The 114,017-nt window shown below is 72.5% G+C and carries 104 protein-coding genes and 1 pseudogene (1 of these 105 only partly in view); 58 read left to right on the forward strand and 47 right to left on the reverse strand.

Annotation, left to right across the window (positions count from 1 at the left end; genetic code table 11):
* Positions 1-584, reverse strand: the 5' portion of a protein-coding gene (locus ACTWLT_RS01620; protein ID WP_445316844.1) for an ABC transporter ATP-binding protein. 325 nt of this gene lie to the left of the window's left edge; only the first 584 of its 909 coding nucleotides appear in the window; its start codon is at positions 582-584; its stop codon lies off the left edge, out of view.
* Positions 585-782: 198 nt separating this feature from the next.
* Between ACTWLT_RS01620 and ACTWLT_RS01625 the strand changes: the two genes are divergently transcribed.
* On the forward strand, positions 783-1,574 hold the full coding sequence (locus ACTWLT_RS01625; protein ID WP_445316845.1) for an EI24 domain-containing protein: 792 nt from the start codon (positions 783-785) through the stop codon (positions 1,572-1,574).
* A 1-nt stretch (position 1,575) separates the two neighbouring features.
* The gene (locus ACTWLT_RS01630; protein ID WP_445316846.1) at positions 1,576-2,091 is read left to right on the forward strand and encodes an O-acetyl-ADP-ribose deacetylase; all 516 of its coding nucleotides are present in this window, start codon (positions 1,576-1,578) and stop codon (positions 2,089-2,091) included.
* 21 nt (positions 2,092-2,112) lie between these two features.
* Here ACTWLT_RS01630 and ACTWLT_RS01635 read toward each other — a convergent pair whose 3' ends face one another.
* Both ACTWLT_RS01635 and ACTWLT_RS01640 read right to left on the reverse strand, forming a co-directional pair.
* Positions 2,113-3,009, reverse strand: a complete 897-nt coding sequence (locus tag ACTWLT_RS01635; RefSeq protein WP_445316847.1) for a GNAT family N-acetyltransferase — start codon at positions 3,007-3,009, stop codon at positions 2,113-2,115.
* A 1-nt stretch (position 3,010) separates the two neighbouring features.
* Positions 3,011-3,424: a RidA family protein gene (locus tag ACTWLT_RS01640; RefSeq protein WP_445316848.1), complete on the reverse strand. Its 414-nt coding sequence runs from the start codon at positions 3,422-3,424 to the stop codon at positions 3,011-3,013.
* A gap of 176 nt (positions 3,425-3,600) precedes the next feature.
* Here ACTWLT_RS01640 and ACTWLT_RS01645 point away from each other — a divergent pair, with 176 nt between their 5' ends.
* A complete protein-coding gene (locus tag ACTWLT_RS01645; protein ID WP_445316849.1) occupies positions 3,601-4,308 on the forward strand; it encodes an LPXTG cell wall anchor domain-containing protein in 708 nt (235 codons plus the stop codon).
* Positions 4,309-4,381: 73 nt separating this feature from the next.
* Here the strand turns inward: ACTWLT_RS01645 and ACTWLT_RS01650 are convergent, their stop codons facing one another.
* The 6 genes from ACTWLT_RS01650 to ACTWLT_RS01675 all read right to left on the reverse strand — a co-directional run bounded on the left by ACTWLT_RS01650 (position 4,382) and on the right by ACTWLT_RS01675 (position 10,989).
* The gene (locus tag ACTWLT_RS01650) at positions 4,382-5,389 is read right to left on the reverse strand and encodes a LacI family DNA-binding transcriptional regulator (RefSeq protein ID WP_252417167.1); all 1,008 of its coding nucleotides are present in this window, start codon (positions 5,387-5,389) and stop codon (positions 4,382-4,384) included.
* A 19-nt stretch (positions 5,390-5,408) separates the two neighbouring features.
* Entirely contained in the window at positions 5,409-6,791 is a 1,383-nt protein-coding gene (locus ACTWLT_RS01655; protein ID WP_445316850.1) for a GH1 family beta-glucosidase, read from the reverse strand.
* Entirely contained in the window at positions 6,788-7,621 is an 834-nt protein-coding gene (locus ACTWLT_RS01660) for a carbohydrate ABC transporter permease (RefSeq protein WP_252417165.1), read from the reverse strand. The genes ACTWLT_RS01655 and ACTWLT_RS01660 overlap by 4 nt, the downstream gene beginning before the upstream one ends.
* Positions 7,618-8,613: a carbohydrate ABC transporter permease gene (locus tag ACTWLT_RS01665; protein WP_445316851.1), complete on the reverse strand. Its 996-nt coding sequence runs from the start codon at positions 8,611-8,613 to the stop codon at positions 7,618-7,620. The genes ACTWLT_RS01660 and ACTWLT_RS01665 overlap by 4 nt, the downstream gene beginning before the upstream one ends.
* A gap of 109 nt (positions 8,614-8,722) precedes the next feature.
* Positions 8,723-10,027, reverse strand: a complete 1,305-nt coding sequence (locus tag ACTWLT_RS01670; protein WP_252417163.1) for an ABC transporter substrate-binding protein — start codon at positions 10,025-10,027, stop codon at positions 8,723-8,725.
* Positions 10,028-10,224: 197 nt separating this feature from the next.
* Positions 10,225-10,989 carry a maleylpyruvate isomerase family mycothiol-dependent enzyme gene (locus ACTWLT_RS01675; RefSeq protein WP_445316852.1) on the reverse strand — a complete coding sequence of 255 codons (765 nt, stop codon included), beginning with the start codon at positions 10,987-10,989 and terminating at the stop codon, positions 10,225-10,227.
* Between the two features lie 70 nt (positions 10,990-11,059).
* Between ACTWLT_RS01675 and ACTWLT_RS01680 the strand changes: the two genes are divergently transcribed.
* Complete coding sequence (locus ACTWLT_RS01680) at positions 11,060-12,142, forward strand: UDP-N-acetylmuramate dehydrogenase (protein WP_445316853.1); 1,083 nt, start codon at positions 11,060-11,062, stop codon at positions 12,140-12,142.
* A 113-nt stretch (positions 12,143-12,255) separates the two neighbouring features.
* On the opposite strand, the gene ACTWLT_RS01685 is transcribed toward ACTWLT_RS01680, so the two are convergent.
* On the reverse strand, positions 12,256-13,056 hold the full coding sequence (locus ACTWLT_RS01685; RefSeq protein ID WP_445316854.1) for a class I SAM-dependent methyltransferase: 801 nt from the start codon (positions 13,054-13,056) through the stop codon (positions 12,256-12,258).
* A gap of 22 nt (positions 13,057-13,078) precedes the next feature.
* Positions 13,079-13,843 (reverse strand): SDR family oxidoreductase, encoded by a 765-nt coding sequence (locus ACTWLT_RS01690; RefSeq protein ID WP_445316855.1) that lies wholly within the window; start codon positions 13,841-13,843, stop codon positions 13,079-13,081.
* Positions 13,844-14,061: 218 nt separating this feature from the next.
* On the opposite strand from ACTWLT_RS01690, the gene mshA reads away from it, so the two are divergent.
* From mshA to ACTWLT_RS01705, 3 genes are all read left to right on the forward strand, one after another.
* Positions 14,062-15,426 carry a D-inositol-3-phosphate glycosyltransferase gene (gene mshA, locus ACTWLT_RS01695; RefSeq protein WP_445316856.1) on the forward strand — a complete coding sequence of 455 codons (1,365 nt, stop codon included), beginning with the start codon at positions 14,062-14,064 and terminating at the stop codon, positions 15,424-15,426.
* Between the two features lie 57 nt (positions 15,427-15,483).
* Entirely contained in the window at positions 15,484-15,999 is a 516-nt protein-coding gene (locus ACTWLT_RS01700; protein WP_252419431.1) for a type III secretion system chaperone family protein, read from the forward strand.
* 370 nt (positions 16,000-16,369) lie between these two features.
* Entirely contained in the window at positions 16,370-17,287 is a 918-nt protein-coding gene (locus ACTWLT_RS01705) for a hypothetical protein (protein ID WP_445317039.1), read from the forward strand.
* A 384-nt stretch (positions 17,288-17,671) separates the two neighbouring features.
* Here ACTWLT_RS01705 and ACTWLT_RS01710 read toward each other — a convergent pair whose 3' ends face one another.
* Positions 17,672-18,967 (reverse strand): MFS transporter, encoded by a 1,296-nt coding sequence (locus ACTWLT_RS01710; protein WP_445316857.1) that lies wholly within the window; start codon positions 18,965-18,967, stop codon positions 17,672-17,674.
* A 118-nt stretch (positions 18,968-19,085) separates the two neighbouring features.
* Positions 19,086-20,375 (reverse strand): MDR family MFS transporter, encoded by a 1,290-nt coding sequence (locus ACTWLT_RS01715; RefSeq protein ID WP_445316858.1) that lies wholly within the window; start codon positions 20,373-20,375, stop codon positions 19,086-19,088.
* Between the two features lie 153 nt (positions 20,376-20,528).
* Here ACTWLT_RS01715 and ACTWLT_RS01720 point away from each other — a divergent pair, with 153 nt between their 5' ends.
* A complete protein-coding gene (locus ACTWLT_RS01720) occupies positions 20,529-21,296 on the forward strand; it encodes a phosphoglyceromutase (RefSeq protein ID WP_445316859.1) in 768 nt (255 codons plus the stop codon).
* A 50-nt stretch (positions 21,297-21,346) separates the two neighbouring features.
* Here the strand turns inward: ACTWLT_RS01720 and phoU are convergent, their stop codons facing one another.
* Positions 21,347-22,000: a phosphate signaling complex protein PhoU gene (gene phoU, locus ACTWLT_RS01725; protein ID WP_445316860.1), complete on the reverse strand. Its 654-nt coding sequence runs from the start codon at positions 21,998-22,000 to the stop codon at positions 21,347-21,349.
* A gap of 204 nt (positions 22,001-22,204) precedes the next feature.
* Here phoU and ACTWLT_RS01730 point away from each other — a divergent pair, with 204 nt between their 5' ends.
* Together ACTWLT_RS01730 and ACTWLT_RS01735 are read left to right on the forward strand one after the other, a co-directional pair.
* Positions 22,205-23,488 carry a sensor histidine kinase gene (locus ACTWLT_RS01730; RefSeq protein WP_445316861.1) on the forward strand — a complete coding sequence of 428 codons (1,284 nt, stop codon included), beginning with the start codon at positions 22,205-22,207 and terminating at the stop codon, positions 23,486-23,488.
* 22 nt (positions 23,489-23,510) lie between these two features.
* Positions 23,511-24,194, forward strand: coding sequence for a response regulator (locus ACTWLT_RS01735; protein ID WP_039906992.1), 684 nt, complete (start codon positions 23,511-23,513; stop codon positions 24,192-24,194).
* A gap of 59 nt (positions 24,195-24,253) precedes the next feature.
* On the opposite strand, the gene ACTWLT_RS01740 is transcribed toward ACTWLT_RS01735, so the two are convergent.
* Genes ACTWLT_RS01740 through ACTWLT_RS01750 form a run of 3 tightly spaced genes read right to left on the reverse strand, consistent with a single transcriptional unit; the run spans position 24,254 to position 25,676 of the window.
* Positions 24,254-24,637: a type II toxin-antitoxin system death-on-curing family toxin gene (locus ACTWLT_RS01740; protein WP_445316862.1), complete on the reverse strand. Its 384-nt coding sequence runs from the start codon at positions 24,635-24,637 to the stop codon at positions 24,254-24,256.
* Entirely contained in the window at positions 24,637-24,837 is a 201-nt protein-coding gene (locus tag ACTWLT_RS01745) for a hypothetical protein (RefSeq protein ID WP_445316863.1), read from the reverse strand. Before ACTWLT_RS01745 ends, ACTWLT_RS01740 begins: the two co-directional genes overlap by 1 nt.
* 41 nt (positions 24,838-24,878) lie before the next feature.
* Positions 24,879-25,676, reverse strand: a complete 798-nt coding sequence (locus ACTWLT_RS01750) for a DUF3109 family protein (protein WP_445317040.1) — start codon at positions 25,674-25,676, stop codon at positions 24,879-24,881.
* A gap of 80 nt (positions 25,677-25,756) precedes the next feature.
* Between ACTWLT_RS01750 and ACTWLT_RS01755 the strand changes: the two genes are divergently transcribed.
* Together ACTWLT_RS01755 and ACTWLT_RS01760 are read left to right on the forward strand one after the other, a co-directional pair.
* Positions 25,757-26,701, forward strand: coding sequence for a Ppx/GppA phosphatase family protein (locus tag ACTWLT_RS01755; protein WP_252419424.1), 945 nt, complete (start codon positions 25,757-25,759; stop codon positions 26,699-26,701).
* 76 nt (positions 26,702-26,777) lie between these two features.
* Complete coding sequence (locus tag ACTWLT_RS01760) at positions 26,778-27,584, forward strand: sugar phosphate isomerase/epimerase family protein (protein WP_252419423.1); 807 nt, start codon at positions 26,778-26,780, stop codon at positions 27,582-27,584.
* Between the two features lie 53 nt (positions 27,585-27,637).
* Here the strand turns inward: ACTWLT_RS01760 and ACTWLT_RS01765 are convergent, their stop codons facing one another.
* The 3 genes from ACTWLT_RS01765 to ACTWLT_RS01775 are packed head-to-tail and all read right to left on the reverse strand — an operon-like array spanning position 27,638 to position 29,685.
* The gene (locus ACTWLT_RS01765; RefSeq protein ID WP_252419422.1) at positions 27,638-28,225 is read right to left on the reverse strand and encodes a CGNR zinc finger domain-containing protein; all 588 of its coding nucleotides are present in this window, start codon (positions 28,223-28,225) and stop codon (positions 27,638-27,640) included.
* A gap of 19 nt (positions 28,226-28,244) precedes the next feature.
* Entirely contained in the window at positions 28,245-29,411 is a 1,167-nt protein-coding gene (locus ACTWLT_RS01770) for a glutathionylspermidine synthase family protein (protein WP_445316864.1), read from the reverse strand.
* A 1-nt stretch (position 29,412) separates the two neighbouring features.
* Positions 29,413-29,685, reverse strand: a complete 273-nt coding sequence (locus ACTWLT_RS01775; protein WP_252419420.1) for a hypothetical protein — start codon at positions 29,683-29,685, stop codon at positions 29,413-29,415.
* A 117-nt stretch (positions 29,686-29,802) separates the two neighbouring features.
* On the opposite strand from ACTWLT_RS01775, the gene ACTWLT_RS01780 reads away from it, so the two are divergent.
* The 11 genes from ACTWLT_RS01780 (at position 29,803) to ACTWLT_RS01830 (ending at position 40,232) form a co-directional block, all read left to right on the forward strand.
* The gene (locus ACTWLT_RS01780) at positions 29,803-30,723 is read left to right on the forward strand and encodes a proline dehydrogenase family protein (RefSeq protein ID WP_252419419.1); all 921 of its coding nucleotides are present in this window, start codon (positions 29,803-29,805) and stop codon (positions 30,721-30,723) included.
* Positions 30,724-30,822: 99 nt separating this feature from the next.
* A complete protein-coding gene (locus ACTWLT_RS01785) occupies positions 30,823-31,629 on the forward strand; it encodes an alpha/beta fold hydrolase (protein ID WP_445316865.1) in 807 nt (268 codons plus the stop codon).
* Complete coding sequence (locus tag ACTWLT_RS01790) at positions 31,622-32,197, forward strand: TetR/AcrR family transcriptional regulator (RefSeq protein ID WP_445316866.1); 576 nt, start codon at positions 31,622-31,624, stop codon at positions 32,195-32,197. Before ACTWLT_RS01785 ends, ACTWLT_RS01790 begins: the two co-directional genes overlap by 8 nt.
* An 82-nt stretch (positions 32,198-32,279) precedes the next feature.
* Entirely contained in the window at positions 32,280-33,569 is a 1,290-nt protein-coding gene (locus tag ACTWLT_RS01795) for a hypothetical protein (protein WP_445316867.1), read from the forward strand.
* A 41-nt stretch (positions 33,570-33,610) separates the two neighbouring features.
* A complete protein-coding gene (locus ACTWLT_RS01800) occupies positions 33,611-35,002 on the forward strand; it encodes an efflux RND transporter periplasmic adaptor subunit (RefSeq protein WP_445316868.1) in 1,392 nt (463 codons plus the stop codon).
* Positions 34,999-35,946, forward strand: a complete 948-nt coding sequence (locus ACTWLT_RS01805; RefSeq protein WP_445316869.1) for an ABC transporter ATP-binding protein — start codon at positions 34,999-35,001, stop codon at positions 35,944-35,946. The genes ACTWLT_RS01800 and ACTWLT_RS01805 overlap by 4 nt, the downstream gene beginning before the upstream one ends.
* Complete coding sequence (locus tag ACTWLT_RS01810; RefSeq protein WP_252419413.1) at positions 35,943-37,127, forward strand: ABC transporter permease; 1,185 nt, start codon at positions 35,943-35,945, stop codon at positions 37,125-37,127. Before ACTWLT_RS01805 ends, ACTWLT_RS01810 begins: the two co-directional genes overlap by 4 nt.
* 210 nt (positions 37,128-37,337) lie before the next feature.
* Entirely contained in the window at positions 37,338-37,547 is a 210-nt protein-coding gene (locus ACTWLT_RS01815) for a helix-turn-helix domain-containing protein (protein ID WP_007465625.1), read from the forward strand.
* 225 nt (positions 37,548-37,772) lie between these two features.
* On the forward strand, positions 37,773-37,874 hold the full coding sequence (locus ACTWLT_RS01820) for a 30S ribosomal protein bS22 (RefSeq protein WP_007465623.1): 102 nt from the start codon (positions 37,773-37,775) through the stop codon (positions 37,872-37,874).
* A 122-nt stretch (positions 37,875-37,996) separates the two neighbouring features.
* Entirely contained in the window at positions 37,997-39,070 is a 1,074-nt protein-coding gene (locus ACTWLT_RS01825) for an NAD-dependent epimerase/dehydratase family protein (RefSeq protein ID WP_445316870.1), read from the forward strand.
* A 304-nt stretch (positions 39,071-39,374) separates the two neighbouring features.
* Complete coding sequence (locus tag ACTWLT_RS01830; protein ID WP_445317041.1) at positions 39,375-40,232, forward strand: lysophospholipid acyltransferase family protein; 858 nt, start codon at positions 39,375-39,377, stop codon at positions 40,230-40,232.
* A 9-nt stretch (positions 40,233-40,241) separates the two neighbouring features.
* Here the strand turns inward: ACTWLT_RS01830 and ACTWLT_RS01835 are convergent, their stop codons facing one another.
* The 3 genes from ACTWLT_RS01835 to ACTWLT_RS01845 all read right to left on the reverse strand — a co-directional run bounded on the left by ACTWLT_RS01835 (position 40,242) and on the right by ACTWLT_RS01845 (position 43,365).
* Entirely contained in the window at positions 40,242-41,117 is an 876-nt protein-coding gene (locus ACTWLT_RS01835; RefSeq protein WP_445316871.1) for an HAD family hydrolase, read from the reverse strand.
* A gap of 136 nt (positions 41,118-41,253) precedes the next feature.
* Positions 41,254-42,135 carry a DUF5667 domain-containing protein gene (locus tag ACTWLT_RS01840; protein ID WP_445316872.1) on the reverse strand — a complete coding sequence of 294 codons (882 nt, stop codon included), beginning with the start codon at positions 42,133-42,135 and terminating at the stop codon, positions 41,254-41,256.
* Positions 42,136-42,414: 279 nt separating this feature from the next.
* Positions 42,415-43,365, reverse strand: coding sequence for an ECF subfamily RNA polymerase sigma factor, BldN family (locus ACTWLT_RS01845; RefSeq protein ID WP_252419409.1), 951 nt, complete (start codon positions 43,363-43,365; stop codon positions 42,415-42,417).
* Positions 43,366-43,954: 589 nt separating this feature from the next.
* Here ACTWLT_RS01845 and ACTWLT_RS01850 point away from each other — a divergent pair.
* The 3 genes from ACTWLT_RS01850 to ACTWLT_RS01860 are packed head-to-tail and all read left to right on the forward strand — an operon-like array spanning position 43,955 to position 46,501.
* The gene (locus ACTWLT_RS01850) at positions 43,955-45,574 is read left to right on the forward strand and encodes an AMP-binding protein (protein ID WP_445316873.1); all 1,620 of its coding nucleotides are present in this window, start codon (positions 43,955-43,957) and stop codon (positions 45,572-45,574) included.
* Positions 45,564-45,818, forward strand: coding sequence for a glutaredoxin family protein (locus ACTWLT_RS01855; protein ID WP_252419407.1), 255 nt, complete (start codon positions 45,564-45,566; stop codon positions 45,816-45,818). The genes ACTWLT_RS01850 and ACTWLT_RS01855 overlap by 11 nt, the downstream gene beginning before the upstream one ends.
* Positions 45,819-45,838: 20 nt before the next feature.
* A complete protein-coding gene (locus ACTWLT_RS01860; RefSeq protein ID WP_445316874.1) occupies positions 45,839-46,501 on the forward strand; it encodes an HAD family hydrolase in 663 nt (220 codons plus the stop codon).
* Here the strand turns inward: ACTWLT_RS01860 and ACTWLT_RS01865 are convergent.
* On the reverse strand, positions 46,482-47,135 hold the full coding sequence (locus tag ACTWLT_RS01865) for a response regulator transcription factor (protein ID WP_252419405.1): 654 nt from the start codon (positions 47,133-47,135) through the stop codon (positions 46,482-46,484). The genes ACTWLT_RS01860 and ACTWLT_RS01865 overlap by 20 nt on opposite strands.
* 67 nt (positions 47,136-47,202) lie before the next feature.
* Complete coding sequence (locus ACTWLT_RS01870) at positions 47,203-48,501, reverse strand: sensor histidine kinase (RefSeq protein ID WP_445316875.1); 1,299 nt, start codon at positions 48,499-48,501, stop codon at positions 47,203-47,205.
* A 369-nt stretch (positions 48,502-48,870) separates the two neighbouring features.
* Here ACTWLT_RS01870 and ACTWLT_RS01875 point away from each other — a divergent pair, with 369 nt between their 5' ends.
* The 6 genes from ACTWLT_RS01875 (at position 48,871) to ACTWLT_RS01900 (ending at position 55,368) form a co-directional block, all read left to right on the forward strand.
* Positions 48,871-49,641, forward strand: a complete 771-nt coding sequence (locus tag ACTWLT_RS01875) for a redox-sensing transcriptional repressor Rex (RefSeq protein ID WP_252419403.1) — start codon at positions 48,871-48,873, stop codon at positions 49,639-49,641.
* The gene (locus ACTWLT_RS01880) at positions 49,638-51,035 is read left to right on the forward strand and encodes a glutamyl-tRNA reductase (RefSeq protein ID WP_445316876.1); all 1,398 of its coding nucleotides are present in this window, start codon (positions 49,638-49,640) and stop codon (positions 51,033-51,035) included. Before ACTWLT_RS01875 ends, ACTWLT_RS01880 begins: the two co-directional genes overlap by 4 nt.
* Positions 51,032-52,000: a hydroxymethylbilane synthase gene (gene hemC / locus ACTWLT_RS01885; protein ID WP_445316877.1), complete on the forward strand. Its 969-nt coding sequence runs from the start codon at positions 51,032-51,034 to the stop codon at positions 51,998-52,000. The genes ACTWLT_RS01880 and hemC overlap by 4 nt, the downstream gene beginning before the upstream one ends.
* A complete protein-coding gene (locus tag ACTWLT_RS01890) occupies positions 51,997-53,577 on the forward strand; it encodes a bifunctional uroporphyrinogen-III C-methyltransferase/uroporphyrinogen-III synthase (protein ID WP_252419400.1) in 1,581 nt (526 codons plus the stop codon). Before hemC ends, ACTWLT_RS01890 begins: the two co-directional genes overlap by 4 nt.
* A gap of 20 nt (positions 53,578-53,597) precedes the next feature.
* Complete coding sequence (gene hemB, locus ACTWLT_RS01895; protein ID WP_445316878.1) at positions 53,598-54,581, forward strand: porphobilinogen synthase; 984 nt, start codon at positions 53,598-53,600, stop codon at positions 54,579-54,581.
* A gap of 283 nt (positions 54,582-54,864) precedes the next feature.
* Positions 54,865-55,368, forward strand: a complete 504-nt coding sequence (locus ACTWLT_RS01900; RefSeq protein ID WP_445316879.1) for a helix-turn-helix domain-containing protein — start codon at positions 54,865-54,867, stop codon at positions 55,366-55,368.
* 84 nt (positions 55,369-55,452) lie between these two features.
* Here the strand turns inward: ACTWLT_RS01900 and ACTWLT_RS01905 are convergent, their stop codons facing one another.
* The 3 genes from ACTWLT_RS01905 to ACTWLT_RS01915 form a co-directional block, all read right to left on the reverse strand.
* Complete coding sequence (locus tag ACTWLT_RS01905) at positions 55,453-58,734, reverse strand: lamin tail domain-containing protein (protein ID WP_445316880.1); 3,282 nt, start codon at positions 58,732-58,734, stop codon at positions 55,453-55,455.
* A gap of 92 nt (positions 58,735-58,826) precedes the next feature.
* Entirely contained in the window at positions 58,827-59,843 is a 1,017-nt protein-coding gene (locus ACTWLT_RS01910) for a GNAT family N-acetyltransferase (RefSeq protein WP_445317042.1), read from the reverse strand.
* A gap of 72 nt (positions 59,844-59,915) precedes the next feature.
* Positions 59,916-61,343, reverse strand: a complete 1,428-nt coding sequence (locus ACTWLT_RS01915) for a lytic transglycosylase domain-containing protein (protein WP_445317043.1) — start codon at positions 61,341-61,343, stop codon at positions 59,916-59,918.
* Positions 61,344-61,398: 55 nt separating this feature from the next.
* Here ACTWLT_RS01915 and ACTWLT_RS01920 point away from each other — a divergent pair, with 55 nt between their 5' ends.
* Together ACTWLT_RS01920 and ACTWLT_RS01925 are read left to right on the forward strand one after the other, a co-directional pair.
* Positions 61,399-61,620 (forward strand): FmdB family zinc ribbon protein, encoded by a 222-nt coding sequence (locus tag ACTWLT_RS01920; protein ID WP_445316881.1) that lies wholly within the window; start codon positions 61,399-61,401, stop codon positions 61,618-61,620.
* 152 nt (positions 61,621-61,772) lie between these two features.
* Positions 61,773-64,610 (forward strand): ATP-binding protein, encoded by a 2,838-nt coding sequence (locus ACTWLT_RS01925; RefSeq protein WP_445316882.1) that lies wholly within the window; start codon positions 61,773-61,775, stop codon positions 64,608-64,610.
* A 159-nt stretch (positions 64,611-64,769) separates the two neighbouring features.
* Here ACTWLT_RS01925 and ACTWLT_RS01930 read toward each other — a convergent pair whose 3' ends face one another.
* Together ACTWLT_RS01930 and ACTWLT_RS01935 are read right to left on the reverse strand one after the other, a co-directional pair.
* The gene (locus ACTWLT_RS01930) at positions 64,770-65,309 is read right to left on the reverse strand and encodes a phospholipase (protein WP_445316883.1); all 540 of its coding nucleotides are present in this window, start codon (positions 65,307-65,309) and stop codon (positions 64,770-64,772) included.
* Between the two features lie 185 nt (positions 65,310-65,494).
* Entirely contained in the window at positions 65,495-67,156 is a 1,662-nt protein-coding gene (locus ACTWLT_RS01935) for a glycoside hydrolase family 10-like protein (RefSeq protein WP_445316884.1), read from the reverse strand.
* A gap of 303 nt (positions 67,157-67,459) precedes the next feature.
* Here ACTWLT_RS01935 and ACTWLT_RS01940 point away from each other — a divergent pair, with 303 nt between their 5' ends.
* Complete coding sequence (locus ACTWLT_RS01940; protein WP_445316885.1) at positions 67,460-68,962, forward strand: amino acid permease; 1,503 nt, start codon at positions 67,460-67,462, stop codon at positions 68,960-68,962.
* A 56-nt stretch (positions 68,963-69,018) separates the two neighbouring features.
* Here the strand turns inward: ACTWLT_RS01940 and ACTWLT_RS01945 are convergent, their stop codons facing one another.
* The 5 genes from ACTWLT_RS01945 to arfA are packed head-to-tail and all read right to left on the reverse strand — an operon-like array spanning position 69,019 to position 74,784.
* Positions 69,019-70,044, reverse strand: coding sequence for a glycoside hydrolase family 43 protein (locus tag ACTWLT_RS01945; RefSeq protein WP_445316886.1), 1,026 nt, complete (start codon positions 70,042-70,044; stop codon positions 69,019-69,021).
* A complete protein-coding gene (locus tag ACTWLT_RS01950; RefSeq protein ID WP_252419389.1) occupies positions 70,041-70,898 on the reverse strand; it encodes a carbohydrate ABC transporter permease in 858 nt (285 codons plus the stop codon). Before ACTWLT_RS01950 ends, ACTWLT_RS01945 begins: the two co-directional genes overlap by 4 nt.
* Before the next feature lie 10 nt (positions 70,899-70,908).
* Complete coding sequence (locus ACTWLT_RS01955; protein ID WP_252419388.1) at positions 70,909-71,874, reverse strand: carbohydrate ABC transporter permease; 966 nt, start codon at positions 71,872-71,874, stop codon at positions 70,909-70,911.
* 6 nt (positions 71,875-71,880) lie between these two features.
* Complete coding sequence (locus tag ACTWLT_RS01960; RefSeq protein ID WP_445316887.1) at positions 71,881-73,209, reverse strand: ABC transporter substrate-binding protein; 1,329 nt, start codon at positions 73,207-73,209, stop codon at positions 71,881-71,883.
* A gap of 60 nt (positions 73,210-73,269) precedes the next feature.
* Positions 73,270-74,784 (reverse strand): arabinosylfuranosidase ArfA, encoded by a 1,515-nt coding sequence (gene arfA / locus ACTWLT_RS01965; RefSeq protein WP_252419386.1) that lies wholly within the window; start codon positions 74,782-74,784, stop codon positions 73,270-73,272.
* A 147-nt stretch (positions 74,785-74,931) separates the two neighbouring features.
* On the opposite strand from arfA, the gene ACTWLT_RS01970 reads away from it, so the two are divergent.
* Positions 74,932-75,939: a LacI family DNA-binding transcriptional regulator gene (locus ACTWLT_RS01970; RefSeq protein ID WP_445316888.1), complete on the forward strand. Its 1,008-nt coding sequence runs from the start codon at positions 74,932-74,934 to the stop codon at positions 75,937-75,939.
* Between the two features lie 46 nt (positions 75,940-75,985).
* Here ACTWLT_RS01970 and ACTWLT_RS01975 read toward each other — a convergent pair whose 3' ends face one another.
* The 3 genes and pseudogenes from ACTWLT_RS01975 to ACTWLT_RS01985 form a co-directional block, all read right to left on the reverse strand.
* Complete coding sequence (locus tag ACTWLT_RS01975) at positions 75,986-76,711, reverse strand: methyltransferase domain-containing protein (RefSeq protein WP_445317044.1); 726 nt, start codon at positions 76,709-76,711, stop codon at positions 75,986-75,988.
* A 273-nt stretch (positions 76,712-76,984) separates the two neighbouring features.
* Positions 76,985-77,230: pseudogene (locus ACTWLT_RS01980) on the reverse strand (hypothetical protein); the annotation flags it as partial.
* A gap of 38 nt (positions 77,231-77,268) precedes the next feature.
* Positions 77,269-78,906, reverse strand: coding sequence for an ABC-F family ATP-binding cassette domain-containing protein (locus ACTWLT_RS01985; protein ID WP_445316889.1), 1,638 nt, complete (start codon positions 78,904-78,906; stop codon positions 77,269-77,271).
* Positions 78,907-78,968: 62 nt separating this feature from the next.
* Between ACTWLT_RS01985 and ACTWLT_RS01990 the strand changes: the two genes are divergently transcribed.
* From ACTWLT_RS01990 to ACTWLT_RS02005, 4 genes are all read left to right on the forward strand, one after another.
* Positions 78,969-79,739 carry an ROK family protein gene (locus ACTWLT_RS01990; RefSeq protein ID WP_252419382.1) on the forward strand — a complete coding sequence of 257 codons (771 nt, stop codon included), beginning with the start codon at positions 78,969-78,971 and terminating at the stop codon, positions 79,737-79,739.
* Between the two features lie 111 nt (positions 79,740-79,850).
* Positions 79,851-80,219, forward strand: coding sequence for a tetratricopeptide repeat protein (locus tag ACTWLT_RS01995; protein ID WP_252419381.1), 369 nt, complete (start codon positions 79,851-79,853; stop codon positions 80,217-80,219).
* Positions 80,220-80,340: 121 nt separating this feature from the next.
* Positions 80,341-80,595, forward strand: coding sequence for a Smr/MutS family protein (locus tag ACTWLT_RS02000; protein WP_007465523.1), 255 nt, complete (start codon positions 80,341-80,343; stop codon positions 80,593-80,595).
* Positions 80,596-80,607: 12 nt separating this feature from the next.
* Entirely contained in the window at positions 80,608-81,549 is a 942-nt protein-coding gene (locus ACTWLT_RS02005) for a threonine/serine dehydratase (RefSeq protein ID WP_445316890.1), read from the forward strand.
* 73 nt (positions 81,550-81,622) lie between these two features.
* Here the strand turns inward: ACTWLT_RS02005 and ACTWLT_RS02010 are convergent, their stop codons facing one another.
* Positions 81,623-84,043: a M28 family peptidase gene (locus ACTWLT_RS02010; protein ID WP_445316891.1), complete on the reverse strand. Its 2,421-nt coding sequence runs from the start codon at positions 84,041-84,043 to the stop codon at positions 81,623-81,625.
* 245 nt (positions 84,044-84,288) lie between these two features.
* Here ACTWLT_RS02010 and ACTWLT_RS02015 point away from each other — a divergent pair, with 245 nt between their 5' ends.
* The 7 genes from ACTWLT_RS02015 to ACTWLT_RS02045 all read left to right on the forward strand — a co-directional run bounded on the left by ACTWLT_RS02015 (position 84,289) and on the right by ACTWLT_RS02045 (position 93,046).
* On the forward strand, positions 84,289-85,533 hold the full coding sequence (locus ACTWLT_RS02015; RefSeq protein ID WP_445316892.1) for a PP2C family protein-serine/threonine phosphatase: 1,245 nt from the start codon (positions 84,289-84,291) through the stop codon (positions 85,531-85,533).
* Entirely contained in the window at positions 85,530-87,266 is a 1,737-nt protein-coding gene (locus ACTWLT_RS02020) for a sensor histidine kinase (protein WP_445316893.1), read from the forward strand. Before ACTWLT_RS02015 ends, ACTWLT_RS02020 begins: the two co-directional genes overlap by 4 nt.
* Complete coding sequence (locus tag ACTWLT_RS02025) at positions 87,263-87,715, forward strand: response regulator (protein WP_088950306.1); 453 nt, start codon at positions 87,263-87,265, stop codon at positions 87,713-87,715. The genes ACTWLT_RS02020 and ACTWLT_RS02025 overlap by 4 nt, the downstream gene beginning before the upstream one ends.
* Positions 87,708-88,517, forward strand: a complete 810-nt coding sequence (locus ACTWLT_RS02030; protein ID WP_445316894.1) for an inositol monophosphatase family protein — start codon at positions 87,708-87,710, stop codon at positions 88,515-88,517. The genes ACTWLT_RS02025 and ACTWLT_RS02030 overlap by 8 nt, the downstream gene beginning before the upstream one ends.
* 193 nt (positions 88,518-88,710) lie before the next feature.
* Entirely contained in the window at positions 88,711-89,727 is a 1,017-nt protein-coding gene (locus tag ACTWLT_RS02035; RefSeq protein ID WP_510182475.1) for a coiled-coil domain-containing protein, read from the forward strand.
* A 36-nt stretch (positions 89,728-89,763) separates the two neighbouring features.
* A complete protein-coding gene (locus tag ACTWLT_RS02040; RefSeq protein ID WP_445316895.1) occupies positions 89,764-91,326 on the forward strand; it encodes a fused MFS/spermidine synthase in 1,563 nt (520 codons plus the stop codon).
* Positions 91,327-91,396: 70 nt separating this feature from the next.
* On the forward strand, positions 91,397-93,046 hold the full coding sequence (locus ACTWLT_RS02045; protein WP_445316896.1) for a protein kinase domain-containing protein: 1,650 nt from the start codon (positions 91,397-91,399) through the stop codon (positions 93,044-93,046).
* 48 nt (positions 93,047-93,094) lie between these two features.
* Here ACTWLT_RS02045 and ACTWLT_RS02050 read toward each other — a convergent pair whose 3' ends face one another.
* Entirely contained in the window at positions 93,095-93,763 is a 669-nt protein-coding gene (locus tag ACTWLT_RS02050; RefSeq protein ID WP_445316897.1) for a potassium channel family protein, read from the reverse strand.
* A gap of 17 nt (positions 93,764-93,780) precedes the next feature.
* Complete coding sequence (locus ACTWLT_RS02055; protein WP_445316898.1) at positions 93,781-95,115, reverse strand: TrkH family potassium uptake protein; 1,335 nt, start codon at positions 95,113-95,115, stop codon at positions 93,781-93,783.
* Between the two features lie 139 nt (positions 95,116-95,254).
* Between ACTWLT_RS02055 and ACTWLT_RS02060 the strand changes: the two genes are divergently transcribed.
* The 6 genes from ACTWLT_RS02060 (at position 95,255) to ACTWLT_RS02085 (ending at position 101,491) form a co-directional block, all read left to right on the forward strand.
* On the forward strand, positions 95,255-96,376 hold the full coding sequence (locus ACTWLT_RS02060) for a glycerophosphodiester phosphodiesterase (RefSeq protein ID WP_445316899.1): 1,122 nt from the start codon (positions 95,255-95,257) through the stop codon (positions 96,374-96,376).
* Between the two features lie 445 nt (positions 96,377-96,821).
* On the forward strand, positions 96,822-98,021 hold the full coding sequence (locus tag ACTWLT_RS02065) for a substrate-binding domain-containing protein (protein ID WP_252419371.1): 1,200 nt from the start codon (positions 96,822-96,824) through the stop codon (positions 98,019-98,021).
* A 2-nt stretch (positions 98,022-98,023) separates the two neighbouring features.
* Positions 98,024-98,767 (forward strand): ABC transporter ATP-binding protein, encoded by a 744-nt coding sequence (locus tag ACTWLT_RS02070; RefSeq protein WP_252419370.1) that lies wholly within the window; start codon positions 98,024-98,026, stop codon positions 98,765-98,767.
* Positions 98,764-99,492, forward strand: a complete 729-nt coding sequence (locus ACTWLT_RS02075; protein WP_445316900.1) for an ABC transporter ATP-binding protein — start codon at positions 98,764-98,766, stop codon at positions 99,490-99,492. Before ACTWLT_RS02070 ends, ACTWLT_RS02075 begins: the two co-directional genes overlap by 4 nt.
* Positions 99,492-100,382 (forward strand): branched-chain amino acid ABC transporter permease, encoded by an 891-nt coding sequence (locus ACTWLT_RS02080; protein WP_252419368.1) that lies wholly within the window; start codon positions 99,492-99,494, stop codon positions 100,380-100,382. Before ACTWLT_RS02075 ends, ACTWLT_RS02080 begins: the two co-directional genes overlap by 1 nt.
* Entirely contained in the window at positions 100,379-101,491 is a 1,113-nt protein-coding gene (locus tag ACTWLT_RS02085) for a branched-chain amino acid ABC transporter permease (protein ID WP_252419367.1), read from the forward strand. The genes ACTWLT_RS02080 and ACTWLT_RS02085 overlap by 4 nt, the downstream gene beginning before the upstream one ends.
* An 83-nt stretch (positions 101,492-101,574) precedes the next feature.
* Here ACTWLT_RS02085 and ACTWLT_RS02090 read toward each other — a convergent pair whose 3' ends face one another.
* The gene (locus ACTWLT_RS02090; protein ID WP_445316901.1) at positions 101,575-102,384 is read right to left on the reverse strand and encodes a hypothetical protein; all 810 of its coding nucleotides are present in this window, start codon (positions 102,382-102,384) and stop codon (positions 101,575-101,577) included.
* A 143-nt stretch (positions 102,385-102,527) separates the two neighbouring features.
* Between ACTWLT_RS02090 and ACTWLT_RS02095 the strand changes: the two genes are divergently transcribed.
* The 3 genes from ACTWLT_RS02095 (at position 102,528) to ACTWLT_RS02105 (ending at position 107,496) form a co-directional block, all read left to right on the forward strand.
* The gene (locus tag ACTWLT_RS02095; protein ID WP_445316902.1) at positions 102,528-104,153 is read left to right on the forward strand and encodes an AfsR/SARP family transcriptional regulator; all 1,626 of its coding nucleotides are present in this window, start codon (positions 102,528-102,530) and stop codon (positions 104,151-104,153) included.
* 56 nt (positions 104,154-104,209) lie between these two features.
* A complete protein-coding gene (locus tag ACTWLT_RS02100) occupies positions 104,210-106,351 on the forward strand; it encodes a RecQ family ATP-dependent DNA helicase (RefSeq protein WP_445316903.1) in 2,142 nt (713 codons plus the stop codon).
* Positions 106,352-106,569: 218 nt separating this feature from the next.
* Positions 106,570-107,496, forward strand: a complete 927-nt coding sequence (locus ACTWLT_RS02105) for a DUF8832 domain-containing protein (protein ID WP_445316904.1) — start codon at positions 106,570-106,572, stop codon at positions 107,494-107,496.
* A gap of 19 nt (positions 107,497-107,515) precedes the next feature.
* Here the strand turns inward: ACTWLT_RS02105 and ACTWLT_RS02110 are convergent, their stop codons facing one another.
* Complete coding sequence (locus tag ACTWLT_RS02110; protein WP_445316905.1) at positions 107,516-107,932, reverse strand: helix-turn-helix domain-containing protein; 417 nt, start codon at positions 107,930-107,932, stop codon at positions 107,516-107,518.
* A gap of 252 nt (positions 107,933-108,184) precedes the next feature.
* On the opposite strand from ACTWLT_RS02110, the gene ACTWLT_RS02115 reads away from it, so the two are divergent.
* Positions 108,185-108,625, forward strand: coding sequence for a hypothetical protein (locus tag ACTWLT_RS02115; RefSeq protein ID WP_445316906.1), 441 nt, complete (start codon positions 108,185-108,187; stop codon positions 108,623-108,625).
* Positions 108,626-108,650: 25 nt separating this feature from the next.
* Here the strand turns inward: ACTWLT_RS02115 and ACTWLT_RS02120 are convergent, their stop codons facing one another.
* Both ACTWLT_RS02120 and ACTWLT_RS02125 read right to left on the reverse strand, forming a co-directional pair.
* Entirely contained in the window at positions 108,651-109,814 is a 1,164-nt protein-coding gene (locus ACTWLT_RS02120) for a class I SAM-dependent methyltransferase (RefSeq protein ID WP_445316907.1), read from the reverse strand.
* Between the two features lie 86 nt (positions 109,815-109,900).
* Positions 109,901-111,589: a DEAD/DEAH box helicase gene (locus ACTWLT_RS02125; protein ID WP_445316908.1), complete on the reverse strand. Its 1,689-nt coding sequence runs from the start codon at positions 111,587-111,589 to the stop codon at positions 109,901-109,903.
* 318 nt (positions 111,590-111,907) lie between these two features.
* Here ACTWLT_RS02125 and ACTWLT_RS02130 point away from each other — a divergent pair, with 318 nt between their 5' ends.
* On the forward strand, positions 111,908-112,558 hold the full coding sequence (locus ACTWLT_RS02130; protein ID WP_445316909.1) for a ferritin-like fold-containing protein: 651 nt from the start codon (positions 111,908-111,910) through the stop codon (positions 112,556-112,558).
* Between the two features lie 74 nt (positions 112,559-112,632).
* Here ACTWLT_RS02130 and ACTWLT_RS02135 read toward each other — a convergent pair whose 3' ends face one another.
* On the reverse strand, positions 112,633-112,860 hold the full coding sequence (locus tag ACTWLT_RS02135) for a DUF3107 domain-containing protein (protein WP_030329796.1): 228 nt from the start codon (positions 112,858-112,860) through the stop codon (positions 112,633-112,635).
* Between the two features lie 64 nt (positions 112,861-112,924).
* Positions 112,925-113,563 (reverse strand): TetR/AcrR family transcriptional regulator, encoded by a 639-nt coding sequence (locus ACTWLT_RS02140; protein WP_184178846.1) that lies wholly within the window; start codon positions 113,561-113,563, stop codon positions 112,925-112,927.
* Positions 113,564-114,017: the final 454 nt, after the last annotated feature.

Consider the following 114,017-nt stretch of genomic DNA (forward strand, 5'->3'; position numbering starts at 1 on the left):
AGCCGCTCGGCCTCCTCCATGAAGTGGGTGACCAGCACGATCGTCACTCCGCTGTCCCGGACCTGCTCGATGAGCGTCCAGGTGTCCCGCCGGGACTGCGGGTCCAGCCCGGTGGTCAGCTCGTCCAGGATCGCCACCCTCGGGTTGCCGACCAGCGCCAGCGCGATCGACAGCCGTTGCTTCTGGCCGCCCGAGAGCTTCTTGTACGCGGTGTCCCGCTTGTCGCCCAGACCCAGCCTGTCGATCAGGCCCGCCGGGTCGGCCGGGTCGCGGTAGAACGAGGCGTACAGATCCAGGGCCTCGGCGACCCGTAGCTGGTCGGGCAGTTGGCTCTCCTGGAGCTGCACGCCAACCCGCTGGCGGAGCTGGGCCGCGTCCCGGCGGGGGTCGAGCCCGAGGACCGACACCCCGCCCCCGTCCGGGACGCGGAGCCCGGCGACACACTCGACGGTGGTGGTCTTACCGGCGCCGTTGGGGCCGAGGACCCCGAAGATCTCCCCCTCCGCCACCGTGAACGACACGTCGTCCACGGCTACCAGGTCGCCGTACCGCTTGTGCAGACTGGTCACCTCAATGACCGGCATGGTGCCGCCCTCCGCCGTCGTAGCTGTGCCTCCTCAGCCTGGGGGTGTCGGCTCGGCGGCGGATCGACCAGCCGTTGATGATCGTTCGCGGCGGCGGCTGACCCGGACGATCCACCAACCGGTTGATGTGCGGGGGATGGCACTGCTGTTGACGCGCCGCCCGGCGGCGGTCCGCGGTGATCGCTAGGCTGCTCGGTCGTGGACGCCAGCAGAATCGCCAGCCCGGTGACCGGGGTCGTCGGACGCTTCTTCGCCGGGGTCGGCCTGCTCCTGCGCGGGCTCGGCCTCTACGTGCGCAGCCCGAAGCTGATGCTGTTCGGCATCGTGCCGGCGTTGATCTCCGGTGTGCTCTTCGTGGCCGCGTTCGCGACCCTGGTGTACTTCGTGGACGACATCGCCGCCCTGGTCACCCCGTTCGCCGACGACTGGTCGACCACCGCCCGCAACCTGCTCCGGGTGATCGCCGGGCTGGCCTTCCTGGGCCTCGGCGGCCTGCTCGCCGTGGTCAGCTTCACGGCCGTCACCCTGGTCATCGGCGACCCGTTCTACGAGAAGATCTCCGAGCGGGTAGAGGAACGGCTGGGGGGCACTCCCGGCGCTGTGGAGGTCTCCTTCTGGTCGTCGCTGCGCCGCAGCGTCGCCGACTCGGTACGGCTGGTGGCACTCACGGCGCTGGTCGGCATCCCGCTCTTCGTCGCCGGGTTCATTCCGCTGATCGGCCAGACGGTGGTCCCGGTGATCGGGGCGGCGGTGGGCGGCTGGTTCCTGGCCGTGGAACTGGTCGGCGCCCCGTTCTACCGGCGCGGCATGCGGCTGCCGCAGCGCCGGTCGATCCTCAAGGCCGACCGGCCCGCCGCGCTGGGCTTCGGGGTGGCGGTGTTCCTCTGCTTCCTGATCCCGCTCGGCGCCGTGCTGGTCATGCCGGCAGCGGTGGCCGGTGCCACCCTGCTGGCCCGCCGCTCGCTCGGCCAGCCGATCGAGGAGCGCTGACATGGATATCACCCTGGTCGAGGGGGACATCACCGCGCAGCGGGTGGACGCGATCGTCAACGCGGCTAACTCGTCCCTGCTCGGCGGCGGCGGAGTCGACGGGGCGATCCACCGGCGCGGCGGGCCGGCCATCCTGGCCGAGTGCCGGGCGCTGCGGGCGTCCCGGTACGGCCGGGGTCTGCCCACCGGGCAGGCGGTGGCCACCACGGCCGGGGAGCTGCCGGCCCGCTGGGTCATCCACACCGTCGGGCCGGTCTGGTCGGCCGACGACGACCGCTCGCCGCTGCTGCGTGACTGCTACGCCAACAGCCTCCAAGTGGCCGACGAGTTGGTCGCGGCCACCGTGGCGTTCCCGCTGATCTCCGCCGGCATCTACGGCTGGCCGGTCGAGGACGCGGTCCGCCAGGCGCTGTCGGTGCTGCGTCCGGCCGCGCCGGCGAACGTCACCGAGGCCCGCCTGGTCCTCTTCGGAGCGGACACCCACGCCACCGCGCTCCAGGTCTTCGACGCCGGTTGACCCGCCCCGACGCCCGGCTGATCAGGTCATTTCGGCCAGGCAGGACCACTGTGCCGCGACCGGCCGGTAGCCGAGCCGCGCGTTGATCGCCAGCATCGGCGCGTTGGCCTCGTCGTTCGAGGTGTACGCGATTCGGACGCCGCCGGCGGCGGCCCGGTGCAGCGTCGCCGTCTTGACCAGTCGGGCCAACCCTCGACCCCGGTACGCGGGGACGGTGCCGGTGTAGTCCGACCACATCCGGTCCCCGTCGCGCTTCACGAGGCTGAACGCGGCGATCTGCCCGTCGACCTCGGCGGCCGTGCTGGCCTGCTTGTCCAGGCCGAGGTTGTCCCAGACGTCGTACTGCCAGCTCTCGTAGCTGATCGAGTCGACCGGCACGTCGCCGGGCTCGTCGACCGCCGAGGCGGCGTCCGCCTCGTACAGCAGGTGCGGGTCCAGCTCGGCGATCGGACGCAGCCGTACGCCCGGCGGCGGCTCGGGTGACGCGGGCGCCGGATCCAGGTCCAGCGCCGAGTAGCGCACCTCGCGGCTGGACTGGAAGCCGTGCCTGTGGGCGAACGGCAACGCGTCCGGCTGCGCCCAGGTGCGCAGTCGACGGATCCCCAGCGGGGCGAGGTGACCGGTCGCGGCCGTCAGCAGCGCGGTGCCGATCCCGCGTCGCCGGTGCTCCGGGTGCACGTGCAGCAGGGAGATGTCGCCGACGTCCGCGGTCGAGGTCCAGCCGACCCGCTGGGCCGACACCCAGCCGACCACCTGGGCGTCCACCTCGGCCACGAAGGCGGTCCACCCCTCCTCCGGTGGCGGCTCGGCGATCATCTTCCGGGTCGACTCGACCCCGCGTACCAGGTACGGGTAGACCAGTGCCCGCAGCGCCACCACGGCCGGGGCGTCGTCGGGCCGCGCCACACGGATCCGCATGTCAGGCCGCCATCCGTACGGCGGCGACGGCCTCGACCTCGACGAGCTGGTCGGTGTAGCCGAGCACGGCCACCCCGAGCAGAGTGCTCGGCGGGTCGTGGTCGCCGAAGGAGTCCCGGACCACCTCCCAGACCTTCACGAGATCGGCCTGGTCGGACGACGCCACGTACACCGTGGTCTTGACCACGTCGGTCAGCCGGGCGCCGGCGGCCCCGAGTGCGGTCTCCAGGTTCGCCATCACCTGCCGGGCCTGCGCGGCGTGGTCGCGCGGCGCGACGGTTCGCCCCTCCGCGTCGAGCGGGCACGCACCGGCGGTGAACACCAGCCGGGCGGGTGGTTCGACGGCGGCCGCGTACGCGTACTCGGCGACATCGGAGAGGGCGGGGACATGCAGCAGCGCGACGGGATCCGGCATGCCGGCGACGCTAACGAGGATCGGGTGCCCGGGCGACGCATTAACCGGGCGAGAGCGCAGCCGTGCTGCCGCCAACCTGCGCAAAACAGCCAAATCCCTCACTTATCGGCTAACACCTGACTAACTTTCATAGTCGGTACGAAACGTCTTCATCAGTAACAAACCATGGGGGAAACATGAGAGCAGCACTCGTCAAGCTCGTCGCCACCGGTGTGGCAGCCGGTGCGTTCCTGACCGGGGCGGCAAGCGCCGCCCAGGCCCAGCCGACCCAACCGCCCCCGCCGAACACGATCGACATCAACCCCGGCAACGTCCCCACGACAGCGGCCGCCTTCACGCAGAACTGCGATCCGAACCTCGGGGGCGGGCCGTTCCCGAACCAGGACGTGTGGGTCTTCAACCTGCCGGGCAACCCGCAGACCTCCGGTCAGTTCCTCACGGTCACGGGCACCTGGAGCATCCCGAACAACGGGACCGTGAGCCGGACCATACCGGTCGATGGCGGTGCGATCGTCAACGACATGGGCACCAGCAAGGCGTGGATCCGGTTGCCCGCCGGCTGGACGCTGACCGACGCCAGTGCGGTGATCACCGGGGATGCCGGGTTCTTCGTGCTGACCCACACCTGTGCGGCCACCGCCCAGCCGACCACGCCGCCGCCCACCACCCAGCCGCCGACGAGCGCGCCGCCCACCACCCAGCCGCCGACGAGCGCGCCGCCCACCACCACCGCGCCGCCCACGGCCACCCCGACGAAGAGCGAGTTGCCGATCACCGGCACGTCGGCGGGCAGTCTGCTGCCCATGGCCATCTTCGGCGTGGGTGCGGTGGCGCTCGGTGCCGCGTTCATTGCCGTACGCCGTCGCCGGGACGCGGAGGGCTGATCGTCAGCACCGCAGCGGACACGGACCCGCCGGTCGTGTCCCCGGGGCCCTCCTCGTCGAGGAGGGCCCCGGGCTACGCCGAGTCGCGCAGGATCAGCTCGGTGGGGAGCATGACCGCCGGCTCGATGGACTCGCCGGCGGCCAGCCGGAGCAGCTGCCGGGTCATCCGTCGGCCGATCTCCACGATCGGCTGCCGGACCGTTGTCAGCGGCGGCTCGGTGTACGCGGCGGTCTCGATGTCGTCGAAGCCGACCACCGCGACGTCCTCCGGCACACGCCGGCCGGCCTCCCGCAGCGTCCGCAGAGCGGCGTGCGCCATCAGGTCGGAGGCGGCGAAGACCGCGTCCAGGTCGGGATGCTCGGTGAGCAGCCGGTGCATCGCCGCGGCTCCGGACTCCCGGGTGAAGTCGCCGACCGCGACCAACTCGGGCAGCCCGGCGGCGGCCACCGTGCTGCGGTAACCGGCGAGCCGTTCGATCCCGGCCACCATGTCCTGCGGGCCGGCGATGCTGGCGATCCGTCGGCGACCGCTGTCGATCAGGTGCCGTACGGCCGCCGTCACCCCGCCGACGTGGTCGACGTCCACGTACGGCACGGGCACGTCGCCGAGCGGCCGGCCGCTGCACACCACCGGGATGCCGAGGCGGGCCAGCGTTCCGGGCAACGGATCGGCGCCGTGCAGCGAGGCGAAGAGCACCCCGTCGACGTGCCGGCCCGTGGTGAACCGCTCGACCCGGTCGTGCCCGGCCGGTGAGCCGGCCAGCATCAGCACCAACTGCTTGTCGGCGGCCTCCAACTCCTGGCTGACGCCCCGGATGATGCCGGGAAAGACCTGGTCGTCGGAGAAGACCCGGGTGGCCGCCTCCGGCATGACCAGGGCGATCGAGTCGGTGCGCTGGGTGACCAGGCTGCGGGCGGCGAGGTTGGGCACGTACCCCAGCTCGGCGACCGCGCGGTTGACCGCCTCCCGGATCGGCTCGGCGACGGTGGTGGAGCCGTTGACCACGCGTGACACGGTGGCCCGGGACACCCCGGCCCGCGCCGCCACCGCCTCGAGCGTCGGCCGTTGCGCCGTCGTCATCGCGCCCTCCCCCCGCTCGTCACAGCCCGTTCCGGGAGATCACCTCCTGGTACCACCGGGCGCTGGCCTTCGGTGTGCGCCGCTGGGTCAGGTAGTCGACGTGCACGATCCCGAACCGCTTGCGGTAGCCCTCCGCCCACTCGAAGTTGTCCAGGAATGACCATACGAGATAGCCGCGCAGGTCCACGCCCCGGGAGATCGCCTCGTGTGCGGCCCGCAGGTGCCCGTCGAGGTAGGCGATCCGGTCGGTGTCGATCACCTGCCCCGGCCCGTCGGCCGACTCGGTGCCCGGCTTGTCGGGGAACGCCGCGCCGTTCTCGGTGATCAGCAGCGGCACCCCGGGGTAGTCCGTGGCGATCCGCTCCAGCAGCCGGGTCAGCCCGGCCGGCTCGATCATCCACTCCATGTCGGTGAGCGGCCCGGTCGGCGGCAGGAACTGCACCGCACCCTCGGTGCCCGGGTAGGCGCCACCGCCACCCGCGCCGTCGGGTCGCCCGGCGACGTAGCTGGGCTGGTAGTAGTTGATGCCGAGCAGGTCGATCGGGGCGGCGATCAGCTTCTCGTCGCCGTCCCGGATGAACGTCGGTTCGACCATGCGCGCCACGTGCTCCCGCACGTCGTCCGGGTAGCCGCCGGCCAGCAGCGGGTCGAGGAAGATCCGGTTGTGCAGGCCGTCGACCAGGCGGACCGCGGCGGCGTCGGCAGCGCTCTGCGGATCGGCCGGCTGCACGTCCGCGGGGTTGAGGGTGATGCCCACGCTGCCTGCGCCGGCCGACCGCAGCGCCCGCGCCGCGAGGCCGTGCGCGAGCAGCAGATGGTGTACGGCGGTGAAGGCGGCCGCCGGATCCTGCTCACCCGGGGCGTGCACCCCGTTGCCGTAGCCGAGGTAGGCCGAGCACCACGGCTCGTTGAGCGTGGTCCAGACGTCCACCCGGTCGCCGAGCCGGGCGTACACCGCCGTGGCGTACGTGGCGAAGTGCTCGGCGGTGTCCCGGTTGGTCCAGCCGCCCCGGTCGCCCAGGGCCTGCGGCAGGTCCCAGTGGTAGAGGGTGACGATCGGGTCGATCCCCCGGTCGAGCAGTGTGTCGGTGAGCCGGTCGTAGAAGTCCAGCCCACGCGGGTTGACCGGGCCGGTGCCGTCCGGCTGGATCCGGGGCCAGGCGACCGAGAACCGGTACGCCCGCAGCCCCAGCTCGGCCATCAGCGCGACGTCGTCGCCGTAGCGGTGGTAGTGGTCGCAGGCGACGTCGCCGGTGTGGCCCTGGTACACCTTCCCCGGTGTGCGGCTGAAGGTGTCCCAGATGGATGGGCCGCGTCCGTCGTCGCTGGCCGCGCCCTCGATCTGGTAAGCGGCGGTGGCCGCTCCCCAGAGGAAGTGCTCGGGAAACCGCAGTTCATTCACGCCTTGACCGCACCTTCCATGATCCCGCCGATGATCTGCCGACCGAAGAGGACGAAGACCAGCAGCAGGGGCAGCGTCGCGATGGCCGTCCCGGTGAACACCTGCGACATGTCCTGGTAGTACCCGTCCGACAGCGCCCGCAGGGAGAGCTGCACGGTCGGGTTCGCCGGGTCGTTCAACACAGCGTACGGCCACAGGAAGTCGTTCCAGGTGGTCATGAACGTGAGCAGGCCGAGCACGGCGGCGGCCGGCCGCAGTGCGGGCACCACCACGTGCCACCAGATCCGGGGGGTGCCGCAGCCGTCCATCCGGGCGGCCTCGATCAGCTCGTCGCTGACCGCCTGGCCGGCGTACTGCCGCATCATGAACACCCCGAACCCGGTGACCAGCGCCGGCACGATCACCGCGGGCAGCCGGTCGTTCCACTGCAGCCGGGTCATCAGCATGTACAGCGGGATCACGCCGAGCTGGGTCGGCACCATCATCGTCGCGATGACCGTCAGCAGCAGGGCGTTGCGGCCACGGAACCGGAGCTTGGCGAAGGCGAACCCGGCCAGGCTGGCGAAGAACACCACGGACACGGTCACCGTGACCGCCACGATCGTCGAGTTGATCAGTCCGGTCAGGAAGTACGCGTCGGTGTTGTCGAACAGCCGGGCGATGTTGGCCCCCAGGTTGCCGCCCGGGGTCACCGGTGGCGGCAGTTGACCCATCGCGTCGCTGGACCGACTGGCCACCACGAACATCCACCAGATCGGAAAGATCGACATCCCTGCGGCGACCACCAGGGCCAGGTACGTCAGCGGGCTCGCCCGCCAGAGCCGGCTCATCGGTCCGCTCCCTTCCCGGGCCCCATGCCCGACCCGCCCAGCCGCCGCAGGACCAGCACGTTGACCGCCGCCACGAGCGCGATGAGCGCGAAGAGCAGCCAGGCCACGGCCGAGCCGTACCCGAAGTTGTAGTGCGGTGCGAAGGCGTTCTCGAACATGTACATCGTCACGGTCTGCGACTCCCGCAGCGATCCGCCGCGGATCGGGTTGGTGCCGGAGTGGAACAGCCGGGGCTCGGTGAAGAGCTGCAACCCGCCGATGGTGGCGATGATGACGCAGAAGATGATCGTCGGTTTGAGCAGCGGCACGGTGATCGACCAGAACTGCCGGACCCGGTTGGCGCCGTCGATCGCGGCCGACTCGTAGAGATCGCGGGGGATGGCCTGCATCGCGGCCAGCAGGATCAGGGCGTTGTAGCCGGTCCACCGCCAGTCGACCATGGCGGAGATGGCCACCCAGGAGGCGACCCGGTCGGATTTCCAGGCGATCGGGTCCAGGCCGACCATGTCGAGCAGCCAGTTCGCCATGCCGAACTCGCGGCCGAAGATCACCCCGAACACGATCGCCACGGCGGCGGTGGAGGTCACGTTGGGCACCAGCACCGCCATCCGCCAGCCGGTGCGGGCCCGCAGCCCCCGGTTGAGCAGGTTGGCCAGCCAGAGCGCGGCCAGCAGCTGCGGGACGGTGGAGATCACGAAGATGCCCAGTGTGTTGACCACCGCGTGCCAGAAGTCGCCGTCCGCGAGCAGTTGGGTGTAGTTGGCCGCGCCGACGAACGGATGGTCGGTGCCGAGCAGGTCCCAGTCGTGCAGCGAGACCCAGAACGTGTAGATCAGCGGGTAGACCCCGAACACCGCGAAGAGCAGAAAGAACGGTGCGACGAAGAGGTAAGGCGAGTAGCGCGTGTCGAGCCGGCTCAGCCGCCCCGACGATCGGCGATGGCCACCGGCCGCCGGTGCGACCGGCGGCCGGGCGTCAAGCTGAACGGTCATTCCCGAGAGCTCCTTTCCGGCCTCCCGTCCCGCGCCGATCCAGGGCGTGTCGCGGCCAGCTCATCTCTGAGCGCGACGGTTCGCCCTGGATCGGCGCGGTGGGAAGGGGCTACTTGGCGGCGGCCTTCTTCGCGTTGGCCACCGCGTCGGCCCAGCCCTGTTCGGGGTTGCGCTGGCCCAGCTCGACGGTCCGTACGGCGTTCTCCACCTCGGTGCGGACGGCCTGGTTCTTCGGGCCCATGTAGACCGGCTTCAGGCTCTTCGCGCCGGTGCCGAAGATCGCGCCGACAGGTGCCCCGGAGAAGTACGCGTTGGTCGCGCCGGCGATCGCCGGGTCGTCGAGCGCCTGGGGCGAGGAGGGCAGCGGGCCCTTGGCCTTGAACGCGCCGATCTGGCCCTTGGCGCTGGTCAGGAACTTGGCCAGCTCGATCGCCTCGGCCTGGTGCTTGCTCTGCTTGGGCACGGCGAGGTGCGACCCACCCCAGTTGCCGCCGTCACCGGGCACCCGGGCGATGTCCCACTTGCCCTGGGCGGCCGGGCCGGCGTTGCCCTCGATGACGCCGGTCATCCAGGCGGGGCAGGCGATGGTGGCGAACTTCGACTGCTTGAAGGCGGAGACCCACTCCTCGGACCAGGAGCCGTACTTTCCGGAGAGGCCCGAGTCGATGATGTCCATGGTGGTGTCATAGGCCTGCCGGACGGCAGGGTTGCTGTCGACGACCAGGTTGCCGCTGGTGTCGTAGTAGCTGTAGCCGGTCGTGTTGCCTGCGGTCTGGAGCAGGATGGTGTTGAAGGTGTTGGTGGCCGCGTCGAGGAAGGACGCCCCGGTCTTCGCCGCGACGAACCGTTCTCCGGTGGCGATGTAGTCCTGCCACGTCGGCCAGAGCTTGGAGACCTCGTCCCGCGCGGTGGGCAGGCCGGCCTTCTCGAAGAGGTCCTTGCGGTAGCAGATGGCGATGCCGCCGACGTCGGTGCCGAGGCCGATCAGCTGCTTGCCGTCGGCGGTCAGCCCGGCGTTCCACTTCCATTCGAGGAAGTTGCCCTTGAGGTCGGCGGCGCCGTGGTCGAGCAGGTTGACGAAGTTGCCGGGGTTGGCCTTGTACTCGACCATCAGCCCTTCCTCGATGGCCACCACGTCGCCGGCGCCCCGGCCGGCGGCCAGCCACTGTGTGAGCTTCGGTGAGTACTCGTCGAGGTTGGTGCCGGTGCCGCGCTCGACGATCTTCACGTCGGGGTGCGCGGTCATGTACTCCTGGTAGAGCTGCTCGTAGCCGAACTGGCCGAAGACGTCGACGGTCAGCGTGACCGGTCCGTCCCCGTCCGCCTCGTCGGCGCCTCCGCAGGCGGTGACGAGCAGGGCGGTGGCGGCGGCGAGAGCCACCGCGGCGAGGCGGCGGCGCGGGAAGACAGCCATGGGAATTCGGACCCCTCTCAAGGTGGTCGGGTGGTGTTCGGAGTGGCTGGGAGAGCGCTCTCACGACAGGGTGTCCGGTCGCTTCCGCGCTGTCAAGAGAGCGCTCTCTCGTTTTCGTTCTTGGCCGTCGGACATCGACGCGAAACGAGGGCGCCACCCCGGTGGGGTGACGCCCTCGACGTATGTCCGGCCGGCGGTCAGCCGGTACGCAGGCCGCCGAGCAGGGTGCGGTCGCCGGCGACGTCCAGCGTCTCGAAGCTGATCCGGCCCCAGAGCGCCAGCAGCAGGTCGCTCGCCGTGCCGCTCACCTGTGCCCGGGCGTGATGGTCGTCGTGGTCGAAGATCGTCGCGGTGTCGAGCAGCGCGACACCCTGGCCGCGCAGCCGCAGGTACCAGTCCTGGGCCGCGTCGGTCGCCGACAGCTGCACCACCCCGTGCCAGTCGCCCGCCACCTGCCGCCTGCCCGCGGGCAGCCAGGTGTCCAGCACCTCGCTCACCCCGTCGGCCGCCAGCTTGGACTCCACCGGGTCACCGGCGGCGATGGCGAGCTGGGCGTCCCAGCGGTGCACCGCCGTCTCGTGCGCCATCCGACGCGGCCAGAAGCCGGCCTTCTTCGGCTGCGGGGCCCAGTTCCACGCCGGGGCCTCCGAGTCGAGCCCGTCGAGGAGGACCATCAGCTTGTCGTACCCCTGCTGCCAGAACTGGAGAGCACTGACACCCGTGTCCGCCCCGGACCGGGACCGGTCCCGGGGGGCCGGCGCGGTGGTCACACCGGAGCCGGCGAACGAATAAACCCAGTGGTAGATGCCGGCGAGGTGCAGCGTGAGATCGTTGACCGTCCAGCCCGGACAGGACAGCACCGGTGTTTCCGGCGGCGCCTCGGCCACCGCTGCGGCGAAGGCCGGACCCTCCGTCCGGAGCGCACCGATCCAGAAATCCTTGCTGCCCTGCAGTCTGCTCATCTGCCATCCTCCCGGGGGTGCCGGGCGACCAGTGGGTGCCACGGCTACCCCTCAGCCTAAGGTGAAAGACGTGTCAGACGCCTACGCCCAGTCGACAACCGAAGCCGATCGTGCCATCCCTGGTCCACTGGCCAGCTACACCACGCTGCGGATGGGCGGGCCGGCCGGGCGGATCGTGGCCGCGAACAGTGCCGACGAGATCATTCGAGCGGTCCAGGCCGGGGACGAGCCGGTCCTGATCCTCGCGGGCGGCAGCAACGTGGTGATCGGCGACGCCGGCTTCCCCGGCACCGTCGTCCTGGTCCGCTCCCGTGGCCTGCGGGTCGTCGCCGAGGACGCCGGGTCGGTCACCGTACGGGTCGAGGCCGGCGAGCCGTGGGACGACCTGGTCGCCGCCACGGTGGCCAACGGCTGGGCCGGCGTGGAGTGCCTCTCCGGCATCCCCGGCTCGACCGGTGCCACCCCCATCCAGAACGTTGGCGCGTACGGCCAGGAGGTCGCCGAGACCATCACCGGGGTCGAGGTGTACGACCGGGTCGAGGGCACCCGCCAGGTCGTTCCCGCCACCGACTGCGGGTTCGCCTACCGGGGCAGCATCTTCAAGTACCGGGACCGCTGGGTGGTGCTCTCCGTCGACTTCCGGCTCGCCCGGTCCCCGCTGTCCGGACCGGTGCGCTACGCCGAGTTGGCGCGGGCGCTCGGCGTCGAGGTGGGTGAGCGGGTCCCGCTGGCCGATGCCCGCTCGGCGGTGCTGCGGCTGCGCGCCGGTAAGGGCATGGTGCTGGACGCCACCGACCCCGACACCCGCTCGGTCGGCTCCTTCTTCACCAACCCGGTGCTCGACCGGGCGACGTACGAGCTGCTCCTCGAGCGCGCCGCCGAGCTGGGCGAGCCACCGGCCTGGCCGGGGGTCGACGACACGGTGAAGGTGAGCGCGGCCTGGCTGATCGACAAGGCCGGCTTCGCCAAGGGCCACCCGGGCCCGGACGGAGTGGCCATCTCCAGCAAGCACACCCTCGCCCTCACCAACCGCAGCGGCACGGCCCGCACCGCCGACCTGCTCGCCCTCGCCGCCGACATCCGCGACACCGTGCACGCCCGGTTCGGCGTGACCCTGCACCCGGAACCCGTCCTCATCAACTGCACCGTCTAACCCGCCCCAACCCCACCCCCGCCCCCGGCGATCTTGCACTTGCTGACCGGACAGTTCGTCCCAAAGGCGACAAAACGGCGACCGAAAGTGCATGATCGCGGGGGAAGTGGGGGTCAGGTTCGGGGGGCGACCGTGGGCCAGGGGAGGGTCAGTTCGCCGTGGCGCCAGCGGTGTGGGCGGTCGAGGACGGGCCAGCCGGTGTCCCTGAGTTGGCTCACGGCGCGTAGCCAGCGCTGGCGGGGGCCGAAGGTGGCGTACGCGGCGGCGGCCTGCCAGGCGTCGTCCAGCGCCCGGATCAGATCGTGCACCGGCTCGCCGGGGACGTTGCGGTGGATCAGCGCCTTGGGCAGCCGCTCGGCCAGGTCGGCGGGACTGCCCAGGGTGGTGAGCTTCGCGGCCAGGGTCAGCGTCCGGGGGCCGTCGGCGTCGACCAGCAACCAACTGGCGAGCCGGCCCAACTCGTCGCAGGTGCCCTCGACGAGCACCCCGCCCGGGGCCAGCGCGGCCGTCATCGTCCGCCAGGCACCGGGCACCTCGCTCTCGTCGTACTGGCGCAGCACGTTGAACGCGCGCACCAGCACCGGCCGGAGCCCGGCCAACTCGAAACCACCCCGGGCGAAGGTCAGGCCGGGCGGGTCGGCGGCCGGAGTCGCGGCGGCCACCCGGGCCGGGTCGATCTCCAGCCCGACCAGCCGTACGTCCGGACGGACCCCGGCGGCCAGCCGGGCCCGCAACTCCACCGCGGTCACCGGGGTGGCGCCGTAGCCGAGGTCGACCACCAGCGGGTCGGCCGCCGCCCGCAGCCGGTCGGCGCAGGTGGCGACGATCCAGTTGTCCACCCGGCGGAGCCGGTTCGGGTTGGTCGTTCCCCGGGTGACCACGCCGAGCGGTCGGCGTCGCGCCACTCCGCTCATCCCGACCTCCCGCGGATCCGTCTCAGGAGACCCGGTGCACCTTGTGCTGGGCGGCCTGCGCCCGAGGCCGGACGACCAGCCGGTCCACGTTGACGTGCTCCGGCCGGGTGGCGCACCAGGCGATGCAGTCCGCCACGTCCTCGGCCACCAGCGGGTCGGGCACCCCGGCGTAGACGGCGGCGGCCCGCTGGGCGTCACCGCCGAAGCGGACCAGCCCGAACTCGTCGGTCTTCACCATGCCCGGGTCGATCTCGATGACCCGCAGCGGCCTGCCGCACAGTTCCAGGCGGAGCGTGCCGGCGATCGCGGTCTGCGCGTGCTTCGCCGCCGTGTAGCCGCCCCCGCCCTCGTACACCGTGTGGCCGGCCGTGGAGGAGACCACCACGATCGTGCCCGCGCCGGACGCCTCCAGCGCCGGCAGCAGCGCCTGGGTCACGCGCAGCGTGCCGAGCACGTTCACGTCGTACATCCACTGCCAGTCGGCGACCGAGCCGGACTCCACCGGCTCCAGGCCGCGCGCGCCACCGGCGTTGTTGACCAGCAGGGTGACCGGCCCGGGCGCCTGTGCGGCGGCCTCGGCCAACCCGGCCACCGACTCGTCCGAGGTGACGTCGCAGGTCACCGCGGTCGCCTCTCCGCCGGCAGCGGTGATCTCGGCGACCAGGTCGGCGAGCCGGTCGGCGCGGCGGGCGGCGGCGAGCACGTGGAAGCCCTCGGCGGCGAGGCGGCGGGCGGTGGCCGCGCCGATCCCGCTGGATGCTCCGGTGACGATGGCGACAGAGGTCATCCCGTCATTGTCACCCCGCCGATCTGGCCCCCTCCGCGCGGGCGTGCGAGCCGCCGCGGGCGGGCAATGCGGAGGGCGGGCGGTGATGAGGTCCGTCACCCTGGCGGGACTCGCCGGGAATTTCGATGGCCCGATGGGGAAGATGACGTTCGGCGTACAGGTTGAGCGAGAAGCGCCGGTCGTGCGTGACGGCATTAACCGTGACAAGAGGAGCGGACGTGGCGGAACTGCACACCGGTGTCGGTCGTCAGCGAGGTGCCCAACCGTGGCCCCGGCCGCGCCGCATCGCCACCCTCTCCGTACACACCTCCCCGCTGCACCAGCCCGGAACGGGCGACGCCGGCGGAATGAACGTCTACATCCTCGAGGTCGCCCGGCGGCTCGCCGAGGCCAACGTCGAGGTGGAGATCTTCACCCGGGCCACCTCCGGGGATCTCCCTCCGGTGGTCGAGATGGCACCCGGTGTGCAGGTCCGGCACATCACCTCCGGCCCTCTGGAAGGGCTCACCAAGGAGGAACTGCCGGGCCAGCTCTGCGCCTTCACCGCCGGGGTGCTGCGGGCCGAGGCGTCCCGCCCGCCGGGGCACTACGACCTGATCCACTCCCACTACTGGCTCTCGGGTCAGGTCGGCTGGCTGGCCAAGGAACGCTGGGGGGTGCCGCTGGTGCACACCGCGCACACCCTGGCGAAGGTCAAGAACGCCCAGCTCGCGACCGGTGACCGGCCGGAGCCCAAGGCCCGGGTGATCGGCGAGGAGCAGGTGGTCGCCGAGGCGAGCCGCCTGGTCGCCAACACCCGGGTGGAGGCCCGCGACCTCGTCGAGCGGTACGACGCCGACCCGACCCAGGTCGCCGTCGTCGAGCCGGGCGTCGATCTGGACCGGTTCCGGCCCGCGCCGGGCGACCGGTCCTCGGCGACCCGGGCGGCCCGCCGCCGGCTGGGGCTGCCGGTCGACGGGTACGTGGTGGCCTTCGTCGGTCGGATCCAGCCGCTCAAGGCCCCCGACGTGCTGATCCGCGCGGTCGCCGCCCTGCGCCAGCGCGACCCGGCGCTCGCCGACGACGTGACCGTGGCGATCTGCGGCGGGCCCAGCGGTAGCGGACTGGACCGGCCCACCGCGCTGATCGAGCTGGCGGCCACCCTCGGGGTGACCGACCGGGTGCGCTTCCTGCCGCCGCGCACCGGGGACGACCTGCCCGCCCTGTACCGGGCCGCCGACCTGGTCGCGGTGCCGTCGCACAACGAATCCTTCGGTCTGGTCGCCCTGGAGGCGCAGGCCTGCGGTACGCCCGTGCTCGCCGCCGCCGTCGGCGGGCTGGTCACCGCCGTCCGGGACCAGGTGAGCGGGGTGCTGATCGACGGGCACGACCCGGCGGACTGGGCCCTCGCGCTGGCCCGCCTGCTGCCGGATCGGGCCCGGCGGGCGGAGTTGTCCCGAGGCGCCGAGAAGCACGCCCGGCAGTTCTCCTGGGACCGTACGGTCTCCGGCCTGCTCGCCGTCTACGGAGAGGCGATGGCCGCCCACCGCAGCCGCCTCGCCGCCGACCTGGCCAGCGACCCCGCCCTCTCCTGCTCCTGGTGACCGGGGGCGCCGGTCGCTGTCCGGTGCGCCGGACGGGTCGGTCGTAGAGTGGGTCCGGTGAGCCCGAAGAGCGATCTTGCGACCCTGATCGAGTCGGTGTGTGCCGAGCGGGACCTGGCCTGGGAGTCGACCGGTCCAGGCTCGTACGCGGTGACCCTGCCGGGCACCCACAAGCTCAAGACCGTCTGCAACCTGATCATCGGTGAGCACGCGCTGCGCATCGAGGCGTTCGTGATGCGCCAACCGGACGAGCGGCGCGAGGAGCTGTGGGCCTGGTTGTTGCAGCGCAACGCGCGGATGTACGCGGTCTCCTTCTCCACCGACGCGGTCGGCGACGTGTACCTCACCGGGCGGGTCAACCCGGCCGGCGTGGACGCCGACGAGCTGGACCGGCTGCTCGGTGCGGTGCTCACGTACGCCGACGAGTCCTTCGACACCATGCTGGAGATCGGCTTCGGCAGCTCCATCCGGCGCGAGTACGAGTGGCGGGTCAAGCGCGGTGAGTCCACCGCCAACCTGGCCGCGTTCACGCACCTCTTCCAGCCCTCCGGCTCCGGTCCGGACCCGGCCTGACCGGCTGCCCGGCCATGCCTGACCGGCTCAACGACCCGGCCCGGTCGGTCGTCCGGCCGGCCGGAGGTTCGGACCGCTCCTGACGGGTATGCCGCACCGCGCGGTGCGGCAGGGGACCCCCGCGCGCCGAGGACGGAGTGTCGAGGAGCGTGAGCGTCGCATGGCTCAGCGGAACAGCTCAGGTCGCGGCGGGACTGCGACCACCACGAAACGACAGGCTGGCAACCAGACGCCGAACAGTCCGGGAGTTTCCGAGTCGGAGATCTCGCGGATGCGGGTGGATGACATCCGCGGGCAGCTACGCAAGCGGGGGGTCTCCGGGATCTCCGCACTGCGCAAGCCCGACCTGGTGAAACAACTGGTGCGCTCGCTGCGGGCCGAGTCCGGCGGCGCCGGCCGGCGCAGCACCGGCCCGGCTGGCCGGGCCGGCGGCACCAGGGCGTCGGCGGGCCGCGCCGCCACCACGAAGAAGTCGGCGTCCAGGGCGGCGCCGAGCCGCGCGAAGGCCGCGCCGGCGAACAAGAGCGCCCCCGCGAAGCGGGCCGCCGCGAAGAAGACGACCGCCGCGAAGAAGACGACGGCGAAGTCCACGACCGCCGCGCGAAAGACGGCGGCGGCAAAGAAGACGACGGCGGCGAAGAAAACGGCGGCGGCGAAGAAGACGGCGGCCAGGAAGACGACCGCTGCGAAGAGGACAACGCCGGCGAAGTCGACCACCGCCCGCACGTCGGCGACTGCCCGCAAGACCGCGGCCGCGCGCAAGACCGCGCCCGCGCGGAAGGCCACGACGGCCCGTACCGCGCCCGCGCGGAAGGCGCCGGCGAAGAAGGCCCCGTCGCGACCGGCGGCGAAGCGGGCGGCGCCGGCGAAGGGGGCCGCGGCGAGCAGGCCGGCCGCCGGCGGTACGACGGCTGGCGGTATCCGGACCGGTCCGGGCACGCAACGGTCGGCGCGCAGCTCGCAGGTGATCGCGTCGGTCACGGACCGGCCGGAGCGCCCGGGACGGAGCCTGATCACCACCAACCATGACGTGATCATGCGTTGGGCCGCGGACCGGGGTGCGAAGCCGGCGACCATCGCCGGCACCGAGCGGGAAGGCCGGGCGGGGGTTCTGACCTTCAACATCCCCGGTTACCGGGAGAGCAGCCGGATCCGCGAAATCACCTGGGATGAGTGGTTCCACACCTTCGACCTGCGCCGGCTGAACCTGATCTACCAGGAGCAGATGCGCGACGGCCGGCAGAGCAACTTCTTCCGGACGGAGTCACCCGATCGGGAGGACGGTTGAGGTGTTTGCGGGAATGCCCGAGGGGTATGCCGCTGTTGCCAGAGACCGAGGCCCGAACTGGGGATACTCACCAGTTGTGACCGGCGAGACAGCTGGTCTGGGTTGAATCCAGAATCCGGGCGAACTAACTTTATTGCACCGCGCCACGCTTGGAAACGTTCGGGGGAGCGGCGGATCGATCAGATCCGCGCACCAGGCGAGGCGCGAGGGGACGGGTGGACCAACCGTTGGGGGACGGTGCCCACCTGTTTGGACCGGCGGCGCGAGCGGGCGACGCTTACGGGGGTGAGTGTTGCCCGCCGCCGCCGGCCCCACCGGCGGGCGCCCACCACGACCTTCGGGACGTGGTGGGCGCTTTGCGTATGTCGTACCCCCGGGCGGGGATCACCGGGCCGGCGCGTGGTCGGCAGATGGTGCCGGCCCGCGGTCGGTGGCCCGGCGCAGTGCGGCGACGTGGCGCTCCCGGGGAGGCCCGGCGAGCAGGTGGCCGAACGCGGCCAGCAGGCCGAGCCCGCCGATGATCAGCCAGTGCCGGTCGCCGAGGTACTGCAGGCTCACCCCGCCGAGCGTGGGTGCCACGAACGCCGCGGCCGGGAACGTCAGGTAGAAGACCGACTGGTACCGCGCACGCAGCTGCGGCGGTGCCAGGTCCGCGTTGATCTGCGCGTTGGGCGGGGCGGCGAGCATCGAGCCGACCGTCCAGACGACCGCCGCTCCCAGGTAGACGGCCAGTTCGTCGGCGACGGCGAGCACGCCGAAGCCCAGCGCGAGCAGGGCGGTGGAGGCGGCCAGCACGACGTGCTTGCGGTGCCGGTCGATCAGCCGGGGCACGAACAGTTGCCCGAGCACGATCAGCGCTCCGCCGAGCGCCACCACCAGCCCGTACGCCGACGGGCCCAGACCGTCCGCGCGCATGGCCAACGGCATGATCGTGGAGGTCTGCAGCGTGAGCACGGCCAGCACGAAGGTGAGCCCGACGAAGACCAGGAAGGTCCGGTCGGTGAGCGCGGTGTGCAGGCCCGGTCGCCGGGGCCGGACCGCACCTGACGCCGTCCGGGTGGGCGGCGGCAGGTCGACGGTCGGCGCGGTCCGCCGCAGGGTCTCCGGCACCTTCCAGGCGATCACGGCGGCAGCGGCCAGGGTGGCGCCCGCGTCGACCAGGAAGAGTGCGGTGAAGCTCGCCTCGGCCAGCACCCCGGCGAGCAGCGAGGCGACCGCCATGCCCAGGTTGAACGCCCAGAACTGGAGGTTGAACGCGCGTGAGCGGCGCTCGGCGGGCACCACGTCGACGATCGCCGCGACGAAGGCGGGGCTCGGCATCGAGTGCACCACCCCGACCAGCGCGGAGAGCACCGCGATCAGCACGAGGTGTCGGCTGAAGGCCAGCGCCACCATCAGGCCGGCGGTGACCAGGTGCGCGGCGAGCAGGGTCGCCCGACGACCCCACCGGTCGGCCAGCACCCCACCGAGCAGCACACCAGCCGCCCCGCCAGCCCCGTACGCGCCGACCACCGTGCCGGCCAGCGACTCGCTGGCCCCACGGGCGTCGGTGAGGTACAGCGACAGGAACAACATGGCGAACGCGCCGGCCCGGTTGATGAGAAGACCGGCCCAGAGGTACCAGAAGGTGGCGGGGAGCCCACCCGCGGTGTCGTGCCACCAGCGCCGCAGGGCGTGCACCCGACCTCCCGACAGTTCGGTTTCCTAACCGTTTCTCCTGAACGGTAGGAACTCGGACCCGGTCCCGCCAGTCGATTACCTGATCATGGGCGGTTCGTCACAGCGACTGGGCCACCGGTCAGGCGGTGGCCTCGGCGGGCTGCGACGCCGACGGACGGGCGGTGCTCACCGGTGCCAGTGCCTCGCGGGAGCGACGCAGCGCGGTCGCGCGGCGCTCGCGCGCCGGGCCGGACACCAGGTGGGCCACCGCGGTCAGGACGCCGATGGCGGCGCACCCGTACCAGAGGGTGTCGTTGCCGGCGTGCTCGCGTACCAGGCCGCCGAGGATCGGCGCGCCCGCCCCGGCGATCTGCCAGGAGAGGGAGAAGACGCCCTGGTAGCGGCCGCGCAGCTCGGCGGGGGACAGTTCGGCGATCAGGGTGGAGTTGGACGGCGAGTTCAGCATCTCGCCGACCGTCCAGATCAGCACGGTCAGCCCGTAGAACCAGGGGGTGCCGGCGAAGGCGGTCAGCCCGAACCCGACGCCCATCACCACGGCGGCCAGGGCGAGCACGTGCGAGCGGCTCCGGCCTCGGATCAGTCGGGGCACGAAGAGTTGACCGACCACGATCAGCACCCCGTTGAGCGCGATCACCGTGCCGTAGGTGGCCGGGCTGAGGCCGTCGTCGGCCATGGCGATCGGCAGCATCGAGATGTGCTGGAGGAACACCAGTGCGGCGAACAGGTTCAGCGCCACGAAGCCGAGATAGACCCGGTCGGTGAGGATGGTGCGCAGGGCGCCGCGCGGGGCGTTCGCCCCGGGGGTGACGGCGATCCCGGTCTGCCGGGTCTCCGGCACCCTCACGAAGATGATCAGTGCGGTGACCAGCATGGTGGCCGCGTCGACCACGAACAGCAGCAGGTAGTCGGCCTGGGCGGCGAGGCCGGCGAGGATGGCGGCGCAGGCGAAGCCCAGGTTGATCGCCCAGTAGTTGAGCGAGAAGGCGCGCAGGCGGTCCTTCGCCGGTACCACGTCGATCATCATGGCGCCGAACGCCGGCCGGGCGGCCTCGGCGAACATGCCGAGCAGGAACGCACCCAGCGCCACCGCCCAGAGCTCCCGGGCCAGTCCGAGGCCCAGCATCATGGCGGCCGCGCCCACGTGTGCGGTGAGCAACGTGGGTCGCCGACCCCACCGGTCGGCCAGTGTGCCGCCCGCGGTGGTGCCGATCGCGCCACCCACGCCCCACAGGCCGAGCACCAGGCCGGCCTGGGAGGCGGAGAAGCCACGTTCCTGGGTCAGGTAGATGGCGAGGAAGACGAGGACGAACGAGCCGAGCCGGTTGATCAGGGTGCCGGTCCACAGGTACCAGAAGGTGGTCGGCAGGCCGCCGGTGGTGTCCCGGAACCAACTCCGCATCGTCCGCACGTGGCGCCCCCGCTTGCAAGTAATGACCGATGTGACTACAGCGCCTTACAACCCTAGTGGTGGGCGGATCCGCAGGTCACCCGCTTTTTCACGTGGTGGTCGTCACGACGGGTGCCCGCGTGTCCCGTCTCCCGGTGGGGCAGGATGATCGGCATGACTGCGAGCGAGGGGCCCACCGTCGGGACGCTGGTCCTGCTGCGACACGGTGAGAGCGACTGGAACGCCAAGAACCTCTTCACCGGCTGGGTGGACGTCGACCTGACCGAGAAGGGCGAGGGTGAGGCACGCCGCGGCGGCGAGCTGATGCGCGAGCACAGCCTGCTGCCGGACGTCGTGCACACCAGCGTGATGCGCCGGGCGATCCGCACGGCCGAGCTGGCGCTCAACGCCGCCGACCGGCACTGGATCGCGGTGCGCCGGTCGTGGCGGCTCAACGAGCGGCACTACGGCGCCCTGCAGGGCAAGAACAAGAAGCAGACCCTGGACGAGTACGGCGAGGAGCAGTTCATGCTCTGGCGCCGGTCGTACGACACCCCGCCGCCGCCGATCGCCGACGACGACGAGTGGTCGCAGGTGGGCGACCCGCGGTACGCGCTGCTGCCGACCGAGCTGATGCCGCGCACCGAGTGCCTCAAGGACGTCGTCGAGCGGATGCTGCCCTACTGGTACGACTCCATCGTGCCGGACATCCTGGCCGGCCGGACGGTGCTGGTGGCCGCGCACGGCAACTCGCTGCGCGCCCTGGTCAAGCACCTCGACCAGATCTCCGACGAGGCGATCGCCAAGCTGAACATCCCGACCGGCATCCCGCTGCGCTACGACCTCGACCCGCACCTGCGTCCGCTCACCCTGGGCGGCACGTACCTCGACCCGACCGCCGCCAAGGCGGCCGCCGCCGCCGTGGCCAACCAGGGCCGCTGAGGCGAAAACGACGGCCCCCGGGGATCCCGGGGGCCGTCGTTCTGCCTGGATCAGCTCGCCGAGGGCGAGGTCTGTCCGGTGATCAGGTAGACCACGTGCTCGCCGGCGTTGACCGCGTGGTCGGCGAAGCGCTCGTAGAAGCGCCCCAGCAGGGTGGCGTCGATGGCCGTCTCCACCCCGTACGGCCAGTCGTCGCCGAGCAGCACCGCGAACAGGTTCTTGTGCAGCTCGTCCATCGCGTCGTCGTCGCGGTCCAGCTCGCTGGCGAGGTCGGCGTCCGGCTTCGCCAGCACCGACCCGATCTTCACGGCCATCCGGTCGGCGATGTCCGCCATCTCGGTGAAGATCGACCGCAGCTCCGCCGGTACGGCCGGCGAGGGGTGCCGGCGCAGCGCGGTCTTGGCCACGTGGTCGGCGAGGTCGCCCATCCGCTCCAGGTCGGCGGCCACGTGCAGTGCGGTGATCATGGCCCGCAGGTCGGAGGCGACCGGCGCCTGCCGCGCGAGCAGGTCACAGACCCGCTCCTCCACGTGCCGGTAGAGGTCGTCGATCTCGGCGTCCCGCTCGATGACCGTCTCGGCGGCCTGCCGGTCGGCGGTGAGCAGGGCCCGGGTGGCCTGGCGCATGGCGGCGCGGACGCCCTCCGCCATGTCCACCAGCAGTTGGCTGACGATCTGGAGGTCGGCCCGGAACTCGTCGCGCATCATCACGTCCTGTGGTCGGTCGCCGCCGGCGGGTGCCGGCGCAGGGGTTGTGCAGGTGCGACGCCAACGGTAGGTGGCGCGGAACGGACCCCGGATGAACCCCGGTGAACGACGCCAGACGCAGGGGTGAACATTCGCGAAAGTGAGGGTGGTTCGTCCCGGTCTGTGTGGTAGCCAGGTTAACAATGACCCTACGATCGCCGGGTGGAGTGGGCGGTGGCGGTCGTGGTGGCCGTGGCGTTGGTGGCCGGGTTGGCCGCCGGTCTCCTGCTGCCCCGGTTCCTGCCGACGCGGGACGGTCGCTCCACGTCATCGGGGAGCGCACGCTCCCGCTGGAGCAGGGGGAGGCCCGCGATAGCCGACGAGCAGCAGGCCGGGCTCGGCCGCCGGACGATCGACTCGCTCCGGGCCGGTGTCGTGGTGCTGGACAACGACGACGAGCCGGTGCTGATCAACCCGGCCGCACGCGCGATGGGTCTGCTGCGTACCGGCAGCACGCCAGGTTCGATCGCCGCGCACCCGTTGATCCGTACTCTCGCCGGCCAGGTGCGGCGCACCGGGGTGCGGCGCGAAATCGAGCTGGACCTGCCCCGGGGTCGCGACAGCGCGGGGGAGAACCCGCTCGGCGTGCACCTGCGGGCCATGGGTCTCGGCAACGGCTTCATCGCCGTGGAGGCGGTCGACGTGACCGAGTCGCACCGGCTGGCCCGGGTGCGACGTGACTTCGTGGCCAACGTCAGTCACGAGCTCAAGACCCCCATCGGGGCACTCCAGCTGCTCGCCGAGGCGCTGCTGGACGCCACCGAGCCGGCCGACGCCTCGACGCCCGACCTCTCCGAGGACCTGGTCGCCGCCCGCCGGTTCGCCGAACGGATCCAGCACGAGTCGACCCGGCTGGGCCGGTTGGTGCAGGAGTTGCTGGAGCTGACCCGGTTGCAGGGCGCTGAGCCGCAGCCGCCGCCGGAGCCGGTCGCGCTGGACTGGGTGATCGCTGAGGTGGTCGACCGGACCCGCACCGCCGCCTCGGCCCGGGGCGTCGAGGTGACGGTGACCGGGGAGCGCGGCCTCACCGCGTACGGCAGCGACACCCAACTCGCCACCGCGGTGGCGAACCTGGTGGAGAACGCCATCAACTACTCGGGCGAGGACACCACGGTACGGGTCACCACCCGTGGCGACGACGAGCACGTCGAGATCGCCGTCGCCGACCAGGGCATCGGCATCGCCCCGACGGACGTGGACCGCGTCTTCGAACGGTTCTACCGGGCCGACCAGGCCCGCTCGCGTGCCACCGGCGGCACCGGGCTCGGCCTGGCCATCGTCAAACACATCGCGAGCAACCATGGCGGACGGGTGGAGGTGTCGAGCACTCTTGGTGGTGGATCGACGTTCACCCTCCGGCTGCCCGCCAGTCCACCGGACGACCTGCTGGCGACACTGCCGCCGGCTGGGATCGATGCCGGTCCGGCCGAGCTACGGCAGGTCTGACAGCTATGAAAGGAACCCCCCGTTGAGCCGCGTTCTGGTGGTCGAGGACGAGGAGTCGTTCTCCGACGCCCTGTCGTACATGCTCCGTAAGGAGGGCTTCGAGGTCTCGGTCGCTGCTACCGGCACCGACGCCCTCACCGAGTTCGACCGAACCGGCGCGGACATCGTCCTGCTCGACCTGATGTTGCCCGAGATGTCGGGCACCGAGGTCTGCCGGCAGCTCCGGCAGCGCTCGGCCGTACCCATCATCATGGTCACCGCCCGGGACAGCGAGATCGACAAGGTGGTCGGGCTGGAGATCGGCGCCGACGACTACGTCACCAAGCCGTACTCACCGCGGGAGTTGGTGGCCCGGATCCGGGCGGTGCTGCGCCGGCAGAGCCCCGAGGTGGCCGAAGCGGGTGCCCCCACGCTGGCCGCCGGCCCGGTGCGGATGGACATCGAGCGGCACGTGGTGACCGTGGAGGGTGGCGCCGTGCAGTTGCCGCTCAAGGAGTTCGAGCTGCTGGAGCTGCTGCTGCGCAACGCCGGTCGGGTGCTGACCCGGGGTCAGCTCATCGACCGGGTCTGGGGCGCCGACTACGTCGGTGACACCAAGACGCTGGACGTGCACGTCAAGCGGCTGCGCTCCAAGATCGAGCCGGAGCCGTCCGCGCCGCGCTTCATCGTGACCGTCCGGGGTCTGGGCTACAAGTTCGAGCCGTGATCGGCGTAACCGGAGGGGCCCGCGCTCAGCGTGGGCCCCTCCGGTGTTTCCGGCATCGGTCAGAACAACTTGCGCAACGCTGCGGCGATCTCGGCGACCTCGGTCAGGCGGCTCTCCGACACGCTGATGACCAGGTCGTACGCCACGTCCTGGTCGGTCTCGTCAAGCTGGTCCACGGTGATGGCACGGTTCTGGAGCAGGAAGGCGATCGCCACGATCCAGCCGATCCGCTTGTTGCCGTCCACGAACGGGTGGTTGTTGACCAGTGAGTGCAGCAGCGCCGCCGCCTTGGTCCAGACGTCGGGGTAGGCGTCTTCCCCGAACACGCTCGTCTGCGGTCGGGCCACGGCCGACTCCACGAGGCCGGCGTCCCTGACCCCCACGCCGAGCTTACGGGCGATGCTGGCCACGTCGGCGAGCGTCGGGTAACGGACGTCCGGCATCACTCCGCCAGACGAGCGAGCAGGGTGGCGTGCCGTTCAATGATCTCTTCGGCGAGATCACCGAACTCCTTGGCGTTCCGTCGTGCCAGGTAGTCGTCGATCGCCGTGACGACGACGGCGTGCATCGACCGCGCTTCCTCGTCCGCGACGAGCCGGAGTCGCCGTTCGCGTTCGTCGTCAAGGCGGAGTGTCATGGCCATCTCAGAATGGTAGCAAGATTGCTACCAAGATCAGATGACGTTTAGACCTGGTCGGCGGGGTGTGGGGCGACCATGCCCTGCTTCGTGCGCGTCGCGCACAGCTCGGCCAGCCGCTCGTAGGCGGGCGCGCCGATCAACGCCGTCAGCTCGGGCCCGTACGACAGGTACATCGGCTCGGCGCCGACGTGCGCGTCCGTCGAGGAGGTGCACCACCAGTCCAGGTCGTGCCCGCCGGCGCCCCAGCCCCGCCGGTCGAACTCCGACAGCGTCGAGACCAGGACCTTGGTGTTGTCCGGTCGCTTGACCCAGTCCTGGTCCCGCCGGATCGGCAGCTGCCAGCAGACGTCCGGCTTGTACTCCAGCGGGTGCACCCCGTCGCGCAGCGCCTGGGCGTGCAGCGCGCAGCCACCCCCGCCGGCGAAGTCGGCGTCGTTGAGGAACACGCACGGCCCGTCGGCGTTCTGGGTGGCGGTCCGGCGGGCCGGGTTCTTGCCGTCGATGGTGTCCTCGTCGGTCCAGTTCCTGAACCCGCGCCGGAAGTGCTGCCAGGTCGACGGGGTGAGCCGCTTGACGGCGTTGCGGACCCGCTTCTCGTCGTCGGAGTCGGTGAAGAACGCTCCGTGCGAGCAGCAGCCGTCCGCGGACCGGCCGGCGATGATGCCGTGGCAACCTCGGCCGAAGATGCAGGTCCAGCGGGAGAGCAGCCAGGTCAGGTCGGCCCGGATCAGGTGGGTCTCGTCAGCCGGGTCGGCGAACTCGATCCACTCCCGGGGAAAGTCCAGCGGCACCTCGCGGCTGCGCGGGTCGCCCGGGTCGTCCACCAGCACGCGGAGCTCCATCGTCACCCGGCCCAGCGTACGCCCGGTGACCTCCACGGGCCGGCGAGCCGCGCAATCATCTTGCACCTAGTGTCTTCACCATGCGACTGGGTGTCCTCGACGTCGGATCCAACACCGTGCACCTGCTGGTGGTGGACGCACACCACGGCGCGCACCCGTGGCCGGCGCACTCCGAGAAGGTGGTGCTCCGGCTCGCCGAGCAGATCGGCCCGGATGGCGCGCTGACCGACGCGGGCGCGGACGGCCTGGTCAAGGCGGTCGGCATGGCCAAGGCGGCGGCCGCCGGGCTGGAGGCTGACGACCTGATCGCGTTCGCCACCTCCGCGGTCCGCGACGCCACCAACGCGGCCGAGGTGCTGGCCCGGGTCCGCGAGGAGACCGGCGTACGCCTGGCGGTCCTGTCCGGAGCCGACGAGGCACGGATGACGTTCCTTGCCGTGCGGCGCTGGTTCGGCTGGTCGGCGGGGCGCCTGCTGGTGCTGGACATCGGCGGCGGTTCGCTGGAGATCGCCGCCGGGATCGACGAGGACCCGGACGTCGCCGTCTCCCAGCCGCTCGGTGCCGGCCGGCTGACGCGGGAGCGGCTACGGGTCGACCCGGACAGCGCGGCGCCTCCGTCCGCGGAGGCCGTCGAGAAGCTGCGGGAGTACGTGGACGGCCGGCTGGACAAGGTGGTCGACCAGATGACCGAGGTGGGTTGGGACCGGGCGGTGGGCACGTCGAAGACGTTCCGCACCCTGGCCCGACTGGCCGGGGCGGCGCCCTCGGGGGCCGGGCTCTGGGTGCGGCGCAGTTTGACCCGCGCGGGGTTGCGGCAGGTCATCGGCTTCATCCGGCACATCCCACCGGCGCAGTTGATGGAGCTGGAGGGGGTCAGCGCGGGCCGTGCCCACCAGTTGCTGGCGGGCGCGGTGGTCGCCGAAGCGGTGATGCGCCGCCTCGATCTGGACTCGCTGGACATCTGCCCGTGGGCGCTGCGGGAGGGGGTCATCCTCCGCCGGCTCGATCAACTCGAACCGATGTGATCGCCACGGGCGGTTACGGGTGGTTTGCCAGCGCTCGTCACGTTGGCCCTTCGTCCACCGGGCTACCCTGGCTGATGTGACTTCCCGCGTTCCGGTGCTCCTGTCCAGCTCGTCGGTCTTTCCCGAGCCGACCGCGGCGGCGTTCCAACTGGCCGCGGCGCTCGGCTACGACGGCGTCGAGGTGATGGTCTGGACCGACGTGGTCAGCCAGGACTCCGGCGCGCTGCGCGGCCTCTCCGCCCACTACGGCGTGCCGGTGCTCTCGGTGCACGCGCCCTGCCTGCTGGTCACCCAGCGGGTCTGGAGCCCGGACCCGTGGGCGAGGCTGCGCAAGGCCGCCGAGCTGGCCGAGACACTGGGGGCGCCGACCGTGGTGGTGCACCCCCCGTTCACCTGGCAGCGTGACTACGCGCGCAACTTCACCGAAGGGCTCGCGACGGTCGCGGACCGGTTCCCCGGGCTGCGCTTCGCGGTCGAGAACATGTACCCGGTGCGGATGGCGGGCCGGCAGTTCGTCCCGTACGTGCCCGGATGGGACCCGACCGACACCGGCTACCCGTCGTACACCCTGGATCTGTCGCACTGCGCCGCCTCGCACAGCGACCCGCTGGAGATGGCCGACCGGATGGGCGCCGGGCTGGCCCACGTGCACCTGGGCGACGGCACCGGCGAGGGCCGCGACGAGCACCTGGTGCCCGGGCGGGGCACCCAGCCCTGTGCCGAGCTGCTCTCGTCGCTCGCCGGGCGGGGCTTCACCGGCGCGGTGGCGGTGGAGGTGGCCACCCGGGGCGCCAAGAGCCGCGCGGTCCGTGAGGCGGACCTGCGCGCCGCCCTGGAGTTCGCCCGCCAGCACCTGACCGCGCCGTCGCCGGTCGACGCCTGACCCCTCGCCCGCAGGACGGCGGACCGGGCCGGACGTCGACCGGTGTGGTTGGGCTAGCTGACCGGGGTCAGCGAGTCGGCGCCCGCGGTCGGTTGCGGAGCGACCGTCACCTGCTCGCCGACCGCGGCCCGCTTGCGGGCCCGGTGCGCCGCCACGTGCGAGCGGGTGGCGCAGCGCTCGGAGCAGAACCGCCGGCAGCAGTTCGACGACGTGTCCAGGTAGACGTTGCCGCACCGCTCGTCGGCGCAGACACCGAACCGGGCACTGCCGTACTCGCAGAGCCAGACCGACAGCCCCCAGACGGCGCCGGCCAGGTACTCCGCGCTGACCGACGCACCCCGGCTGGTCACGTGCATGTGCCAGTCGCTGGAGTCGTGCCCGGAGATGCGCGGCTGGACCGGGAACGCCTCCAGCAGGGCGTTCAGCTCGGTCACCGCCTGGGCGTCCCGCCCCGAGGTGCCGTACTCGAAGACGTCACGCAGCCGCTTCTGCGCCCGCCGGAAGATCGCGACATCCCGGTCCGCGACCTCGTCGCGCATCCAGGCGTTGTCGTCGGGGAAGATGGCCCGCAGGTCGTCGAGGTCGTCCAGGCGGGCGTTGACCAGGTCAACGCCGGTCCGGGCGTACGCGTCGAAGTTCACGCCCCCAACGGTAGACGACTCAGGGGGCGCGCGGCGCGTCGATGTAGTGCGGCAGGAACCGCGCGTAGCCGTCAGTGATCAGGCTGGCGCTCTCCCGCACCCCCACCCCGGCCGACTCGCCGTCGACGATCCAGCTGCCCAGCACCATCCGATTGCCGTCGAACTGCGGCAACGCCCGGAATTCCTGGTAGCACCAGCCCTCGTCGCCGTAGATCCCCGGGTTGGTGATCTCCTGCTCTCCGGTGACGATGCGTACCGAGCCGCCCTCCCGGCCGAGCAGCGGCTTCGCCACGTACCGCGACATCCCGCGCGGCGAGTCGAGGTACGCCGGGAGCAGGTACTCGTGGCCGGGGTACAGCTCCCACAGGACCGCGAGCAGCGCCTTGTTCGACAGCAGCAGCTTCCAGGCCGGCTCGATCCAGGTGGTCGGAGTCCCCGGGTCCAGCGCGGGCCGCCCGTACGGCTCGGCCAGCATCCACTCCCACGGGTAGAGCTTGAAACAGGTCGTCACCGGGCGGTCGGCGGCGTCGACGAACCGGCGGCCGTCCCAGCCGATCTCCTGGATGGGCAGCAGCTCGACGGTCAGCCCGGCCTGCCGGGCGGTCTCGGCGAGGTAGCCGGCGGTCATGTGGTCCTCGCCCGACTCCTCCTCGCTCGACCAGAGCACGTGCACCCGGGGGTCGTGCAGCCCGGCCCCGACCTTCGCCCAGGCGCCGACCAGCCGCTCGTGCAGGCTGTTCCACTGGTCCAGCTCCGGCCGGGTCTGCTCCAGCCAGTACCACTGGACGATGCTCGCCTCGACCAGCGCGGTGGGGGTGTCCGCGTTGTACTCCAGCATCTTCGGCGGCCAGCTGCCGTCGTAGACGAGGTCGAAGCGCCCGTAGAGGGTGGGCGGGGCCTCCCGCAGCGACCGGGCCACCGCCTCGGCCGCCCACTCCGGAATGCCGAACTCGGCGTACCGGTGGTGGGCCACCACGTGCTCGGCGGCGGCCACCGACATCCGGTGCAGTTCCTCGGTGGCCTCCTCCAGCCGCAGCACCTCGTCGAGGTCGAAGGCGTACGCGGCGGTCTCGTCCCAGTACGACATGATCCCGCCGTCGGGCAGCTCGGTGTCGACGTAGACCAGCCCCTGGGCGCGGATGGTGGCGTCCCAGTCGGGCCGTGGTGTGACCGTCTCGCGGCGCACCTCAGCCCCCGCAGGAGGCGAGGTGGGTGCCGAATCCGCCCCGCTCGGGCAGGGCCGCGGCCGTCGGCTCCGGGGCGGCGCGACCGGCGGCCGGGTCGGTGACCCGCATCGCCAGGGCCACCGTGTCGCCGCCGCCGGCCGGCCCGAGGGCGCAGTCGTCGTCATCGTCGTCGTCCGAGGTCATGTTGCAGCCGGAGAGGGCGAGCGCGAGGGCGGTGAGCGCGCCGAGCTGCACGGAGGCCGACCGGAGCCGGCGGCGGGGGCGTTGGTCCACGGCATCGTTGTAGCCGATGGACGCCACCGCCGCCGCCCCGCCCCTGGAAAAGTGTCGGTGCGGCGGCTCCCGGCTGCCCCTCGGCGGGGGTCCCAGCAGGGGCGATACGCTCGGCTCATGCTCCGTTCCGTCATCCTCGCCGCCTCCCGGTCATCCCAGGTCGAGCGGCTCGTCGCGACCGCCCCGTTCACCCGGGACGTCGTCCGCCGGTTCGTCGCCGGCGCCGCCACCGACGACGCGTTGCGCGCGACCCGCGAACTCGTCGACGACGGTCTGGCGGTCACCCTCGACCACCTCGGTGAGGACACCGTCACCCCCGAGCAGGCCATCGCCACCCGGGACGAATACCTGAAGCTGCTGAAGATGCTCGCCGGAGCGGGGCTCACCCCGGCCGCCGAGGTGAGTGTGAAGCTGTCGGCCCTCGGCCAGATGTTCGACGAGCAGTTGGCGTACGACAACGCGCGGGCGATCTGCGCGGCGGCCGACGCGGCGGGCACCACGGTCACCCTGGACATGGAGGACCACACCACCACCGACTCGACGCTGGAGGTGCTGGGCAGGCTGCGCAAGGACTTCCCGTCGACCGGCGCGGTGCTCCAGGCGTACCTGCGCCGGACCGAGTCGGACTGCCGGGAGCTGGCTCACGCCGGGTCGCGGGTGCGGCTGTGCAAGGGCGCGTACAAGGAGCCGGAGTCGGTGGCGTACCAGTCCACCCGCGAGGTGGACAAGTCCTACGTCCGCTGCATGAACATCCTGATGTCCGGCGACGGCTACCCGATGCTGGCCACCCACGACCCTCGGATGATCGCGATCGGCGAGGACCGGGCCCGCTGGTTCGACCGGGGGCCGGAGCGCTTCGAGTTCCAGATGCTCTACGGCATCCGACCGGAGGAGCAGGCCCGGCTCGCCGGCGAGGGCTACACGGTGCGCACGTACGTGCCCTACGGCGACGAGTGGTACGGCTACCTGATGCGCCGGCTCGCCGAGCGCCCGGCGAACCTGGTCTTCTTCGGCCGAGCCCTGATCTCCAAGAAGTAACCCGCACCAACCGGCCGACGGGCCGGCGGTGACCCACTGCGGTCCCGCCGGCCCGTTCGCGTATCCGGCTTGACGGCGATGGCTAATAGGGTTAGCTTTATGGCTATGACAACTAGCCAGGTGCGACGGGACGGCGGACACATCGCGTACGAGGTGCACGGGGAGGGCCCACTGGTCGTCCTCTCGCACGGCATGGGGGAGAACCGGGCGAGCTTCCGGCACCTCGTGCCGCTGCTGGTCGCGGCCGGTCACCGGGTCGCCTCGGTCGACGTCCGGGGCCACGGACAGTCCAGCGTCGGCTGGCCCACGTACGCCCCGGCGGAGGTCGGGGCCGACCTGCTGGCCGTGGTCCGCGACATCGACGCCGGCCCGGCGGTTCTGGTCGGCAGTTCCTCCAGCGCGGCGGCGGTGGTCTTCGCCGCGGCCGAGGCGCCCGACCTGGTCTCCGGCATCGTGCAGATCGGCGCCTTCGTCAGCCAGCCGAAGCTCAACCCGCTGATGCGGATGGCGCTGGGGGCCGTGGTCCGCAGCCCCCGACTGTTCGGGATGTTCCACAAGACGCTCTTCCCGGTGCACCGGCCCGCCGACGATGCCGCGTACCGCCGGTCGATGGTGGCCAACCTGCGCGAGCCCGGCCGGATGGCCGCGACGCGCGGCGTGGCCGAGCCGGTCGACCCGCACTGGACCACCCGGGCCCGGGAGGTCCGGCAGCCGGTGCTGGTGCTGATGGGTGCCAAGGACCCGGACTTCCCCGACCCGGCGGCGGAGGCGCGGGCGGCCCGCCGGCTCTTCGGCACCGCCGAGGCGCGGATGATCGAGGAGTCCGGGCACTACCCGCACGCCGACCGGCCGCAGCGGACCGCCGAGGAACTGCTCGGCTTCGTGGCGGTGTGCACCGGTGCCTAGGGTCGGTCTCAACCAGCGGGCCGTGGTGGCCGAGGCCGCCCGGCTGGCCGACGAGGTCGGTCTCCAGCAGCTCACCCTGGCCGCGCTCGCCGGCCGGCTCGGCGTCGCGCTACCCAGCCTCTACAAGCACGTCCGGGGCGCGGACGCGCTGATCCAGAAGCTGTCCGCGCTGGCCACCGCCGAGCTGGCCACCGAGCTGACCACCGCCGCCGCCGGCCGGGCCGGCGGTGACGCGCTCCGGGCGATGGCCGACGCCTACCGCGACTACGCCCGCCGGCACCCCGGCCGCTACCCGGCCACCCAGCGGGTGCCCGATCCCGCCGACCCCGAGCACGTCGTGGCGGGCGAGCGGGCGGTCGGCGCCATCTACGCGGTGCTGCGCGGATACGGGCTCACCGGCGACGACGCGGTGGACGCCACCCGGGCGTTGCGCAGTGCCCTGCACGGGTTCGTCTCGCTGGAGGCCACCGGCGGCTTCGGCCTGCCCCGCGAGGTGGACCGCTCGTACCACCAGTTGGTCGCCGGCCTGGACGTCTCGTTCCGCTCCTGGCCGGTCAACGCTCCGTGACCAGGTCGTCCGGTCCCCGCAACGGTTCGACCCGGCCGGGTCGGCCTCGCCCGATCGACCGAATGGTCGTACCCTTCGGCGGGTGATTGACGGGGTGCAGCAGCCGGCACCGCGGCGGCTCTGGCCGCTGTGGACGGTGCTCGTGGTGGTCGTCCTGCTGCTCGGCTGCGGCCTGCCGGCGCTGCTCGTGGTCGGCGTGGTCCGCGAATCCGGCAGCCGTCCCACAGTCAGCCGGATCGACGCCGCGGCGAGCGACGACCCGGCCACCGCCGTCGCGCGAGGGCTGGCCGACCGGATGACCGCCCAGCTCCAGCGGCAGTCCACGGCACTCCTCGGTGGCGACCGGGCGGGCTTCCTCGCCGTCGCCGACCCGGCCGCGCACACCGACCTGCGTCGGCGCTTCGCCGCGCTGCGCGCGCTGAAGCTGACCGTCTGGCGGGCCGAGCCGAGCGGCCTGCCCGCGCCGGTCGTCGGCAAGCCGGGGGAGTGGCGGCTGCTGGTGCGCTTCCAGTACTGCTTCGTGACGCCGGACTGCCGGCCCAGCCCGGTGCTGATCGGCACCCGCTGGCGGGAGAACGGCGACCAGCCACGGCTGGTCGCCCTGGAAGAGTCCCGATCGGCGGAGACCGGCACCCGCCCGTGGGAGATCAGCGACCTCGCCGTGGCGATCGGCCCGCGGACCATCGTGGCCACCACCCCGGCGCTGCGCGGCAAGCTGCCCGGCCTGCTCGCACAGGCCGAGGCGGCGGCGAAGGTGGCCGACGGGTACGTGGTGGCCGGGTCCCCACCGGACCGGTACCGGATCTTCTACGCCGGCCGAGCCGAATGGCAGCGCTGGTACGGCGGCGGCAGACCACAGTGGACCGGCGGCTACGCGGTGACCGTCGGTGGCGGCCACCACGAGGTGGTGCTCAACGCCGAAGGGCTCGCCAGCAGCAGCGCCGACGACCTGCTCCGGCACGAGCTGACCCACGCCGCCTCGCTGCCCGAGCGTGGCTACCCGGGCAGGACGACCTGGTGGCTGGTGGAAGGGCTGGCCGAGCTCGCGGGCGCCGGCGGGCAGCCGGTCGACCGGTACGAAGGGCTCGCCGAGGTGCGGAAGCTGGTCCGGGGCGGTTGGGACGGCCGGCTGGAGGGCGTCACGCCCGCCGACGACGCGCCCGCCGAGCGGGTCGGCGGCAGCTACGGCGTCGGCTACCTCGCCGTCCGGCACCTCGTCGACCGGTACGGGCCGCAGCGGCTGCTCACCTTCTTCGAGGCCGTGGTGCACGAGCGCAAGGCCCTCGACGCCGCCGCCGAGGAGGCGTTCGGCGAGCGGTGGTCGACGTTGCACGACGAGTGCGTGGCGTACGTCCGCGCCGCCGCCGGCTGAGGGCACCTGGTCGCCTACCGGGTGAGCCGTACGATCGATGGGTGCGCCGCCCCACGTCGCCGCGTCCCGTCAGCGCCACGCGGCCCCGCCTGCTCGTCGCCCTGACCGCCGTCGCCGTCCTCACCGCCACCACCGCCGCCTCGTGCGGGGACGAGCAGCCGCCCGTCACGCTCGCCTCGGCCGCGCGCAGTCCCGTCGCCGAGGTGATCGACGCGCCGGCGACGGTGACCGCCCGGGCCGCCGCCACCCTGACCGCTCCCGCCGACGGCACGGTGTCCGACCTGCGCGTCCAACCCGGACAGCGGGTGAAGCGCGGGCAGGTCCTCGCCACGGTCGACTCACCCTCCGCCCAGCAGCGGCTTCGCCAGGCGAGGGAGGCGCTCACCGCCGCGAAACGAGCCGGTCGGGGTGCCTCCACCGGTGACCTGACCGGCAGCCGGCGCGGCACCGACAAGGCCGCCGACGAGGCGTTCGACGCCGCCCGGAAGGCCGCCGAGAAGATCGCCGACCCGCAGGTGCGTGACGCGCTGCTGACGCAGGTGACCTCCGCCCAACGGCAGTACGCGGCCGCCGCGCGCAGCGCCGACCAGGCCGTCCGCGCGGTGCAGCGGGGGATCAGCGGGCTGAACTCCGCCGTCGGCGCGCTGTCCGCGGCACAACGGCTCCAGGCCCAGCAGGCGTACGACCTGGCGAAGGCGACCGTCGACGCGCTGACCCTGCGGGCCCCGATCGCCGGGGTGGTGCAGCCGGGCGGCACCCGCGCCAGCGGTGGATCGACCGGTGACCTGGCCGGGCTGCTGGAGCAGGCCGGTGGCGCCCAGGCGGCGGGAATCGACCCGTCGGTGCTGGCACCCGGTCAGGGCGGGCCGCCCGCCGGGGTGGACGACGCGGTCGTCGTCGGTGGCCAGGTCACCGCCGGCACGCCCGTGCTCACCGTGGTGGACACCGGTCAGCTGGGGCTGCTCGCCGAGGTGGACGAGACCGACGTGCTGCTGGTCCGGACCGGCGTGACCGCCACGGTCGAGCTGGACGCCGTGCCCGGCGCCACCTATGACGCCACGGTCCGCTCGGTCGACGTGCTCCCGACGAACTCGGCGCAGGGTGGGGTGACCTACCGGGTACGCCTGACGCTGGAAGCGGGCAGGCTCGCCGAGAACGAGCTCGCCCCGGTGCCGCGCCCGGGAATGAACGCGATCGTGCACCTGCGGGTACGCGAGGCCGCCGACGCGGTGACCGTCCCCGCCTCGGCGGTGTTCTCGGCCGACGGTCGGGACGCGGTCTGGGTGGTCCGCGACGGGAAGGCGGACCGGGCGCCGGTGACCGTGGGTGTGCAGGGGTCGGATCTGGTGCAGATCCTCGACGGCGTGCAGGCGGGCGACCGGATCGTGGTGCGTGGCACCGACCAGGTGCGTGACGGCCAGGAGGTGCGGTGACCCGACCCGCCGCGCTGGACGGCGAGGGCGTCCCCGCCATCGAGGCGGTGGACGTGTCCCGCACATACCAGTTGGACGGCGTGTCCGTCGAGGCGCTGCGTGGGGTGTCGCTGGTGGTGCAGCCGGGTGACTACGTGGCGCTGGTCGGGCCGTCCGGCTCGGGCAAGTCCACCCTCATGCATCTGCTGGGCGGGCTCGACCGGCCCAGCGGCGGCCGGCTGGTGATCGGCGGGCGGGACGTGGGTGCCCTCTCCCCGCCGGAGATGGCCACCCTGCGCAACGAGACGATCGGCTTCGTCTTCCAGGCGTTCCACCTGCTGCCGAGGACCTCCGCGGTGGAGAACGTGGCGTTGCCGCTGGTCTACCGGGGCGTACCGGCCCGGCAGCGCCGGGAGCGGGCGGCGGCGATGCTCGGCCGGGTGGGTCTCGGGCACCGGCTGGACCACCGGCCCAACCAGATGTCCGGTGGTGAACAGCAGCGGGTGGCCATCGCCCGCGCCCTGGTCACCGAGCCGACGGTGCTGCTGGCCGACGAACCCACCGGCAACCTCGACAGCGTCACCGGGGCGGCCGTGCTGGAGCTGCTGGAGCAGCTGAACGTCGAGTCCGGGGTGGCGCTGGTGATGGTCACCCACGACCAGGAGGTGGCCGCTCGGGCCCGTCGCCGGATCACCATGCGCGACGGCGTGGTGGTGGCGGACAGCGCCGGCGACGGCTCTACGGACCTCCATGATCTACCGCCGTTCGTTGATCACGGTCGACCTGCGACACTGGTCGCCGCTCCCAGCGCGGAGCCTCGGTCCGTGTCCGGAAGCGGCCCGGGGCACCCGTCCGGTGGCTCCGGTGGCGCCGCTGGAGCCACCGGGCGCCTTCCGCGCCCGCCGGCCACCGGCAGCGGCACCGACCACGCCGGCAGGGCGACCGGTGGCGGGAGCGGGTCGTGAGGGTCGCCGAGGCGTGGCGGGTGGCGCTGGACGCGTTACGGGCCAACCGGTTGCGCAGTGCGCTGACCATGCTCGGGGTGATCATCGGGGTGGCCTCGGTGGTGCTGCTCGTGGCCATCGGCACCGGCACCAAGCAGAAGGTGGAGCAGCAGGTCGAGGGGCTCGGCTCCAACCTGCTGCTGGTCGTCCCCGGCAGGATCGAGGTGGGCAACGCGCCGGTGGTCTCGCCGCTGACCCTCAAGGACGCGGACGCCGTCTCCCGGGTGGTCGGCGATCCCGAGCGGGTGGCGGTCACCGTCGCCTCCGGGGCGACCGCACGGGCCGGCGCCCGCTCCGACTTCACCACCGTGCAGGGCGTACTGGAGACCACGCCGGCGGTGTTCACCCGGTCGCTGGCCCGAGGCCGTTACCTCACCGGCACCGACGTGGACACCAGCCGGCGGGTGGCCGTGCTCGGCGACTCGGTGGCCCGCGCGCTCTTCCCCGACCGTGACCCGCTCGGGCAGCAGGTGACGCTGGCCGGCGTGCGGTTCCGGGTGATCGGTGTCTTCGCGCCGCTCGGCCAGAGCCTCGGCGTCGACCGGGACGACGAGGTGCACGTGCCGGTGACCGCAGCGCAGCGGCTCTGGGGCACCCAGCGGGTCGACGGCATCGCGGTGAAGGCGCCGGACCGGGAACGGATCGACGAGCTGGGCGAGCGGATCGTCGCCGAGTTGAGCCGCCGGCACCCGGACACCGAGTTCAGCGCGGTCACCCAGCAGCAGATCCTCGGCGTGCTCGGTGACATCCTCGGCGTACTCACCGGAGTGCTGGCCGCCATCGCCGGCATCTCGCTGCTCGTCGGCGGGGTCGGCGTCTCCAACATCATGCTGGTCAGCGTCCGGGAGCGGACCCGGGAGATCGGCCTGCGCAAGGCCGTCGGCGCGCGCCCCCGCGACATCGGGGTGCAGTTCCTGCTGGAGGCGGTGCTGCTCACCACGATCGGCGGCCTGACCGGGATGGCGCTCGGCGTGGGAACCGCGCTGCTGGTGGACGCGCTGTCACCGATTCCGGCGGCGATCACGTGGTGGTCGCTGGCGCTCGCCTTCGGCGTGTCGGCGGTGGTGGGCATCGTCTTCGGGGTGGTCCCCGCGCAGCGCGCCGGCCGGCTCGACCCGGTGGTCGCCCTGCGCGCCGAGTGAGCCCCGACCGCAAACGGACGGCCGGCGCAGGCGGGGAGATACCGGGAGCACGGATCGGGTGAACCAGCGGCCGAAACATGATCAGTTGTACGAAGGGATCGCGCCGGTCACAGCCGCCCCGCTACCGTACTGGTAACACGCGCGTCGCCGGCCCGGCCCGGAGCATCCGTCGGGTTGGCACGCGCCGGGCATGGGATGGGTCGGTGAGCCATGGCCGGGTCGCAGTCCGACGGACGGCTGTCGGAGGTCAAGTTCCTGACCGTCGCCGAGGTGGCGACGGTCATGCGGGTGTCGAAGATGACGGTCTATCGCCTGGTGCACAGCGGTGAGCTCACCGCTGTCCGGGTCGGCCGGTCATTCCGGGTGCCCGAGCACGCCGTGCACGAATATCTGCGGGGCGCTTTTCAGGAAACCGCCTGAGCCACCGCCCCGTCCGCCGAGCGTGACGTAACGGGCATCGGTAGGGCACCGGCGGGGCCGCGTTGGTCCGGCTGACCCTCTGCGGCTACCCTGGAGCCCGACCGAGACCCCACCGGTGCGCCCCGCCGCCCAGACTGGTCCGGTCCGTTGTCCGCATGCGGTCGCCGTCGCCACCTGCGTGGTGTCATCCGGTCCGCCCCGCACGTTGTATCGAAAGGCTGTCGTATGGGCTCGGTGGTCAAGAAGCGCCGCAAGCGCATGGCTAAGAAGAAGCACCGCAAGCTGCTGCGCAAGACCCGCGTCCAGCGTCGCCGTCTCGGCAAGTGACCTCCGCCGGGCCAGCGGCCCGGCATCCGGCGTCACTTGCCAAACTGTCGATCCCCGGAGGCTCAGGTGATCAGGCCGTGGTCGTCCCGGCTCGATCCCTCCTGCCGGGGTAGGTGCCTCAGATGACCCCCGGCAGCACCTCTGGTGCTCCGGGGGTTGTCGTCATCACCGGGGTCGGCCGCTACCTGGGCGCCCACGTGGCTGCCCGACTGGCCGCCGACCCGCGTATCGAGCGGGTCATCGGGGTCGACGCTCCGGAGCCCGGCGCCGAGTTCACCGACCTCCTCGACCGGGTCGAACGGATCCGCGTCGACTCCGGCTCGCTCGGCGGGCTGCTCGCCGATCTGGACGTCGACGCGGTGGTGCACCTCGCGCTGGTCAGCGCTCCCGACCCGCAGCACGGCGGCCGCTCGGCGATGAAGGACCAGAACGTCATCGGCACCATGCAGCTGCTCGCCGCCTGCCAGCGCGCCCCCCGGCTGCGCAAGCTGGTGGTCCGCTCGTCGACCGCCGCGTACGGGGTGTCGTTCCGGGACCCGGCGGTGTTCACCGAGGAGACCGAGCCGCGCGAGGTGCCACGCGGCGGCTTCGGCCGCGACATCCTCGACGTCGAGGGGTACGTCCGCGGCTTCCGGCGCCGTCGGTCCGACGTCACCGCGACGGTGCTGCGCTTCGCCCCGTTCATCGGCTCCACCGCCGACACGACGTTGACCCGCTACTTCTCGCAGCCGCTGGTGCCCACCGTCTTCGGCCGTGATCCCCGGTTGCAGTTCCTGCACATCGACGACGCGTTGGAGGTGCTGCACCGGTCGATCGTGGAGGACCACCCGGGCACCTACAACGTCGCCGGCCCGGGGGTGCTGTCGCTGTCCCAGGCGATCCGGCGGGCCGGTCGGGTGGCCGTGCCGGTGCTGGAGCCGGGCCTCTCCGGTGCCGCCGCGCTGGCCCGCAGCATGGGCTTCGGTCGCTACGGCCTGGACCAGGTCGACCTGTTCGTGCACGGCCGGGTGGTCGACACGACCCGGCTGGAGCAGGAGTACGGCTTCACACCCCGCTCCACCGCTGCGGCCTTCGACGACTTCATCCGCGCCCACCACGGCGGTGTGGTGGTCACCCGGGGCCAGTTGGCCGCCGCCGAACAGCTCGTCCTGGACGGCATCCGGCAGGTCCGCGCCGCCGTGCGGGAGCGGTCGTGAGCGCGAGGAGTGAGCCGGTCCTGCGAGCCCCGCAGTCGGGAACCGAGGTGGCGTCGTGACCGGGTCGGGGGAGGGACGCGACCCGGCGGGTATCGGCCGGTTCGACGTACCACCGGGGCCGACCGCACCGGACGCGGAGCCGGCGCGGCGCAACGGACACCGACCGGCGGCCGGGGCCGCGCCGGTCCCGCCGCAGGCCGACGAGGTCGACACCGCGTCCACCGACGAGCCCGACAGGCCGGCCGCCGACCAGCCCGACGCCGCGTCCCGCGCCGGGAGCGGGCCGGGTGGCACCGCACCGGCTGTGCCGGACCGGCCGGGGGACCACTGGGACCGCAGGGTCGCGAACGGCCTGGCGTTCCTGCGTCGGCGACTCTCCGGCGACTACGAGGTCGACGAGTTCGGCTTCGACCCGGAGCTGACCGACGCGGTCTTCCACCCGCTGCTGCGGCTGCTCTACCGGGACTGGTTCCGCACCGAGGTCAGCGGCGTGGAGCACGTGCCCCTGGACGGGCCCGCCCTCGTGGTCGGCAACCACTCGGGCACCGTGGCGCTGGACGCGTTGATCCTCTCGGCGGCGTTGCACGACAAGCACCCCGCCCACCGCTACCTGCGCCTGCTCGGCGCCGATCTGGTCTTCCGGATGCCGGTGGTGTCGGAGATCGCCCGCAAGACCGGCGGCACGGTGGCCTGCAACCCCGACGCCGAGCGGCTGCTCGGCGGCGGCGACCTGGTCGGGGTGTTCCCCGAGGGCTTCAAGGGCATCGGCAAGCTCTACTCCGACCGGTACAAGCTGCAACGCTTCGGCCGGGGCGGGTTCGTCTCGGCGGCGCTGCGCACGGGCACTCCGATCGTGCCGGTCGCCATCGTCGGCGGCGAGGAGATCTACCCGATGCTCGCCGACATCAAGCCGCTCGCGAGGCTGCTCAAGCTGCCGTACTTCCCGGTCACGCCGACCTTCCCGTGGCTCGGGCCGCTGGGCATGGTGCCGCTGCCCAGCAAGTGGCTGATCCAGTTCTGCCCGCCGATCCCCACCGCGCACCTCACCGACTCGGCGGACGACCCGCTGGTGGTCTTCAACCTCGCCGACCAGGTGCGGGAGACCATCCAGCAGACCCTGCACACGCTGCTGGAGCGACGCCCCGACCCGTTCGGCCCCTGAGCCGGCGGGTCAGCCGGGGCGACGGCGGCGTTGCAGCGCCAGGCCGGCCGTCACCGCGCCGGCCACCAGGCCGGCCGCTGCCGTCGACGGTACGGCGATCTTGACCGCGCGGCGGCCGGTGCGGAAGTCCCGCACCTCCCAGCCGTGCTGCCGGGCCTGTCGCAGCAGGGTGCCGTCGGGGTTGACCGCCACCGCCCGGCCCACGGCGGAGAGCAACGGCAGGTCGTTGGCCGAGTCGCTGTAGGCCGCGCACCGGGTCAGGTCCAGCCCCTCCACGGCGGCGAGCTGGGTGACCGCCTCGGCCTTCGCGGGCCCGTGCATCAGGTCACCCACCAGCCGTCCGGTGTACGCCCCGTCCAGCACCTCGGCCACCGTGCCGATCGCACCGGTCAGGCCGAGTCGAGCGGCGATCACCCGGCCGATCTCCACCGGGGCGGCGCTGACCAGCCAGACCCGCTGACCGGCGTCCAGGTGACGCTGGGCGAGCTGGTGGGTGCCGGCCCAGATCCGGGGAGCCATCAGCTCGTCGAAGATCTCCTCCGAGAGGCGCTCCACGTCGTCCACCCGCCAGCCCTCGACGAAGGCCAACGCGGCCTCCTTGGCCTGGGACATGTCACCGGCGTGCTCCCGTGCGAGCAGCCGGAACCGGAGCTGCTGCCAGGCGAACCGTGCGAGGTCGGTGGTGGTGAAGTAGTTCCGGGAGGCGAGCCCGCGGGCGAACCAGTAGATCGACGCGCCCTGCATCATCGTGTTGTCCACGTCGAAGAAGGCCGCGGCGGCCGGGTCCGGCACGGGTGCGGTCGCCGGCGCCAGGTCGGTCTCCGCCCAGCCGGCGGTGTGACCGTGCGCGTCGGTGCTGACCGTCACCTTGCGGCTGCGCGCCACGCGACTCCCCTCCCTCGCCGGATGCCTTCAGCGAGGGTAGCCGGCATGCGTGGTCGATCGGCCGGGCACAGAGCGAACTGTGCCACGGCCGACTGACCTGCGGTATGTGGAAAAGGCCGGGCTGGGTGCCGGTCGGTCAGCGGGCGCCGGGGCAGGTGGCCGGGACGGGGCCGAGGGCGTCACTGCCCGTCGGCGCCGGCAGGCCGCACGCGATCGCCGCGCGCAGCGCGTCCGAGCGCTCCCGGATGCTGTCCAGCAGCACCAGCGACCGCCCGGTCCGCTCCCGGTCGGCCCGGGTTGCCCCGTCGACCAGGTTGCCCACCGCCCGGCGCTGGCCGGTGACGAAGGTGTTGAGCGTGTCCAGGCTCGTCGGCTCTGCCCGCTGTACCGCCGCGGCGGTGAGCAGGCGGACACCCTGCCGGGTGTCGGCGTCCATGTCGTCGAGGACCGCGCTGTAGCCGATCCGGTCACCGCGTAGCTTGGCGGCCTCGCCGAGCCTGGTCCGGGCGAAGTCCAGGAAGAGCTGACCGCGGCTGATGTCCGAGCTGGCCAGGGCGAGCTGGGCGCGTTCGGTCGAGCGCTTCATGCCGTACAGGGCGTCGCCGGGGACCGCGTTCTCGCTGGCGGCGGAGATGCCGGAGACGGCGATGGCTCCGGCGGCGACGCCGATCAGGATCGCACCCCGGGCGCGGGCCCGTCGGGCGGTGACCGCCGGCAGGAGCGAGCCACGGGTGCTGGCCGGACGCGTGGCGGCCGGTTCGACGGCCGCCGGGGTGCCCAGCCCTTCCCGCTCGGCGGTGGCGAGCAGCATCGCCCGCAGGCCGGTGCGGAAGTCGGGGTTCACCTCGACAGCCGGGGGATCGACGCTGAGTCGTTGACCCACTGCGACGAGCGGCGCGAGCTGGCCGTCGACCCGGGACCGGACATGGTGCCGCCGGCCGCCGTTGGCCTCGTCGAGAAGCTGCGCGAAGCGCTCGGCGCGCCGGCGGGAGAAGAGGATGTTGTCCACCGCAGGCACCTCCTCTCGCTGGTCACGGCCGGTCGGCCGCCGTCGTTGCCAGCGACCGGGCGGCAGTGTGACACCACGGAGGTGAGGCCCCGTCCGGCATGCCGGTCGGACCTCGGTGACCCGGGCCTGCCGGGGCAACCACCGGTCGCACCCGGAGAAACGCGGCGGACCGTGCACGGGTTACGGGCCTGGCGGGGCGGAAATCACAGAAAGTGATCGTTGTCACCGGCGGGACCGACCTGGACTGCTCGGACGTCCATCGACGTCCATCGGTCCCGCCGAAAGAAACTACGGCTGGAAACCGTCGGGCAGGAGTCGGGCCAGCGCGCGGACCGCCCGGTACTGGAGGGCCTTGATGGCGCCCTCGTTCTTGCCCATCGCACGGGCCGTCTCGGCGACCGAGAAGCCCTGGAGGAACCGGAGCACGATGCACTCCTGCTGCTCCGGGTTGAGCTGCTTCACGGCGGTGAGCAGCGCGACGTTGGTGATGTGCTCGACCACCGCCGCCTCCGGGCTGCCCTCGGGGCCCCGGTCCTCCCGGTCGGCGTCGAGGACGTCGCCGGTGGTGACCTCCAGCCGGTACCGGCCGGACTTGAAGTGGTCCGCGACGAGGTTGCGGGCGATGGTCACCAGCCAGGCGCCGAGGTCACGGCCCTGCCAGGTGAAGCTGCCGATGCGCTTGAGCGCCCGCAGGAAGGTGTCGGAGGTGAGGTCCTCGGCGAGTTGGCGGTTGCCCACCCGGAAGTAGACGAACCGGAAGACGGTGTCCACGTACCGGTCGTAGATCAGGCCGAACGCCTCGGACTCGCCGGCCTGCGCCCGCTCGACGAGCGTCCAGACCTCGGTGGCCGGGTCGGACGGGTCCGGTCGACTCGGGAAGCCGGTCGGGGTCGTGGTGGACGGCACCGCCGGGATCACCGCCGTCTCGCCCGCCGACGGGTCCGTGGTCGCCGCCGGTGTGTCGTCAACCCGACGGCCCTGGACCGGCATGGTCGGACGGGCCGGGACGGCGACCCGGCCGCCGGCCGGTTTCGCGTTCCCACCGGGCACCGCCGGTCGTGGTGGTGGCTCGTTGTGGTGCGGCCGGTTGCGGATCCGCTGGGCCGCGCCGTCGCCCCGTACGGCGGTGCCGTGTGGTTCGTCCAGCGGAGCGCGGGCGGCCGGCCGCTCGTTGACCTGGGCGCGTGGCGTCGGACCGGTCAGGCCGACCGGGCGTTCCGCGTAACCGAAGGTGGTCACCGCGACGCCCCCGTTTCGTCGGTCGCCGGACGGGCCGGTCTGCGGGTCGTTGGTGCGGACCGACCGGGATTCCGGTCGGGCAGGACGGTTCCGGGGTGTGCCGACGGGCGGCAGTTCCCCTTGAGGTGCTGGTCCAATGCGCTCACAGGCACGGGGGCCTCCTCGGGCTGAGGGGTGTCGACTCACGGCAAATGGGGTGAGCCGACCCGAGTGATGATAGGGCCAACGTCACCCGCGCGTGGCAAGTCCGTTACACAGGGCGGAAGTATTTCCCCGTCTGTCGCACCGTCGGCGGACCGGTTGTCCGTCGTGTGCGATTGACTTTGGATCGGCTCGGTGATCCAGGATGGATCCCCTGGTTGGGGGCGCGATGCCCGTTCGGCGGACCCGACCCGACGGGTGGGCGGTGGGTGCCCGGCCGAAACCGCCGGCGGACGGGGTCATCCGTCCCATCCGTGGGACCTGATCGGATCGTCGGCGGCACAGTGGTCGGTCCCGCAGACGGGACTGGGGAGGCGCCGTTGTGCGGCCCCTGCCCCGACCGTCGGGCGTGGCCTGTCGCCCCCCCGCTGTGCCAGACTCGACCACCGTGCAGGACGCAGCGGAAAACCCCGCGCCGAACCTCGCCGACCGGGTCCACCGGGCGGCTCTCGACCACGGTGACCGGGCCGCGCTGCACTGGCGCGACCAGACTCTCAGTTGGTCCGAACTGGACGCCGCGGTCGACGCCGCCGCCCGCGGCCTGGCCGCTGCCGCGCCACCCACCGACCCCGGCGGTACGCCGCCCCGCGTCGCACTCGCCCTGCCCAACAGCCCCGACTTCGTGGTCGGCTGGCTCGGTGCCCTGCGCGCCGGGCTGATCGCGGTGCCGGTCAACCCCGGCTTCACCGCGCCGGAGCTGCGGCACGTGCTGGCCGACTCCGGTGCGTCGGTGCTGATCGGCACCGACCGGGTCCGGGAGCTGGTCGCCGAGGTGGCCGCCGAACTGCCCGCGCTCACCGCCGTGCACGACACGCCGCCGGGACCGGCCGCCGACGCACCCGCTGCGGCACTCGCGCACCGGGGCGGTGACGACCTGGCAGTACTGCTCTACACCTCCGGCACCGAGGGCCGGCCCAAGGGCGCGATGCTCTCGCACCGCGCGCTGCTGGCCAATCACGAACAGGTCGACCGGATCGAGCCGCCGGTGGTCGGTCCCGAGGACACCGTGCTGCTGGCCCTGCCCCTGTTCCACGCGTACGGGCTCAACTCCGGGCTCGGCGCGGTCGTCAACCACGGCGCGACCGGCGTGCTGCTCGACGAGCTGGGGCCGACGGCGGGGCTGGACGAGATCGCCCGGCACCGGGTCAGCGTGCTGGTCGGCGTACCGTCGATGTTCCTGGCCTGGGCCGGTGCCGACGGGGTCCGCGCGGCGACGGCGTCGGTGCGGGTGGCGGTCTGCGGAGCGGCGCCGCTGGAGCCCGCGGTCGCGGCGCGCTTCACCGGGGCGAGCGGTCACCCGGTGCACGTCGGGTACGGCCTCACCGAGACCGCGCCGGTGCTCACCTCCACCCTGGTCGCCCGGGTGGCCAAGCCCGGTTCGATCGGCCGGCCGCTGCCCGGTGTGCGGCTGCGCCTGGTCGGCGCGGACGGGGCGGACCTGTGGCGCGACGGCCTGGCCGTCCCCGACGACGACCCGGATGAGCTGGACATCTCCGACGTGGCGCCCGGCACCGACCCGGGGCAGATCGTGGTGTGCGGCCCCAACCTCTTCTCCGGCTACTGGCCCGACGGGCGGGACGGCCCCGACGGCGACGGCTGGTGGGGCACCGGCGACATCGCGTACGCCGACGAGGACGGTGACCTCTTCCTGGTCGACCGGCTCGGCGAGCTGATCCTGGTCAACGGTTTCAACGTCTATCCGCACGAGGTGGAGCTGGTGCTCGCCGGGCATCCCGGGGTGGCCGAGTCGGCGGTACTGGGTGTGCCGCACCCGCGGACCGGCGAGACTGTGCGGGCGTACGTGGTGCCGACGCCGGGGCGACCGGTGACCGGCGAGGACCTGCTCGCCCACTGCGCACGGAACCTGGCCCGGTTCAAGTGCCCGGCCGCGGTCGAGTTCGTCGACGCCCTGCCGCACTCGGCGATCGGCAAGGTACGCAAGACCCAGCTCCGGTCGGCGACGCCGGCCGACGCCGACACCCGCACGGAGGTAACCGATGTCCACTGACGCCCGGCTCGCCCTGATCACCCGGCCCGGGTGCCACCTGTGCGACGACGCCAAGGCGGCGCTCGACCGGGTGGTGGCGGTCACCGGGGACAAGTGGGTCGAGTGGGACGTGACCGGCGACGACGAGCTGGAGCGGGAGTACGGGGACCGGCTGCCGGTGGTGATGCTCGACGGCAAGGAGCACGGCTACTGGCGTGTCGAGGAGGACCGGCTGCTGCGGGACCTGACCACGCCGCAGCTCTAGGCGGTGCCTATGGTGCTCTGATGACCCCTGCGCACCCCCACCTGGTGTGGGACTGGAACGGCACTCTGCTCAACGACCTCAGTCTGGTGGTGGCCGCCACCAACGTCGTGTTCGCGAGCCTGGGCGGGCCGACGGTCACTCTCGACGAGCACCGGGTGCGGTTCCGCCGGCCGATCGCCGAGTACTACGCCGAGGTGCTCGGCCAGGCCGTGGACGACGACGAGTTCGGCCGGCTGGACCGGATCTTCCACGACGCGTACCGCAGCGGGTTGACGACCTGCGAGCTGGCCGCCGACGCGCGGACCGCGATGGCCGCCTGGACGGGCAGCCAGAGCCTGCTCTCCATGTGGTTCCACGAGGAGTTGGTGCCCACCGTGCACACCTACGGGCTGACCGGCCACTTCACCCGGGTGGACGGGCTGCGGGCCACCGTGGGCGGCGACCGAAAGGCCGAGTCGCTCCAACGGCACCTCGCCGAGCTGGGCGTCGACGGCGACTCGGTGGTGCTGATCGGCGACTCCATCGACGACGCGGACGCCGCGCTCGCGGTGGGTGGCCGTGCGGTGCTCTACACCGGCGGGTTCACCGACCCGGCCCGGCTGCGCGCCTCCGGTCACCCGGTGGCCGACACCCTCACCGACGCGGTCGCCCTGGCCCGGGAGGTCAGTTCCGCAGGTAGGTGAGGACGGCCAGCACCCGCCGGTGCTGCTCGGTGTCCGGTGGCAGCGTGAGCTTCGTGAAGATGTTGCGCACGTGCTTCTCCACGGCGCCGTCGCTGACCACCAGGGCGCGGGCGATGGCGATGTTCGACCGCCCCTCGGCCATCAGGGCGAGGACCTCGCGCTCGCGCGGGGTCAGCTCGCGCAGCGGGTCGTCCCGGCGGCGCCGGGCGAAGAGCTGGCCCACCACCTCCGGGTCGAGCACCGTGCCGCCGGCCGCCACCCGGCGCAGCGCGTCGAGGAACTCGTCGATCGCGGCGACCCGGTCCTTCAGCAGGTAACCGATCCCGCCGCCGGCGCCACCGGTGGTGGCCAGCAGGTCGTCGGCGTACGAGACCTCGACGTACTGGGACAGCACCAGGATCGGCGTACGCGGCACCAGCCGACGGGCCTCCACCGCCGCCCGCAGCCCCTCGTCGGTGTGCGACGGCGGCATCCGGACGTCGACGATCGACACGTCGGGCCGGTGCTCGACGACCGCCTCCACCAGCGCGTCGCCGTCACCGACGGCGGCCACCACGTGGTGCCCGCTCTCGGTCAGCAGCCGCACCAGCCCCTCCCGGAGCAGGACGGCGTCGTCGGCGATCACAATGCGCATGGCTGTGTTGTCTACCACGTCCGGCCTGCCTCGCGGGCTCGGTGCGGCGCCCAGCGGGCCTGCCGGCTCACAGGGGAAGGTCCGCGCGGATCTCGGTGGGCCCACCGACCGGGCTGACCACGGCGAGCTCGCCACCGGCGGCCCGGACCCGGTCGGCGATGCCGACCAGGCCGTGGCCCTTGGCCAGGTGCGCGCCGCCGTGCCCGTCGTCGCCCACCGACACCCGGAGCTGGCTGCCGTGCCGGGAGACGGCCACCACGGCTTCGGTGGCGCGGCTGTGTTTGGCGACGTTGGTCAGCGCCTCGGCCACCATGAAGTACGCGGTGTTCTCCACGGCCGGGTCGAGTCGCCCGCCGGGCGTGCCGAGCTGCGGGTCGACCTGTAGCTCGATCGGGATCAGCCCTCGGCCGGCGAGCGCGGCCAGCGCGCTGGGCAGCCCCCGGTCGACCAGGATCGGCGGGGCGATGCCCCGGGACAGCGCCCGCAGCTCGGCCAGCGTGTCACGGGTCTGGGTGACCGCCTCGTCGATGGTCCGCCCCGCCGCCTCCGGGTCGGAGGCGAGTTGCAGCCGGGCCCGGCTGAGGTCCATGGCCAGCCGGACCAGGCGCTGCTGGGGGCCGTCGTGGATGTCGCGCTCCAGCCGGCGCAGCGCGGACGCCTCGGCGGAGACGGCCGCCCTCTTCTGCTCCTCCAGCACGGTGATCCGGTCCCGCATCTCGGCGACCCCGGTCAGCATGGCGCGGGCGAAGCTGGCCTGGAGCAGCGCGCAGCCCCGGACCACGATCGGCAGGGTGATCAGGAAGAACACGCCGACCGCGGTGGTCAGCCCGATCCGGGCGGTGGTCGAGTCGCCCAGGCCGAGCAGTTGGGCGAGGTCGCCGTCGCCCTGGCCGTGCGGCAGCGTCCAGTCGTACGCCCAGTAGAGCGAGCCCGCGACCGCGGCGGCCCACCAGACCATCGCCACCACGAACGTGAGTACCGCCACGATCAGTCGCAGGATGCCGTGTGCCAGATCGAGCCAGGACTGGGCGTCCCGCATCGGCACGAAGATCCGCCGCCAGGCGTTCGCCCCGGCCTCCGCCATCCGGTAGTGCGGCCGGATCCGGGGCTGCCGGAGTACGGCGGGCAGCCGCAGCCGCTCGATGTCGGCCAGCCCTCGGGCGGCGTACAGGGTGCCGCTGAGGATGGGCAGGCCGATCACCGTGACCACCAGCCCCACGCCTACCGCGAGACCCACGACGAGGACGACGAAGCTGGCCACGGCCAGGGGAAGGCCGAGCAGCACGTACCCGGAGTCGACGAAGAGCTGGCGGGGGATGCTCGGTACCAGCGTCTGCTGGTCGCTGGTGGCGGCAACGGCGGTCATGTCCAGAAGGCTAGGCACCGCCACTGCCACCTCCCATCCCGAAGCCCTGTCTTTCTCCCGTAGTGCTGTCCCTACCCCTGCTCAGGGGCTCGGGAGGGCCGGCGCGGGATTGGTCAGAGAAGTCGGGATTGAGCAATAATCGCGCCGACGGTGCAGGTGGTGGCACGGTTGGATCGATCTTGTGGAATGGAGGTGCTGGTGGGGTCGCGTCACGCAGCGGCAAGATCGCGATTTGTGCACGTCTTCACAAGCGCCTACTCTCTAGTTCCGACGCGCCCTGCTAGCACAGCCGGCAATCTCGGTCGCCAGCGGGAGTCCATAAGCGGCCCACCAGCGGAGTTGGCCGAGGATCGCACCGCACGGAGTCTCATGAGTCAGCATCGTCACCCAGGCGCGTCCGGCCGCGCCGGTGCCGTACCGGCGCTCCCGGACCTGCCCGAGGCGACCGTCGCTCGTCTTCCGGAGTACCTGCGCGCGCTGCACAACCTCGCCGACGCCGGGCACGAGACGGTCTCCAGCGAGGGCCTCTCCGCCGCCGCCGGGGTCAACTCCGCCAAGCTCCGCAAGGACCTCTCGCACCTCGGCTCGTACGGCACCCGGGGCGTCGGCTACGACGTCGCGTTGCTGATCGAGCAGATCGAGTATGTGCTCGGGCTCACCCAGCACCGGGCGGTCGCCCTGGTCGGGGTGGGTAATCTCGGTCACGCTCTGGCCGGCTACGACGGGTTCGCCGGCCGGGGCTTCCGGATCGCCGCACTGCTCGACGCCGATCCCTCCCGGGTGGGCGAAGAGATCAACGGCCTGGTTGTACGCCATGTCGACGAGCTTCCGGCGATCGCCGCGGCCGAGTCCATCTCGATCGGCGTGATCGCCACCCCGGCCGCCGCGGCCCAGCGGGTCGCCGACCAGCTGGTCGCGGTCGGCGTGACGAGCATCCTCAACTTCGCGCCGTGCGTACTCTCGGTTCCGGAGGGGGTCGACGTGCGCAAGGTCGACCTCGCCATCGAGCTGCAGATTCTGTCCTTCCATGAGCACCGCAAGGCGTCGCTGACCGCGCTGCCCGCCACCGGCGGCTCCGCCCTCACCGCCCTGCCCGGCGGGCTCGCGGCCACCGACACCCAGGAGGCGATCGGCACGTGAAACTGCTTGTCGTCGGCGCGTCCTACCGGACCGCCCCGGTCGCCACGCTGGAGCAGCTGGCCGTGCCCCCCGCCGACCTCACCCGCACCCTGGACCGCCTGGTCGCGCAGCCGTACGTGACCGAGGCCGTGCTCGTCTCCACCTGTAACCGGGTGGAGGTCTACGCCGCCGTGTCCGGTTTCCACGGCGGGCTCGGCGACATCTGCGCCGTCCTGGCCGAGCAGGCCGGTTGCGCGCCGGCGGCGCTCGCCAGCCACCTCTACGTGCACTACGACGCCGCCGCCGTGGACCACGTCTTCCGGGTCGCCAGCGGGCTGGACTCGATGGTGGTCGGCGAGGCGCAGATCCTCGGCCAGCTGCGGGACGCGTACCACTGGGCCACCGGCGCCGACTCGGCCGGCCGTCTGCTGCACGAGCTGATGCAGCAGGCACTGCGGGTCGGCAAGCGGGCGCACGCCGAGACCGGCATCGACCGGGCCGGCCAGAGCGTCGTCACGGCCGCGCTGGAGCTGGCCGCGGGGCACCTCGACGGTGACCTCGTCGGCCGCCCGGCCCTGGTGGTCGGGGCCGGCGCGATGGGCTCGCTCGGGGTGGCCACGTTGTCCCGGCTGGGCGCGGGGCCGCTCACCGTCAGCAACCGGGGCGCCGACCGGGCCGTCCGGCTGGCCGAGTCGTACGGGGCGAACGCCGCGCCGATGAGCGAGCTGGCCGACACGCTCTCCACAGTGGACATCGTAGTGGCCGCCACCGCGTCCACCGAACCGGTCCTCACCCGAGCGGTGGTCGGCGCCGCGCTCGCCGGGCGCGACCGGGCCCGTGGCCCCCTGGTCCTGCTCGACCTGGCCGTCCCGCGCGACGTCGAGGAGGGCGTCGCCGAGCTGCCCGGCGTCGAGGTGATCGACATCGACCGCATGGCGACGCTGCTCGCCGACGGTCCGGCCGCCGCGGACGCCGCCGCCGTCGAGCGGATCGTGCTCGGCGAGGTGGAGAGCTTCCTCACCTGGCTGCGCGGCGCCGACGTGGCACCCACCGTGGCCGCACTGCGCGGCCGGGCCGACGACGTGGTCACCGCCGAGCTGCGCCGGCTCGCCCAGCGTCGCCCCGACCTGGGCGACGACCTGCGCGCCGAGGTGGCCCGCACCGTGCACCGGGTGGTGCAGCGGCTGCTGCACCAGCCCACCGTCAAGGTTCGCCAACTGGCCGCGGAGCCCGGCGGCGACCAGTACGCCGCCCTGCTGCGCGAGCTGTTCGACCTCCAGGTGCCGCAGACCTCGCCGGTGGACACCGTCCCCGAGGTGGTGGCCCCCGACCTGGGCGCCGCGTTCACCGGCGTCGAGCAGACGCTCGGCGCCGACACCACCGACCCGAACCCGCCCACCGGAGGTGCGCGATGACCGCCCCACTGCGCCTCGGCACCCGGGGCAGCACCCTGGCGATGGCCCAGTCCACCCAGGTCGCCGAGGCGTTGACCGCCGCGACCGGCCGCCAGGTGGAGTTGGTCGAGGTGGTCACCGCCGGCGACCGCTCCAGCGCGCCGGTGCACCGGCTCGGCGTCGGGGTGTTCGTCTCCGCGCTGCGTGACGCGCTGGCCGCCCGGACCATCGACTTCGCCGTGCACTCCTACAAGGATCTGCCCACCGCGTCCGCCGTCGGGCTGCAGATCGCGGCGGTGCCGGCCCGGCAGGACCCGCGCGACGCGCTGATCGCCCGGGACGGCCGGACGCTCGCCGAGCTGCCGCCGGGTGCCACCGTGGGCACCGGCGCGCTGCGCCGCATCGCCCAGTTGCACGCACTGGGCCTGCAGCTGGAGGTCACCCCGATCCGCGGCAACGTGGACACCCGCCTGGGGCGGGTGCTCGGCCCCGATGCCGACCTCGACGCCGTCGTACTGGCCCGGGCCGGGTTGGCCCGGATCGGTCGGGCCGACGTGATCACCGAGACGCTGGACCCGATGCTGATGCTGCCCGCGCCCGCTCAGGGCGCGTTGGCCGTGGAGTGCCGGGTCGACGACCAGGACCTGGTCGAGCTGCTCGCGGTGCTCGACCACGCACCGTCGCACGCCGCTGTCACCGCGGAGCGCGCGTTGCTGGCGACCCTGGAGGCCGGGTGCAGCGCACCCGTCGCCGCCTATGCGGAACTCGCCGAAGGTGACGACGGCGATGAGATCTACCTGCGCGGGGCGGTGATCAGCCCGGACGGCACTCGTGACCTCCGACTGTCCCGCACCGGAACGCCCGCCGACGCGGCGGAGATCGGTAAGGCACTCGCCGCCGAACTCCTCGACCTCGGCGCCGACTCGATCCTCGGCCACGAAGGACACACCGGCTCGGGGACCCAGCAATTTGGGAGCACAGAATGACCCGCACCCGTAAGCCCGTCGGCCGTATCGCGTTCGTCGGGGCTGGCCCCGGCGACCCCGGCCTGCTGACCCGTCGGGCGCACGACGCCCTGGTCGACGCCGACCAGGTGATCTACGACCGGGGAGTCCCGGAGTCGTTGCTCGCCGTCGTCCGCGCCGAGGCCAGGGACGACGCCGAGTTCACCCCGGCCGAAGGCGCGCCGGGGGACGTGGCGAAGGTGCTGATCTCCGCGGCCCGATCCGGGTTGAACGCGGTGCACCTGGTCGCCGGCGACCCGTTCGGCCACGACTCGGTGGTCAAGGAGGTGCAGGCGGTGGCCCGTACCGCCGCCCACTTCGAGGTGGTCCCCGGCGTCGGCCAGGCCGAGGGTGTCGCCACGTACGCGGGTGTCCCGCTGCCGGGTGTGCGTACCGCCGCCGACGTCGAGGACGTCAGCGTGCTGGACTTCGAGGCGCTGGCCGCTGCGGTCGGCCGGGGCTCGCTCGCGCTCGCGGTCGACGCCGGTGACCTCGCCGCCGTCCGGGACGGCCTGCTGGCCGCTGGGATCGACGGCACCACCGGTGTCGGGGTGACCGGCGACGGCACCGGCGAGACCCAGTACACGACCACGTCGACCGTGGACAGCTTCGTGGCCGCCGCGCTCGGCTTCACCGGCCGGGTGGTGCTCACCGTCGGCGCCGGGGTGGGCCAGCGCGACAAGCTGAGCTGGTGGGAGAACCGCCCGCTGTACGGCTGGAAGGTGCTGGTCCCGCGCACCAAGGAGCAGGCCGGCGCGATGAGCGCCCGGCTGCGCGCGTACGGCGCGATCCCGTGCGAGGTGCCGACCATCGCGGTCGAGCCGCCGCGCACCCCGGCGCAGATGGAGCGGGCCGTCAAGGGCCTGGTCGACGGCCGGTACGCCTGGGTGATCTTCACCTCGGTGAACGCCGTCCGCGCGGTCTGGGAGAAGTTCGCCGAGCACGGGCTGGACGCCCGGCACTTCGGCGGCGTCAAGATCGCCTGCATCGGTGAGGCGACGGCCGACGCGGTCCGCGCGTTCGGCATCCAGCCGGAGCTGATCCCCGCCGGGGAGCAGTCCTCCGAGGGCCTGCTCGCCGAGTTCTCGCCGCACGACGAGATCCTCGACCCGGTGGGCCGGGTGCTGCTGCCGCGCGCCGACATCGCCACCGAGACGCTCGCCGCCGGGCTCACCGAGCGCGGCTGGGAGGTCGACGACGTGACCGCGTACCGGACGGTGCGGGCCGCGCCGCCGCCGGCCGAGATCCGCGACGCGATCAAGTCGGGCGGGTTCGACGCGGTGCTCTTCACGTCATCTTCCACTGTGCGGAACCTCGTCGGCATCGCCGGGAAGCCGCACGCCCGGACCGTTGTTGCCGTGATTGGGCCCAAGACGGCGGAGACCGCGACGGAGTTCGGCCTGCGGGTCGACGTCCAGCCACCGCACGCCTCGGTGCCCGACCTGGTGGAGGCGCTCGCCGCCTACGCCGTCGAGCTGCGCGAGAAGCTCGCCGCCATGCCGGCGAAGCAACGCCGCGGGTCGAAGGTGCAGGGGCCGACCGCCCTCCGCTTCCGGTAGTCGTCCGAGGAGGACTCGCCATGCCGTACCCCGAGATCCGGCCCCGCCGGCTGCGCCGCACCCCGGCGGTGCGCCGGCTGGTGTCCGAGACCAGGGTCGACCCGGCCGAGCTGGTCGTGCCGATGTTCATCCGTGAAGGGCTGACCGAGCCCCGGGCCATCGCGTCGCTCCCGGGGGTGCTCCAGCACTCCCGGGACTCGCTGCGCAAGGCGGCGGTCGAGGCTGTCCAGGCCGGCGTCGGCGGGATCATGCTCTTCGGCGTGCCGGAGCAGCGGGACCCGACCGGGTCCGGCGGCATCGACCCGGACGGCATCCTGAACGTCGCCATCCGCGACGTGGTGGCCGAGGTGGGCGACGCCACGGTGGTGATGAGCGACCTGTGCCTGGACGAGTTCACCTCGCACGGGCACTGCGGTCTGCTCACCCCCGGCGGCGAGGTGGACAACGACGCGACGCTGGAGGCGTACGCCGAGATGGCGGTGGCCCAGGCCGCCGCCGGGGTCCACGTGGTCGGGCCGTCCGGGATGATGGACGGCCAGGTCGGCGTGGTCCGCCGGGCGCTCGACGCCGCCGGGCACCAGGACGTGGCCGTGCTCGCGTACGCCGTGAAGTACGCCTCGGCCTTCTTCGGCCCGTTCCGGGACGCGGTGGAGTCGGCGCTGGAGGGCGACCGGCGTGCCTACCAGCAGGACCCGGCCAACCTGCGCGAGTCGCTGCGCGAGGTGGAGCTGGACGTCGCCGAGGGCGCCGACATGGTGATGGTCAAGCCGGCGCTGCCCTACCTCGACGTGGTGTCGGCGGTGCGGGCCGCGGTGGACGTCCCCGTCGCCGCCTACCAGGTCTCCGGCGAGTACGCGATGGTCGAGGCGGCCGCCGCGAACGGCTGGATCGACCGGGAGCGGGTGATGCTGGAGACGCTCACCTCGATCAAGCGGGCGGGCGCGCAGATCATCCTCACCTACTGGGCGGTCGAGGCCGCCGGACTGCTGCGCCAGCGCTACTGAGCGGCCCGGCCCGTAAGGGCTGGGCTTCACGGTCGGATTCGCCAGTGGCGGTTGGCCGTGTGCGGCCGGCCTAACCCCGGCAGGCCCGGTACCCCGTCGCGCCCCCTTTGCTCTGCTTCAACAGGCGCAACAGTCAGACCCGAAAAGTGTTGCGCTGGTTGAAGCAGAGCAAAGGACGCCCAACTATGCCCTCGCCCCCGGGGACTGGCTCCTCGCCGACGGCTTACCCACAGGTTTATCCACAGGGATTGAGCCGGGGCGCCACCACGGGGATGGTGATCGGATGGCGTCAGCGCTGGATCCTCCTCCTTCCCCCGGTCCCACCCTCGGTCGGTTTCCCATCGCCGGTCTGGTTCGCCGGGCACGTCGCATCGTCCGGTTGAGCCAGCATCAGATGGCCCGCTTCGCCAAGGTCGCGCCCTCGACAGTGGGTCGGGTTGAAGCGGGCAGCCTGTCGCCCAGCCTGGCCGTGCTGGAGCGCCTACTCGCCGCGGCCGGGCTCTACCTGGTCGTGGTGGACCAGGAGGGCCGGGTCATCCAGCCGATGGCTGACCGGGAGGACGTCCATGACGGCGCGGGTCGCCGTTATCCCTCGCACCTGGACACCATCCTCGACCCGGAGCAGGGGGAGTGGTGGGGGGACATCTACGGGCTGGCCCGGCCTCCGGAGACCTACCACCGCAGTTCGGCGGATCGCGAGGCGCGACGCCGACGCAGCCAGTGGGAGGTACGGGTGGCGCAACACCGCAACGTGCCACCCCCGCCAATAGTCCACGAGCACTACTGAGCCCGTGCTGGCTCGGCCGCACGAGGAGCGGCCCGCCGTCCGCCGGAACCTGGACGACGGGCCGCTGACACGGCGCCTGACGGATCAGTCGTCGTTGGTGATGGTGCCGACGGCCAGCGGATCGGCCAGCCGCAGACCGGGCACGCCCGCCACCAGCAGGGTCAGCTTCTCGTCCGCCTCGCGCTTCCGGTCACCGCGCACGGTCACCGGGAACGTCAGCGAGGTCTGCCCGGCGGCCAACGTCCGGCAGCCGACGTACGGGTCGAAGTCCGAGCCGGCCTGGGCCGTGCCGCCGACCGTGGCGGCGCAGAGCAGCACCGGCTGGGACAGCGGCCGGGAGACGGTGGCGGTGAAGGTGAGCTGCCGGGTGGTGCCCTGGCTGCCCTCGACCACCGTCGTGTCGGCGACGGTCAGCGATGCGCGGGACCGGAACCGGGCCACCTGCGGGTCGTGGTCGCTGGAACCGCGCGACCCGTCGCCGGTGAACTCGGCCGGCCAGTCGGCGTTGATGTGCGCCGCCCGCACCTGCACCAGGTCTCCGTAGAGCGCATCGTTGACGAACAGGTGGTCGAGCGTCTGCGCCTGCCCCTCGAAGCTGTAGGAGTAGGCGGCGGACGGTACGTCCGCGACCAGGTTGTCCCACAGGTTGTGCAGGCCCGCCTCGTAGAGCGGGGCGAGCTGGTCCGAGGGGGTGGGCTGGCTGCCGGTCGCGATCGGGTCGTCGGGGCGGGGGAAGACGTTCAGGTCCCCGCCGTAGACCACCCGGGCGTTCGAGTCGGCCGCCTCGATCGCGGTGACGATCGCCGCGCCGTACGTCGCCTGCTCCCGACGCTGCCCGATCCGACCGTCCGGGCCGGAGGAGTAGTGGTTGCTGAGCGCGTACAGGGTGAACCGCTCGGACGAGCCGGGTGCGGCGGCCACGCTGAACTTGCCGAGCTGGGGAGCGCGGGTGAAGACGTTGTTGCCGTCCTTGCCGGTCGAGGTGTCCACGTCGCCCGGCAGCACCGCGTTGAGGGCCTTCGGGTTCTGCACGTCGGCGTTGGCCGGCAGACCCGGCGCGCGGTACTGGACGGTCGGCGCCGAGCCGAGCAGCGGGTCGGTTGCCGTCGCGGCCGCCAGCGAGAGCCGGTCGGTGCGGTAGAGGAACGCCGCGGTGATACCGCGGGCGTCCGCACCGGTCCGGTCGTACGCGGCCGCGTAGGCCGGCCCGCCGGCCGCCGCCACGGCGAGCGCCAGCTCCTGGATGCTGTCCGGCGCGCCGTCGGCGTCGTTCGTGTCGCCGCAGGCCAGCGCCGCACCCGAGACGGTGCAGATGTCCTGGTCCTCGGCCTCCTGCACCAGGATCAGGTCCGGCGCGTGCAGGTCCCTGGCGATCTGGTCGGCGAGCGACGTCAGGTGCTCGCGGTAGTCCGCCTCGCTGGCCGGCACGTAGTCGAACGGCGGGCTGACCCCGGTGCAGCCGGCGTTGCCGGCGAAGTCGCAGCCGTCGAACGGGTCGTCCCGGTAGTCGTACAGGTTTTCCACGTTGTAGGTGGCCACCGCCACCTCCTGCGACCGGTCGGCCGGCTTCGGCGGGTTGTTCTTCGACGGGTCGGCCCCGCCGTCGAACTCGGCCCGCTCGACCTGGACGCCGTACTTCTCGAAGGAGTAGTAGACGCCCCCCACCGCGTCGGCGCGCAGCGTGTCGAACGTGTGCGCCGGCGGCAGCAGGGCGGTGCTGTCCCCGGTGGTGCCCTTCACGCCCATGCTGCCGAGCAGCACCCGCTGCCCGTTGCCGTCGTCGAAGCGGCGGGTCGGGTCGTTGTCCAGCGGGTGGGAGTCCCGGAACACGCGCCGGGCGTACGGGTCGGCCCGGTCCAGCAGCGGGTCGTCCCGGTCGATCACCCACAGCTCCGCGTCGGCGGTGGAGGCGAACACGTCCCGGCCGCTGACCGCGCCGCTGCCCGCCCGCACCCGAAGCCGGGCGCCCTCGTGCCGCTCCCAGAAGCGCTGCGCCTCGGTCAGCTCGACGGGCGGCACCGCGTCGGTGACCGCCACCGCGCTGTCCACGTCGAGCCCCGTGGTGATGCGGCGGACCAGCGAGGCGCCGGAGAGCTGGGTGAAGGTGAAGTACTCCGACACGCGGGCCCGGAGCACCACCTCGTCGCCGACCGTCGGCACGTAACCGCCGATCAGCGAGGTGAACGTGCCCATGAACACGAAGATGCCGTCGGAGCTGGTCGGGTCGCCGTCGGTGTCGCCGGTGCGGCTCTGGAGGAAGAACCCGTGCTGCTCCGCCCCCGCCGAGGTGCGGGCCAGGGTCAGCTGGGTGATCACGCCGCGTACGTCGTACAGCGTGCTGCTGGTGCCGTTGCCGCTCGCCGGTGCGAGCGGCGACCGGTCGGCCGGGCCGGACTCGGCGTCGGTGGTCGTGCCCTGCACCTCGCCGACGGTCAGCTCCCTGGTCACCTGCACGGTCAGAGCACAGCTGGCGGTGCCGCCGCCCGCGTCGGTCGCGGTCACCGTGACGGTGTACGCCCCGGCGGCGAGGTCGGCGCTCGCGCCGACGGTGGCGCGGGCGGTGCCGCCCACCCCGTCGGCGGGGGTGAGCGCGGAGCGGGTGATCGAGCCGGTGGCCGGGGTCGGGCTGACCGCGGTCACCGCCAGGTCGACGATCGTGTCGTCGGGATCGGTGGCGGTCACATCGCGGGTAGCCGCCGTGCCCGCCGCGGTGACCAGCGGGCCGCCGCAGTTCAGGGTGGCCGGCGTGTCGACCGGCCCGCCGCCGTCCACGGTGTGCGTGCCGAGCCCGTCGAAGGTGTCGACCGGGAAGCCGGCCCACTGCGTCGCCGGGTCGAACGCGTCCGACGGGTCGGTGTCGCCGGAGGTGACCGTGGGCAGCCGGCGCAGGGTGTTGTCCGCGGTACTGGTGACGCCCGCGCCCCACTCGGTGCCCGGGTCCACGCCCACCTGGCCGATCGAGTCGAGCACGGTGGTGCCCCGGCGCAGCACGATCGCGTCGTCGCCGTTGAACAGGCTCGCCCCGGTGGTCTGGTCGGCCTGGGCGAGGATCGCGGGGCCCGCCGAGGCGCTGGCGAACACGAACGCGTCGCCGGCCGCCACCGTCCCGGCCAGGGCGATGGTGGTGGCCGTGGCGGAGCCGTTGAAGAAGAGCTGGAGCTGGTAGCCGCCGCCGGTGAGGTCGACAGCGGCGCCGGTGCCGTTGAACAACTCGATCGCCTTGTTGTTCGACGAGCCCTCGACGTACTCCGAGATGAACAGGTCGGTGGGCGCGGCGCTTGCCGCGGTGGGTGCGACGCCGACCGCCGTGATGGTCACGGCGGCGGTGGCGGTCGCGAGCGCGGCTAGTGTGCGGCGCGGGCGCATGGGGCCTCCACGATGGGTGGATGGGAGTCAACGCACGTTAAGGTGCGCGGCTGTCCACCGTCCATCCCCCATTGGACAGTTTCGTGAATTCCTCAGCGTGGCGGGTCGAGGCGGTGCACCAGCTCGGCGACGTCGACGCTGTATTCGCACCAGTCGCGGTCGGGCCGGTAGCCCAACTCCGCGTTGACCTTGAGCATCGCCTCGTTGGCCTGCGCGTTCCAGGTCTGCACCTCGGCCAACTCCGCCTCCGCGGAGCGCAGCTCCAGCAGCATCCGGGCCTTGATCGCCCGATCAATGCCGTAGCCGCGGTGGTCCTGCGCCACGATCGTGTCGTACTGGTCGGCGCGGGTCGGGTGCTGTGCCGGCACCACCACCTCGGTCAGGCCGGCCACCTCACCGCTCTGCTCGTGCCGGGCCAGCACGATGTACGGCTTCATGCCTCGCCGGTGCAGGGTGTCGAGGCTGTCCCGCAGCCGCTGCGGGTCGTACGAGCTGGGGCGCAGCTCACCGTCGTCGACGTCGCGCACCTCGGCCTTGGCCCGCGCGTACGCCTCGATCAGGTCGTCCGGCGGCCCGCCGGGGAAGAACTCCAGGTGGTAGCCCGCTCCGATGCCGGTGGCCATCCCGGCCAGCTCGGCCCAGTCGACCGTGGAGAGGTCGAGCACGCTGCGCGTCTCCACGTACTCCCGGGTGAAGCCCATCGACTCGTAGAAGGCCACCGCCGGCGTGTCACCGACCACCTCGACGCCGATCGACTGGAAGCCCTCCTGGTAGACCCGGCGGGCGGCACGCAGCACCAGGTCACGGCCGAGGCCGCTGCGCCGCACCGACGGGTGCACCAGCACCTCCAGCACGCCGATGTCACCGAGGAGCAGCACGTGGACCTGCCCGAGGACCGCGCCCGGCTCACCGGGACCGGTCGGCTCGGCCTGGGCGACCCAGGAGATCCGCCGTTCGCCGGGCATCACCTCGGCGAGGTATTCCCGCAGGGAGTCCTCGCGCCACGGCGGGTCCTGCGGCAGATCGACCGCCAGGACCGCGTTCAGCGTGTCCAGCAGCGACGCGATCTCGGCGGACGACGCGGTCCTGGGGTCCCACTCGCGCACCATCACCCGTCTAGCTTGCCGCTAACCGCTGCCCGGGGGAAGTGTCCAGTTCTCCAATGTATGTGAACGATCACTTCACGTGCGGCTGGCCCGTCCGTACCGGTTTGCGGTATCGAAGACGTCCTGGGCGTACCGGCGCACGTCGTTGTACGACAGGATCGCGTTCCACCAGTCGCCCGGGATGCTGAGGTTGCGGCCGCCCTTGCACAGGTAGTTCCCCGCTGCCAGGGCGGCGTCATCGAGGTCGTGCGGGTCCTTGGCGCCGTCGTTGTCCGCGTCCGCGCCGATCTCCTGCCAGGTCGTCGGGATGAACTGCATCGGCCCGATCGCCCGGTCGAAGGTGTTGTCCCTGTCGAGCAGCCCGCGGTCGGTGTCGATGATCCGCATTCGGCCGTCCTGCCCGTCCAGGGGCAGACCGATGATCTGCGGCAACGCCTTGCCGTCCTGCCCCAGCCGCGCGCCGTTGGCCGCGCCGTGCCCGGACTCGACCTGCCCGATCGCGGCCAGCGTGGTCCAGCTCAGCGCGCAACTGCGGTTGGTCTGGGCGAGGACCAGCTCGGCGTAGCCGTACGCCTGCATGGCCGCCGGCGGGACGCCGACCTTGGCACCAACCTGCTGTGCCCAGCCGGCCAGGGCGTCCGAGGGTCGTCCACCGGTGACCGGCCCGACGGCCGGCCCGGTCGGCAGCGCGCCGGTCGGGAACGGCCCCGTGGGCAGCGGGCCGGTAGGGACCGCGCCGCTGGGCAGCGGCGCCCCGGAGGGCGTGAGCGGCGGAACGTTCGGGTCCGGGGCGGCGGAGGCGTCGGCCGCAACCGGCCTGGGGGCGCGGATGGTGGCCGGGACGACCAGCGCGCCCGCCGCGGCGGTCGCGGCCACCAGGGCGAGCAGGAAAACACCGGGCAGGGTGAGTCGGCCGCTGGGGCGGCGTGCCCAGGAGCGCGTCGCCCGGGCCGCGCTCGTCACCGCCTGGCGCGGCGGTGGCAGACGGACCGCGTGCGCGAACGGCATCCGCCGTCGCCTGCCGGGGGAGGAGACCGACGCGGTTGCGGTGGCGGGTGCGGTGGCGGTTGCGGTGGCGGTGGCGGTGGCGGTGGCGTCCACAGTGGTCGTCGCCGGGTCGGCGGTGGGGGCGTCGACCGTCGTGTCGGCCGTAGGGGTTTCGGCCTTGTCGGGGGTGGGGGCGTCGGTCTTCGCGTCGACCGCGGGGGTGTCGGCCTTCAGGTCGGCGGTCGGAGCGTCGGCCTCCGTGTCGCCGGTCGGGGTGTCCGCCTTGGAACCGGCGGCGGCCGGGCCGGACCCGGCGGAGGTGGCCGGCGGTGCGGCGGTGGCGTCGGCCGATCGGGTCGGAGCGTCTGTGGCGCGGCCGCTCAGCCAGGGGCGGCGGGGGCGCGGCACAGCTCGTGGCGCCGGATCGGGCGCGGCCCCCGACCCGTCGAGTGGGCCGTCCAGCGGCGCTGCCGGTCGTAGCGGTCGTACACGCGTCTGGTCCTCGCCGTCCACCACCCGTCGAGTATTACCCATGTCCCGCCGAGCGTCAGGTCCACGTACCCTGGGTGCCATGCCCAGGTACGAGTTCCGCTGCCGCGCCTGCGGCGACACTTTCGAGGTCAACCGCCCGATGGCGGCGGCCGGCGCGCCGGCCGTCTGCCCGCAGGGACACGCCGACACCGTCAAGCTGCTGTCCGCGGTCGCGGTGACCGGTCGGGGCGCGGGCGGCCCGGGTGGCGGCACCGCGGCTCCCGCCGGTGGCGGCTGCTGCGGCGGCGCCTGCGGCTGCTGATCCGGCGGATTCGCGGCCGGATGGCGGGCCACCCTTGCCGGGACCGGGTGCGAGTGGCACCTTGAGGCGGCACCTGCCCGGCCGTTCTCACGATGTGTGACCGCTCGGACTCAGGCAGCATGAACCCGACGTCACGGGCGGAGGTTCCACGCATGTCGCCACGGATCCAGCTCCCGAGCGGTTGGGTGACCTTCGTGTTCACCGACATCGAGGGCTCGACCCGGCTGGCCCAGTTGCTCGGCCCGGACTACCGCCCGGTGCTCGCCGAACACCGACGACTGCTGCGCCGGACGCTGGCCAGCACCGGTGGCGCGGAGCTGCTGACCGAGGGCGACTCGTTCTTCCTGGCCTTCGACGACGCGGCGGCGGCGTTGACCGCCTGCCTGACCGCCCAGAGGGCTCTGGCCAACCACGACTGGCCCACCGCGGAGGCCGCGCCCCGGGTCCGGATGGGCCTGCACACCGGCTACGCCGAGCCGCGCGACGGCGAGTACGCCAGCCCCGAGGTGCACCGGGCGGCCCGGGTGGCCGCTGCCGCGCACGGCGGGCAGGTGTTGTGTTCGGCGTCCACGGCGCGCCGCGCCGATCCGCTGCCACCCGGGGCCACCCTGCTCGACCTGGGCCTGCACCGACTGCGCGGCTTCGACGACCGGGAACGACTGTTCCAACTCGTCGCGCCCGGTCTGGAGCGGCAGTTCCCCCGGCCCCGCACCGCCGACGCGGTGGCACACAACCTGCCCACCCAGGTCACCTCCTTCGTGGGCCGGCAGGCCGAGCGGGCCGAGCTGGGCCGGCTGGTGGAGGGCCACCGTCTGGTCACCGTGCTGGGCGCCGGTGGCGCGGGCAAGACCCGGCTCGCGGTGGAGCTGGCCAGCGGGGTGGTCGAGGCGTACCCCGACGGGGTCTGGTTCGTCGACATCGCCGCGGTGACCGACCCGGGGTTGGTGGCGTTCGCCATCGCCGCGGTGCTCGGGCTGCGACCCGAGCCGGGCCGACCGATGCTGGACACCCTCGTCGAGTACGCGGCCGCCCGCCGGATGCTGGTCGTGCTGGACACCTGCGACACGCAGCCGGCAGCCTGCGCCGAGGTCATCTCGCGGTTGCTCTCCGGTGGGGAAGGCGTGCGGGTGCTGGCCACCAGCCGAGAGTCGTTCAGCCTGCCCGGTGAGGTGGTGTGGCGGATCCCGCCGCTCTCGGTCGACCCGAGCGCGGACGGCGCGGAGAGCGACGCCGTGGCGCTGTTGCTGGACCGTACGGCGGCGGCGCGCGGCGGCCGGCCTCCGGACCCGGCCGAGTCGGCCGACCTGCGCCGGGTGGTGCAGCGGCTGGACGGGCTGCCACTGGCCATCGAGCTTGCCGCAGCGCGGCTGCGGGTGCTCTCCGTCGGTCAGCTCGCCGAGCGGCTCGACGACGTGCTGGGCACACTGGACGCCGGCCGGGAGGACCCGGACCCACCGCCGGTGGAGCGGGGCTGGTCGGGCAACCAGCAGGACACCGTGGACCTGGTGGCGGCGGCCGTCGGAATGTCACCGCCCACTCCGGCGAGCAGGGCTGTGCAGCGCTCCGCCACCGAACGGCACCTGACCATGCAGGCCACCGTCACCTGGTCGTACCGGACGTTGGGGCCCAGGGCCGCTCGGCTGCTGCGCTGGCTGGCCGTCTTCGCCGGGCCGGTGGACCTGGCGACGGTGGAGTGGCTGCTCGGGGACGACCCGCTGGACCCGCTCTCGGTGCTGGTGGACAAGTCGATGGTGCTGGCCGAGCCGCGTGCCGCCGGCAGCACCTACCGGATGCTCGACCCGATCCGGGCGTACGCCGCGCGGCGGCTGGCCGAGGCGGGCGAGGAGCAGGCCGCCCGGGACCGGCACGTGGCCTGGTCGGCGCACGCGCTGGAACGGGCTCACCTGGGCCCGGACGGCGGGCCGGTGACGCTGTCGCTGTACGCCCTCGACCCCCTGGCCGGTGAGCTGCGGGCCGCGCTGCGCTGGTGCGCCACCGGTGGCAGCGCCCGCGCCGGCCTCGGCCTGGCCGGTGGCCTGGACCAGTGGTGGCGCGAGCGAGGGCTGGCCCGGGAGGGTCGGCTCTGGCTGTTCCGTTTGTACGGCCGCATCGCCGAAACGGGCGAGCGGATCCCGGAGGCGGAGCTCGCGGCGGCGTACCACATGCATTCGCTGCACGCCGGCGCGGACGGCGAGTTCGCCGAGGAGCTGCGCTTCTCCCAGCGGGCCGAGGCCGCCGCGCGGCAGGCTGGTGACGCCGGGCTGCTGGCCCGGGTGCTCGCCGGGCGGGCCGCGCCGCTGATCGACATGGGACAGTTCGCCGAGGCCGAGCGGGTGTGCCGGGAGGTCATCGACTGGGCGCACGGGCAGGACGTGGTCGGCGAGGCGCTGTTCGCGGTGTTCAGCCTTGCCGAGCTGCTCTGGCGGCGGGGCGCGCTGGAGGAGGCGGCGGACCTGTTGGGTGCGGTCCGTCCGGTGGAGGCGGCACGCCCTGGGGAGCGGGGCCGACGCTCGGTCGACATGCTGCTCGGCATGGTCGCGCTGGCGCGGGGCGACGTGATCGCCGCACACGAGCACCTGCTGGTGGCGCTGCGTTCCCGGATGGGGCACGGCTATCACGGCCGGGCGTGCGACACGCTGAACGCGATCGCCGTGCGCTGCGCGGCCGGCGGGGACCGGCTGACCGCCGCCCGGCTCTTCGGGGCTGCACAGGCCACCCGGGCCAGCATGCGAGCCACTCCGGGCATCTACGGCGGCTACTGGGCCGACGAGCAGGCGAAGCTGCGGGAGGCGCTGGGCGACGCGGCCTTCGACGACGCGTACGGCGAGGGCGCCGAGTTGGGGTTGGACGAGGCGGCAACGCTCGCGCTCGACGTGGAACACCCGGACCTGGCAGCGGACTCCACCCGGTTCAGCACCGGGCTGTCCCAGCCGGTGCAACGCCGCCCGGAGTCAGACCGCCACCCCGCCACCCGCACCGAACGCGCCTAACCCCACCCACCCACCCACCCCACCCCACCCACCCCACCCCCCGCCTCCAGCCTTGTTGATCAAGAGGTTTGCGTCATCCGGAGAGGCTCCGGTGACGCAAACCTCTTGATCAACGCGATGGGGTGGGGTGGGGTGGGGTGGGGTGGGGGTGGGGTGGGGTTAGTTGTTGAGGGCTGCTTGGCGTTCGGCGTTGGCCTTCATTCGGGCGGCGCGGTCGATGTCGGCCTGCTGGACGGCTGCCACCGAGCCGAAGATGCTGACGGCCTGGTAGTACGTCCAGGCGAGGCTGTAGCAGGCCGGACGGACGACCGTGTTGTAGGTGGCGCAGACCCGCTTGAGGTCCTCGTAGAAGGCGCTGTCCAGGCGGGACTTGTTGGCGGAGAATTGGCCGACGGACTTGTAGTTGCGGTAGCCGAAGTCGTGCCGGTAGCAGCCCAGGTTGAAGGTGAACCCGAGGGGATTGTCCGGGCTGGACGAGCAGTAGTCGGTGGACCAGTCGAAGGCGTACTCGGCCCAGGGTGCCCGGTTGATCCGGGCGTTGTTCCAGGAGTTGTAGCTGGACGCGCTGGTCTGGGTCCAGCTGGAGAGCACGGACAGCCGCTGTTGGGGGGTGACGGCGGCGGCGGGGGAGGCGACGGCGAGGGTGGCGAGCAGCGCGAGCGCGCCCGAGGCGAACAGGGTGGCGAGACGTCGGGGCACGGGTTACCTCCGCGGGGGTGAGCGGGTGGGGCGGTAAGTTACCGGCGGGTCACCGGATGTCGATCAGTGTCGATCAACTGATCAACTCATCGGTATGTCTCTCGCCAACTATTGGTTACATACGTTGAAACAGACGAATGCCCCGGGTGCGCGTGGCACCCGGGGCATCCGTCGAGGTCGTACGGTCAGCGCAGAACGAAGGCCGGCGGGCTGACCGGGCTCTCGTTGGCCGACCGGTCCAGCGCGGTCACCCGGTAGGTGTACCGCTGGCCGGCCACCGCCGTGGTGTCCACCCAGGACTGCTTCTCGCCGGGCGTGGCCCGGACCGTGTCGACCAGGTGCGCGGCGTCCGCGGTGCCGCACCGACCGCCCAGCGTGGTGCCGTCGAACCGGTAGATCGCGTACGAGGTGGCGGTGCCCAGCGGTCCGACGCCGTCAGCCGGCTGGTGCCAGGTCAGCCGCACTCCGTCGGCCTCCCGGGCGGCCTTGGTGACCACCGGGAAGAGCAGCGGCTTTGCCGGCAGGTGGGGCATGGTCGGCACCAGCGCCGGGCGGGAGTAGTGCTCGGCGGCGTAGATGTCGGTGGCGCCGAGCCGGTTGGCCCGCACCTGGACGGCGGAGAAGTGCACGTTGCCCTGCACCTCCGGGTACGCCCGGTTGAGGGTCAGGTGGTCGGACAGCTCGCGCGGGTTCATCCAGAACGACCCGTACGCCGGGTCGCCGCTCTTGTAGTCGGCCTGGCCGATGTAGAGCTGCACGCGGGTGCCGCGCACCGTCTCGGCCCACCAGGGGACCAGTCGGGCGTAGTCGGCCGCCGGGTACTGGCCGATGTACCAGTAGAGCTGCGGCACCACGTAGTCGATCCACTCCTGCTTGACCCACGTGCGGGTGTCGGCGGAGATGATGTCGTACGACTGGCTGCCGGTGGTGTCCGAGCCGAGCGGGTCGACGGCCTTGTTGCGCCAGATGCCGAACGGGCTGACCCCGAACTTCACCCACGGCTTCGCGGCCTTGATCTTGCCGTTCATCTCCTGGATCAGCAGGTTGATGTTGTCCCGCCGCCAGTCGGCCCGATTCGTGAAGCCCCGGTTGTACGCCGCGAACGTGGCGTCGTCCGGCACCTGGTGGGTGCCGCTCGGGTACGGGTAGAAGTAGTCGTCGAAGTGCACGCCGTCGATGTCGTACCGCTTGACCGCGTCCATCATCGCGGTCTGGACGAACTCGCGGACCTCCGGGATGCCGGGGTTGTAGTAGAGCCGGCTGCCGGCCACCCCGGCCGGCGGGTAGGCGAAGGTCCAGTCCGGGTGCTGCCGGGCCGGGTGGCCGGGGGCGAGCAGGTTGAGGTCGGCGCCGGCGCCGCCGGGGGCGGGCATGGAGACCCGGTACGGGTTGAACCAGGCGTGGAACTCCAGGTTGCGCTTGTGGGACTCCTCGACCAGGAAGGCCAGCGGGTCCCAGCCCGGGTCCTGGCCGCGTACGCCGGTCAGGTACTCCGACCAGGGCTCGTACGGCGAGGGCCAGAGCGCGTCGGCGGTCGGCCGGACCTGCACCACGACGGCGTTGTGGTTGAGGCGCTCGGCGAGGTCGAGCAGGCCGCGGTACTCGGCCTGCTGGGCGGCGATCCGGTCCGGGCTGGTCTGGGACGCCTTGCTCGGCCAGTCGATGTTGACCACCGACGAGATCCACATGGCCCGGAACTGCCGTTTCGGGGTGGCCGGGTCGGTGGTGCAGGTGGCGGTGGTGGGGGTGCCCGCCGCGTCGGGCGCGGCGCTGGCGGGGGTGGCGGCGACGAGCGTGCCGAGCAGGGCTGCGACCAGACCGGCGGCTCCGAGCCGAGTTGCCTTCATGCGGTGTGTCCCTTCGTTGGGGCTCCCGGGTGTTCGGCGCGGCACACACTCGGCACAATTCGCCGCAGGCTAACTGCCGCTGGAAGGAAATTTTCACACTCGGGTCGTTCCCGCAAGGGTTCCCGCCCGGTCGATTCGCCCGCCGGATATCCGGCCGTCCCGCACCGAACGTCGGATTGCCCCCAGTGACCCACATCGCACTCACTGTGCAGGCCCGCTCACGCGGTTGACAGCTCGCGCCCCTGGGTAGCAGCCGGTCACCGGCCGCCACGGTGGTGGTCGCACGGTGGGAGGGGTGAGCGCGTGTCCGTGCTGCGGACCAAACCGATCAAGGACGTGATAGCCCAGGGCGACGCGGACGGCACCGACGGCCGGCTGGGGCTGAAGAGGCGGCTCGGGGCGGTCGACCTCACCGGCTTCGGCATCGGCATCGTGATCGGCACCGGCATCTTCACGCTGACCGGGATCGAGGCCCGGGACAGCGCCGGGCCGGGCGTCGTGATCTCCTTCGCCATCGCCGGCGTGGTCGCCCTGCTCGCCGCGCTCTGCTACGCCGAGCTGGCCTCCAGCGTGCCGACCGCCGGCAGCGCCTACACCTACGCGTACGCCACCATGGGTGAGATCGTCGCGTGGATCATCGGCTGGGACCTGCTGCTGGAGTTCGCACTCGGCGCGGCCGTGGTGGCCCGAGGCTGGTCCGGCTACCTGGCCGAACTGCTCGACCTGCCGACCCGCTGGTTCGGCGAGGAGGGCAGCACGGTCAACATCGGCGCCATCGCCATCGTGCTGATCCTCGGCGTCGTGGCGATCGTCGGCATCCGGGAGTCCGCCCGGATGACCAACCTGCTGGTACTGGTCAAGGTGGCCATCTGCGTCTTCGTGGTCGTGGCCGGGCTCTTCTTCGTCAAGGCCGCCAACCTCAGCCCGTTCATCCCGCCCGCCGAACCCGCCGGTGGTGGCGACGACGGCATCAAGCAGCCCGTCACCCAGGCGCTCTTCGGGCTGGAACCGTCGGTCTTCGGCTTCGTCGGAGTGCTCAGCGCCGCCGCCGTGGTCTTCTTCGCGTACACCGGCTTCGAGGCGGTCGCGAACCTCGGTGAGGAGACGAAGAAGCCCAAGCGGGACCTGACCCTGGGCCTGCTCGGCACGCTGCTGATCTCCACCGTGCTCTACATCGGCGTCTCGCTGGTCGTGGTGGGCATGGTGCCGTACACCGAGATCGACCGGGGTGCCCCCATCGCGTCGGCCTTCGAGGCGGTCGGCGCCGGGTGGGCGGCCGTGCTCGTCTCCATCGCCGCGGTCGCCGGCCTGACCAGCGTCATCCTGGTCGACCTGGTGGCGATGGGCCGGATCGGCTTCGCCATCGCCCGGGACGGGTTGATCCCGCCCTCGATCGCGGCGGTGCACCCGCGCTGGGGCACCCCGTACCGGATCTCGGCGGTCATGACGGTCGGGGTCGCGCTGCTGGCCGGCTTCCTGCCGCTCTCGGCGCTGGCCGACCTGGTCAGCATCGGCGCGCTCTGCGCGTTCGTGCTCGTCTCGATCGCGGTGCCGATCCTGCGCCGCAAGCGCCCCGACCTGGAGCGGCCGTTCCGGGTGCCGTTCTCCCCGGTGCTGCCGATCGTCTCCGCGCTGGCCTGCTTCTACCTGATGCTCAACCTGTCGGTGGAGACCTGGCTGCGGTTCCTGGCCTGGATGCTGCTCGGCGGGTTGATCTACTTCGGCTACGGCTACCGCCGCAACCGGCTGGCCCGACACGACCCCGCCGTGGCCCCGGCCCCCCGCGAGCCGGCCGCCGACAGCTGACCCCGTACGTGCGAAAAGGGCCCCCGGTGCACCGGGGGCCCTTTCCGTGTGACACGTCAGGGGCGGGACTGCGGCGTCGCGGTCGGGCCCGTCACGACCGGTTTGCCGTCGACCCACGTGACCTCGTCCAACCAGGTCTGGCGGCCCGGGTCGGTGCTGCCCTCCTGGCCGGGCGGCCAGGCGTGGTACAGCAGCCAGGTCCTGCCGTCCTTCACCACCATCGAGGCGTGGCCGGGGCCGGAGGCGGCGTCGTTGGACTTCAGGATCGGGTTCTCGGCGGCCTTCACGCACGGACCGGTCGGGCTTTCGCAGACCGCGTAGCCCTCGGCGTACTCGGCCCGGTCGTACGCGTTGGCGGCGAAGAAGAGGTACAGCCGGCCGTCCTGCCGGTGGAAGAACGGCCCCTCGATCAGGGTGCCCTCCCACGGCTCGGTCTGCTTGAGCAGCTTCGTCGGCTCACCGACCAGGGTCAGGCCGTCGTCGGCGAGACGCTGCGACCAGAGCCAGGTGTCCACCCCGATCGCGTTGCCGTCGTTCTTCCACAACAGCCAGAGGCTGCCGTCGGTGTCCCGGAACGGGCTGGCGTCGATCGCCCCGCCCAGGTCCGCCTGGCAGATCAGCGGGCCGGACGCGTCGTCCCGGTACGGCCCCTGCGGCGCGCTGGCCACCGCCCGCCCGACACACTGCCGCCCGGACTCGCGGCCGGCGACGGTGTAGTAGAGCAGGAACCGGTCCGGGGCCAGTTGGATGGCCTCGGGCGCCCAGGTCTTGCCGGCGTCCGCCCAGTCCGGCAGCGTCGGCAGGGCGTCCCCGGCCTCGGTCCAGTCGACCAGGTCCGTGGACGTGAGCACCGGGACGTTGCGGCCGCCGGCGTTGGTGTGGAACAGGTACCAGGTGTCGCCCACCCGGATCGCCTGCGGATCGGGGGCGTCGGTCTTCACGACCGGGTTGGTGAACATGCTGGGGTCGCTCCCGCTGCTCGTGGGGGTGGGTTCGCTGCCGTCGGTGCAGCCCGCGACGAGCAACGCGGCGGCGATGATGATCGCCGCCGCGCCGCGTCGCCGGGTGGTCGTGCGGGTCATCCCTTCAGACCGCTGCGGGAGACACCCTGGATGATGTGCCGCTGGGCCAGCACGAAGAGGATCAGCACCGGCAGGCTCGCCAGCACCGCGCCAGCCATGATCACCGGGTAGTCGGTGACGTACGAGCCCTGGAGCAGGCCCAGGCCGGGCGGCAGCGTGAGCTTCTCCGGGCTGAACAGCACGAAGATCGGCCAGAGGAAGTCGTTCCAGTTGGTGAGGAACGACAGCACCGCCAGGGTGGCCAACGCCGGCTTGGACAGCGGCAACACCACCCGGAAGAAGATCTGCCACTGGTTGGCGCCGTCCAGCGTGGCGGCCTCCTCCAGCTCGTTGGGGAGCGAGAGGAAGAACTGCCGCAGGAAGAAGACGCCGAACGCGCTCGCCGCGCCGGGCACCACCACCACGGCGAGGGTGTCGATCCAGTTGAGCTGGTCGACGATCAGGAAGTTCGGGATGATCAGCGAGGTCGGCGGGATGAACAGCGTCCCGACGATCAGCGCGAAGCTCACCCCGCGCCCCCGGAACCTCATCCGCGCCAGGGCGTACGCGGCCATCGAGGCGGTCACCAGCACCAGCAGCGAGTGCAGCGTGGCGGCCAGCATGCTGTTGAGGAACCAGCGGAGCACCGGGTTCGCCGCGTTGTTGAGGATCTGCTCGTAGCCGTAACCGGCGAGCGGGTTCGGCAGCCAGCTCGGCGGGATCTGCTGGGCGGCGGTGTAGGTCTTCAGCGAGGTGATGACCATCCACACCAGCGGCATCAGGAAGATCAGGGCCAGCGCCACCAGCGTGGCGTAGAGCACGACCCGGCGTAGCGCGGTGGCCGAACCGCGGGTGGTCGGCGTGGGCGTCGTCATGGCGGTCCCCTCAGTCTTCCCGGTAGCGGAAGAGGCGGAAGTTGGCGATGCTCACGACGGCCAGCATCAGGGCGAACACGATGCTCATCGCGGCGGCGCGACCGGCGTCGTTGTCCCGCAGGCCCTCCTCGACGATGAACCAGACCACCGTGCGCGTCTCCGTGCCGGGCGCACCCTGGGTGATCAGGAACGACTGACCGAACATGTTCGCCGAGGCGAGAACGGTCGTGGTGATCACGAAGAGCAGCACCGGGCGCAGCCCGGGCAGCGTGACGTTGCGGAACCGCTGCCAGGCGCTCGCGCCGTCCATCCGGGCCGCCTCGTACAGCTCCGGGGAGATGTCCTGGAGACCGGCCAGGTAGATCACCGCGTTGAAGCCGGAGGTCCACCAGACGGTGACCCCGACCAGCGAGATCCACGCCCACGGCATGTTGGTGACCCAGGGGGTGTCCGACGGCAACCCGACGACGCCGAGGAGGCGGTTGACCAGACCCAGGTTGGCGTCGAGCAGGAACCGCCAGAGCAGGCCGATCACCGCCACACCCAGCACGTACGGCGCGAAGTAGATCGCCCGGAAGAAGGTCCGGCCGGGGAAGGAGCGGTTCAGCAGCAGCGCAAGCCCGAGCGGTACGACCACCAGCAGCGGCACCGACAGCACCGTGAAGATCGCGGTGGCCCGGACGCTCTCCCACCAGTCGCCGTAGACGGCGGAGTCGCTGGAGAAGAGCTCCTTGTAGTTGTCCAACCCGACGAACGGCCGGTTGGGCAGCTGGAAGTCCCACTGGTGCACGCTGAGCCACACGCCCAGGATGATCGGCAGCAGGCCGAACACCCCGAACAGGATCAGGTAGGGGGCGAGGAACAGATACGGCGTCGCCCGTCCGGTCCGGCCCGCCGAGGCGCCCCGGCGGGGAGCCTTGGCCGCCGAGGGCGGCGCGTCACCGCGCGCCGCCCCGACCTCGATCACGTCCGCCACGGGTTATCAGCTCCCGTACTTCTTGCGGTTGTCCTCGAGCTGCTTGTTGGCCTTCGCCACACCGTCGTCGAGCGCCTGCTTGGGCGACTTCTTGCCCAGCGCGGCCTCGTTGAAGGAGTTGTAGAAGGTCGTCATGACCTCGCCGAGACCCGGAGCCGCCGGCGGGAAGGCCGCGTACTCCAGCTCGGGGGCGAGCGACGAGATCTCCGGCAGGGCCTTGAACTCGGCGCCCTCACGGACGGCCTTACGGGCCGGCACCTGGCCGCCCTTCGCCCAGTCCAGCGAGTGCTCGCTGAGCCAGTTGATGAAGACCTTCGCGCCGGAGACCTTGTTGGCGTCGTTGGCGCGCTGCTTCACGATGGTGAAGTTGTGCGAGTTGGCCCACGCCGCCGGCTTGTTGCCGATCTGGGGGAGCGGCGCGACGCCCCACTGCACCTCGGGGCTCTTCTTCAGATCGTTGATCTGCCAGATGCCGTTCCAGGTGAAGGCGTTCTTGCCGCTCTTGAACGCCAGGTAGTCGGCGTCCTGACCGACGTTGGCCGGCGAGAAGCCCTGCTTGATCATGTCGACCAGCCAGGTGCACGCCTCGACCGCCGGGTCCGAGTTGAAGGTGGCCTTCGCCACGTCCGCGTCGAACAGGGTGCCGCCCCACTGGTTGAGCAGCGAGTAGAAGGTCATGCCGCCGGTGAACTGGAACGGGCTGACCCAGAAGCCCTGCACGCCGGCCTTCTTCAGCTCGGTCAGCGCGGCGGTGTACTCGTCCCTGGTCGCCGGCGGCTTGTTCGGGTCCAGGCCGGCCTTCTGCATGACGGCCTTGTTGTAGTAGAAGCCCAGCGGGTGCATGTCCAGCGGGATGCCGTACCGCTTGTTGTTGTAGAGCCCGCCCTTCCACACCGTGGGGGCGAAGTCGCCCTCGGCGAGCTCCAGGTTCTTGGCCACGTCGTCCAGCTCGGTGATCACGCCGCGGGCGGCGAAGGTGGCGAGCTGGTCCATGTGCATGACCGCGATGTCCGGGCCGTTGCCGCTGGAGGCCGCACCGGGGAGCTTGTTGTAGTAGTCCTCCCACTGGTATGTGGCCACCGACACCGCGATGTTCTTGTGCTCGGTGTTGAACTGGTTCACCAGCGTCTTGAAGATCTCGCCGTCGCCGCCGGTGAAGCCGTTCCACAGCTTCAGGTCCACCTTGGGGCCGGTGTACTCCTTGCCGCCGTTGCCGGCCGCCGGCCCAGAGGTGCTGTCACCGCCGCCGCAACCGGCGAGGGTCAGCGACGCTGCGGCACCGAGTCCGAGACCGAGGCCGAGCAGGCGACGCCGGCTCATGTCGTTCTGGATCATGCTGGTATCTCCTTGAAGGGGGGACGGGATGAATTGTGCCTGGTCAAACTCGGTGCGACCTCAGGCGTTTGCCGGGCCGAAGCGCAGCACGCTCCAGGACACGGCGGGCAGGCGCACGGTGCACCGCCCGCCGTCGGGGGTGGGGGTGGGCATTTCCCGGGGCGTCACCCGGTCGGGCTCGGCCTCGGTGTTCATCGCCGACGGGTCAGACCCGGCAGCGAGGCTCAGGAAAGACAGACCGGACATGCCCGGCAGGCCGCGCAGGTCCAGGTCGAGGGGGAGGTCCTCCTCACCGCGGTTGACCGCGAAGACGGTCAGCTCGCCGGTCTCCTCGTCGTGCACGGCGACCGTGTCGAGCACCGGCACGTCGCCGTACTTCTTCGTGTCGTAGCGCGGCGACACCGGCTCGGTGCGCAGCACGGTGCCGCGGGCGTACCGGGCGGTCAGCGCGAACGGATGGAAGATGCTCTGCCGCCAGGCGGGACCGCCGTTGCGGGTGCGGATCGGGGCGATCACGTTGGCAAGCTGGGCCTGGGCGGCGACACCGACCCGGTCGGCGTGCCGGAGCAGCGTGATCAGCAGGTCACCGACGACCACCGCGTCGACCGCCGTGAAGTCGTCCTCGATCAGCGCCGGCGCCTCGACCCAGCCGCGCCGGTCCAGGTCGGCCTGGAGGCGGGACTCGTACCAGACGTTCCACTCGTCGAACGAGATCTTCAGCTTGCGCTTGTGCCGCTGCTTGGCGGCCACGTGGTCGGCGGTCGCGACGACCTCGGTGATGAAGTTGTCCATGTCGACGGCGGAGGCCAGGATGCTGGCCCGGTCGCCGTCGGACGGGTCGTAGTAGGTGTGCGCCGAGATGTAGTCGACGTGCTCGTAGGTGTGCTCCAGCACGGTGGCCTCCCACGCGGCGAACGTGGGCATCCGCCGGTTGGAGCTGCCGCAGGCGATCAGGCTGATCGACGGGTCGATCATCTTCATGGCGCGGGCGGCCTCGGCGGCGAGCCGGCCGTACTCGTCGGCGGTCTTGTGGCCGACCTGCCACGGGCCGTCCATCTCGTTGCCCAGGCACCACAGCCGCACCCCGTACGGGTCCTCCGCGCCGTGCTTGCGCCGCAGGTCGGACAGCTCGGTGCCGCCCGGGTGGTTGGAGTACTCCAGCAGGTCCAGGGCCTCCTGGACGCCACGGGTGCCCAGGTTGACCGCCATCATCGGCTCGACACCGGCCTCGGCGGCCCAGGTCATGAACTCGTCCAGCCCGAACGCGTTGGTCTCGATCGTCTTCCAGGCCAGGTCGAGCCGGCGCGGCCGGTCGCCGACCGGGCCCACCCCGTCCTCCCACCGGTAGCCGGAGACGAAGTTGCCACCCGGGTAGCGGACCACGGAGACGCCCAGCTCCCGGGTCAGCTCCAGCACGTCGCGGCGGAGGCCACGGGAGTCGGCGTCGGGGTGGCCGGGCTCGTAGATGCCGCCGTAGACGCACCGCCCCATGTGCTCGACGAAGGAGCCGAAGAGACGTCGGTCGGCCGGGCCGATCGCGAAGGCCGGGTCGATCGTCAGCTGAGCGGTCCGCAAGGGTGCCACCTTTCCTCATTGCCGGTGCCGGGTGATCGCGGTCACCGCTCTCACCCGGTATCCGTCGTTTCTACAACGTTGTAGGCAACGTTGTAAAGACCTGGTTCCGAGGTATGGTGCGCTGGGTTACCTCGGGGAGGTTGCGGCGTGCGAAACAGGCTCAAGGATGTGGCCGAACGGGCCGGGGTCTCGGTGAAGACCGTCTCCAACGTGGTGAACGGCTACGTCCACGTGCGTCCGGACACCCGGGCCCGGGTGGAAGAGGCGATCGCCGAGTTGAACTACCGGCCCAACCTCTCCGCCCGCCACCTGCGCAAGGGCCGCACGGGCGTGATCGCGTTGGCCGTGCCGGAGCTGGACATTCCGTACTTCGCCGAGCTGGCCCGCCACGTGGTCACCGCAGCCGCCGAATTCAGCTGGACGGTGCTGATCGACCAGACCGGCGGCGGTCGCGAGCAGGAACGCGTGGTGGCCTCCGGCATCACCGACCACCTGATCGACGGGCTGATCTTCAGCCCGTTGGCGCTGACCGCGGAGGACCTGACCGGCCTGGACGGCACGCCGATGGTGCTGCTCGGTGAGCGGGTCGACCACGGCCCGGCGGACCACGTGGTGATCGACAACGTCGGCGCGGCCCGGGAGATCACCGACCACCTGATCCGGCTCGGCCGCCGTCGCATCGCGGCCATCGGCTCGCAGCGCACCCCCGAGGGCGCCAGTGCCCGGCTGCGGCTGACCGGTTACGCCGACGCGCTGCGCGCCGCCGGCCTCGACTACGACGAGGCCCTGGTGGCCCCCGCGCCGGCCTGGCACCGCGCCGACGGCGCGGCCGCCATGCGCGGCCTGCTCACCTCCGGGGTACGTCCCGACGCCGTCTTCTGCTTCAACGACACACTCGCCCTGGGCGCCCTGCGCGCCCTGCACGAGGCCGGCCTGCGGGTGCCCGAGGACGTTGCCGTGGTCGGCTTCGACGACATCGAGGACGGCCGGTTCTCGATCCCCACCCTGACGACCGTCGCCCCGGACAAGGCCCAGATCGCCCGGCTCGCCGTCGAGTTGCTCGCCGAACGCCTCGACGGCGACCGCTCCGCCCCCGCCCGCGAACTCTCCGCCCCCTACCGCCTGGAACTCCGCGAATCCACCCAGTCCCCCTGACCGCCTGTCCCGTCCCGGGAATGGCGGCGGACGGTGGAGGGGATGGTCAGTCGAAGAAGCGGGCCAGGTGGGTTGGGGGTGCGGGGTCGGCGTCTGGTGGCAGAGGGGTCAGGTCGGCGAAGATCGAGGCGCCGTCGCAGCCGGCGTGCAGCGGGTACCAGCGTGGGGTGCCCGGCGGCCGCAGTTGGCAGATCCCCTTGAAGGTCTGCACGTCCATCAGCCGGACGTGGGTCGGGTCCGCCACCGCGTTCACATGCCCCCACCAGGGGCTCATCACGTGCAGCACCCCACCCGGGCGGAGCACCCGGTGGCACTCGTCCACCAGCGGCAGGAAGTCGATCAGGTGCTCCAGGATGTGCACCGCGAAGAGGACGTCCACCGAGTTGTCGGCCAGCGGCAGCGAGCCGGAGAGGTCCGCCACCGCGTTGACCCCGGGCGCCGGGTAGATGTCCAGCCCCAGGTTGCCCGACCACTGCTTGGTCGGGCCGCAGCCGAGGTCGACCACCACCGGCTCACGCCCGTCGACGCCGACCCGGCACCACACGCCGTAGACGCCGGCCAGCCGCCCCACCAGGTCCCGGACCAGTCGCAGCTGGGCGGGCTCGGCCACCTCACCGCTGACGTGGGCCACCCCCCGGTCGAACCGCACCTCGACCGCCAGGCCGCGTAGCCGGTCGTCGTGCCGGACCTGGTCCGCCCACGCCTGAGCGAGGAAATCGTCGATCGCCCGCAGCCGGTCGGCCGAGGGCGGAGTCTGTGCCAAAGCGACCATTCGGGCCACCTCCCGCCGCGCGATACCCGCATCCGCGCCCGGTATGCCCCGCTCGTCGGCCGCGTCGGCGGGTCGGGGTGCCGCCCGGTCGGCGTGTCGCAGTCCCCGGGGCATGACCGCGTCGAGCCTGATACCTCAGAGTCATAAAAATGCCTCTGAGGTATCAGGCTCAACAGCGAGCCGTGCCCGTCGGGCCGGTCAGCCGGAGAGGGTGCGGCGGCCCGGTCGACCGCCACCGCGCATCCGCTGGCGGGGCGGTGGGGCGGCCGGCTTCGGTCGCTTGAGGTGGTAGCGGTGCAGCTCGTTGTTGCCGGGCAGGGACGGGTCCTCGCTCATCGCGACCAGTTCCCAGCCCTGGTCGCCGGCCCGGTTCAGGTGGGCCAGCGCGGTGTCGCCGTACGGCGTCACGTCGACCATCGAGCCGTCCGGGCCGTACCAGACGAAGACGACTTCCCAGCCCAGGTCGTTGGTCGCCGCCTGACGACGACGGACCAGCAGTGCGTACTCCCACTTGAGCATGGCGTCATTCTCACCCCGCGGGGGCCCGCCGGCACGGATCAATCCTCGGCGATCCGCCCGCCGTCGACCCGCAGCCGACGGTTCGTCTCGATGGCGGCCAGCATTCGCCGGTCGTGGGTGACCAGCAGCAGCGTGCCCGGATAGCTGGCCAGCGCCGATTCGAGCTGCTCGATGGCCGGCAGGTCCAGGTGGTTGGTGGGCTCGTCGAGCACCAGCAGGTTGACCCCGCGCCCCTGGAGCAGGGCCAGCGCCGCCCGGGTCCGCTCACCGGGGGAGAGGGTGGCCGCCGGCCGTGGCACGTGTGCCGCGCGCAGCCCGAACTTGGCCAGCAGGGTCCGCGCGTCCGCCGGCGACATGTCCGGTACGGCGGCCTGGAACGCGTCGACCAGCGGCGCGTCGCCGAGGAACAGCCCACGGGCCTGGTCGACCTCGCCGACCACCACCCCGGGCCCCAGCGAGGCGGTGCCGGCGTCCAGCGGCAGCCGGCCGAGCAGCGCGGCCAGCAGGGTGGACTTGCCCGAGCCGTTCGCCCCGGTCACCGCGACCCGGTCCGCCCAGTCGATCTGAAGGTCGACCGGGCCGAGGGTGAAGCCGCCCCGGCGTACCACCGCGCCGCGCAGCGTGGCCACGACGGCGCCGGCGCGGGGTGCGGCGGCGATCTCCATCCGCAGCTCCCACTCCTTGCGGGGCTCCTCCACCACGTCGAGCCGTTCGATCAGCCGCTCGGTCTGCTTCGCCTTCGCCGCCTGCTTCTCGGTCGCCTCGCTGCGGAACTTGCGGCCGATCTTGTCGTTGTCGGTGGCCTTGCGCCGGGCGTTCTTGACGCCCTTCTCCATCCAGGCGCGCTGTGTACGCGCCCGCGCCTCCAACCCCGCGCGGGTGTCGGCGTACTCCTCGAAGTCCGCGCGGGCGTGCCGGCGGGCCACCTCGCGCTCCTCCAGGTAGGCCGCGTAACCGCCGCCGTAGTGGTGCACCTGCTGCTGCGCCAGGTCCAGCTCCAGCACCCGGGTCACCGTGCGGGTGAGGAACTCCCGGTCGTGGCTGACCAGCACCGTGCCGGCCCGCAGCCCGGTGACGAACTCCTCCAGCCGCTCCAGCCCGGCCAGGTCCAGGTCGTTGGTCGGCTCGTCGAGCAGGAACACGTCGTAGCGGCTGAGCAGCAGCGAGGCCAACCCGGCCCGGGCCGCCTGGCCACCGGAGAGCCCGGTCGTCGGATGGTCCAGGTCGACCGCGAGCCCCAGGTCGGCGGTGACCTGTTCGGCCCGTTCGTCCAGATCCGCGCCGCCCAGCGCGAGCCAGCGCTCCAGCGCGTCGCCGTACGCGTCGTCGGCACCCGCCGCTCCGGCGGTCAAGGCCTCCGTCGCCGCGTCCAGCGCGGCCTGCGCGGCGGTCACCCCGGTCCGCCGGGCCAGGAACCCGCGTACCGTCTCGCCCGGCCGGCGCTCCGGCTCCTGCGGCAGGTGTCCGACGCTCGCGGTGGGCGGGCTGAGACGGACGCTGCCGGCCTCCACCGGCAGCAACCCGGCGAGGGTACGCAGCAGCGTCGACTTCCCGGCGCCGTTCGGCCCGACCAGGCCGACCACGTCGCCGGGAGCGACGACCAGGTCCAATCCGGCGAAGAGTGGGCGGTCACCGTGCCCGGCGGCCAGGTCCTTGACGATCATCGTGGCGCTCATCAGGACGGCAGCCTATCCGGCCGCCCGCATACAGCCGGGCGGCAGCGGGCAGACTCAACGGCGTGGTGACCACACTCGCGATCGACTGCGGCGGCGGGGGCATCAAGGCGTCGGTGCTCGACGAGGCCGGCACGATGCGGGCCCGGCCGCTGCGGGTGCCGACGCCGTACCCGCTGCCGCCTGCGCTGTTCGTCCAGACCCTGCTCGACCTGGGCCTCCGGCTGCCGACGGCCGACCGGCTGACGGTCGGCGTGCCCGGGATGATCCGGCACGGCGTGGTGGTGACCACTCCGCACTACGTGACCCGCAACGGCCCGCGTACCCGGGTCGACCCGGACCTGCTCGCCGAGTGGTCCGGCTGGGACGCGCGGGGCGCCCTGGCCGACGCGTTCGGGGTGCCGGCGCTGGTGCTCAACGACGCCGAGGTGCACGGTGCCGGGGTGGTCGCGGGCACCGGCTGCGAGCTGGTGCTGACCCTCGGCACCGGGCTGGGCAGTGCCCTCTTCGACGGCGGGGTGCTCGCCCCGCACCTGGAGCTGTCCCACGCGCCGGTGCGCTGGGGGACCACCTACGACACGTACGTGGGAGAGCCGGAGCGCCGGCGGCTCGGCGACGCCTTCTGGTCCCGGCGGATCCGGCAGGTGGTGGACGGGCTCCGTCCGGTGTTCCGCTGGGACCGGCTCTACCTGGGCGGGGGCAACTCCCGGCTGATCCGGCCCGAGCAGCTGGCCCGGATGGGCGATGACGTGGTGGTGGTGCCGAACACCGCCGGGATCGTCGGCGGCGTCCGTGCCTGGGAGTTGGCCGCCGGGCGCCGGGATGCCCGCACCTGACCCGCCGGGGGGCCGAATCCGGCCCGATCCCGACCCGGGGAACAGTCGCCAAACGGCCGGTGTTGTGCCAGCGTCGGAACAGGTGACGGCGCGACCCGAGGAGGTGGGCAGATGGATCTTCTGGCGGACTACCGGCGGGCGACCATGTTCTTCGAAGCCGGTGACCCGAGCGGAGCGGCCCGACTGCTGGAGCCGATCGTGGACGCCGAACCCGGCAACGCGGCGGTACGGCAACTGCTGGCCCGGGCGTACTTCCAGTCGGCCCAGCTCAACAGGGCCGAGGAGCAGCTGCGGGAGCTGGTCGACCGGGACCCGAGCGACCACTACGCGCACCACGTGCTGGGTCGGACGCTGGAGCGGCTGAACCGGCACTCGGACGCGCTGCGGCACCTGCGGATCGCCGCCGCGATGTACGCGGCCAACGACGACTACCGGGTCGCCCTCGAGCGGGTGGAGACCCGCCTGGGCGGAACGCGCTGAGCGCGGACCGGTGACCTGCACGGGGCGGCCCTTCGGGGCCGCCCCTTCGTCGTCGCGCGGGCGGGCCGCCGGGCGTGCCTAGGATGGCGGACATGGGACCTGACCGGCCGGGGGCTGCGGCATGAAGCTCAAGCTGGACCTGCACGAGATCTTCAACAAGGGCCAGGACATCGACCGCGCGTTGCGCGGGATCATGGACGAGGCGGTGGCGAAGAAGGCCACCCTCGTGGAGATCATCCCTGGTAAGGGGTCGGGCCAGCTCAAGAAGCGGGTGCTGCGGTTCCTCGATCAGAAGGACGTCAAGCAGCTCTACCACCGGGTGGAGAAGGACTCCAAGAACTTCGGCCGCCTCTTCGTGCACTTTCGCTGGAAGTAGAGGGTGTCTCCCATGGTGGACAGAAGTGACGTCGAGGCGGCTGCGGCTCTGGTCGGGGGGCGGGTCCGGGAGACGCCGGTGCTCACCGTCGACGGCGCCGACCTGGGCCTGCCGGGGCAGCTCAGCCTCAAACTGGAGTTGCATCAGCACACCGGCTCGTTCAAGCCGCGCGGCGCGTTCAACCGGATGTTGCGGGGCCCGCTGCCCCCGGCAGGGGTGATCGCCGCGTCCGGCGGCAACCACGGCCTCGCCGTCGCGTACGCGGCCCGCTCGCTGGGCGTGCCGGCGGAGGTCTTCGTGCCGGTGACCTCCTCGCCGGTGAAGGTGCAGCGGCTGGCGGGGCTGGGCGCCCAGGTGCGGCAGGTGGGCCAGCACTACGCCGAGGCGTTGGCGGCGAGCACCCAGCGGGCGGAGGAGACCGGGGCGCTGGTCGTGCACGCGTACGACCAGCCGGAGGTGGTGGCCGGTCAGGGCACCGTCGGCCGGGAGCTGGAACGGCAGCTGGACGGGATCGACACCGTGCTGGTGGCGGTCGGCGGCGGCGGGCTGGTGTCCGGCATCGCCACCTGGTTCGACGGGTCGGTACGCGTCGTCGCCGTCGAGCCCGAGCAGATCCCCACCCTGCACTCCGCCCTCAAGGCCGGCCGACCGGTCGACATCGAGGTGGGCGGCATCGCCACCGACTCGTTGGGCGCCCGCCGGATCGGCGAGATCGCCTTCGACACCGCCCGCCGGACGGGGGTGGTCTCCGTGCTGGTCCGGGACGAGGACCTGTTGCGGGCGCGCCGCCTGCTCTGGTCGGAGCTGCGGGTCGCCGCCGAGCTGGGTGGCGCCGCGGCGCTGGCCGCGCTGGTCGGCGGCGCGTACGTGCCGCAGCCGGGGGAGCGGGTGGCGGTGATCGTCTGCGGCGGCAACACCGACCCGAGCGACCTGGGCCCCGCCGCCCCGCACTGACCGTGCCCGGTCGGTACGCACAGCCGGTGGTCCGCCGGAGAAGATGCCTCCGCCGGACCACCGGCCCCGTCCGTCAGAGGGGATAGGTGCGGGCGACCGCCAGCATCTCGGAGCTGTGTGACCCGACGACGCCGACGGCCGGCGGCCGGGGGCGGAACCCGGGCAGCGCGTCGAGCCCGTCACTGGCGTCCATCGCCCGCAGCGCCACCCGCCCGCCGATCGGCCGCAGGGTCAGCGTGACCTCCAGCCCCTCGGCCGGCGGGGCGTGGAAGACCAGCCCGAAGCCCCACCTGCCCGCGCGGGGCTCCACCGGCACCGACCGGCCGGCCACCTCGGCCCGCAGCACGGTGGCGGTCGACGTGTCGACGTGCAGGGTGGCGAGCCGGGCCACCCGCTGCGGGGTGAGCCGCAGCCGCAGGGTGCGCTCGCCACCGGCGGCGCTGTCGGCCAGCACCTCCAGCTTCGGTGCCGGCAGGCTCGCCGGCTGTGCCGGCCCGGCACGCAGCTCACCGTCGCCGAGGCCGGGGAAGTCGTCGCCGACGTCGGTCACCCCGTCCACGTAGCCGTCCGTCCACGGCTGCGGATCGGTCTCGTGGCTCAGCCAGCGGGCCTGGCCGGTGCCCGCGTCCATGGCGTACATCAGGTGGGTGGGCGCGGGGTGGGCGGCGTCGAACCGGTCGACGGCCAGCCCGACGCCGGCGAGCACCACCGCCGCCAGAGCGGCGGCCCCGGCGGGCAGCACCGCGAGCCGCCGGGCCCGCAGCGCCCGCATCCCGCGCTGGCCGCCGGCCTGCGGATGCAGCAGGTCGACCACCGGTAGCGCGGCCAGGCCGAGCAGCACGGCGACCAGCGCGGCCACGCCGCCCATGGCCATGCCCAGCGCGGGGAAGAGCAGCACCACGGTCGGCAGCAGGATGACCACGCCGACCGCGCCGGCCGCGGTCACCGCCACCACCGGCCACGGCCCGGTCTGCCGGGTGTGCAGCGCGACCAGCCCGCCGAGGGCGCCGGCCAGCGCCGGCAGGGTGGTGAGGTACGCCCCGCCGGGCACCGCCACGGCGAGCAGCACTCCGAGCAGGGCCAGCCAGGCCAGCCCGCCGACGGCGAGCGCGGCCGGCCCGATCCGGCGGCGGGTCAACGCGTACCAGGTGAGCAGGATGGCGGCGGCGAGGGCCAGCACGGCCAGGCGGTACCAGGTCGGCCGGTACGGGTCGAGCAGTTCGGCGTACCCCGGCCGGATCGCGGTGATCGCCATCCAGAGCAGCTGCGCGGCGAGCGGCGCGGCCACGATCGGCACCAGGGCCAGCCCGAAGCCGGCGGCCAGCCGGCCGGTGCTGGCCCGACCCCGGCGACGGGTCAGCCAGCCCAGCGCGGCCACCGCGAACACCGCGAGCAGGGCCAGCGGCAGGGTGAGCCAGCCGGGGTAGCGGACCAGCCCGCCGGGCACCGGAAAGTAGGTGGCGTCGTGCCCGGAGCGAAGGTCGCCCAGGTCGGTGCGGCCGAACTCCCGGGCCAGGCCCAGCGCGTTGTCCCCGTGCTGCTGGAGGCTGCCCCGGTCCATCGCCGCCGGGGTGTCCAGCGGTGTGTGGTAGATCGCGCCGCCGTCGATGTACGCCGAGTTCAGCCCGACGAACCTCTGGTCCAGGAACGCGGTGAAGTCGGTGTCGTTGGGCAGCGCGCGGTAGATCTCGACCGCGAAGGAGGTGCCGACCGGGTGCGGGGCGGCGCGGCCGAAGACGTCCACCAGCTTCGCGTTGTTGCGGGACGTCTCAAACATGATCACCGGGCCGGTGGAGCCGCGCGCCTCCAGGTTGAGCACCACCCCGCCGTCGTTGGCCAGGGGATGGCTGGCGGCGAACGCGGAGGCGCCGCAGAGGCACGCCTCCTCGGCGTCGGTCAGCACGAAGACGATGTCGTTGCGCGGCCGTGGGCCGGCGGCGAGCGCCCGGGCCACCTCCAGGATCGCGGAGGTGCCGGCCGCGTCGTCGTTGCCGCCCGGCCCGGTCTGCACGGAGTCGTAGTGGGCGGCCAGGAAGACCCGTCCCGTCGGGGCGGTGCCGGGCAGCCGGGCCACCACGTTGCGTACCCGGGCCAGGGTGGCCCCGCCCGCCGCTCCGCTGAGCTGACCGGCTTCCGGGGCGACCGTGTCCTGCACCTCGGTCTCCAGGCCCAGCCCGCGCAGCCGCTGCTCAAGGTGTGCGCGGACCTCGTCGTTGGCCGGGCTCCCGGCGACGTGCGTCCGGGCCGCGATGACCTGGACGTCGGCGTACGCCCGGCCGGCGCTGAACTCGTCCGCGGGTGCGTCCGCCGACACCGGCGCCGGGGTGCGCAGGTCGAGCAGGCTGCCGGCGCCGACGGCGACCAGCGCGACGAGGGCGGCAGCCGCAGCCGCGAGGCGCCGGCGGGGCCGGGTCAGCGCGCGGTCGGCGAGGGGTACGTCCGGACCCGGCCGGGCCGGCCTGCCCGTCGTGACGGGGGTGGGGGGTGCGCCCACGGGAACTCCTCGGGGGGTGGTGGGGCCTGGCGTGGCACCATCCTGCCCTCCGGTGGCTCCGGGCGGGACGGCCGGACGTCCGAGCGCCGACCGCCCGCCCGGTTTGTCCTTCGGCGGGCAGTGATCCGGCCCATCCCCGGCCGCGCCGAGGCCGTCGTGTTGTGCGCGACCGTTGTCTAATACAGGATCAGCAGGGCACTCGGAAGGAGCCCGACATCACCAGCGATCTCCCGCGTCTCGCGGCGGTGACCCGGCCGCACCGGGGACCCGGCCTGGCCGGTTCCTCCGTCGTGCCGTACCCGCACGGCGGTCTGTCGCGGCACGCGAACCTGCCGCCGGGCGAACGGTTGCGGGTGCTGCTGGTGGAGGACGACGAGGGCGACGCGTTCCTGGTCAGTGAGCTGCTCGCCGAGACCAACTCGATGATCGACCTGCAGGTCGCCACCAGCCTGAGCGAGGCGCGGCGGCGGATCACCAACGTCGACTGCGTCCTGCTCGACCTGGGTCTGCCGGACGCGCAGGGGCTGGACGGGCTGCGCCAGGTGCTGGAGATGTCCAGCGGCGCGGCGGTCTGCGTGCTGACCGGCCGTTCGGACGAGCACCTGGGCATCGTGGCCGTCGCCGAGGGCGCTCAGGACTACCTGGTCAAGGGTCAGGTGGACGGGGTTCTGCTGACCCGGGCGCTGCGCTACGCGGTGGAGCGCAAGCGCGCCGACGAGAACGCCCGCCGGCTGCGCGAGGTCGAGTTGCGCCAGGCCGAGTCGGCTCGGCTCGAACGCGGTCTGCTGCCCCAGCCGCTGATGACGACCGACGAGGTGGCGGTGCACACCTTCTACCGGCCGGGTCGGCACGCCGCCCTGATCGGCGGGGATTTCTTCGACGTGGTGCAGACCCGTCCGGACCGTCTCGACCTGATCGTGGGGGACGTCTGCGGGCACGGCGTGGACGAGGCCGCGCTCGGCGTGGAGCTGCGGGTGGCCTGGCGGGCCCTGGTGCTCGCCGGGGTGCCGGACGACGAGGTGCTGCCCGCGCTGGAGCAGGTGCTGATGAGCGAGCGCCGACTCCAGGAGATCTTCGCGACGGTGGCCACGACCCGACTGGACCTGGACGCCAACCGGGCCACCGTCCGACTCGCCGGGCATCCGCCGCCGCTGCTGCTCTCCGGTGGCCGGGTCGTCCCGGTGCCCGCGCCCGGCGGCCGGCTGCTGGGCGTACGACCCCGCCGGCCGACCGCCTACGACCTGGAGTTCGACACCCATGACTGGTCCCTGCTGATGTACACCGACGGCCTGATCGAGGGGCGGGTGGGCACGGGCGACGAGCGGCTCGACGTGCCGGGCCTCAGTGGGTTGCTCGACGAGCCGGCGAACCGCCAGGTGTCACTGCCCGAGCTGCCGGCCTGGCTGGTCGGCCGGGCGGAGCAGATCAACGGCGGCCCGCTCGCCGACGACGTGGCCATGCTGCTGGTGACCCGGGGCGGTGGCCGGTGACGCCGGTGGTCGGCGGCTGGAGTCTGCGCCGCCGGGTCATCACGCTGCTCACCGTCGTGGGCGTGCTGCTGATCGGCCTGGCCAGCGCCGAGGCGGCGATGGCCGCCCGCAACCGCACCCAGATCGACGCCATCCTGAACAAGACCGGCCCGCTGCGGGTGCAGGCGCAGGAACTGCTCAACGCGGTGCTCGACCAGGAGACCGGGGTCCGCGGGTACGCGGTCAGTGGCGACCCGGCCGACCTGGACCCGTACCGGGCGGGGCTCGACCAGGAGAAGAACACCGTCGCCGCGATGCGGACGCTGCTCGACGACTATCCGCAGATTAGCCAGGAGCTGCAGACCGTCGAGGAGCGCACCGAGCAGTGGCGGCGCAACGTGGCGGAGCCGGTGATCACCATCACCGACCAGCGCGGCACCAGCGCCGGCCAGGCGTTGGTCAACGACCAGGCCCGGCGGCAGTTCGACCAGGTCCGGTCGGCGGTCGACGACCTCCAACAGGAGATCCTGGCCGCCCGGGAACAGTCCGCCGACGATGTGCGCAACAGCAGCAACGTGCTGGTCGTGCTCCTGATCGTCGCGGCGCTGGTGGTGGTCGTCGCCGGCGCGGTGCTGCTGCTCTCCCTGGACCGGATGGTGATCCGGCCGCTCATCGGGCTGGCCGATCAGGTCCGCGAGGTCGCCGAGGGCGACTACCAGCACGGCATCTCCACCACCGGCCCACCGGAGTTCATCCGGCTCGGCGAGGACGTGGACGCGATGCGCCAGAAGATCGCGTCCGACCTGGCCGAGGTGCGGGAGGCCCGCGAGCGCATCGAGTGGGTCAACACCCAGCTCCAGAAGCAGGCCGAGGAGCTGACCCGGTCCAACCGCGACCTGGAGCAGTTCGCGTACGTGGCCTCGCACGACCTCCAGGAGCCCCTGCGCAAGGTGGCCAGCTTCTGCCAGCTTCTGCAGCGCCGCTACGCCGGGCAGCTCGACGAGCGGGCCGACCAGTACATCGCCTTCGCGGTGGACGGCGCGCAGCGGATGCAACGGCTGATCAACGACCTGCTCGCGTTCTCCCGCATCGGCCGTCTCACCACCGGCTTCGTCGAGGTCGACCTCAACAAGGTGATGGGCGACGTGGCCGCGCAGACCGAGGCCGCCCGGCAGTACGCCGACGCCGAGCTGACCTGGGGCGAGCTGCCGGTGATCCAGGGCGAGGAGCCGCTGCTCACCAACCTGCTGGCCAACCTGGTCAGCAACTCGATCAAGTTCCGCCGCCCGGACGTACCGCCGAAGGTGCACATCTCGGCGCGGCTGGTCGGGGCCGAGTGGGAGATCAGCTGCCAGGACAACGGCATCGGGATCGAGCCTGAGTTCGCCGACAAGATCTTCGTGATCTTCCAGCGGCTGCACTCGAAGGACGCGTACCCGGGCACCGGCATCGGGTTGGCCATCGCCAAGAAGATCGTGGAATACCACGGTGGCCGGGTCTGGGTGGACACCGACGTGCCGGAGGGCACCACGATCCGGTTCACCCTTCCGGCACAGCGCGAGGACATCGAGGCGTCCGCTGCGGGCGCGGAGTCGCCGGAGGAGCCACAGCCGTCCGTGGCAGGTGACGCGACCCCCTCGGACGAGGCACCGGCCGCCATGCCGGAGCAGTCCGCCGGGGCGGACCAGCCGGACGGGGCCGACGGAGCTCGCGGAAGCGGTAGAACGGGTGACATGAGGGAGACGGTGGGATGACCGCGCCGGCGGACGGCAAGAGCCCGATCGAGGTCCTGCTCGTCGAGGACGATCCGGGTGACGTGTTGATGACCCAGGAGGCGTTCGAGGAGCACAAGCTGCGCAACCGGCTGACCGTCGTGTCCGACGGGGCCGAGGCGCTCGCCTACCTGCGGCGGGAGGGCCAGTACGCCGACGCCGTGGCGCCCGACCTGATCCTGCTCGACCTCAACCTGCCCCGCCGGGACGGCCGGGAGGTGCTGGAAGAGATCAAGAAGGACGAGGAACTGCGCCGGATCCCGGTGGTGGTGCTCACCACCTCGCAGGCCGACGAGGACATCCTGCGCAGCTACCAGCTGCACGCCAACGCCTACGTGACCAAGCCGGTGGACTTCGAGCGCTTCATCTCCGTGGTCCGCCAGATCGACGAGTTCTTCGTCAGCGTGGTCAAGTTGCCGCCGCGTGGCTGACACCCTGCTCGACGACGTCGGTGACCTCCTCCGGGAGGCCGCCGACCAGGTCGTGCTGCCGCTGTTCCGCAAGCTCGACGACGCGGACGTGTCGGAGAAGGCGCCCGGTGAGGTGGTCACCATCGCCGACCGCCGGGCCGAGGAGCTGATCTCCGCAGGGCTGCGCCGGCTGCGGCCGGGCTCGATGGTGGTCGGCGAGGAGGGCGTCGCCGACGATCCGGGGCTGCTGCGGCACCTGCGCGACGGCGGTGACGTCTGGCTGGTCGACCCGGTCGACGGGACCGCCAACTTCGCCGCCGGTCGCCGGCCCTTCGCCCTGATGGTGGCGCTGCTGACCGACGGTCGACCCGCCGCGGGGTGGATCCTCGACCCGCTGGCCGAGACCCTGGCCGCCGGCTGGGCCGACGACGGGACCCTGGTCAACGGCCTGCCGCTGGGTGATCCCGGTACGGTGCCGTCGCTGGGCGAACTGCGCGGCGCGGCCATGACCCGGTTCCTGCCACCGGAGGCCCGCGACCGGGTCCGCGCCGGCGGCCGGCGGCTCGGTGAGCTGCTGCCCGGCCAGCACTGCGCCGGCCGCGAATACCTGGACATCATCACCGGCGAGCAGCAGTTCACCCTCTTCTGGCGGACCCTGCCGTGGGACCACGCCCCGGGCACCCTGCTGGTGCGCGCGGCCGGTGGTGTCGCCCGCCGGTTCGACGGCGTCGACTACCACCCCGCCGACGAGGGGCGGGGCCTGCTCGTCGCGGCCAACGAGCAGGTCTGGGCAGAGGTGCACGAGGCGCTGCTCGGCTCCTGATCCGCGCACTCCGCGACGGCGGCGGCACGCTGCGTCGACACCCGAGCGGCCGGGCGGTCACGGGGCTGGTCACCGGCGCCGGGTCCGGTATCGTGACCGGCGGTCTCCGCCAGCAGGCCGCCGACCGGCGCCGGCGGAGACGCCGCCGCGCAGTGGTCCACCGGGGGCCGGCGGTCGACGGAAGGACGCTTTCGTGCCCAGGACCAGGCTCAGCCAGCAGCGCGCCCGCCGTGTGCTGATTCCTCTGCTCGCCGCCCTCGCGCTGGTGCTCTCCGGCGGCGCGGTGCCCGCGTACGCGGAGCCCGGTGAGGGTGGCACCAAGAAGCTGCAGGACGCGCTGGAACTGACCGCCAAGGGCCACATCGAGGCCAAGGCCAAGCTGGACAACTCCAAGCGCCGGCAGACGGCCCTCACCGGCGAGCTGAAGACCGTCGAAGCCCGCCTGGTGGGGCTCACCGCCCAGGTCGGCGAGGTGGCCGCGCAGTCGTACCGGGCCGGTCGGCTCACCCCGGCGTCGATGCTGCTCAACACCGCCACGCCGCAGGCGTTCCTGCAACGCGCCGCCGACCTCGACCTGATGGCCCAGCGGGACAGCAAGCGGCTGCGCGATCTCACCGACGCCCGGCAGCAGGCCCAGCAGGCCAAGGTCGCCATCGACGCCGAGGTCCGCGAGCAGCAGAAGCAGCTCGCCGTGATGGCGAAGAAGAAGAAGGAAGCCGAGGCGGCGCTCGCCGAGGTCAGCTCGGGCAGCAGCAACGGTTTCAGCGGCGGCAGCTCCGTCTCGGCGAAACCGGCGCCGCGCAACTCCGACGGTTCGTGGCCGTCGGAGTCCTGCTCGGTCAATGACCCGACCACCTCCGGCTGCATCACCCCGCGCACCCTCAACGCGCTCAAGCAGACCCAGGCGGCCGGTTACAAGCGACACGTCTCCTGCCACCGCAGCGGCGGCGGCGGTGAGCACCCGAAGGGGCGGGCCTGCGACTTCGCGGCCGCCACCAACGGCTTCGAGGACCGCAACGCGACCGGCGGCGACAAGGAGTACGGGGACAGCCTGGCCGCCTGGCACGTGCGCAACGCCGACCGGCTGGGTGTGCTCTACGTGATCTGGTACCGGCAGATCTGGCACCCCGGCACCGGCTGGCGCGCGTACAGCGGCAGCGGCAGCCCGGCCGCGAGCCACACGAACCATGTTCATCTCTCGATGTACTGACCCGAAGGGCCAGCTTCGCTGCGTACCATCGCGACGATGAACACCCCACCGTCCGACGTAGCGGCCCCGCCGGCTTCCTCGGCCTCGTCCGTGCCGGTCACCGGCCGGGCGCTGCCGAACGGCCTGGCCGCCTTCCTGGTCTTCTTCTCCAGCGGCGCCGTGCTGGTGCTGGAGACCGTCGCGCTGCGCCTGGTCGGCCCGTACGTCGGGGTGACCCTCCAGGTGACCAGTTCGGTGATCGGCATCGCGCTGGCCGCGATCGCGTACGGGGCGTGGTCCGGTGGCTGGCTGGCCGACCGGCGTGACCCCCGGGGCCTGCTGGCGCCGGCGCTGGTGCTGGCCGGCATCGCCACCGCGATCACCCTGCCCGTGGTCCGCTACGCGGGCGAGGTGCTGCGCGGCGGTGCGGCCAGCGCGATCCTGCTGCTGGTGGCACTGGCCGTGTTCGTGCCGGCGGCACTGCTGGCGGCGGTCACCCCGCTCGTGGTGAAGCTCCAGCTCGCCGACCTGCGCCGCACCGGTCAGGTGGTCGGCCGGCTGTCCGGGATCGGCACCCTGGGCGGCATCACCGCCACCCTGCTCACCGGCTTCGTGCTGGTCGCCGCGCTGCCCAGCACGATGATCCTGCTCGCGCTGGCGGTCGCGCTCGGCGTGGCCGGCCTCGGCCTCGGCTGGTACCTGCGCCGGCAGGCGCCCACCGAGCTGCCCGGCCCGGCCCGGGCCAGGGCCGCGCTGGCCGTGCTCGGCCTGGCCGGGGCGGGGCTGACCACCGTGGCGCCGAACCCGTGCGACATCGAGACGGCGTACCACTGCGCCCGGGTGACGTCCGACCCGGCCCGGTCGAGCGGACGGACGCTGCTGCTCAACTCGGCCCAGCACTCGTACGTGGACCTGGCCGACCCGAAATACCTGGAGTACGCGTACACGAAGTGGATCGGCGCGGTCGCCGACGTGGCCGCGCCGGCCGGGCAGCGGCTGGACGCGCTGCACCTGGGCGGCGGCGGGTTCACCGTGCCGCGCTACCTGACGGCCACCCGGCCGGGCACGGACAACGTGGTGTTCGAGATCGACGGTGGGCTGGTCGAGCTGGGCGAGCGGGAGCTGGGCGTACGCCAGGGCCCGGAGCTGCGGGCGGTCGTGGGTGACGCCCGGATGCTGGTCGTGGGCGAGCCGACGGACAGCCGCGACCTGGTGGTCGGCGACGCCTTCGGTCACCTGGTGGTGCCGTGGCACCTGGCCACCCGGGAGATGGCCGCCGAGGTTCGGCGGGTGACCCGCCCCGGTGGGGTGTACGTGCAGAACGTCATCGACTATCCGCCGCTGCGGTTCATCCGTGCCGAACTGGCCACGGTGGCCACCGAGTTCGCGCACCTGGCGCTGATCGCCCCGCCGGAGGCGCTCGCCGAGGAGCAGGGTGCCAACTTCCTCATCGTCGGCTCCGACGCACCGCTGCCGCTGGAGGCCATCCGGGCCCGCCTCGACGAGGTCGACAAGCAGGTGAGCCTGCTGTCCGGCCCGGAGCTGACGGACTTCATCGGCGCGGCGCTGGTGCTGACCGACGACTACGCCCCGGTGGACCAGCTTCTCGCGACCGCCTGAACGGGTGAATCCGTGACCGATTCCGATACTTCAGGTGTAGCCGGCCCGCACGTGGGCAACAACGGCCACCATGGGTGGTGGGGACCGGAACAGCGCACAACTCCTCGATGAGCGGTACCGGCTCATCGAGCAGCTCGGTGCCGGCGGCATGTCGGTGGTCTGGCGGGGCTACGACGAGGTGCTCGGCCGTCAGGTCGCGGTGAAGGTGCTGGCCTCCCGGCTGGCCAGCGACCGGGCCTTCCGGCACCGGATCCGGATCGAGGCGCAGGCCGCCGCGCGACTCTGCCACCCGAACATCACCAACGTGTACGACTACGGCGAGTCCCAACAGGTCGGCCTGACCGTGCCCTACGTGGTGATGGAGCTGGTCGACGGTGGCTCGCTGGCCAGCCGGCTGGGCCGGGAGGGCCGGCTGCCCTGGCGGGAGGCGGTGACGATCGGCGCGGAGGTCAGCTCCGCGCTGGCCACCGCCCATGCCCGCGGCGTGGTGCACCGCGACGTCACCCCCGGCAACGTGATGCTCACCTCGACCGGGGTCAAGGTCGTCGACTTCGGAATCTCCGCGCTGGTGGGGGAGAGCGAGAAGGGCCCGGACGGCGCGTTGCTGGGCACGCCCGCGTACCTGGCCCCCGAGCGGCTGGACAACGGCCAGGTCTCCCCGGCCACCGACGTGTACGCCGTCGGGCTGCTGCTCTACCGGATGCTCACCGGCCGGCTGCCGTGGCAGGCCAGCACGACCACCGAGATGCTGCGCGCGCACATGTACAACGAACCGGAGCCGATGCCGGAGGTGTCGGGGCTGCCCGACGAGGTGACCGACCTGGTGCGGCGCTGCCTCGCCAAGCAGCCCGGGGACCGGCCGGCCACCGCCGAGCTGGCCCGGACACTCGCCGACGCAGCCGGGATGTTGGCGGCGGTGCCGGTCTCGCCTGCCGGGCCACTGGACCCGGTCGCGCTCGCCAGCGCGGGCACCACGATTCTGCCCTGGTCGGCGGAGACCGACGCGCTGCCGCTGTCGCGTACCCGCAATCGGACCCGGCGGGAGAAGCGGCGCCGGCGGGTGGAGGCCGGCGTGGCCGCCGCCGGCCTGGTCGCGGTCACGGCGGGGATGTGGGCGTTCACCTCACGCAGCCCGGCCAGCGGCGGGGACCAGTCGCCGACCGAGGCCCGGATGGGCCTGCCGAAGGCGGCGCCCTGCGAGGTGGCGTACGCGCTGCGCACGGACTCCGGCACGGACTTCGCCGCCGAGCTGACCCTGACCAACACCGGGGACAGCGAACTGCGTGACTGGACGATGAGCTTCACCTTTCCCGGTCAGCAGACGGTGACGAAGGCGGAACCGACCCAGGTGCACCAGCAGGGGAGCACGGTCCTCGTCCGGCCGGCGGCCCAGCGCGCCACCCTGGCGTCCGGTGCGGCCGAGAAGTTCACCCTGGCCGGGAAGTACAGCGGGGCGAACCCGCTGCCGGTGGAGTTCCGGCTCGGTGACACGGCCTGCGGCGTACGCGTCTCGGGGGTGGCCGGCACGGCTCCGTCCACCGTCGCGCCGAGCAAGGCGCCCACGACGAAGGCGGCCACGACGAAGGCTCCGCCGAAGGCGGCGTCCGGCGGCCGCTCGGGTTCGGGTGGCTCCTCTGGCGGCGACACGACGAACGCCAAGCCGGAGAAGCCCGGCAAGGGCAAGGGGCCGGGTGGTGGTTCGGGAAAAGCGGGAAGGTGACCAAGGGTAAGGGGAAGGGGCAGGGCGGCGGCAGGAAGTGACGCCCGTTCAGCGCTGCCCCGCGAACCGTTGCACCTGGTCGATCCCACCCTCGACGACGAGCACCCCGCCCTGGGCGAGTGCCGTGTTGTCCGAGGCGTACTGAAAGCGCTCGCCCGGCAGCTTGGCACCGATCACCCGGACCCCGTAGCGCTCCTCCGGACGCAGGTCGAGCAGGGTTCGCCCGACCAGGGAGTCCGGCACCCGGACGGTGGCGATCGCGAAGCTGTCGTCGAACTCGATGAAGTCGAGCAGCCGGCTGACGATCAGGTGTGCCACCCGCTCGCCGGTCTCCGCCTCAGGGAAGATCACGTGGTGCGCGCCGACCGATGACAGGATCTTGGCGTGCTTCTGCGAGGTCGCCCGGGCCCAGATCTGCGGTATGCCCAGCTCGGTCAGCGCCAGCACGGTGAGCACGCTCGCCTCCACCGAGGCGCCGATGGCCACCACCGCCCGCCCGAAGCCGGCAACGCCGAGCTGCCGCAGTGCCCCCTCCTCGGTCGCGTCGGCCTGGACCACCCGGTCGAGCTGGGCCGACCAACGCTGCACCTGTTCCGGGTTGCGGTCGACGGCCAGCACCTCGCGGTCCATCCGGCTCAGCGACCCCGCCAGGTGGCAGCCGAACCGGCCCAGCCCGATCACCACGACGCCACGGCCGTCCGCTCGCTTGGCTGACACCCCGGCCCTCCTCTCTGCTAACCGACAACGGGTTGTTCCTGGGGATAGCGGTAGAGCCGACGCCGGGTGTTCAGGGCGATCGCCGACCCGAGGGTGAGCGGCCCGACCCGGCCGATGAACATCAGCACGGTCAGGGTCAGTTGGCCGCTGGCCGGCAGCGTGCCGGCCAGGCCGATGGTCAGGCCCGTGGTGCTGAAGGCGGAGGTGACCTCGAACAGGGCCGCGACGAAGCGGACCCCCTCGGTGAGCAGCAGCAGAGTCATCGTCCCGGCCGTGACCAGGGCGACGCTGAGCAGTGCCACGGTGATCGCCTGCCGCTGGCTCGCGGTGGCCACCCGGCGGTGCCCCACCGTCACGTCGGGCTCGCCGCGCAACTCGGCCCAGATGGTGAACGCCAGCAGGAAGAACGTGGAGACCTTGATCCCGCCGGCCGTGCTGGCACTGCCGCCGCCGATGAACATCAGCACGATCAGCAGCGGGTAGCTCTCCTCCTGCAGAGCGGCGATGTCCAGCACGCTGAAGCCGCCGGTGCGGCTCAACGCGATCTGGGTGAACGACGCGAGCACCTTGCCCCGGGCGTCGTACGGGCCGATGGTGCCGTCGTTGGTCCACTCCGCGGCGAGCAGACCGGCGAAGCCGATCAGCAGCAGCGCGGCACTGCCCCAGATGGTCAGTTTCGTGGCCACCGCCCACCCCGCCGGCCGGCGCCACTCGCGGACAGCCTCGAACAGGGCGGGAAACCCGAGCCCGCCGACGATCGCACCGAACGCCAGCGGCAGCGACACCCACGGGTCACGGTCGAAGGCCAGCAGGCCCTCCGAGTAGAGCGCGAAGCCACCGTTGTTGAACGCCTGTACGGCGTGGAAGACGCCCGACCAGAGGGCCCGCCCGGGTGTGTAGTCGTAGACCAGCCAGAGTCGCCCGGCGACCAGCGCGGTCATCACCACCTCGCAGGCGAAGACGGTCATTGCGATCCGGCTCAGCAGCCGGCCCACGTCACCGATGCCGAACTCCGTCGTCTCGGCCTGCACCAGCAGCCGGTTGCGCAGCCCGAGCTGGCGGGAGACCACGAGGATGACCAGCGCCGCGACGGTGAGGATGCCGAGGCCACCGAGCTGGGTGAGCACCGTGATCACCACCAGTCCGCCGCCGGACCAGTAGTTGGGCGTGTCGGTGACCGCCATGCCGGTGACCGACACCGCCGAGGTGGCCGTGAAGAGCGCGGTGACCAGCGGTGGGCGCTGATGGTCGACGGTCGCCCAGCGTGCCATCAGCAGCCCGGTGCCCAGCAGGATCGGCACCAGGAAACCGAACGGCACCAGCCGCACGGGATTGCGGAGAAACCGGCGCACCAGACAATCTTCCTTTTCCGCTCGGGGTCGGGAGCGGGAACGCGCATTCCGGAGATTCATCTGCCGGCCAGTCATCGACAAACTCCCGGCCAATCGGGGGCGATCTGCTGGAGCGGTCCACCGACGACAGGAGCTGGCGTTGCGACGTACTCTCTCGACCCTCGGCGTGGCCGGCGCGTTGCTCGCCGCCGCCGTGGCCGTACCGACCATGGCCACCGCCGACGCGGCGACCGAGGCGGACCACTCCCGCGCGTCCGAGCGGCCGATCGTCATCGGTCACCGCGGCGCGAGCGGCTACCGGCCCGAGCACACGCTGGAGGCGTACCGGCTGGCGATCCGGATGGGCGCCGACTACGTCGAGCCCGACCTGGTCTCCACCTCCGACGGGGTCCTGGTCGCCCGGCACGAGAACGAGATCTCCGGTACGACCGACGTGTCGGCGCACCCGGAGTTCGCCACGCGCAAGGCGACCAAGACCATCGACGGTGTCGCGGTCACCGGCTGGTTCACCGAGGACTTCACCCTCGCCGAGCTGAAGACGCTGCGGGCCAAGGAGCGGCTGCCGCAGGTGCGGGTCGCGAACACCGCCTTCGACGGTCGCTTCGAGGTGCCCACCCTCCAGGAGGTCATCGACCTGGCCCGAGCCGAGGGGCGGGCACGGGGCCGCACCATCGGCATCTACCCGGAGACCAAGCACCCGAGCTACTTCGCCTCCATCAAGCTGCCGCTGGAGGAGCCGCTGGTCCGGGTACTCCGGCAGAACAGGCTGGACCGTAAGAACTCGCCGGTCTTCGTCCAGTCGTTCGAGACGGCCAACCTGCGCAAGCTCAACCGGATGATCGACGTCAAGCTGGCCCAGTTGCTCGACGCCACCGGCCGCCCGTACGACTTCACCGTCGCGGGTGACACCCGCAGCTACCAGGACCTGGCCAAGCCGGCCGGGCTCAAGTGGATCGCCGCGTACGCCGACGGCATCGGGGCGAACAAGAACCTGATCGTGCCCCGGGACGCCGCCGGCGCGCTGCTCACCCCGACCAGCGTGGTGCGCGACGCGCACCGGGAGCGGCTGCTCGTGCACTCCTGGACGTTCCGCGCGGAGAACCAGTTCCTGCCGGTGGACTTCCGGATCGGTACCGACCCGAACGGACGCGGCGACATCACCGCCGAGTACGAACTCTTCCTCGGCCTGGGCCTGGACGGCGTCTTCACCGACCAACCGGACACCGCCGTCGCCGCCCGCGCCGGCCTCGCCGACAACTGACCTCGGCCCGGAGCTGATCCGCTCCGAGCCGACCGCCGGGCCGACCACGCCCGGCCCGAGCGCTGGCCCGTCGCCCGTCACCCGGGCGACGGGCCAGCGGCACGTCCGGGGGCCTCGAAGATCGCGCTTGATCCTGGAAGTAGTGGTGTCACGGTTCGATCGAAGCCACTACATCCACGATCGAGCACGATCGGCGGCGCGGCAGTGGGGAGGCGCTGGCGAAACGGGGCGGATGGCGCGGGACGACACAGGGACCGGGTGGTCCGTGGGGATTCGAGCCATCGGGAGCGCGGGCTCTCCGGTGGTGGTGCGGCCCGTTGTAACCTCCGGCCACCTCATTCCTGTTACTTGTGTGTTTCCGCCACATAGCTCGTGGGTGACGTCACTTCTAGCGTGAGCCGACACGAAGAAGTTCTCTCCCTCCGAGTCCTCATGTGGAGTCGCAATGACGGTCCGGACGACGCGGCGGGTGTTCCTCTCCGCCGCCACGATGATGGCCGCGGCGTTGGCCGCCACGGCCTGTGGCAGCCCGCAGGACACCGCCACCGGCGGCGGCGACAGCGCCGCACCGGTCAAGGTCGGCCTGGTGTACTCCCAGTCGGGAGCCCTGGCCAGCTACGGCAAGCAGTACATCGAGGGGTTCAAGGCGGGGCTCGACTTCGCCACCCAGGGCACCGGCAAGGTCGGTGACCGGAAGATCGAGCTGACCGAGGTCGACGACGCGGGCGACCCGGCCAAGGCGGTGTCCGCTGCCAAGGACCTGATCGGCAAGGGCACGAAGATCATTGCCGGCTCCACCGCCTCGGGCGTGGCGCTCCAGGTCGCGCCGATCGCGGCGCAGAACAAGGCCCTGTTCATCTCCGGGCCGGCCGCCACCGACGCGGTGACCGGTGCGAACAAGTACACCTTCCGTTCCGGCCGTCAGTCGTACCAGGACGTGGTGACCGCCAAGTCGTTCATCGGCGACCCGGCGGGCAAGAAGGTCGTGGTCTTCGCCCAGGACGGCGCGTTCGGCGACGCCAACGAGGCGGCCGTCAAGACGGTCATCGGTGGCGCGGGCGCCACCGTGAGCAGCGTCCGTGCCCCGGCCAGCGCCACCGAGTTCACCCCGTTCGCCAGCCAGATCAAGACGGCCAAGCCGGATCTGCTCTTCGTCGCCTGGGCCGGCACCACCGCCCCGGCAATGTGGCAGAGCCTCGACCAGCAGGGCGTGCTCTCCTCCACCACGGTCGTCACCGGCCTGGACATCCGCTCCTCCTGGCCGACCTTCGGCGCCGCCGGCACGAAGATCTCCTTCCTGTCGCACTACTTCGACGGTGCCAGCGACACCGAGGCCAGCAAGGCGCTGAAGGCCAAGGTGAGCACCATCGACCTGTTCCACCCGGACGGCTTCGCCGCGGCCCAGATGGTGGTCCGCGCCGTGCAGGAGGGCGGGGACGACGTCGACAAGATGGTGACCGCCCTGGAGGGCTGGAGCTTCGACGGGGTCAAGGGCAAGATGACCATCCGGGCCGCGGACCACGCGCTGCTCCAGCCGATGTTCCAGGCCAAGCTGACCGGCAGCGGCACCGCCTTCACGGCGACCGCGCAGAAGAGCCTCACCGGTGACGAGACCGCGCCGCCGGCCGTGGCCATGAAGGGCTGACCATGCTCGCCACCCGCGGTCTGACCTGGCGGATCGGTGAGGTCGCCATCGTCGACAACGTCTACCTCGACCTGGCGCCCGGGGAGTTCCTGGGCGTCATCGGGCCGAACGGTGCCGGCAAGACCTCACTGTTCAACCTGATCACCGGCCTGCGCCAGGCCACGGAGGGCCGGATCACCCTGGACGGGCAGGACATCGGAGCGCTCCCGCCGCACCGGCGGGCCCGCCTCGGGCTGGGCCGTACCTTCCAGGCGTCCTCGGTCTTCGGCTCGCTGAGCGTGCGGGAGAACGTCCGGCTCGCCGTACAGGCGCACCGCGGGGGCTCGATGAAGCTGTGGCGGCGGGCGGCGGCCGACCGGGAGGTGGCCGCCGCCGCCGACACGGCGCTCGACCGGGTCGGTCTCGCCCACCGGGGTACGGCGCTCGCCGGCACCCTGGCCCACGGCGAGAAACGCAAGCTGGAGATCGCCCTGCTGCTCGCCGGTGAACCGCGGGTGATGCTGCTGGACGAACCGATGGCCGGGGTCAGCGCCGAGGACGTGCCGGAGCTGGTCGCCGTCATCAAGTCGCTGACCGGCGACAGCGGCCGGGCGGTGCTGATGGTCGAGCACCACATGGACGTCATCCTGGAGCTGGCCGACCGGATCGCCGTCATGCACCACGGCGCGCTGCTGGCCTGCGACACCCCGGAGACGGTGATGGCCAACCCCACTGTGCAAGAGGCGTATCTGGGGGAGTCCCTATGACGGAGCCGATCCTCAACGTGGAGGACCTGTCGGTCCGGATCTCCGGGCTGCACATCCTCCAGGGCGTGTCCTTCACGGTCGCACCCACCGGCGTGACCGTCCTGCTCGGCCGCAACGGCGTCGGCAAGACCACGACGCTGCGCGCGATCGTCGGCCTCACCCCGCCCGCCGGTGAGGTGCGCGGCACCATCCGGATGGGTGCGCAGAGTCTGCTGGCCCGCCCCACCCACCGGCTGGTCCGCGGCGGGCTCGGTTACGTGCCGGAGGACCGCTGCGTGTTCGCCGGCCTCACCGTCGCCGAGAACCTGCGGCTCGCCGAGCGGCGCGGTAGCGAACCGGCGTACGACAAGGTCTTCGCGCTCTTCCCGGAGCTGGACCGGCGCGGACGGCAACGGGCCGGTTCGCTCTCCGGCGGGCAGCAGCAGATGCTCGCGATCGGGCGGGTGCTGCTCAACGACAACCGGCTGCTGCTGGTCGACGAGCCGACCAAGGGGTTGGCGCCGAAGGTGGTGACCGAGGTGGCCGAGGTGTTGGAACGGGTCGCGGAGTCGGTGCCGGTGCTGCTCGTCGAGCAGAACCTGGCGGTCGTACGCCGACTGGCCCGCGACGCGGTGGTGCTGGCCGCCGGCAAGGTGGCCTGGACGGGCGAAGCCCGCGAACTGCTGTTGGAGACCGCGCTGACCAAGTCGCTGCTGGGTGTGGGCTCGGCGGAGGTGTCGCACTGATGGGCACCGTGATTCTGTTGACGTTGACCGGGCTCGGCCTGGCGGCGCTGTACTTCCTGGTCGCGTCCGGCCTGTCCCTGGTCTTCGGCCTGGCCGACGTGCTCAACTTCGCGCACGGGCTGTTCCTCGGCGTGGGCGCGTACGGGACCTGGTGGGCGGCGGGCAACCTGCCGGGCGCCGGCTCCGACGGGTTCGGTTTCGTGCTCGCGGTCGCCTTCGGGGTGGCCGCCGGCACGCTGGTGGCGATCCTGGTCGAGCTGGTGCTGATCCGCCCGCTGTACTCCCGCACCATCGAGCAGGTGCTGGTCACCGTCGGTCTGTCGCTGGCCGGCGTGGCGTTGCTCCAGGCCACGTGGGGTGCGGACGCCCGGCCGTTCCCGCGCCCCGACTGGACCCGGCAGGTGACCGGGATCCTCGGCGCTCAGGTGCCCAACGGCGGCCTGCTGCTCATCATCGCGGCGGTGCTGGTGCTCGGCGCGATCCTGGCGTTCCTGCGCTGGACCCGGTACGGCCTGGTGATCCGGGCCGGTGTGGAGAACCGGGAGATGGTCACAGCGCTCGGCATCGACGTGCGCAAGGCGTTCACGCTGGTCTTCGCGATCGGTGGTGCGGCCGCCGCGCTCGCCGGTGCGCTCGGTGGGGTCTACTTCGGCACCGTCTCGCCCGGCCAGGGCGGCTCGCTGCTGATCTTCGCGTTCATCGTGGTGGTGATCGGCGGCATGGGCTCGGTGGTCGGCTCCGCGTACGCGGCGGTCGTGGTCGGGCTGGTGCAGCAGTTCGTCAACTACTACGGCACGTCCGGGCTGGGCGACATCTGCGTGGTCGGGCTGCTGGCCGTGGTGCTGCTGCTGCGCCCACAGGGCATCGCCGGAAAGGTGGCAACGGCATGACGAACTCCGTGGTCGACGCGCCTCCCGCGCAGGTACCCGCCGAGCTGAGCCCGCAGCGGGGGCGGTGGCACCGGGTCCGCCCGTTCCTGCCGCTGGTCGCGCTGGTCGTGCTGGCGATCCTGCCGTATTCGACGATCTCTCTTCCGGGGATCTTCGAGGGGCCGCTCAACTCGCCCGGCACCCTGCAACTGCTCGCCATCTGCCTGATCTTCGGCGGGCTGGCCGCCGGGTACGACCTGCTCTTCGGGCGGACCGGGATGCTCTCCTTCGGGCACGCGCTGTACTTCGCCGCCGGCGTGTACGGCACCGACATCCTGGTCACCCGGGCCGGCCTGCCGCTGTGGCAGGCGGCGTTGCTGACCATCACCGGCGGCACGATCCTCGCCGCGCTGCTCGGCGCGGTGGCGCTGCGGACCGTGGGCATCGCGTTCGCCATGGTCACGCTGGCGTTCGCCCAGGTCGGAGCGATCCTGGTGGCACGCGACTTCGGTGGGCTGACCGGCGGCGAGGAGGGCCTGCCGCTGGACGTGTCCGGCCTGCCCGCCGGGCTGGTCGGGGTGACCAATACGGTCAACCTGTACTGGTTGGCGCTGGCGTACCTGACCGTGGTGGTCTTCGTGGTGCACCGGGTGAGCGGTTCCCCGACCGGTCGGGTGCTCGCCGGGCTGCGCGACGACGAGCGGCGGATCGGTGTGCTCGGGTTGGACCCGTACCGCTACAAGCTGGTGGCGTTCACCCTGGCCGGCGGGTTGGCGTCGGCGGGCGGGGTGGTCTACGTCCTGATCGTCGGCGGCGCCTCACCGCACATCACGTCCTCCGAGCTCACCCTGTCGCTGCTGGTCATGGTGGTGCTCGGCGGGCCAGGCACCAGGTGGGGCCCGGTGCTCGGCGGCGTCCTCTACATGTACCTGGACCACCGCCTCACCGCCTTCGGCACGAGCGATGCGGTGGACAACCTGCCGGCCGTCCTCAGCCACCCGCTGAGCCAGCCGCTGTTCGTCCTGGGCACGGTGTTCATCCTGGCGGTCTACTTCTTCCCCGGCGGCCTGACCAGCCTGGCCCCCCGCCTGTCCCACCTGACCCGCTCCCTCCGCCCCCCACGCCACTGACCCCGGGGGTTCCGCGCCCGGGGAGGCGCTGACGACGCAGGGGCGGCGGCCCCCCGTGTGGCCGCCGCCCGCCGCGTCGTGGATCAGCCGTTCAACATCTCGTACGCCATCGCCGGCGCCTTCGTCACGGCGGCGCCGGTCGGCACGGTGATCTTCGGCGTGGTCCCGTAGTCGGCGTAGTTGACGACGTAGTCGTACGCCTTCGCCTTCCCGGCGGCCGGGATCTTCAGCGTCAGCGAGGCCAGGTGCTTGTCCGCACCGACCACCGCGGTGAACGGCACCTGCTTGGCTGCCTCGCCGAGCGCCGCCGCCTCGCCGTCCTCCAACGCCTTCGCCGCTTCCGCGTCGCTCACGTCGATGAACCCGACGTACCGCCCGGGGCTCTGCTCCTCGACCGAGGTGGCCGCCTGAATGAGCGGACCGGCGTTGCCCTGGTCCACGCCGTCGTAGGTCGGCATGGCCTCGCTGTCGGCCAGCTTCGTGCGGTCCAGACTCATCCACTTGTCCGGAAACTTCGGCAGGCCGGGGCGGCCGCTGAACTTCGCCTTCACCCAGTTCTGGTCGTCGATCACCAGGAACGACATCTTCACGACGATGCCGTCGGAGTCCGGCGGCATCGAGGTGTTGAGCTCGAACGCCTTCGCCTCCGGGTCGATCCGGCCGCTGAGCGTGCTGGACGAGTCCTTGCCGCTGAACCGGAACGCCCCCTCGGTGCCATCCGGAACGGCGTCCAGGAGCGCGTCCTTGGGGCTGGGGGTCGGACCGGTCCGGGGTGCCGCGGCTGGGTCGTTCTTCGGTCCGCAACCCCCGAGGAGGGTGGTCGCGGCCAGTACGGCGGCGACCGTGCCGACCATCCGTCGGATGGTGCCGGCGCTGCCCGTTGCCTGTGTCATCGCACTTCTCTTTCTCGCTGCGTGGCCTGTGCCGATGACGATGCTGCGGGCCGGCACGGCGGTATCGCTGCCGATATGCTGCCGTCCGGCTGCCGGGCACTGCCGTCCGGCGACCCTCGGGGGTGTCAGGAGCGGAAACTCGCATGTCAGGAACGCTGCGTTTCGAGATCCTCGGGCCTCAGCGGGCCTGGTACGCCGACCGGGAGATCGATCTCGGCCCCGGCAAGCAGCGCGCGGTGCTGGCCGTGCTGCTGCTCTCCGCCGGCCGTCCGGTGTCCACCGGGCAGATCATCGAGGCGGTCTGGCCCGAGGAGCCGCCCGCGAACGGCCCGAACGTGGTGCAGAAGTACGTGGCCGGGCTGCGTCGGGTGCTGGAGCCGGACCGCTCGCCGCGTACGCCGGGGCAGGTCCTCAGCCTGACCGACGCCGGCTACCTGCTCCGGGTCGGCCCGGAGTCGCTCGACGCCGTCCGCTTCGAGCGGGGCATCCACCGGGCCCGGCAGCAGCGCGCCGAGGGGCGTGCCGCCGACTCGTTGGCCGAGCTGACCACCGCCCTGGGTCTCTGGCACGGCGAACCGTTCACCGGGTTCACCGGGCCGGTCTTCGAGGCCGCCCGGCAGCGGCTGGTGGAGCTGCGGGCCGTGGCGCTGGAGACCCGGGCCGAGCTGACACTGGAGCGTGGGCGGCACCGCGAGCTGGTCGGGGAACTGATGGAGCTGGTGGCCGAGTTCCCGGTCCGGGAGCGGCTGCGGCACCAGCTCATGCTCGCGCTCTACCGCAGTGGACGGCAGGCGGAGGCGCTCGCCGCGTACCGGGAATTCGGCGACCTGCTCCGCGAGGAGTACGGCATCGAGCCGGGCGAGGTGCTCCAGGAACTGCACCGGCGCATGCTCCGCCCCGATCCGACGTTGGCGGTGCCGACGATCCCGGACGATCCCGAGCCGCCCCGGCCCGCGCCGGCCGAGGCCCCCGAACCGATTCTGCCGACCGCCGGCCCCGTGCCCGCCCCGCCGTTCCTGACCCCGCTACCCGCGCCGCCACCCGTGGCTCCCCGGCGGCGTCCGAGGCCGCAGCCGCCGCGCTGGGCGAGTAGGACCGTCACCATCGTCGGCACCGCGCTCGTACTGCTCTCCTTCGGCTGCCTGACCTGGCTGGTGATCCTGGCCTACGCGGTCTGGCGGCGAAGCTGGCTTCTCGCCGTCGCCGGCGTCGGGTATCTGGCCCTGGTCACCGTCGAGGTGAACCTTCTCGACGTCGAGAGCGCGGACGAGATATCCGACAACCAGGCGGTGGTCTTCTGCGGCCTGGCCCTGGTCACCTGGCTCGTCGGTGCGGTGCACGTGGTCCTGCTCAGCCGGGGGCTCTGGGCGGCGATCACCGGAGGCCCGGGCAGCGCCCGGGGTCGCGCCGAGGAGGAGCGGCGCATCCGTCGGGAGCACGCCCGCTACCTGCTCTACCACTACCCGGCCGCCCGAGCCGAGCTGCACCTGGGCCGGCCCGACGTGCCCCGCACCTTCGACGACGGCGGCCTGATCGACGTCAACGCGGTCCCGGAGCAGGTGCTCACGGGCCTGCCCGGCCTGACGCCCGAGCAGTGCCGGCAGGTCGTGGTGGACCGGTGGCTGCGCGGTCCGTACGCCTCGATGGAAGAACTCGCCGCTCGCTGCCTGCTGCCACCGAACGCCACCGAACCCCTCCGCGACCTGTTGCTCTTCCTTCCCCCGGCGCCGTCGCCCCGGCCGGACGAGGCTCGAACGGCCGGATCGTGACCGGAACCTCCCGCGCGAACCGGGGTCTGCGCGCCCGCCGCTGGTAGAAATGCCGGATGGGCGACGAACGGGCGGCGGTACGGGAGCAGGCCGAGGCGGTGCTGCGCCGGCTGGCCGGTGAGCACGCCCGGCTGCGCGAGGACCAGTGGCGGGCGATCGAGGCGCTGGTCGTGGACCGGCGGCGGGTGCTCTGCGTCCAGCGCACCGGCTGGGGCAAGTCGGCGGTCTACTTCGTGGCCACCGCGCTGCTGCGCGCCCGCACCGGCCTGGCCGGCGCCGAGGAGCCAACCGGCCCCACGGTCATCGTGTCGCCGCTGCTGGCACTGATGCGCAACCAGGTCGAGGCGGCCGCCCGGGCCGGCATCCGGGCCCGCACGATCAACTCGGCGAACCTCGACGAGTGGAACGAGATCACCGCGGAGATCCAGGCCGGCGCGGTGGACGTGCTGCTCATCAGCCCGGAGCGGCTCAACAACCCGGACTTCCGCGACGGCGTACTGCCGAAGCTGGCCGCGACCACCGGGCTGCTGGTGGTCGACGAGGCGCACTGCGTCTCCGACTGGGGGCACGACTTCCGACCGGACTACCGGCGGCTGCGCACGTTCCTCGCCGAACTGCCCGAGCGCACCCCGGTGCTGGCCACCACCGCCACCGCCAACGCCCGGGTCACCCAGGACGTGGCGGAGCAGTTGGGCGACGCCCTCGTCCTGCGCGGCACGCTGGACCGGGAGTCGCTGCGCCTCGGCGTGCTCGACCTGCCCAGCCCGGCGCACCGGCTGGCCTGGCTCGCCGACCACCTGGACCAGCTGCCGGGCTCCGGCATCGTCTACACGCTGACCGTCGCGGCAGCGGGGGAGACGGCCGAGTTCCTGCGGTCCCGGGGCTACCCGGTGGCGTCGTACACCGGGCAGGTCGAGGACGCCGACCGGCGGGCCGCCGAGCAGGACCTGCTGGACAACAAGATCAAGGCGTTGGTGGCGACCAGCGCGCTCGGCATGGGCTTCGACAAGCCCGACCTGGGTTTCGTGGTCCACCTCGGCGCGCCGCCGTCCCCGATCGCGTACTACCAGCAGGTCGGCCGCGCCGGCCGCGCGGTCGAGCACGCCGAGGTGCTGCTGCTGCCCGGCGTCGAGGACGCGGCCATCTGGCGCTACTTCGCCTCGCTGGCGTTCCCACCCGAGCAGCAGGTCCGGGCCGTGCTGGCCGCCCTGCACACCGACCGCCCGCTCTCCACCCAGGCTCTCGAACCGCTCGTCGACCTGCGCCGGGCCCGCCTGGAGCTGATGCTCAAGGTGCTCGACGTGGACGGCGCGGTCCGCCGCGTGCGCGGTGGCTGGCTCGCCACCGGCGAGCCCTGGGTCTACGACGAGGCCCGGTTGCGCCGCGTCGCCGAGGCGCGCACCGTCGAGCAACAGGCCATGCGGGAGTACGCGACCACGTCCGACTGCCGGATGCGGTACCTCCGGGAGCGCCTGGACGACACCGGGGCCGCCGACTGCGGCCGGTGCGACCGGTGCGCCGACCCGCTCTTCACCCCGGACGTGTCGACGGCCGCGCTCGGCGCCGCGCAGACGTTCCTGGGCCGACCCGGTGTCGAGATCCCTCCGAAGAAGCTCTGGCCGACCGGTCTGGACGCGGTGGGCGTACCCCTGAAGGGCCGGATCTCCCCGGCGGAGCAGGCGCTGCCCGGCCGGGCGGTCGGGCGCCTCTCCGACCTGGGCTGGGGCGGGCGGCTGCGCGACCTGGTCGGCCCGGAGGCGCCCGACGCGCTCGTGCCCGACGACGTGGCCGGCGCCGTGGTCGAGGTGCTGAAGGCGTGGGCGCACGGCGACGACCCGTGGCCCCGCCGACCCGTGGCGGTGGTCGCGGTCGGCTCCCGCCGGCGGCCCCGGCTGGTGGGCTCGCTGGCCGAGCGGATCGCCGCCGTGGGCCGGCTGCCGCTGCTCGGCGAGGTCGCCCCGACCGGCCCGGGCGGCCCCGGCGGGCCGCGCGGCAACAGCGCCCAGCGGGTACGCGCGCTGCACGACGCGTTCACCGTGCCGGCCGGGTTGGCTGCCGAGCTGGCCGAGCTGGCCGGTCCGGTGCTGCTCGTCGACGACCTGGTCGACTCGGGCTGGACGATGACGATGGTGACCCGCGAGCTGCGCCGGGCGGGGGCGCCGGACGTGCTCCCGCTGGCCCTTGCCGTGGCCGGCTGAGCCCGTGGCTCGCTGGCGGCCGAAAAGTTCCCGGCCCCGACGGATTGCGACCGTCGCCACGCGGTCCCGGTGTCGGCCTGGTCCGGCTCGGAGCGGCGGTACCGTGGGCGGCATGACCGAGCAGCCCGTCACCCGCGCGTACGTCACCGCCGGGGTGACCTGTGCGCACCGTGCGTGGGCGGCCATCGAGCAGGCCCGTCACGTGCGGGACGCCGGCGGTGCCTGACCGGATCTCCGCCGCGCCGGACCGGAGCACCCTCCGGCTGGCGTTGGTGGTCGGCGGGCTGGTGCTCGCGGTGCTGCTCGGCTTCGGCCTCGGCCGGATGAACGCCGGGGGCGCCACCACCGGTGGGTCGGCGCTGGCCGCCGATCACACCCACGCGCCGGGCACCGAGCCGCACGACCACGGCAGCGCCACGGGCACCGACCAGGGCGCGGGCGGTGAGCCGGGTGGCCTGTCGGTCAGCTCCGCCGGGTACACCCTGGCCCCGCTGGTCACCGAGTTCCCGGCCGGTCGCGCGGGGCAGTTCCGGTTCCAGGTGCGGGACACGCAGCGCCGGCCGGTCACCCGTTTCGCCGTCGTGCACGACAAGCCGCTGCACCTCATCGTGGTCCGCCGGGACCTGACCGGCTACCAGCATCTGCACCCGACCATGGCCCCGGACGGCACCTGGTCCGTGCCGCTGACCCTCGCGCAGCCCGGCGTCTGGCGGGCGTACGCCGACTTCACCGTTGTCGCCGACGACGGCGGTCAGACCGCGGTGACCCTCGGCGCGGACCTGGTCGCGCCCGGCGGCTACCAGCCGCGTGCACTGCCGGCGCCCGCGACCTCGACGACGGTGGACGGGTTCACGGTCGGCTATCAGGGCACCCCGCAGCCCGGGGCCACGGTGCCACTGACCTTCCGGGTCGACGGCGCCACCGGCGCAGCGCCGCTGGAGCGGTACCTCGGGGCGTACGGGCACCTGGTGGCGCTGCGCGAGGGCGACCTGGGCTACCTGCACGTGCACCCGGAGACGGAACTGGTGGACGGCCAGGTGAAGTTCTGGCTGACCGCCCCCGGCCCGGGCCGCTACCGCCTCTACCTCGACTTCCAGGTGGCCGGCGCCGTCCACACCGCCGAGTTCACCGTCGCGATCTCCTGACCCGCCGGTCAGCGGAGAGTCAGCCGGCGCGGCGGATGGGACGGCGCGCCAGGTAGCGGAGCAGGTCGCGGATGTGGTGCTTCTCCTCGGCGGGAACGGCGGGGTCGGCCAGCCGGTCCAGGATCGCCCGGACGTCCGCCTCGACCGGGCCCTCGTCGTTGCGGCGGCGGGGTGCCGGGCCGGCGTCAGGCAGCCCGAGCGCCCGGAACGCGGCCGCCACCGGCAGATCCAGTGCGGCGCAGAAACCACGCACCTTGGCCAACTCGGGGTAATCCTGCCAGTCCCCGGCCAGCCACCGGAACACCGTCGAGCGGCCCACACCGGTGTGGGAGGCGAGGTCGGTCACGGTCCAGCCGCGTTCTTCGCGGGCGTCATCGATGGCGCGCCGGACGAAGCGGGCGAAGGCCATCTGCGGCGTAACCTCTGCGGAGCCCATCCTTGCGGGTCTTCCCCTCCCGGCCGGAGCACTGGGGCGGTGCGCCTTCCGAGGGTAGTACGACCAGAGCCGGAAACAATTGACTGACCGCACAAACTGTCCCGTGGACGGGACTTTTTCTCGGGCATGATCCGTACCGACCGAAACCGGCATCGAGCGATCATCGTCGTTGTTCCACTAAGCTCGGTGCCCGTCCCGACATGGCGCGCGTCCGCCTGCCGCGTCCGACCGGACCACCCCCCGAGGAGCACCATGGCCGACTCGAGCCGCCCGCACCCGTACCAGCCTGGTTCGGTGAGTCTCTTCTTCGTCGCCAAGGCCGGCGTCTTCGCCGCCGCGTTCTGGATCTGGCTGCTGGTCCTGGTGCTGCGCACCGACTCAGCGACCGGTGCGCACGTCCTGGCCGCCACCGGCGCGATCACCACCACGCTGGTCGGAGTGGTGCTGGGCGTGCGGATGGCGTTGCAGCACAACGCCGCCGTCCGGCACGCCGAGATGAAGAAGCTGCTGGTCGACATCTCCTGGAACGCCTTCGCCGCCGCCGGCAACGCCGAGAGCGAGGGCCAGGTGGTGCCGTTCCCGACCGTCCCGGCCGACGGCGACTGGGCCTCCCAGCGGACCGGCGGCGAACGGGTGTCGGCCTTCGACCGCGGCGGGCGGGAGCGCGGCAGCAACGGCGAGCGCCGCCGCTAGCCGACCACCGGCGCCCGCCGCGTCGTCAGGAGGCGGGAGTCTCGTCGGCGGTCAGCAGCGTCTGCAGTCGGGGCGTGACCCGCCACTGGTCGACCAGCTCGCGGTAGTCCGCGCGCTGCTCGTCGGTGGCGGCGGTGCCGGTACGACGTGCCCGGATCAGCAGGTTGCGCGGGGTGTGCTGGGAGTCCACGAACTCCACCACCTCGGCCCGGTACCCGTGCACCCGCAGCAGCCCGGCCCGCAGGGCGTCGGTGAGCACGTCGGCGAAGCGTTCGCGCAGGATGCCCTGGCGGGTCAGCAGCTCGTACGGGGACGGGGCCGGGTGGGCGCGTAGCTGCGTGGCGAGGTCGTGGTGGCAGCAGGGCGCGGCGAGCACCCAGCGGGCCTCCCAGCGCACCGCGCGGGCCAGCGCCTCGTCGGTGGCGGTGTCGCAGGCGTGCAGCGCGAGCACCAGGTCCGGCGCGGGGTCGACGACGGCGTCGGCGATCGTGCCGGCCACGAACGTCACCCGGTCGGCCCAGCCCAGCCGCTGCGCCAGCTCGGTGTTGCGTCGCCGCTGGTCCTCCCGGACGTCCACGCCGACCAGCTCGACGTCGAGCCCTCGACCGGACAGGTAGCGGTATGCGGCGAAGGTCAGGTAGGCGTTGCCGCACCCGAGGTCGACCACCCGCAGCGGGCCGGTCAGATCGTCGGGCAGGGTCGCGGCCAGGGCCCGCAGGAACGCGTCGACCTGGCGGCGCTTGGCGGCCGAACCGCCGATCTCGGCGAAGATCTCGTCGCCCGGGTCCAGCAGGTACTCCTTCGCCCGGTCGTTCCCACCCGGCGTCGAGGCCGGTCGCGCCGTCGCGGCGGCCCGGTGCACCTGCGCCTCGCCCGACTTGGTCACCCGCAGCTGGAGCGTCGCGTGGGCCGTCTCCACGTGCCAGTTGCCGAACGGCTCGGCCAGCAGCTCGTCGACCGCCGCGGCCGTGTCCGGACCGGGGGCGACGTTGCGGGTGTACGGGCGGGCGCCGTCGGAGGTGGCGATCTGCAGTCGGGGCCCGGCCTTGAGTGTCACCGGCCGCAGCTCCGCCCGGACCACCGTGGGGCGGCGGTTGCGGCGGCGCCCGGCGGCGACCGCCCGGGTCAGCGCGGGATCGAGCAGCAGCGCCCGGACCTCGGTGAGGGCGGCGTCCAACGGTTCGGGCATCGTTCCATCTTCCGGAAGTGGGGTGGGAAGGGAACATCCCCCGTACCGCGCGGGGCGGTGCGGGGGATGTCGGGTGTCGCTGTGGGTCAGTCGGCGGTCGCCTCGGCCGGCGTACCCGCGCCGGAACCGCCACCACGGCGGCGCCGGCGGCGACGCGGCTTCGACGGCTCACCGTCGGCGGCGGCGACCGGCTCGGCCGGGGCCGCGTCGGCGGAGATCACCGCGGTCGGCTCGCCCGCGACCGTCTCGCCGGCCCGGCGGCGACGCCGGCGGCGCGGGGTACGCGTGCCCTCCTCGTCGGCGGCTGCGGCGTCCGGGAGTGCCTCGGCGGCCGGCGTGCCGGCACCGGTGCGGTCCCGGCGGTCGTCGCCGCGACCACGGCGCTCGCCCCGGCCCTCGCCACGGCTCTCACCGCGTCGGGAGCCCCGACCACCGCTGTCACCCCGGCGGGAACGCGTCCCGCCCAGGTCCTCCTCGATCTCGGCCGACAGCCCGGCCCTGGTCCGCTCAGCGGTGGGCAGGGTGCCGGCGACATCGGTGGAGATGTGCAGGTCGGTGTAGAGGTGCGGGGACGTGTGGTACGTCTCCGGCGGCTCGGGCATCTCCAGACCGAGGGTCTTGTCGATGATGCGCCAGCGCGGCATGTCGTCCCAGTCGACGAAGGTCACCGCGACACCGGTCGCGCCCGCCCGGCCGGTACGACCGATCCGGTGGGTGTAGGTGTCCTGGTCTTCCGGGCAGTCGTAGTTGATCACGTGGGTGACGCCGGTGACGTCCAGCCCGCGGGCTGCCACGTCGGTGGCGACCAGGATGTCGATCTTCCCGGCGCGGAACGCCCGCAGCGCCCGCTCGCGGGCACCCTGACCGAGGTCACCGTGCACCGCGGCGACCGCGAACCCGCGGAAGTCGAGGTCCTCGGCCACCCGGTCGGCGGCCCGCTTGGTGCGGGTGAAGATCATGGTCAGCCCACGCCCCTCGGCCTGGAGGATCCGGGCCACGATCTCGACCTTGTTCATCGAGTGGGTGCGGTAGACCAGCTGCTGGGTCTGCGGCGACGGGCCGGTCTCGGCGGTGTGCCCGGCGTGGATCGTCATCGGCTGGCGCAGGAAGCGCCGGGACAGGGTGACGATCGGGTCCGGCATGGTGGCCGAGAAGAGCATGGTCTGCCGATCCTCCGGCAGCATCGCCAGGATCTTCTCGACGTCGTCGAGGAAGCCCAGGTCGAGCATCCGGTCGGCCTCGTCGAGGACCAGCGCGTGCACGCGGTCGAGCCGCAGGTGCTTCTGCTTGGCCAGGTCGAGCAGCCGGCCGGGAGTGCCGACGAGCACCTCGACGCCCTTGCGCAGCGCGTCGATCTGCGGCTCGTACGCCACGCCGCCGTAGATCGGCAGCACCCGGACGCCACGCGTCCGGCCGGCGGCCGCCAGGTCCTTGGCGACCTGGATGCCCAGCTCACGGGTGGGGACGACGACCAGTGCCTGCGGCACGCCGTCGCTGCCCTCGCTGGGCGCGAAGACCCGCTCCAGCAGCGGTACGCCGAAGCCGAGGGTCTTGCCGGTGCCGGTGGGCGCCTGGCCGATCAGGTCGACGCCGCGGAGCGCGATCGGGATCGCGTACTCCTGGATGGCGAAGGCGCGGGTGATGCCGGCCGCGGCCAGCGCCTCGACGGTCTCCTCGCGGGCGCCGAGTGCGGCGAAGGTGGGAGCCTCGGGTCGAACCGGGGCGGTGGGGGCCAGTTCCTGGCCGTCCATCAGATCTTGAGTCAGCTCGCTCATGTGGATGTGGGGGTGCCCTCTCGTGGGTGCGCCCCGTCATGTCCTCAGGGCGCGTTCGGTATGACGCGGGCCACACGGTCGGGGGCAGACTGCCGAGCCGGACCGGGCCGCACGCGCGCCGCGGGCTGAGCTTCGATCAGATCGGCGCCCACGGCAACTGCTCTATGCTACCTGAACAGGCAGGCACCCGTCCGGATTCCCTGCCGGGCGCCGGCCACGCGGGGCCGCTATATGTGACCTGCGTCACGCAAACCCTTGCCGTCGCGCCGTACCCCGCACGGGCCACGCCGGCGGGGCCCCGCGCGGTAGCCTGCGCTCGTGTCCGCGCCGACCACCCCCGGTCCCGCCGTCGCCGACCTGCTGGGCCTGGTCGCCTTCGGCGAGTTGCTCGCCTTCGAACGGATGGCCGGCGACGCCCGGCTCGCGCCCGACCTGCGCCGCCGCGCCGCACTGAACGAGATGGCCGCGGCCGAGATCGCCAACTACCGCCGGCTCGCCGACCGGCTCACCTCGCTGGGTGTGCCGCCGGAGGACGCGATGGCGCCCTACCTGCGGCCGTTGCAGGCCTACCACGACTCGACCGAGCCGCGGGACTGGGCGGAGGTGGTGACCAAGGCCTATGTCGGCGACGCCATCACCGACGACTTCATCCGGGAGATCGCCGGCGCGCTGGACGAGCCCGACCGGGATCTGGTGCTGGACGTGCTGCACGACTCCCGGTACGCGGAGTTCGCCGCGGCGGAGATCAGGGTGGCCGTCGCCGCCGACGCCCGCGTGGCCGACCGGCTCTCCATGTGGGCCCGGCGGTTGGTCGGGGAGGCGCTGTCCCAGGCCGGTCATGTCGCCGCCGAGCGGGCCGCGCTCACCGCGCTGATCGCGCAGGGCGACCGGGTCGACGTGCCCGGTCTCTTCCGGCGGCTCACCGCCGCGCACACCGCTCGGATGGCCGCCGTCGGGCTCAACAACTGACCGATCCGTCCCGGGCTGCGGTGCCGGCCCGCGGCAGGTGGGCCTGCGCCGACCTGCCGCGATGGCCGGACCGGTCAGCGGACGGTGAAACCGACCGCCCGGGGCGACGCCTCGGCGATCTCGACGTACGCGACCTTCTCGACCGGAACGATGACTCGCCGGCCCTTCTCGTCGGTCAGGGAGAGCGTGCCGCCGTTGCCGGCGAAGGCGTCGGTCACGATCTGCTCGATCTCGGCCGGCGACTGCGCGCTGTCCAGAACCAGCTCGCGCGGCGCGTACTGCACGCCGATCTTGACCTCCACTGTGCCTCCTCAACTGGGGCGAAAGAACCGCCCTGCGAAGGCTATCCGATCACGGGGTCAGCGGTCAGGCTGACTCACCTTGCAGCGGGAAGCTCGCGATGCCCCGCCAGGACAGCGCGGCCACCAGCGCCTCGGCCTCGGCCTTGGGCACCTGCCGCCCACCGGCGAGCCAGAACTGCGCCGCCGTCTCGGCCGCGCCGACCAGCCCGGAGGCGAGCAGCTCGGCGTGTGCCCGGCTCACCCCGGTGTCGGAGATGATGGTGTCGGTGATCGCGGCGATGCAGCCCTGCTCGACCCGCTCGACGCGTTGCCGCACCGCCGGGTCGTTGCGCAGGTCCGACTCGAAGACCAGCCGGAACGCCTCGCTCTCGTGGTCGACGAAGTCGAAGTACGCCCGCACGGACGCGCCGACCCGCTCCTTGTTGTCGCTGGTGCCGCGCATCGCGTCGTGCACCTTGGCGACGATGGCGTCGCAGTGCGTGTCCAGCAGAGCCAGGTAGAGGTCCATCTTTCCCGGGAAGTGCTGGTAGAGCACCGGCTTGGAGACCCCGGCCCGCTCGGCGATGTCGTCCATCGCCGCGGCGTGGTAGCCCTGCGCGACGAACACCTCCTGCGCCGCCGCCAGTAGCTGCTTACGGCGTGCGGAACGAGGCAGGCGGGTGGGCCGGCCGGCGGTCTGCGCACCGTTTCCCGCAGCGGTCATGGGATCCTCCGAGTTGTCCGTACGAGCCGGCATTTTCCCCCCACACCGGGCGACGCCCGTGACCCCCGTCGTGGAAATGGCCCGCCGCTGTAACTTATCGCCACTGTCAGCACACGGTAGCCTCAGCGAGGGCGACCAAGGAGCGCGCGGTGACTGAAACAGGGCAACCCGGAGTCCCCACCCCGGGAGAGCACGGCGACGACGCGGGTCAGCACGACGACCCGGGCCGTCCCGTCAGTGGGTGGGCGCCCCCGACGGGCGGGTGGTCTCGCGCCGCCGAGCACGAGGGTGCCCGGGAGCAGACACCGCGGTGGCAACCCGACCCGGCGTCCGGCTGGCGCACCTCGTCCGCCCAGCACGGCGACCTGCCGCCACCCGTGGTCGGGCTACCCGGCGAGCTTGAGCCGTCGACCCGCGTCAACGGTCACCACGCCAACGGTCACCACGCCAACGG

The sequence above is a fragment of the Micromonospora yongxingensis genome (assembly GCF_052601155.1).

Bases quoted from the DNA above. Each gene is read 5' to 3' on its own strand.
- ACTWLT_RS01755 (WP_252419424.1), top strand. From the start codon at position 25,757: ATGCGACTGGGTGTCCTCGACGTCGGATCCAACACCGTGCACCTGCTG.
- ACTWLT_RS01905 (WP_445316880.1), bottom strand. From the start codon at position 58,734: ATGCGCCCGCGCCGCACACTAGCCGCGCTCGCGACCGCCACCGCCGCC.
- ACTWLT_RS01825 (WP_445316870.1), top strand. From the start codon at position 37,997: ATGACCCCCGGCAGCACCTCTGGTGCTCCGGGGGTTGTCGTCATCACC.
- ACTWLT_RS02140 (WP_184178846.1), bottom strand. From the start codon at position 113,563: ATGACCGCTGCGGGAAACGGTGCGCAGACCGCCGGCCGGCCCACCCGC.
- ACTWLT_RS01985 (WP_445316889.1), bottom strand. From the start codon at position 78,906: ATGAGCGCCACGATGATCGTCAAGGACCTGGCCGCCGGGCACGGTGAC.
- ACTWLT_RS01920 (WP_445316881.1), top strand. From the start codon at position 61,399: ATGCCCAGGTACGAGTTCCGCTGCCGCGCCTGCGGCGACACTTTCGAG.
- ACTWLT_RS01855 (WP_252419407.1), top strand. From the start codon at position 45,564: ATGTCCACTGACGCCCGGCTCGCCCTGATCACCCGGCCCGGGTGCCAC.
- hemB (WP_445316878.1), top strand. From the start codon at position 53,598: ATGCCGTACCCCGAGATCCGGCCCCGCCGGCTGCGCCGCACCCCGGCG.
- ACTWLT_RS01820 (WP_007465623.1), top strand. From the start codon at position 37,773: ATGGGCTCGGTGGTCAAGAAGCGCCGCAAGCGCATGGCTAAGAAGAAG.
- ACTWLT_RS01950 (WP_252419389.1), bottom strand. From the start codon at position 70,898: ATGACGACGCCCACGCCGACCACCCGCGGTTCGGCCACCGCGCTACGC.
- ACTWLT_RS01675 (WP_445316852.1), bottom strand. From the start codon at position 10,989: ATGAGCAGACTGCAGGGCAGCAAGGATTTCTGGATCGGTGCGCTCCGG.
- hemC (WP_445316877.1), top strand. From the start codon at position 51,032: ATGACCGCCCCACTGCGCCTCGGCACCCGGGGCAGCACCCTGGCGATG.
- ACTWLT_RS01650 (WP_252417167.1), bottom strand. From the start codon at position 5,389: ATGACGACGGCGCAACGGCCGACGCTCGAGGCGGTGGCGGCGCGGGCC.
- ACTWLT_RS01685 (WP_445316854.1), bottom strand. From the start codon at position 13,056: ATGAGCGGAGTGGCGCGACGCCGACCGCTCGGCGTGGTCACCCGGGGA.
- ACTWLT_RS01630 (WP_445316846.1), top strand. From the start codon at position 1,576: ATGGATATCACCCTGGTCGAGGGGGACATCACCGCGCAGCGGGTGGAC.
- ACTWLT_RS02115 (WP_445316906.1), top strand. From the start codon at position 108,185: ATGGCCGACTCGAGCCGCCCGCACCCGTACCAGCCTGGTTCGGTGAGT.
- phoU (WP_445316860.1), bottom strand. From the start codon at position 22,000: ATGCGCGACGAGTTCCGGGCCGACCTCCAGATCGTCAGCCAACTGCTG.
- ACTWLT_RS01815 (WP_007465625.1), top strand. From the start codon at position 37,338: ATGGCCGGGTCGCAGTCCGACGGACGGCTGTCGGAGGTCAAGTTCCTG.
- ACTWLT_RS01860 (WP_445316874.1), top strand. From the start codon at position 45,839: ATGACCCCTGCGCACCCCCACCTGGTGTGGGACTGGAACGGCACTCTG.
- ACTWLT_RS02075 (WP_445316900.1), top strand. From the start codon at position 98,764: ATGACGGAGCCGATCCTCAACGTGGAGGACCTGTCGGTCCGGATCTCC.
- ACTWLT_RS02090 (WP_445316901.1), bottom strand. From the start codon at position 102,384: ATGACACAGGCAACGGGCAGCGCCGGCACCATCCGACGGATGGTCGGC.
- ACTWLT_RS02085 (WP_252419367.1), top strand. From the start codon at position 100,379: ATGACGAACTCCGTGGTCGACGCGCCTCCCGCGCAGGTACCCGCCGAG.
- ACTWLT_RS02040 (WP_445316895.1), top strand. From the start codon at position 89,764: ATGAACACCCCACCGTCCGACGTAGCGGCCCCGCCGGCTTCCTCGGCC.
- ACTWLT_RS02080 (WP_252419368.1), top strand. From the start codon at position 99,492: ATGGGCACCGTGATTCTGTTGACGTTGACCGGGCTCGGCCTGGCGGCG.
- ACTWLT_RS01645 (WP_445316849.1), top strand. From the start codon at position 3,601: ATGAGAGCAGCACTCGTCAAGCTCGTCGCCACCGGTGTGGCAGCCGGT.
- ACTWLT_RS01635 (WP_445316847.1), bottom strand. From the start codon at position 3,009: ATGCGGATCCGTGTGGCGCGGCCCGACGACGCCCCGGCCGTGGTGGCG.
- ACTWLT_RS02000 (WP_007465523.1), top strand. From the start codon at position 80,341: ATGAAGCTCAAGCTGGACCTGCACGAGATCTTCAACAAGGGCCAGGAC.
- ACTWLT_RS01945 (WP_445316886.1), bottom strand. From the start codon at position 70,044: ATGACCCGCACGACCACCCGGCGACGCGGCGCGGCGGCGATCATCATC.
- ACTWLT_RS01995 (WP_252419381.1), top strand. From the start codon at position 79,851: ATGGATCTTCTGGCGGACTACCGGCGGGCGACCATGTTCTTCGAAGCC.
- ACTWLT_RS01890 (WP_252419400.1), top strand. From the start codon at position 51,997: ATGACCCGCACCCGTAAGCCCGTCGGCCGTATCGCGTTCGTCGGGGCT.
- ACTWLT_RS02095 (WP_445316902.1), top strand. From the start codon at position 102,528: ATGTCAGGAACGCTGCGTTTCGAGATCCTCGGGCCTCAGCGGGCCTGG.
- ACTWLT_RS01900 (WP_445316879.1), top strand. From the start codon at position 54,865: ATGGCGTCAGCGCTGGATCCTCCTCCTTCCCCCGGTCCCACCCTCGGT.
- ACTWLT_RS01780 (WP_252419419.1), top strand. From the start codon at position 29,803: ATGCTCCGTTCCGTCATCCTCGCCGCCTCCCGGTCATCCCAGGTCGAG.
- ACTWLT_RS01975 (WP_445317044.1), bottom strand. From the start codon at position 76,711: ATGGTCGCTTTGGCACAGACTCCGCCCTCGGCCGACCGGCTGCGGGCG.
- ACTWLT_RS02120 (WP_445316907.1), bottom strand. From the start codon at position 109,814: ATGCCCGAACCGTTGGACGCCGCCCTCACCGAGGTCCGGGCGCTGCTG.
- ACTWLT_RS02065 (WP_252419371.1), top strand. From the start codon at position 96,822: ATGACGGTCCGGACGACGCGGCGGGTGTTCCTCTCCGCCGCCACGATG.
- ACTWLT_RS02045 (WP_445316896.1), top strand. From the start codon at position 91,397: ATGGGTGGTGGGGACCGGAACAGCGCACAACTCCTCGATGAGCGGTAC.
- ACTWLT_RS01660 (WP_252417165.1), bottom strand. From the start codon at position 7,621: ATGAGCCGGCTCTGGCGGGCGAGCCCGCTGACGTACCTGGCCCTGGTG.
- ACTWLT_RS01670 (WP_252417163.1), bottom strand. From the start codon at position 10,027: ATGGCTGTCTTCCCGCGCCGCCGCCTCGCCGCGGTGGCTCTCGCCGCC.
- ACTWLT_RS01925 (WP_445316882.1), top strand. From the start codon at position 61,773: ATGTCGCCACGGATCCAGCTCCCGAGCGGTTGGGTGACCTTCGTGTTC.
- ACTWLT_RS01785 (WP_445316865.1), top strand. From the start codon at position 30,823: ATGGCTATGACAACTAGCCAGGTGCGACGGGACGGCGGACACATCGCG.
- ACTWLT_RS01960 (WP_445316887.1), bottom strand. From the start codon at position 73,209: ATGATCCAGAACGACATGAGCCGGCGTCGCCTGCTCGGCCTCGGTCTC.
- ACTWLT_RS01640 (WP_445316848.1), bottom strand. From the start codon at position 3,424: ATGCCGGATCCCGTCGCGCTGCTGCATGTCCCCGCCCTCTCCGATGTC.
- ACTWLT_RS01865 (WP_252419405.1), bottom strand. From the start codon at position 47,135: ATGCGCATTGTGATCGCCGACGACGCCGTCCTGCTCCGGGAGGGGCTG.
- ACTWLT_RS02005 (WP_445316890.1), top strand. From the start codon at position 80,608: ATGGTGGACAGAAGTGACGTCGAGGCGGCTGCGGCTCTGGTCGGGGGG.
- ACTWLT_RS01935 (WP_445316884.1), bottom strand. From the start codon at position 67,156: ATGAAGGCAACTCGGCTCGGAGCCGCCGGTCTGGTCGCAGCCCTGCTC.
- ACTWLT_RS01910 (WP_445317042.1), bottom strand. From the start codon at position 59,843: ATGGTGCGCGAGTGGGACCCCAGGACCGCGTCGTCCGCCGAGATCGCG.
- ACTWLT_RS02070 (WP_252419370.1), top strand. From the start codon at position 98,024: ATGCTCGCCACCCGCGGTCTGACCTGGCGGATCGGTGAGGTCGCCATC.
- ACTWLT_RS01740 (WP_445316862.1), bottom strand. From the start codon at position 24,637: ATGCCGGACGTCCGTTACCCGACGCTCGCCGACGTGGCCAGCATCGCC.
- ACTWLT_RS01690 (WP_445316855.1), bottom strand. From the start codon at position 13,843: ATGACCTCTGTCGCCATCGTCACCGGAGCATCCAGCGGGATCGGCGCG.
- ACTWLT_RS01870 (WP_445316875.1), bottom strand. From the start codon at position 48,501: ATGACCGCCGTTGCCGCCACCAGCGACCAGCAGACGCTGGTACCGAGC.
- ACTWLT_RS02110 (WP_445316905.1), bottom strand. From the start codon at position 107,932: ATGGGCTCCGCAGAGGTTACGCCGCAGATGGCCTTCGCCCGCTTCGTC.
- ACTWLT_RS01720 (WP_445316859.1), top strand. From the start codon at position 20,529: ATGACTGCGAGCGAGGGGCCCACCGTCGGGACGCTGGTCCTGCTGCGA.
- ACTWLT_RS02125 (WP_445316908.1), bottom strand. From the start codon at position 111,589: ATGAGCGAGCTGACTCAAGATCTGATGGACGGCCAGGAACTGGCCCCC.
- ACTWLT_RS01750 (WP_445317040.1), bottom strand. From the start codon at position 25,676: ATGGAGCTCCGCGTGCTGGTGGACGACCCGGGCGACCCGCGCAGCCGC.
- ACTWLT_RS01665 (WP_445316851.1), bottom strand. From the start codon at position 8,613: ATGACCGTTCAGCTTGACGCCCGGCCGCCGGTCGCACCGGCGGCCGGT.
- ACTWLT_RS01875 (WP_252419403.1), top strand. From the start codon at position 48,871: ATGAGTCAGCATCGTCACCCAGGCGCGTCCGGCCGCGCCGGTGCCGTA.
- ACTWLT_RS02025 (WP_088950306.1), top strand. From the start codon at position 87,263: ATGACCGCGCCGGCGGACGGCAAGAGCCCGATCGAGGTCCTGCTCGTC.
- ACTWLT_RS02100 (WP_445316903.1), top strand. From the start codon at position 104,210: ATGGGCGACGAACGGGCGGCGGTACGGGAGCAGGCCGAGGCGGTGCTG.
- ACTWLT_RS01745 (WP_445316863.1), bottom strand. From the start codon at position 24,837: ATGGCCATGACACTCCGCCTTGACGACGAACGCGAACGGCGACTCCGG.